Here is a 98,659-nt window from a genome sequence, read left to right as displayed (position 1 = left end):
CTCGCGCACATCAGGGGAAAACTTGTTCGTGGTCTTGCTCATGATGCTCCATCCTACTCAAGAGTTGGAGCCTCCGGCAAAACCGGCGCGGTTCAAGATGCATTGTGTCAAACTGCTGGGCCAGCGGCTCATGGCGCGGGACTTCGACCGACAGGTCGCAGAGCTTCAGGTCCGCATCGCCATCCTGAACGGCTACACCGCGCTCGGCATCCCTGTCACTGAGGCCGTGGGATAAGTCTGCCTGCGGAAAGGGAAAGCCTGCCAATCACCCGATTTTGCAACAGAGCCGGTCATGCTCATACCGGGGTTGCAGACCGAAACAGTTCATTTCGTCGGGGTAGGTGGTCTTGTGCAGCTCGAGCCAGTCGGTGCCGTGGTTGCGCAGTTCGGGCATCAGCTTTTCGGCGATCGGGCGCAGATAGCCGCGCGCGGCCAGCGGGCGCACCAGATAGCCCTTGTTCAGCCCCACCAGAACCAGCGACAGCCGATAGGGATGCGCGACCAGATAGCGAAACAGCGCATCCGTGATCTGGGGATAGCGCGGGCTGAAGAAATCGTCGATGCAGATGATCCCGCAGGGGTCGAGCAGGCTGTCGGCCAGCGTCAGGTCATGGGTGAATGCCGTGCCCGTATGCTCGCCGTCGATATGGATGAAGCGAAACAGATCGGGAACGTCGGGCAGATCGGCCGCCGAGCGGATGCTGGTCGTGGACGTCGACAGGCAGACCGTGCGCCCGGCGCATTCGGCCTGGAGAAAGCCGCGCACCTCGTCGGGCACATTGAGGTCGATGAAGACCGCGGTTTCCGTCGGTGCGGCATGCATGGCCAGAAGCGCGCTCGACTGGCCGTGGAAGACGCCAAGCTCCATCAGATTGCCGTGGAGGCCTTCGGCGGTCTGATGGCGCAGGAAGAAGTCCCACACCAGCGCATTCTCGCGGCTCAGGAAGCCCTTCACCTTGCTGTAGCGCGCCAGATATTGGGTCAAGATCCGGGTCATGCCGCCTCTCCCATGGCCTGTTGTCGTGCACTTTGGTCGCGGTCCGGCGCGACGGTCGCGCCCGGCGCCAGGGCCCCAGGTGCGGCAGTCTTGGGGGGTCCATGAATGCGGCGCGGATGCAATGGCACAAGACCGCCTCCCTTCAGGGGCATTCTGGCGCAGGTGCACCGCGCAAGGTCCGGCCGTCGGGTGGTGGATTCGGGCGCTGGATGCGGGCGGGGCAATCGGGCAGGGGGCGGGGGGCCGCTTGCGGCGCTGACGTCGGGCAATGGCCGCGCGGGCTGCCCGGTTTGGCGGCAATCGGGCCGCAGGGGAAGGGTGTGCGCGGGGATCGGGGGGGGGGCGGCCTTGGCAATCGCGGCGGCGGCCGTTAAGGGCAGGGGCAGAACGCGGACCGCGCGCCCCGGCTCGGGTCGGGGCGCGCGGTTCCGCCCCCGTTTCGGCCCCGCCCGTGCCGTGCCCGTCTGTGCCGTGCCTGTCCTTGTCTTGCCTGTCCTTGTCGTGCCTGGCCCCGGCTTGCCGCGCATGGCCTGGGGCGGGCGGCGCGGGGGCCGTTGCCAGACCCCACCCCGGATCGGGCCGCGCGCGCCCGCACTTCCCCGACGAGGTTTTCCCCATGACGACACTTTCAGCCTATCGCGGCCAATGGCTGGGCAATATCCGCGGCGATGTCCTTTCGGGGCTGGTCGTGGCGCTGGCCCTGATCCCCGAGGCCATCGCCTTTTCGATCATCGCCGGCGTCGATCCCAAGGTGGGGCTCTATGCCAGTTTCTCGATCGCCGTGATCACCGCGATCGTCGGCGGCCGGCCCGGCATGATCTCGGCGGCGACGGCGGCCACCGCGGTGCTGATGGTCACGCTGGTGCGCGACCACGGGCTGCAATATCTGCTGGCGGCCACGATCCTGGCGGGGCTCTTGCAGATCGGGGCGGGTCTGGTGAAGCTGGGGCAGGTTATGCGCTTTGTCTCGCGCTCGGTGATGACGGGGTTCGTCAATGCGCTGGCGATCCTGATCTTCATGGCGCAGCTGCCCGAGCTGGACCCGCGCAACGTCACCTGGCTGACCTATGCGCTGGTCGCGGGCGGGCTGGCGATCATCTACCTGTTTCCCAGGATCACCCGTGCCGTGCCCTCGCCGCTGGTCACGATCATCGTGCTGACCGCGCTGACGCTGGGCTTTGGCTGGGACGTGCGCACCGTGGGCGACATGGGCGCGCTGCCCGACACGCTGCCGGTGTTCCTGCTGCCCGACATCCCGCTCAACCTCGAGACGTTGCAGATCATCTTTCCCTATTCGGTCGCCGTGGCGGTGGTGGGCCTGCTCGAGAGCCTGATGACCCAGCAGATCGTCGACGACCTGACCGACACCGCCTCGGACCGCAATCAGGAATGCATCGGCCAGGGCATCGCCAATACCGCGACCGGCTTCATCGGCGGCATGGCGGGCTGCGCCATGATCGGGCAATCCATGATCAACGTGAAATCGGGCGGGCGCGGGCGGCTGTCCACCTTCACCGCGGGCGCGATGCTTTTGTTCTTCTGCGTCGTGGCGGGCGATTGGGTGGCGCAGATCCCGATGGCGGCGCTGGTGGCGATCATGATCATGGTCTCGATCGGCACCTTCTCGTGGTCCTCGGTCAAGGCGCTGCGCAGCCATCCCGCCTCCAGCTCGATCGTCATGGTCTCGGTGGTGGCGGCGGTGGTCTGGACCCATAACCTGGCCATCGGCGTGGTGCTGGGGGTGCTTTTGTCGGGGATCTTCTTCGCCGCCAAGATCGCCCAGCTCTTCCGCGTCACCTCGACGTTGTCGCCCGACGGGCGGATGCGCACCTATCGCGTCGAGGGCCAGCTGTTCTTCGCCAGCGTCGAGGATTTCATGAAGGCCTTTGACTTCCGCGAGGCGCTCGAGCGCGTGGTGATCGACGTGAGCCACGCCCACATCTGGGACATTTCGTCGGTTGCGGCGCTGGACATGGCCGTGTTGAAGTTCCGCAGGGACGGCGCCGAGGTCGAGGTCATCGGGCTCAACGCCGCTTCCGAGACCATCGTCGACAAGCTGGCCGTCCATGACAAGCCCGGCGCGCTCGATCCGCTGAACGACCATTGAGACGGGGGAAGACCCATGACCGACACGATCCCCACGACCGACACGATCCCCACGACCGACACGATCATCGCCTTCGTCGACGGCTCGATCTATTCGCACAGCGTCTGCCAGCATGCCGCATGGATCGCCGAGCGCACCCGCGCTGCGGTCGATCTGATCCATGTGCTGGGCCCGCGCGAGGGGGCGGCCAAGGCCGACCTGTCGGGCTCGATCCGGCTGGGCGCGCGCACCGCGCTGATGGAAGAACTGGCCGGGCTTGACGAACAGCGCGCCAAGCTGATGGCGCATCGCGGGCGCGCCATTCTCGACGATGCGGTCGATGCGATCCGCGCCGCGGGCGTGGCCGCCGTCACGCCGCATCTGCGCCATGGCGACATTGCCGAGACGGTGGGCGAACAGGATCTGGCCGCCGCGATGGTGCTGATCGGCAAGCGCGGCGAGACCGCCGAGAAACCGCAACGTGCGCTGGGCCAGAACCTTGAACGGATCGTGCGCGCCAGCCACAAGCCGGTCTTCGTGGCCTCGCGCGCGTTCCGGCCGATCGTGCGGGTGCTGGTGGCCTGGGACGGCGGTCCCTCGGCCATGCGGGCGGTGGATTTCATGGCCCGCAGCCCGATGTTCGCCGGGCTCGAGGTGCGGCTGGTCAGCATCGGCCCCGACACCCCCGAGGCCAAACGCAGCCTGGCCGATGCCGCAGCGCTTCTGCGCGCGGCCGGCATCGAGGCCGAAACCGCGATCCTGCCGGGCCAGCCGGCGGCGGTGCTGGGCAGGATCGAGCAGGAGGAAGGCTTCGATCTGTTGGTGATGGGCGCCTATGGCCATTCGCGGCTGCGCACGATGATCGTGGGCTCGACCACCTCCGAGATGATCCGCACCTGCCGCGCGCCGGTTCTTCTGGTGCGCTGATCGCGCCCTGGCGCGCGCGCTGCGGGGGGGCGCGCGCTACGGGGGCGCAGGGGCGGGGGGCGTCGGCGGGGGCGTCAGACGGGCGGATTTCCGCGCGCGCGCCGCTCAGCGGGCGGTGACGCGCGGGCGCGCTCTCGGGACGCTTGATTTGCGCCCGATTCCCTTTCATGCACGCAAGACGCCGCCCCCTGGCGGGGCCCTTGATGGAGCTTGTCCCCCCGTGTTCTTTTCGCGTCTGCTCTGCCTGGGGGCCGTGACGGCCCTGTCGCTTGCGCTGCCTGTCCCCGCCCAGGAGGCGGCCGTTCCCGCCGCCGGTTCCGCCGCACAGCCTGCCACCCCGGCGCTGGGCGCGCCGGCGGCCTTCAGCTTCGACATCCTGACCGCGCGCGCCGCGGATCTGGCGGCCGCGCCCTTTCAGCCGACGCCGGTGCACCAGCCCGACGTCCTTGCGCAGATCGACTATGACGCGCACTGGAAGATCCGTTTCCGCCCCGAGGCCAGCCTGACCCTGGGCGACGTGCCGGTCCAGTTCTTCCATCTGGGCACCTATTTTCGCCAGCCCGTGCGCATCTTCGCCGTCGATCAGGGCCGCGCGCGCGAGGTGCTCTACACGCGCGACTATTTCGACATGCCCGAGGACAGCCCCGGCCGCGATCTGGCCGCTGATGCAGGCTTTGCCGGCTTCCGGCTGATGCGGCCTGACATGCGCAGCGACTGGGCTTCGTTCCTGGGGGCGGCCTATTTCCGCTCGGACGGGGCGTTGCGCCAATACGGGCTCTCGGCGCGGGGGATCGCGCTCGACACCGGGCTGTCAAAGCCCGAGGAATTCCCCCGCTTCACCGAATTCTACCTGGAACCGGCCCCCGAGGGCGGCCTGATCGTCAACGCGCTGCTGGACGGGCCGTCGATGACCGGCGCCTATCGGATGGTCATGCGCGACAGCCCCGGCCGGGGCCAGGTGATGGACATCGACAGCCGGCTCTTCTTCCGCGCGCCGGTCGAGCGGCTGGGGGTGGCGCCGCTCACCTCGATGTTCTGGTATTCGGAAAGCAACCGTTTCCAGTCCTCGGACTGGCGCCCCGAGGTGCATGACACCGACGGGCTGATGATCCACACCGGGGCGGGCGAGCATATCTGGCGCCCGCTCAACAACCCCGAACGCGTCGTCACTTCGAGCTATCTCGACCATGGCCCGCGCGGCTTCGGTCTGGTCCAGCGCGACCGCGACTTCGACCATTATCAGGACGACGGCGTCTTCTACGACAAGCGTCCCGCGGTCTGGGTCGAGCCGCTGTCCGATTGGGGGGCGGGCGCGATCCAGCTGATCGAGATCCCGACCGACGACGAGATCTTCGACAATATCGTCGCGTTCTGGAACCCGGCCGCGGCGCCGCAGGCCGGGGGGCAGATGGATTTTGCCTATCGGCTGCACTGGACCGACCGGCCCCCCGTCGAGATGACGCTGGCGCGGACCGTGGCAACCTGGGTCGGCAATGGCGGCGTGCCCGGCCAGCCGCGCCCGCGCGACGTGATCAAGGTGGTCGTCGATTTCGAAGGGCCGGCGCTGGCGGGGCTGGGGCATGGCGACGGGGTCACGCCCGAGCTTTCGGCCCCCGAGGGCGTCGAGATCCTCAACCCCTTCGTGCTGCCGGTCGTGGGCACGGACCGCTGGCGGTTCTTCTTCGATCTGCGTGCCGCGCCGGGCACCGAGACGGTGGATCTGCGCGCCTATCTCGCGCGCGACGGCGCTCCGCTGACCGAGACCTGGCTGGGCCAGATCCACCCCGACCAGATCAACCGTTTGCGCTAGGCCGCCTCTGGCGTTCTAGGCACGCGCGCGCCCTGCGGCACCGTCCGCCCGTGGCGCCCCCCTTCCCGGGGGGCAATAGTCGCGCGCGTTCTCTTGCGTTTCGCTCAGGGCGGCCAACCGATGGCGGGCGTCGAAAGTCGCGCCGCGGGCTCTAGATGAAGCCTCAGGCGCCGCGCCCGTGCGGCCGATGCAAGACAAGAGGGTCATCATGACAAAGGTTCACGAGATTGCCGTTCTGGTGGGCAGCCTGCGCAAGGGCTCCTTCAACCGCAAGCTGGCCGAGGCGCTGGTCGCGCGCGCGCCTGACAGCCTGTCCTTCCGCTTCGTCGAGATCGGCGATCTTCCGCTCTTTGATCCCGACCTTGACGAGGACACGCCGCCCGCCGCCTGGACCCGGTTCCGCGCCCAGATGGCCGATGCCGAGGGCGTGCTGTTCGTGACCCCCGAATACAACCGCGGGCTTCCCGCGGCCATCAAGAACGCGCTCGACGTGGGCTCGCGGCCGATGGGACACAGCGTCTGGGCCGGCAAGCCCGCGGCCATCGTCACCGGCTCGCCGGGCGGGATCGGGGGCTTTGGCGCCAACCACCAGCTGCGCCAGAGCCTGGTCTTTCTCGACATGCCGGCGATGCAGCAGCCCGAGGCCTATATCGGCGGGCTGTGGGGGCTGTTCGATGATGCGGGCCGGGTGAAATCCGAAGACACCAGCGCCTTCCTGAGCAAGATCATCACCGCCTTTGCGGCCTGGGTGGCGCGTCACGGGCGCGACTGATCCCGCAGGCGCCCCCGAGAGAGGGCTACCCGCACAAGGCTCACCGGGGGGCATGACCCGAGGCGCAGGGGCAGGCGCCGCGCTTTCAGTCCAAGCGTGCGGGGGCGGTGGCGGGCGGGCCGACACCGCCACGGCAAGGGGCCGCCTGAGCGCGCGCAGGGGCGGGGATTGGCGTGCCCGGCCCAGCTCCGTCCGGTAGGCGCCGCGCCTCGGCCCGCGCGTGCGGCGTTGCCGCCGGGAAGCCCCGCGTCTTGCGCCTGTCTGTCCTCGCCTCGGCCCGCGCGCCTGGAGCGGTGTCGCGGGGTCCGGGCGCGCGCTCAGCCCACGCGCTGGCCCTTGACCCAGACGCCACGCACCGCGCCGGCGCCGTTGATCCGGCTGACCCGGATCACGTCGGCGCGCAGCCCCACCGCAAGCCGGCCGCGATCGGCCAGGCCCACGGCGGCGGCGGGGGCGGCGGTCACGCAGCGGATGCCGCGCGCCGTGTCCTGCCACAGATCGCCCAGAAGAAGCGCCCCCGACAGCAGCGCCGAGGGCACGTAATCCGACGACAGGATATCGAGAAGCCCGCGTTCGGCCAGCTCCTGCGCGGCCACGTTCCCCGAATGCGAGCCCCCCCGGATCAGGTTCGGCGCCCCCATCATCACCGCGATGGACTGCGCGTGACAGGCGGCGGCGGCTTCGGCCGTGGTGGGGAATTCGGCGAAATGGACACCGTGGCGGGCCGATTGCGCCACCTGTTCGGCGGTGGTGTCGTCATGGCTGGCCAGGACCGCCCCCAGCCGCGCCGCCGCGGCCACGGTCGCGGCCTCGTGCTGCGCGCCCAGCCGGTCGCGCAGGGCGACCTGATCGGCGACATGGGTCTCGAATTCGGCCTCCGACAGGCCATGCTTGCCGCAGACATAGTCGCGCAGCTTCGAGATGTCGCGGAATTGCCGCGCGCCGGGGGTGTGGTCCATGATCGACACGATCCCCACCCGGTCCGCGGGGCCGAATTTCGCCAGCTCGTCGATCAGCGTCTCGGAACAGGTCTCGGCGCGCAGATGCAGGTAATGGCTGATGCGCAGCGCCGCGCGGGCGCGCATGTCCAGGATCTCGTCGGCCATCCTGCGGGCATATTCGCCGTAATTGGCGCGCGCGTTCGACACGACCGAGCCCACCCGCAGCGCGTCGAAGACGGTGGTGATCCCGACCGAGCACAGCTCGGCGTCATGGGCGATGATCGCCGCGGCATGGGGCCAGTCGACGCGCGGACGCGGCTCGAGATGGCGTTCAAGGTTGTCGGTGTGCAACTCGATCAGCCCCGGCATCACCAGATCGCCCCCGCAATCGAGCGCGCCGGCCGGCACCCGCGCCCCGGTGCCGGTGTCGATCTCGGCGATCAGCCCGTCGCGCAGCACAAGGCTGCCGGTGGCGACCTCATCGGGCAGGACCAGGCGGGCATGGGCAAGGATTGTCTCGGTCATCTCTCTCTCCGGGCGGGTCTTTCGGGCGGGGCGGTCGGGCAGAACACGGGGTGGGGGAAACACGGGGCGGGGAAACACGGGGTGGGGCCTGCGCGCGGCCCCCAGGGGCGATTGCGTGCGCGGTCCTGACAGGCCAGTGTCACATCAGTGTGACACGCGCATGCCAAGGGGGCGTCATGATGCATTTTCGTCGATACGCGATCTATGCCGCGCCGCGTCCCGGCGCGCTGGCCGAGGTGGCCGCGGACTGGCTGGGCTGGGATCCGGCCACCGGGGCCGAACGGTGTCCCCCCGATCTGCCGGGCCTGCCGCGTCCGCTGCGCGATCTGACGCGCACGCCGCGCCGCTACGGGTTTCACGCCACGCTCAAGGCGCCCTTCCGGTTGGCGCCCGATCTCTGCGCCGACGACCTGGCCGAAGCCACGAGCGCGCTGGCCTGCCATCTGGCGCCGGTCGAAGGCCTTGAGTTGTCGCTCGATCTGATGGGCGGGCGCTTCCTGGCGCTGCGGCCCCGGGGCGCGGGCGCGGCCGATCTGATCGCGCTGGGCGCCGAGGTGGTGGCCGGTCTCGACATGTTCCGCGCGCCCGCGACCGGCGACGAGATCGCCCGGCGCAACCCGGCCGCGCTCAGCCCGCGCCAGCGCGATTATCTCGACCGCTTCGGCTATCCGTGGGTGATGGAGGAATTCCGCCCCCATCTGACGCTGACGGGCGATCTGGACCCGGCCGAGGTCGAGGCGGTGCGCCATGTGGCCGCGGCGCATTTCGCGCCCCATCTCGCCCAGCCCTTCGCGGTGGCGGATCTGTGTCTTTGTGCCGAGGATGACGCGGGCCGGTTCCATCTTCTCGACCGTTATCCGTTGCGCGGCTGAGACCCGCCCGACGTGGCGGGGGGCGCGGTCGGGGCGGGGGCCGGGGCAGGGGCGGGCCCGAAAAGCGCCGCTTCCAGCCGGGCGATGCCCTCGGCGGGGCTGGCGTCGTTGATCACCTCGTGCAGGCGCAGGTCCGGGGGCAGCCCCTGCGGCAGCGGCAGCGCCGCCTGCGCCAGCCGCCGGGCGATCACGTCCGGGGTCTCGCGTCCGCGCGCTTCCAGCCGGGCCGCCAGCACCGCCTGCGGCACGCGGATCGACACGATCTCAAGCGTGGGAAAGCGCGCCGCCGCCGCCGCCAGAGCCCGGCGCGCGCCGTTGAAAAGAACCATGCGCCCCGTGTCCAGCGGCGCGAATTCGCGCGCGCGCAGCCCGTAGCACAGCCCATGTGCTTGCCAGTCCAGCACGAAGGCGCCCTCGGCGCGGGCGCGGGCAAAGGCCTCGGGGGTGACGCTCTCGAAGCTTTCGGAGCCGGGTGCGGGCGGGCGCGAGATGGTGCGGCGCGCGCGGTGGATTTCGGGGTGGGCGGCGCAGAGCCCCGCCATCAGCAGATCCTTGCCCGCCCCCGAAGGGCCGACCACCACGACCACGCGGCCGGGGGGGGCAGGGCGCTGCGTGCTCATGCCGCCCGCGCCGGGGTGAAGCCGGTCACGTCGATCTCGCGGTCGCAGATCGCGGCGCGGGCCTCCTCGTCGTGGAAGATGCCCACGATCGCGGCGCCGCGGGCACGGGCCTCGGCGATCAGCTCCAGCACCACGGCGCGGTTGCGCGCATCGAGCGAGGCGGTCGGTTCATCGAGCAGCAGCACCGGGAAGGGATGCACGAAGCCGCGTGCGATGTTGACGCGCTGCTGCTCGCCCCCCGAGAAGGTGGTGGGCGACAGCCCCCACAGCCGGCGCGGGATGTTGAGCCGGGCCAGCATGGCCTCGGCGCGGCTCTGGGCCTCGTCGGGGGCGATGCCCAGCGCCAGCAGCGGCTCGGCCACCACCTGCACCGTGGGCACGCGGGGCACCACGCGCAGGAACTGGCTGACATAGCCCAGCGTCTCGCGGCGCAGGCGGATGATCTCGCGCGGGGGGGCGGCGGTGATGTCGACGCCCGCCACCCGGATCATGCCCGCATCGGCCAGATAATTGCCCCAGATCATCCGCATCAGCGTGGATTTGCCCGACCCCGATTGCCCGGTCAGCGCCACGCATTCGCCCGGCAGCACCCGCAGATGCGCATCGCGCAGCACCGCAATCACCGCGCCGCCCTGGTTGTGCAGGGTGAAGCTCTTGGAAAGGTTCTCGATCTCGATCATGGCTCAGACCTGCAACACGGAGGACACGAGAAGCTGCGTATAGGCGGCCTGGGGATCGTCCAGCACCTGATCCGTCAGCCCCTGTTCGATGACATGGCCGTCCTTCATCACCATCAGCCGGTCGGCCAGAAGCCGCGCCACCGCCAGATCGTGGGTGACGATCACCACCGACAGGCCCATGTCGCGCACGAGCCCGCGCAGAAGATCCAGCAGCCGCGCCTGCACGCTGACGTCAAGACCCCCGGTCGGTTCGTCCATGAACACCAGCCGCGGCCCGGTGACGAGGTTGCGCGCGATCTGGAGGCGCTGTTGCATCCCCCCCGAGAATTGCCGCGGCCGGTCGTCGATGCGCGTGGCCGCGATCTCGACGCGGCCCAGCCAGTCGGTCGCGGCGGCGCGGATCTGGCCATAGTTGCGCGCGCCCACCGCCATCAGCCGTTCGCCGACATTGCCGCCCGCCGACACCCCCATGCGCAGCCCGTCGCGCGGGTTCTGGTGCACAAAGGCCCATTCGGTGCGCGCCAGCATCCGGCGTTCGGGTTCGGACATGGCGCGGGTGTCGCGCCCGCGATAGAGGATGCGCCCGCTGTCGGCCGCAAGGTGCCCGGCCAGACAGCCCAGCAGCGTGGACTTGCCCGACCCGCTTTCCCCGACGATGCCCAGCACCTCGCCGGGCCACAGATCAAAGCTGACCTCGGCGCAGCCCAGCCGCGCGCCATAGCTTTTTCCCAAGGACTCGACACGCAGCAGCGGGCTCATGCGACCTCCTCGCGGTTGAGGCGCCCGCGGTGGCCCTCGGCCTGGCGCGTGGTGCAGTAATCGGTGTCCGAGCAGACGAACATCCGGCTGCCCGCGTCATCGGTGATGACCTCGTCAAGATAGGAGCCCGCCGCCCCGCACAGATCGCAGGCGGCATCGGCCTTGCTGGGGGTGAAGGGGTGGTCCTCGAAATCGAGGCTGACCACCTGCGTCCAGGGCGGCACGGCATAGATGCGCTGTTCGCGCCCCGCCCCGAAAAGCTGGATCGCGGCATTGCCGGACAGCTTGGGGTTGTCGAACTTGGGGATCGGGCTCGGGTCCATGACATGGCGTCCCGCAACCCGCACCGGATAGGCATAGGAGGTGGCGATCTCGCCGTGGCGGGCGATGTCCTCATAAAGCTTCACATGCATCAGCCCGTAATCTTCCAGCGCATGCATCCGCCGCGTCTCGCTTTCGCGCGGTTCGAGAAAGCGCAAGGGTTCCGGGATCGGCACCTGATAGACCAGGATCTGGCCTTCGCGCAGGGGCTCTTCGGGGATGCGGTGGCGGGTCTGGATCAGGGTCGCCTCGCGGGTGCGGGTGGTGGTCGCAACGCCCGCGGTGCGCTCGAAGAAGCGCCGGATCGAGACCGCGTTGGTGGTGTCGTCGGCGCCCTGGTCGATGACCTTGAGCCGGTCCTCGGGCACCAGACAGGCGGCTGTCACCTGCACGCCGCCCGTGCCCCAGCCATAGGGCATCGGCATCTCGCGCGAGGCGAAGGGAACCTGGTAGCCGGGAATGGCAATCCCCTTGAGGAGCGCGCGGCGGATCATCCGCTTGGTGTCCTCGTCGAGATAGGCGAAGTTGTAGTCCTCAGACATGGCGGGCCTTTCGGGGCGGGCCTTTCGGGTCGCGCGGGCGGTCATTCGGCGGCCTCCCCCTTTGCAGGTGACGACGGGGCAGGCGAGGAGGAGGGGGCAGGCGCGGAGTGGGCGGCTGGCGCAGCCGATTGCGGCGCCGCGGCGACGGCCTCGCGGCGCAGGCGCCGGATCAGCTCCAGCTCGGACTGGAAATCGACGTAATGGGGCAGCTTGATATGCTCCAGAAACCCCGTCGCCTGGATGTTGTCGCAATGTGACAGCACGAATTCGGCGTCCTGCGCCGGGGCGCCGGTGTTGTCCTCGCCCAGTTCCTCCCAGCGCAGCGCGCGGTCGACCAGGCTCATGGCGATGGCCTTGCGCTCGGACTGGCCGGGCACCAGCCCATAACCGCGGGTGAATTGCGCCGGCTCCGTCTTCGAGCCGGTGAACTGGTTGACCGTCTCGCATTCGGTCAGCTCGATCTCGCCGATGCCGACGGCAAAGCCCAGCTCGGGGATCTCCATCTCGACGATGCAGCGCCCGATGCGCAGTTCTCCCACGAAGGCATGCGTGCGGCCGTAGCCGCGCTGGGTCGAATAGGCCAGCCCCAGGATGAACCCCTCGTCGCCGCGCGCCAGCGCCTGAAGCCGCAGCGCGCGTTCGGCCGGCATCTCGAGCGGGCTGCGCGTCAGGTCGGGCGGCGTCTCGGCGCCGTCGGTCTGCGGCTCCATCAGCCCGTCGCGGTCCAGAAGCGCCAGAACGTGCGGTGCGGGGGCGGCGGTGTTGGCGGTTTCGGGGTCGCGCGTGGGCGCGGGCGGGGGCGCGCCCTCGGCCATCAGCGCGAAATCCAGCAGGCGGTGCGAATAATCGAAGGTCGGCCCCAGCACCTGCCCGCCCGGCACATCCTTGAACGTGGCCGAGATGCGCCGGTCGATCGCCATGCGCGCGGTGTCCACCGGCACCGAGGCGCCAAAGCGCGGCAGCGTCGTGCGATAGGCGCGGATCAGGAAGATCGCCTCGATCAGGTCGCCGCGGGCCTGCTTGATCGCCAGCGCGGCCAGATCGGGATCGTGGAGCGAGCCCTCTGCCATCACCCGGTTGACCGCCAGGCTCATCTGTTCGCGGATCTGCGCCACGCTCAGCTCGGGCACCGCCGGATCGCCGCGGCGTTCCTCGGCCAGCCAGGCATGCGCCGCCTCGATCGCGCGTTCGCCGCCCTTCGTCGCCACATACATCAGAGCGCCTCCGTCCGGGTGCTGCGCGGCAGGCCCATCACGCGGGCGCCGGCGGTGAAGAAGAAATCCAGCCCCAGCGGATAGAGCGCGTGGTTTTCCGCCAGCGTGGCCAGATCGGGCAGGGGGGCGGTGGCGCGCGTCTCGATCCCCGGCCCGCTCAGCGTCGCGTTGGCGGGCCCGTCCAGAGCATCGCATTCCACGATCAGCGTGGCCGAGCGGTCGGGGTAATCGGGCGTGCCGCGGGGATAGGCCGACAGCGGGCCCAGATCTTCCCAACGGCCCACCGCCAGCATGGCGGCTTCGGGCCCGACGAGGGGCGCGCCGCAATGAAAGGCCAGCCAGCCGCGCACCGCATCGCAATCGGCCGCGCCGGCCAGGTGAAGGGGGGTTGCGCTGTCAGCCAGCGTCAGAAGCAGCGTGCCGGCCGCCACCGACAGCGGCGCAGGCGGCGTGGCGCCGCGCAGATCCTGCACGCTGCCAGGGCGCGCCAGGGCCTCGAGCGCGGCACGGAACGCATGGGCGGCATCCACGCTGGGCGCGGAAAAGCCCCCCGAAAGATCAGCCATCGCCTGCATCAATCCTCCCCCCGGACCATCGTGAAGAATTCGACCTTGGTCGCCGCGGCGCGGGCCGCGCGGGCCTCGAGACGGGCGGCCTCGTCGCGGCGCAGGGGCGCCAGCACGGCGCGGTCGAGATCGGGCGCCCGGGGGCCCTGCATCAGCGCATCCAGCACCGCGGCGCGGGTCGCGTGGTCGCGGTCGCGGCCCTGCACATAGGCATGGCCCACCATCCCGTCCTCAAGGCGCAGCGCACAGCGCGTCACGCTCATCTCGCCCAGGTTGAAGGGCGCGCCCGTGGCCCCCATCCGCCCGCGCACCATCACCGCGCCGATCTCGGGCGGGCGCAGCCAGTCGAAGGGCGGCAGGTCGGGGCAGAGCGCGGCCAGCCGGGCCGGGCAGGCCCGCGCCAGCAGCCCCATCCAGGCCTGACGGTCGGAGGGGGCCGCAGCCGGTGGTGGTGCGCCTTGGGGCGCGTCGAGAGAGGGCGACATGGACATCTTGCCGACTTGTCTAGTTTACTATACAACTAGACAAGTAACCTGTATTGCAGCTTCGGGCAAACGAAACTTCCATGACAGTCTCCCCCGGTGTCCGGGCCCCCGGCCGCGTTCCCGTCTGGCAGACCATCGCCCGCGTGCTGCGCGACGAGATCGGGCAGGGCCTCTATCCGCCCGGCGCGCGGCTGCCCTCGGAGGCGGCGCTTGCGGCGCGTTTCGGGGTCAACCGGCATACGGTGCGCCATGCGCTGTCGGCGCTGGCGGCCGAGGGGCTGACCTTCTCGCGGCGCGGCGCGGGGGTCTTTGTCGCCGTCGCCCCCCCGGCCGATTACGCGCTGGGCCGGCGGGTGCGGTTCCATGCCAATATCGCCGCTTCGGGGCGCACGCCTTCGCGCAAGGTGCTGCGCATCGAGACCCGGCCCGCCGCCCCCGACGAGGCCCGCGCGCTGGGCTGCGACCGGTGCGACCGGGTGCATGTCTTCGAGGGCGTCTCGATGGCCGATGATCTGCCGATCTGCCATTTCCGGTCCATTTTTCCGGCGGCGCGCTTTCCCGACCTGCCCGCCGCGCTTGAACGCCATGCCTCGGTCAGCCTGGCGCTGGCCGAGGCGGGCTTGCGCGATTTCACCCGCGCCTCGACCCGCGTCACCGCCAAGCTGGCGCAGGGGCCGCGGGCGGGGCTTTTACGGCTGGCCGAAGGCGCGCCGATCCTGCGCACCGAGGCGATCAACATCGACGCCGCGGGCCAGCCGGTCGAATACGGGATCAGCTGGTTTGCCGGCGAACGTGTGGCGCTGACGGTGGCGCCCGAGGATCTCTGAGCGGCCTGGGGAAGGGGGGCTTGCGCCGGGGCGCCGCTCAGGCTGGGACGGCCTCGTAGCGCTCGAGAAAGGCCTCGGCCGGCAGGCGGCGGAAATCCTCGAGCCGGGCGCGCAGCGTGGCGTGGTCCCAGTCCCACCAGGCCAGCGCCAGAAGCCGTTCGGCCACCGCTTCGGGAAAGCGCATCCGCAGGGGCCGCGCAGGACAGCCCGCCACGATCATGAAGGGGGCCACATCACGCGTGACCACGGCGCCCGCCGCCACCACCGCGCCCGCACCCACGGTCACCTCGGGCTTGATGATGGCGCCATGCCCGATCCAGCAATCGGGCCCCAGCGTCGTGCGCCGCGCCGCGCGGCGGTCGAAGAATGCGGCGTCTTCTTCGGCATCGTCGAAATAATGGGCCGAGCGATACAGGAAATGATGCTGTGCGGCATTCTGCCAGGGATGGTCGGTCGGCCCGATCCGGGTCATCGCGGCGATATTGGCGAACTTGCCGACATGGGTATTGGCGATATCGGCGAAGCGGTCGCAATAGGCGTAATCGTCGATATGGCTGTTGAGCAGCCGCGAGCCACGCCCGATCTCGGTCCAGCCGCCGAAGGTGGTGTTCACGATCTCGCAGTCGGGATGCACCAGCGGCGCGTAGGAGCACAGTTTCGCCATGTCGGAAACCTCAGATGGGGCGGGTCAGAAGGGGCGGGGGGTGCCGCGGGCGGTCAGGAATTGTCCGGTGCGGGCCATGTCGAGATGGGCGGCCGTGTCGAGAATGTCGCGCGCCACCGGCTCGGGGGGCAGATCGGCGTCCGGCCCGCCCATGTCGGTGCGCAGCCAGCCCGGATCGATCACCGCGACGGGGATGCGCTCGGGCTCGAGCGCGGTCGCCAGCCCCTGCATCACCTTGTTCAGCGCAGCTTTCGAGGCGCGATAGGCCAGCCGGTCGGCCTTGCGATAGCCCATCCAGGCCATGCCCGACGAGATCGCCAGCACCCGCCCCGCGCCCCCCGCCCGCAGGTTGGGCAAAAGCGCCTGCACCAGCGCCAGCGGCGCCAGCGTGTTGACGCGCAGCGTGTCGAGAAAGCCGTCGAAATCCATCTCGAGCGGGTCTTGCCGGGCGGGGCCGATCACGCCGGCATTGGCGATCAGGCAATCAAGCGGGCCCAGCCGGTCGGCCAGCGCCGAAAGGCCCGCGAAGTCGGTCATTTCGAGCGGGTGGGCGGTCACGCCCGCAGGCGCCGTGCCCTGGCGCAGCGTGCCCGAGACACGCCAGCCGCGCGCCAGCCCCGCCTGCGCCAGCGCTGCGCCAAGCCCTCGGTTGACCCCGGTGACCAGAAGATGCATCGCCTCAGCCCTTGATGAACCGCCGGCGCAGCCAGCCCGACAGGCTGTCCATCGCCATCACCATGCCGACGATCAGCACGATGTAATAGCAGACCTCCTCCCAATCCTTCTGGGTGTTGATGGCCTGCGTCAGCAGAAGGCCGATGCCGCCGCCCACCAGCGCCCCGATCACCGTGGCCGAGCGGGTGTTGGATTCGAGATAATAGAGAAGCTGGCTCAGGATCACCGGCGCCACCTGCGGCATCACCCCGAAGCGCGCGCGTTGCAGCGCATTGGCGCCGGTCGCGCCCACACCCTCGACCTGGCGGGTGTCGATGTTCTCGAGCGCCTCCGAGAAGGTCTTGCCGAAGGTGCCGGTGTCGGTCATCAGGATCGCCAGCGCCCCGGTCATCGGGCCGGGGCCGAAGGCGCGGCTCAGGATCACGGTCCAGATCAGCCCGTCGACACCGCGGAAGAAATCGAACATGCGCCGCAGCGCCAGCCGGATCAGCCGCGCGGGCGCAAAGTTCGACGCCGCCAGGAACGCCAGCGGCAGCGCAATCAGCCCCGCGCCCATCGTGCCCAGGAACGCCATCAGCACCGTTTCGCCCAGCGCCCAGACCACATCGCCATGCCGCCACATCCGGTTGTTCCAGAAGTCATCCGCCATGCCGGCCAGGTTCGGCCGTGCCGGATCGAGCCGCGGTTCCCACAGCGCCAGCGCCACCAGATCGGGCAGGCTGCGCCCGGCGAAGGGGCTTTCGAGGGTGAAGAAGAACAGCTCCCAGCCCGGCGCGTAGCGGAAGGTCTCGGTGCGGGCATTGGTCATCGAGAAGCGCCAGCCCGGCCCGGTGACATTGACCCGGCGCGCCGAGGCCGAGATCCAGTCGGGCAGGGCGGCACCGGGGGGCAGCTCCAGCGTGATGTCGCGGCCCACGCGCGCCACGCGGATCGTGCCGAAATCGGGCCGCTCGATCAGGGCCGAGATGTCGCGGCCATAGGTGATGCGGCTGCCGTCGGGCAGGTCGATGACGGTCTCGCCGCCCGCTGTCGTGCCATCTGCGGTCGGGCCATCTGACGTCGGGCCGGTGTGCACCCAGGCCGGCGTCTGGCCGTCGGGATAGGTGCCCTTGTTCTCGCCCTCGATGGCCACCTGCAAGGTGTCGGAGCGGTTGTCGCGGGTGACATGGGTCTTGTGCGACCAGAAATCGTTGAGCAGGGTCGCGGCATTCTCGGGGCGGGCCCGCGATGCGATCCCGGCCACGTCGAAGGCCACGAAGACATAGGCCAGATAGGCCAGAAGCAGCACCGGCAGCGCCAGCGCCAGACGCCGCCGGCGGGTCATGGCGCCATGCACGCGGGCACGCAGCGCGGGGTCTGCGGGGGCGGCGGCGGCGGGGGTCAGGGTCGTGCTCATGCGGGTTGTCCTCCGCGAACCAGGCGGGCGCGGGCGCGGTCGGACAGCGCATCCACGATCGAGATGGTCAGGAACAGCAGCACGAAGATGGCCACCACCTCGTCATACTTGCCCTGGCCCCATTGCAATGCGGTCTTGAGGTCATAGCCGATCCCGCCCGAGCCGACGAAACCCAGGATGGCCGAGGCGCGGATGTTGATCTCGAAGCGCAGCAGCGCATACGAGGACCAGTTCGGCGCCACCTGCGGCACGATCCCGAACCACATCCTTTGCAGCCACGAGGCCCCGGTCGAGGCCAGCCCCTCGGCGGGTTTGAGATCGGCGTTCTCGGCGGCCTCGGAAAAGAGCTTGCCCAGGGCGCCGGTCGAATGCAGCGTGATGGCGATCATCGCGGGAACGGGCCCCGTGCCCAGAAGATAGATCAGCACCAGCGCCACGACGATCTCGGGGATTGCGCGCATCACGTCCATGGCGCGGCGCACCACCGGCACCAGCCGCGGCCAGAGCGCCAGCCCGCGCGTGGAAAAGAGCGCCATCACCCCCGCCGCCAGCGTCCCGAAAAGGGTCGAGACCGCGGCGATGTTCAGCGTCTCGATCAGCGAGGGCAGGAATTCCAGCAAAAAGCCCGGCAGGTTGCGCCAGTCGCGCAGCGCTTCGGACAGGATCTCGGCGGGAAAGTCGAAGACATGGCCGATCCCGTCGATGAAACCGCCGGCGTTGCGCGCATCGGCCAGCCGGAACCCCGAGGCCATCAGCGCCACGAAGATCACCACGATCACCCCGCTGTAGAGGCGCTTGCGCCGCATCAGCGCGGCGTAATCCGCGGGCGCGTGGAGGGAGGCGGGGGCATCAACCATCGGCGGGCCTTCTCGGAAAAGTCGGGGCAGGGGCCGCGGGGCCCCTGCCGGTGTCATGGATAGGGGCGCTCAGTTCGATTTCTGGCGGCGCACTTCGATGATGCTCTCGTAATAGTCGTGCGTGATCGGCACGAAGCCCGCGGTGTCGCCCGCCGCCACGCCATAGGCGCATTCGGCGTCACGCGCCTTCAGACCTTCGACCAGCGCGGTCATGCGGGTCTTGATGTCCTCGGGCAGGTCGTTGCGCAGCACGACCGGGCCTTCCGGGATCGGCTTCGACTTCCAGATCTCGACCATGTCGTTCATGTCCACGAGACCCGCATCGACCGCCTTGCGCAGCGCGCCCGAATTGTAGCCGTCTTCCCAGGCGCCCTGGCCATCGGCCCAGGTCACGCCGGCGTCGATGTCGCCATTGGCCACGGCGACGATGGTCTGTTCATGCCCGCCGGTGAATTTCACCTCGCCGAAGAACTCCTCCATCGGCATGCCCAGAAGCTTGGGGATCTCGACCGAGGGGATCAGATAGCCCGAGGTCGAGTTGGGATCGCCGAAGCCGAAGACCTTGCCGCGGGCGTCCTCGAGGCTCTCGATGCCGCTGTCCTTGCGCGCCATGCCGATCGAATAATAGACATACGAGCCGTCGAGGTTGGCCTTGACCAGCACCGGGGTCACGGCGTCGGGGTCGGTCAGATAGACCTTGGCATAGCCCGAGGCGCCCAGCCAGGCCATGTCCAGCGTGCCGCCCAGAAGGCCCTGGATCACGCCGTCGTAATCGGCCGGGGCGAACAGCTTGACCGGAACGCCCAGCTCTTCCTCGGCATAGGTCTGGAGGCAGGAATACGAGGTCAGACGGTCCTGGGCGTTCTCGCCGCCCAGGATGCCGATGTTGAATTCGGTGATCCCTTCGGCGGTGGCAGCGCCGGCAAGGGCGGTCGTGGCGGCCAGGATGGCAAGCAGGGTCTTCATGGTCGTCTCCGGTTGGAAGGGCCCCCGCCCGGCGGATGGGGGCGGGGAAGGGGCTCAGTCGTCCAGCATCGCCGCGGCGTAATCGCGGTCGGTGGACAGCGCGCCGATGTCGGTCGAGGTCGCGCTTTCGGAAAAGGTGGCGTCGGCGCCGTAGATGTCGCGCGCAACGCCCAGCGTCAGCTGTTCCGGCGTGCCGTCGAAGACGACGCGCCCGTCGCGCATCCCGATCACCCGGTCGCAATAGCGCCGCGCGGTGTCGAGCGTGTGGAGATTGGCGATCACCATGCGCCCGTCCTCGGTCTGGATGCGCTTGAGCGTGTCCATGACGATCTGCGCATTCATCGGGTCGAGCGAGGCGATGGGCTCATCGGCCAGGATCAGCGCGGGGTCTTGCATCAGCGCGCGGGCGATGGCCACGCGTTGCTGCTGGCCGCCCGACAGATCCTCGGCGCGCTTGGTGGCCTCGTGGGCGATGCCCAGCCGCTCGAGGATCGACAGCGCCCGGTCGATGTCCGCGCCCGACCACAGGTTCAGAAGCGTGGGCAGCGTCGCGCGCCGGCCCAGCAGGCCATGCAGCACATTGGCCGTCACGTCGAGGCGCGGCACCAGGTTGAATTGCTGGAACACCATCGCGCAGCGGCTCTGCCAGTCGCGCTTTGCCCGGCCTGAAAGCGCCAGGATGTCGGTGCCATCGACCAGGATCTGTCCCGAACTTGCGTCGGTCAGCCGGTTGAGCATGCGCAAAAGCGTCGACTTGCCGGCCCCCGAACGCCCGATCACGCCGACGAAACCGCCCTCGCGCAGGCTGAAGGACACGTTGTCGACTGCGGCTTTGGTGCCGAAGACCTTGCTGACCTTGCGGACGTGAAGTTCCATGCGCTCTCCCCTCTGGCCGCGGCGAGATTTGGGCGCCCTGCGTAAGAGTTCGGTGTCGAGGAGATGAAACTTTTGTTGCGGTGGGCCTGGGCGGGGTGCCGCAATGACGCAGCACCCGTGCCGGTTGCCGTGTCTGGCGTCGTGCCTGGCGCTGGCGGCGGTTCAGGCGCTGCGCTGCATCTCCAGCACCGCCGCCAGCGCCAGCGCGATCCCCAGCGCGTCGCGCCAGGCCAGATCCTCGTTGAAGACGGACACCCCCAGAGGCGCCAGCACCGCCAGCGCGGTCGACGAATAGAGCACCGCCACCATGGCCAGCGAATGCGCCCGCATCAGATGGAACCAGGCCACCGCGGGCAGGCCATAGCACAGCCCCCCCAGCACGAAGGTTCCCGAGCGCATGCCCGCGGCCGTCTCCGAGGCCTGCTTGATCAGGAAATCACCCAGCACCGTCAGCGCGGTCGCCAGAACCAGCCATAAGATCGTATCCATGCGCCTCCTGTGAGAGGGTCGAGCCTGTGCCGGAACAGCCTGCGCAGCGGTCGGTTGCGCAGGGGAGGGGCGCGCGGTCGTGGCGCACGCGGGATGCAGCGTCGCGGGGGGGCAGCGACGCAGGGGGGCGCGACGCAGGGGCGCGCGACGCGGGGGCGCGCGACGCGGGCGGAAGGGGCAGAAGATGCGTCATGCCTGGCCTTTCTGTCCGGGTCATGCGCGCGCGCGGGGGGCCGCGCGCGTGGCGTGTGTGCGCGCCGCGGCGTGTTGGGGCCCGTGCCAAGGGGCGTTGGAATGCGGTTGTCTGCGCGGTTCTACGCGCGGCCGCGCATGCGTTTGTGCGCGTGGTTGTGCGCGAAGCCGACCGGGTTCCCTGCGCGCGTCACCCGCGTCCTGGAAACGTTCCGGCATGATCAGGTTGGGCTGTGCCGGGCGCGCTGACAATACCCCGGTTGGGGAATGCGGCCCGCGCGCAGTTTGCGCGTCAGGCACGGCGGGGCGGGGTGCGCAAAGAGACGGGCGCGTAGACGGGCGGGCCAGGGCGCGGGCCCCAAGCCCCACGGCGGCCCGCAGCGCAAGGCCGCACGCAGCGCAAGGCGGGCCAGATTGCAAGGTGGGGCCAGATTGCAAGGCGGGACCGGCCGCCTGGGCCGGCCCCGGTCGAAGGTCGGGCTCAGCGCCCGTAGGTGGCGGTGAAGCTGGCGCTGTCGAGCCCGGTCACATGCGCAAAGAAGCCCACGACCGCGCCCGAGGCGGTCTCGTCGATGGGCAGCGCCTCCTGCGGCATCGCATAGATCGTGAAGATATAGCGGTGCGGCGCGTCGCCTTCGGGCGGGCAGGGGCCGCCCCAGCCGTTTTGCGAATAATCGTTGCGCGCGGCAATGGCGCCGGCGGGCAGATCGGCGGTCTGGCCGATGCCGCCGGGCAGGCTGGTGGTCGTGGCCGGAATGTTGAACAGCGACCAGTGCCAGAAGCCCGAGCCCGTGGGCGCGTCCGGGTCATAGACCGTCAGGATATAGCTGTTGGTGCCCTCAGGCGCGCCCGACCATTCCAGCGCCGGCGACAGGTTGGGGCCGGTGCAGCCGAAGCCGCCGAAGACATGATCGGCGCCGATCGTCGTATCCGGCGCGATATCGGGCGAGGTCAGGGTCATCTCGGCGCTGGCCGGGGCGGCCGCAAGCGCTGTGGCGCAGATCAGCGCAAGGCCGAAGGGCGCGCGCGAAAGTTCAATCGTCATGGGAAACTCCTCTTTGGGGGAACGAAAGGTCGCCGGGTCGCACGGACCGCGGGACCGGGAAGAAGGGGCCGGAAGACCGGGAGCGGAAGACCGGAAGTGGAAGGCCGGGGGAGCCGGAAGAGTGGCCGGGAGCGCCCGCGCGCAAGGGGAATGATCTGGTCTTGCGGACATGCGCCCGAACCTTCCGGAATGTGGTTCCTTGTGAAGACCCGCGGCGCGGCCCCGCCATCGCCTGCGGACCGGGAGGTCACCGCGGGGGTCTGTTCCATTCCGCGGGTCTTCGGGAAAAGCCTAGGAAGAATCGCGCTTTTGCGGCCATTCCCCAGATGGGGAATGGACGGGCCCGTCCTCGGCGGTGGGGCGCGATCCCCCCGCACGCGGCGCAGGCCGGATCTGGCGCAACGGCCTTGCAGGACAGGCTTTTGCGCCCCCGCTTCCACAGCGGGCGGGTTTTCGCGCAAGGGCAGATGCGGCGCGCGGCGCCCGGTCCAGGGGTGGGGCCCGCGGGGGCGGGGCGCGCGCCGTCGCCCCGGTTGCGGCCGCGGCCCCTGGCCGCAGGGGCGGCCCCGCGCCAGGCGGTCGTCAGGCGACATCGCGGGCACTTTCGCGGCCCATCTCCGCGAGCACGGCAAAAAGGCGCGGCCAGTGGCTGAAGAAGATGAACTGCCCCGCCGCCTCGTGCATCTCGAAGCTGATCCAGGGATAATCCTCGCGGAATTCCGCGATCGTCTCGGGCGGCGCGATCGGGTCGGTGGCGCCGTTGACGAAATGCACCGGCAGCCGTCCGCGCGCACCGGCCACGGCCCCGCCCCAGTCGCCGCGGGCAAATTCGCGCATCTCCTGGGCATAGGCGCGGTGGGCCAGATGGCGCGGCGACAGCGTCACGCGGGTGCCATTCAGGATGGCCTGGCGCGTTTCGGGGCGCTGGAGCAGCGCCACATCGGCGGGCGAATCGCCATAGACCTGACGCACGAATTCCGCCCGCCCGATCCGCGCGGCGAAATGGAACCCCCCGCGCGCCACCAGCGGGATCAGCGCGGGCGTGTAATGCGCGGTGCCGACCACGAAACGGTGCCATTTGTCCATGCGCCGGTATTGCGCGTCGCGCGTCATCGGCAGCACCCCGGCAAAGGCCACGATCCCGCGCAGGATCTCGGGGTGGCGCGCGGCCAGCGAAAAGGCCAGGAAACTGTCGTTCTCGAGCGTGACGGCGGTGCAGGCCCGCACCCCCTCGCGCGTCAGGATCTTGCGGATATCGGCGAAGATGCCGGCCAGCGTGTCGGTGCCGGGCGCCAGCCCCGAGGTGTTGCCATAGCCCGGCCGGATCGGCACGATCACCCGATAGCCGCGCCGCGCGGCCTCGCGCTCGGCGCTCTCGGGCCACAGGCAAAAGCCGAAGGTGCCGTGGAAATAGAGAAGCGGCTGGCCGTCGGGATCGCCGAAGACGCGGTAGCTGATCGTGCGCCCGTCTGCGTGCAGGTGACGTTCGTCCCGGAAATAGGGCGGGCCGGGGTGGGGCGCGCGCGGGGCGGCGGGGGCCGTGCTCTGGCCTTCCCGATACATCGAGGCGCTGATCAGGGTCAGTTCCAGCTGCGATTGCGCCCCGGTCTTGGCGAAGATGCGCTCCATCTGCTTCTTGACCGTCTCGGGCGAAACCGATCGGCGCGCGGCGATCTGCTTGCGGCTGAGACATTGCAGCGACAGCGACAGAACCTCCTCCTCGGCCTCGGTCAGATCGAAGGCGCGGGCGATCTGGCCAGCGACGCGGGCATTTGCGGCGCGGTCGAACAGGATCACGAAGCTGCATGGCGCGCCTTCGTCGAAGGGCACCGGGATGCGGCGCACCACCGATCCGGGCATCCGCCCGCCCAGAAGCCAGCGCGCCGCCGGCGACAGATCGGACGGCAACGCCAAATCTTCGGGTGTGGTCTCGACCGGCGCGTCGGCATCTTCCGTCTCGGGCGGGGCACCCGCGGCCAAGGCCGCCTCGGCCTCGGCGTTCAGGCGCAGCACCACCCCGTCGGCCGACATGAGCAGCGCCGGCAAATGGCCGTAAAGTGCGAAGAGACGCTCGATATCGGGATAGGGCGCGCCGCTCTCGAGGATCTGACCGGCCTGTTCGGCATGGCGCCGCGCGGCCTCGGGGTCGAGCGCCGGCAACCGCGGGCCGCCCGTGCGCGCGATGGCCCGTTCCCAGGCGTCGACCAGGCGCTCGTAATGGGCGGGGTTGAGCGCGGCGCCGTAGATCTCGCAGACAACGGCGCTGGCTGCCTTGGCGCCTGAAGCCCCCGAGAGCGCCGCCTCGGCGCCTGAAGCCCATCCCGGCGCCGCGTCCGGTGCCGGTCCTGCATCCCTTGCCATGCCCGATCCTGTTGCCGTTGCCGCCTGCCCCGGACGGGCCGGGAAACCGTGGATACGCGGCCCGAGACCGTCGAGCCGTCCGTGAAAAACTGTATCTCACCCACAAGATGCGGCAAGCGCATCGGTTGCATGGCTCCCATCAGAATCGCGTGGGCGCCTTGTGCATGTGCACAAGGCCGCGGTTCTGGGCACTTTGGTCGCAGCCCCTGCGGCATCCCCGAGAGGGCCGCGCCGCCGCCGCCGGCCGGCTCGTTCAAATTGAAGAAATCTTCATCATGCTCTTAATCCTCATCATGCTCTTAATCCAATGACAGGAATTCTGGCTGAGGTTGATCGTGCTCAGGCTGTGAACGAGTTGCCCATCATGCCAGGTCTTCTGAAGAACGATTTCTCCGCGCATCTGACGCGCATGGTTCTCTGCGTCTTGCTTTGCGCGGGTCTTGTCGCGGGTGGAACCGTGTTTCAGCAGCGCGTCGAACGGGATCTGTCCGATCAGCAGGCGCGGATCGAACAGCTGGGCGTGGCCCTTTCTGCGGTCGAGCGTGACCTGGCCGCCGCGCGCGAGGTCGAGCATCATTTCGCCCTGACGCGCGATGTCGCTGCGGTGGGCGAGCATGACGCGCTGTTGCGCGATCTGGGCACGCGCCTGGCTGCGCTGACGACAACGGCGGGCACGCTCGATCTGCGGGAGATCCGCGAAAAGGCCGCGGCCCTGCAAGCCGACGTGACCGGCTATGGCGATGCCTTCGCGCATCTGGCCGCGGTGCGCGGGCAGCTGGGCCTGGACGAGAAATCGGGGCTGGAAGGGGCTCTGCGCGAGGCGGTGCATGGCGCCGAAGACATCGTGAACACGATCGGGGCGCCCGAGCTTCTGGTGAAGATCCTGATGATGCGGCGCCACGAAAAGGACTTCATCATGCGCCGTGACCCCAAATACATCGACCGGCTGGATGCGCGGGTCGCGGAATTCGGCGCCTTTCCCGCGGCGATGTTCGGGTCGGAAAGCCGGCGCGCCGAGGCGCTCGAGAAGATCGCGCTTTATCAGACGGCGTTTCATCGCTTTGCGGATCTGACGCTGGGGCTGGACGATTTGCAGGCCAAGACCGCGGCGGCCTATGACACGCTGCTGCCGCAGCTTGAGACCCTGCACGCGGATATCGACACCGGCATCGCGGGGTTGCGCGCCGCGGCCGAGCAGCAAAAGGCGCAGGTGCATTGGCTCAATCTTGCCATTGCCGTGGCGGGCCTTGCGATCTTTGCGCTGGTGGCCTGGCGGCTCTTTCGCGCGACCGCCGCGCCCCTGCGCGCCGTCACCCGCGCGGTCGGGCAATTGGCGGCGGGCGATACCGAGATCAAGGTGCCTGCCTCGCGCGTCACCGAGGTCCGTGCGATCGGGGCCGCGCTCGAGACCTTCCGCCAGACGATGATCGAGCGCGCGCGCCTCGAGGCCGAAGCCCGCGCCGCGACCGAGCGCGAGGCCGCCGCCCGCGCCGCGGCTGACGCGCGCGAGCGAGCCGACGCCGCCGAGGCCGCGGCCCGGGCCGAGGCCGAGTGTCAGGAGCTTGAGGCGCGCATGGCCCGCGAGGCGCGCATCGTCGCCGAGATCGCCGAGGTCGTGGGCACCTGCGCGGCGGGCGACTTCACCCGTCGGCTGGATCTGTCGGACAAGACCGGTGTCTTTGCCGAATTGTGCGCGGGCATGAACCGGGTCGGTGAAGCCGCCAATGCGGGGCTGGGGGCGGTGCGCGTGGCGCTGGGCCATCTGGCGCAGGGCGATCTGAGCTATCGGATGCCGGTGCATTTCCAGGGCGTCTTCGCCGAGATCGCCGAGGCGATGAACAGCACCGCCGAAAGCCTTGTGAACACCGTGCAGGAGATTTCGGTCTCGGCGCAGACGGTGGACGGTTCGGCCCGCGAGATTGCCGGCGCCGCCGAGGATCTGGCCCGCCGCTCCGAGCAGAACGCCGCGATGCTCGAGCAATCCGCCGCCGCGCTTGACGAGATGACCAGCTCGGTCCGCTCGGCTGCCGCCGCGGCCGAACAAGCCCAGGCCGAGGTCGAGGGCATCTCCGAGCGCGCCACCGAAGGCGAAGCCGTCGTGCAGCGCGCCGTCGCCGCGATGGACGCAATCCAGGCCTCGTCGCAGGGGATTGGCAAGATCCTTGAGGTGATCGAGGAAATTGCGTTCCAGACCAACCTTCTGGCGCTGAATGCGGGGGTCGAGGCCGCCCGTGCCGGCGAGGCCGGGCGCGGCTTTGCGGTCGTGGCGAACGAGGTGCGCGCGCTGTCGCAGCGCTCGTCCGAGGCGTCGGGCGAGATCGCCGCGCTGATCGCCACCGCCGACAACAATGTCCGCCGCGGGGTCGAGCTGGTGCACGAATCGGGCCGTGCGCTGGGCGGGATCGCCGGGGGGGTGACGGATGTGACGGGCAAGATCCGTGATATCGTGAAATCCGTGAGCGAGACCTCGACCGGGATCGCCGAGATCTCGCGCGCCACCAACGAGCTCGACCGGACCACCCAGCAGAATGCCGCCGTCTTCGAGCAGACCAACGCCGCCGTGCGCGCGCTTCAGGGCGAAGCCGAATCGCTGGCGGGGGCGGTGGCGGGCTTCCGGCTGTCGCAGGAGGGCGCCGGGGCCCGGGGGGGCTCTCGGGCCGCCTGAGCGTCGGCCACTCCCGGCCCGGCATCTTGGGCCCTGCGCCGAACGTGGTTGCCGCGCGCGGGCGCAAACGCGGCGCCGTTCCGGGGCCGCCAGGGCGCGCGGGCCCGGCCCCGGCGGCGCCTTCGCGGGCCCGAGCCTGCGGGGCGCAAACGCGCACAGCTTGCGGCGCCCCCTTGCGCGTTGATTTCCGCAGCGATCCGGCTCCCGCGGCGCTGGCCGCCGCGTTGGCGTCTCGGGGTCCGCGCTTTGGATTTGCCGGTGTCGCAGAGGTCCGCGCCCCCCATGAGGTGCCGATGGCGCGCCGCTCCGGCGGCCATCCTCGCGCCGTGCGCGCAGTGGCAAACGGGCCTTCTTGCACGCGCTCAAGGTGAGGCGCTGCCCTCGGGCGCGGGAAAGCCCGCGCGCGTCGAGGAGGGGGCCCTTCGCGTCATTCCGCTGGAAACTTCGCCGTCGGCTGGACTAGAAGCGCAAGGACGCGGGGGCGCCTTGCGCGGCCGTGCCCGAGGTGCCGGGCGGCCCTTCTGGCGCCAGGCCTTGGGCGGCGCGCCGGGACAGGGCAGACCCCGGCAGGGGCGTGCCCGCGGTCGGCGATGAACGCAAGGCGCAGGGCACGTCGGGGCGAGACGGCGAACCCGACCCCAACTGGGCGGGGCATCGGGGCGCGCCGCGACAGGGGCGCCGGCGACGGAATGTGGGGGGCAGTGCATGCAGCACGACGGGGCGGACCGGCAGGGCGAGGTGGACGGGCTGCGGGCATTGGCCGTGCTGCTGGTGGCGCTGTTTCACGCCCAGCTCAACGACTTCCGCGGCGGGTTCGTCGGCGTGGACGTGTTCTTCGTGATCTCGGGCTATCTCATCATCCCGATGATCGTGCGCGCCCAGGCCGAGGGGCGTTTCACCTTCGGCGCCTTCATGGCGCGCCGCCTGCGCCGTCTGGTTCCGGCGCTGCTGCCGGTGCTGGTCTTCGCCGCCGGGGCGGCCGCGCTGCTGCTGGGTGCGGGGCGGTTCTCGGACTTTCTGGCCACATTGGCCGGTGCGGGCCTCTTCGTGTCGAACCAGGTCTTTCTGGCGCAGGCGGGCTATTTCGACACTGACGCGGCCGAAAAGCTTTTGCTGCACACCTGGTCGCTGGGGGTCGAATTCCAGTTCTACCTGCTGACACCCTTCCTGCTGGGCTTGGTGCGCGGCCGCCCCGCCCGTGTCGCGGCGCTGCTGGCGGTCCTGTGCGTGATGTCGCTGGGCCTGTCGCTGTGGATGGTCGAGGGCCGGGCCGAGGCCGCCTTCTTCACCACGCCGCCCCGGTTCTGGGAATTCGGCGTGGGCGGGCTGGTCGGGCTGTGGTGCGGGCCGCGCGCGGGGCCCTTGTGGGCGGCGATGGGTGCGCGCGGGCTGGGGCTGGGGCTGATCCTCTGGGCGGCGCTGTCCTATGATGCGGGCACGCGCTTTCCGGGGGTCTGGGCGCTGCCGCCGGTGCTGGGGGCGGCGCTGGTTCTGGCCGCCCCACGGGCGCCGCGCGACCCGTTCCTGAGGCTGCTGGGGGCGCGCGGGTCGCGCTGGCTGGGGCTGCGCTCCTATTCGATGTATCTGTGGCATTGGCCGTTGATCGTGACCGCGCAGCTGAGCGCCGAGCGCGCGACCGAAGGCCTGCTGGTCGGCATGGTGCTGCTGTCGATCCTGGCCGCCGCGCTCAGCTATCGCTGGGTCGAGACCCCGCCGCAGCGCCGCGCCGAATGGCTGCGCCCGACACGGATCGTCACGCTCTGGGCGCTGGCCCCGGCGCTTGCGCTGGGCCTTTGGGCGGGCGGGGGTGCCGCCTTGCGCGCCGATCTGCCGTTGGCCGGCTGGCGCGCGATGGCCGATCGGGTGGACGCCGCGCGTGCGGCCTACATGGCGCAGACGACGGGTGCCGATCGTGCCGTCGCGGGCTGGCAATGCAGCTACGACACCGCCGCCGCCGACGGCCCCGCCGCCGCCGCGCGCATGGTGCGCGCCTGCCTTGCGGCGCGGCCGCGCGCGCCCTTCGTTCTGGTGGTCGGCGACAGCCACGGGCGCGATGTGTTCCAGGCGCTCCGCCGCGCCTTCCCGCAGCGCGCCTTCGTGCTGGTGCACCAATCCTCATGCCCGGCGCTGGCCGATCATGCCTATCGCTCGTCGCGCTGTTTTCCCGAACTGGGCCGCACGCTGGAACTGGCCCGTGCGCAGGGCGCCGTCTCGGTGGTGCTGGCCTCGCATTGGCCCGAGACGCCGCCCGCGGCCCTGGCGGCAACCGCCGCGGTCCTGTCGCCCCTGGGCCTGCCCGTCGCGGTGATCGGCGCAAGCCCGATCGCGCGCGGGTCGCTGGCGCGCAAGCTTCTGGGCGACCCCGATCTGGTGACGCAAGCGGGCGCGCTTTTCCTGCCCGAGACGCAGGTCAGCCGCCGCGGCGCCCCCCGTGCCCGCGAGGCCGCGCTGGCCGGTTGGGCGGCGGAAAACGGCTGGCTCTTCGTGCCGAAATTCCCGCTGTTTTGTGCCGAGACGCTCTGCCGGGTCGGTTGGGCCGACCCGCAAGGCGGGCTGCCCCGGCTGATGTTCTGGGACAATCAACACCTGACGCTGGCCGGGATCGACTGGCTGGCGGGCGCGTTGGCCGCGCGCCCGGATCTTGCCGCCTTTGTCGCGGGAAAGGGCGCGCGGACACAGTGAGGCCGGCCCAGGCGCCTGGGCGATCAGCACGCGTCGGGGGTGCGGCCCTTGTCGGTCGCGGGAGGGGGCGCGGAACCGGTGTCCGGGCCGCCCTCGCCGCCCGCGACCGCAGAGGCGGCGTCCCTTGCGTCCCCATTCTTCGCGTTCCCATTCGTCGCGTTCCCGTTCGGTGCCATGCCCGCCGCGCGCGCCCCGCGCCGGCCGCGCGTCTTGGCGCCCCCTCCCGCGTGCTTCGTTCCCGCCGTGTCGCCGGGTTCGGCCGCCGGCAACCGCCCGCCCGAGGTCAGGAACCGCGTCAGATCGGCCGCCGACATCGGATGGGCATAGAGATAGCCTTGCAGCGCGTCGCAGCCCAGAGAGCGCAGCGTGGCCGCCTGACCGGCGGTTTCCACCCCTTCGGCGATCGTGTGGATGCCCAGGCCTCCGGCCAGGTCGATGATCGTGCGCGTCAGATTGCGGGCGCGGGCCTCGCGGGCGATGGGCCGAATGATCCGCCCGTCGATCTTGAGGGTCGAGGGCGCGATCTCCATCAGCCCGATGATCGAGGTATGCCCCGACCCGAAATCGTCGATCTCGATGCCGATCCCGGCGCTTTTCAGCATGTCGAGATGGTGCCAGAAAACGGCGTCCTCCTCTTCGACCAGGACATTCTCGACGATCTCGAAGGCGATGGAATAGCCGGCCTCGGACAATTCGCAGGCGCTGCGGATGATGCCCGGATCATGCATGCTGCCCGAGCAGACGTTGAAGCTGACCTTGGGCAGCAGCACCCCTTCGGCATCGAGCCGTTGCATCAACAGGCGCGTGCGCAGGATCATGGCATGGTCGATCTCGGGCACCAGATGCAGCTGTTCGGCGACGCGCATGAAGGCGTCGGGCCCGATCAGCCCGCGGGTGGGGTGGTTCCAGCGCGCCAGCACCTCGATGCCGACCAGCGTGCCGTCCTTGGCCGAGACCTGCGGCTGGAAGAAGGGCTCGATCTCGTTGTTTTCCAGCGCGCTGCGCACGTCCTCGGCCAGCCGCCGCTTGCCCTGCAACTCGCGTTCGAGCTTGAGCGAGTAGAATTCGATGCGGTTGCGGCCGCCCTGCTTGGCGCGATAGAGCGCGGCATCGGCCAGTTGCAGCAGGTCGGTGGCGCGACGGCTCGAGTTCTCGGTGCTGGCGATGCCGAAGCTGGCGCTGCACCGGATCACCAGATCCTCGTGGCTGAAGGGTTCGGCCAGGCGGGCGCGGATCCGCTCGATCACGCCGCGGGCCTGATCTTCGGTGGTGGCGGGCTCGAGGATGACCGAGAATTCGTCGCCCCCCACGCGCGCGGCGAAGTCGGCCTCGCGGATGTTCTCGCGCAGGATCTCGGCGACGCGGCGCAGGACGATGTCGCCGGCCTGATGGCCCAGCGTGTCGTTGACCTGCTTGAAATGGTCGAGGTCGATCTGGATCAGCGTGCATTGGCGGGCCCGTCCCGCAGCCACCTCCTGCAAGCGTTCGCGCAGCATCTGGTCGAAATAACGCCGGTTGGGCAGGCCCGTCAGCCCGTCGTGGAAGGCCAGATGTTCGTTCTGGGCGCGCATCCGGTCGGCCAGCCGGTGCGCCTGGGCCAGCTCGGCCTCGCGCAGGACATCGAGCGTGACATCGTGCAGCGCCCCGGTCCAGACGACCGAACCATCGGCCTCGCGGCGCGGGGTCGAGGCCCCCGACAGCCACAGCAGGCCGCGGGTCGCGTGGTGAAAGCGAAAGCGCATCCGCCATGGCGACAGATCGCGCGCGCTGGCGGCGGTGGCGTCGGCAAAGGTGGGCCAGTCGTCGCGGTCGACGCGTTCCAGGATGCGGTCCTGAAGTTCGACGATTTCCTCGCGGCTGAAGCCCACCAATTCGTTGAACCGCGCCGAGGTATAGGGAAAGTCGGCCGCGCCCGAGGGCTGGCGGCGGAATTCATAAAGCCCGACCGGCGCGATATCGGCGATCGAGGCCAGCTGGGCATGGGCGCGGTGCAATTCGGTCACGGCGGCATCGGCGCGTTTCTCGGTGGCGACCTGTTCAGTGATGTCGAGAACCTTGCCCAGCCAGATCGTCGTGCCGTCGTCGTCGCGCTGCGGGTTTGCCCAGACATGGATCCGGCGGCGGCCCTTTTCGGGGTGATCGAGCGCGTGATCGAAGTCGATGATGCTGAGGTCGCGCATCGATGTCTCGAAGACGGCCCGGATCGCGGCCTGTTCTTCCTCGGGGATGTTGCGCATGAAATCCTCGGGGGTCTTGCGCAGATCCTCGGCCGAGACGCCCAGAAGCGTGGGCATCTTGCTGCTGAAGAATTCGAAGCGGCGCGTGCCGTCCGGGCCGCGGCGATAATCGAAAAGCGCGCCGGGGATGTTCTCGACCACCGCGTCGAGCCGGGCGTGGCTGGTGCGCAATTCCGCCAGCGTGTTCGACAGCCGGCGGTCGGCTTCGGTCTGCTCGGTCACGTCCATGACATTGCCGCACCAGATGGTCGCGCCGTCGGGCATGCGCATCGGCAGCGATGACAGCATCATCCAGCGCAGCCCCTTGACGGGGTGGTTCAGCCGGTAGCGACAGATCAGCGGTTCGCCGGTTTCGCGGGTATGGGCGATGCGCGCGGCGATCTCGGCCTGGTCGTCGGGGTGGATGTTGCGCGCCGCGGCGGCGCCATCGGCCTGCATGTCCTCGGCCGACACGCCCAGCAGATCGGGCAGCTTGGCGCTGAAATAGGGCAGGTCGACCCGACCGTCGGGATGCTCGCGGTGTTCGAACAGCGCGCCGGGGGTATTGTCGGCCAGCGTGTTCAGCCGGTCGCGGGCGCGGCGGGCCTCCTGCGCGGTTTCGGCCAGCCGGCGTTCGCTGTCCTTCATGTGGTCGATGTTGATCAGAACGCCCGACACCCGCACCGGGCGGCCGGGGTCGTCGATCAGCCGCGCGATGCAACGATACCAGTGATAGCTGCCGTCCTTGTGGCGCATGCGCTGGTCGATCTGGACCATCTGGGTCTCGCCCGCGATCAGCCGGTCGATGGCGCCCACGCTCATGGGGCAATCCTCGGGGTGCAGCAGCGTGCGCCAGCCCTGGCGCGTGGCCGGATAGTCGCCGGGTTCATAGCCCATCAGGCGATAGGTCTCGTCGGGGGCCCAGCCCTCATCCTGTTCGGGCAGGACGGTCCAATGCGCCATTTCCCCCGACAGGGTCGAGGCGCGCAGCATCTCCTCGCGGGCTTCCAGGTCGCGCCGGGCGGCGTCGGCCTCGGCGGCCATGCGGATCAGCCGGGTCTCGGTTTCCTTGCGTTCCGAGATATCCTGAAGCGCGCCGCTCAGGCGGATGGTGCGCCCGTCCTCGCGGGTGGCCTCGCCGACGGCGCGCACCCACACGGTCGTGCCGTCAAGGCGCCGCAGCGGCAGTTCCAGATCCCAGGGCGTGCCGTCGTTCAGCCCGCGCTCGACCGCGGTGCGGATCGTCTCGCGCGCGTCCGGCGCATAGAAGTCGATCGCGTCCTCGATCCGGATCTGATGGCCGGGCGCGCAGCCGTGGATGCGGCAGGTCTCGTCCGACCAGAAGACCTCCTGGGTCTGGACGTCGTATTCCCAATAGCCCAGCCCCGCCAGCATGCCCGCGCGGCGCATCAGCTCCTCGGAGCGCGCCAGCCGTGCCTCGCCCTGCTTGCGCTGGTCGATGTCGCGGTGCAGCCCGCACATCCATTCGGGCTGGCCGTCGGCCAGGCGGCTGCGCAGCCGGCCGACGGCGCGCACCCAGACCCAGCGCCCGTCCTTGTGGCGCATCCGGGCCTCGATGTCATACCAGTCGGTTTCGCCGGCGAAATGGCGTGCCAGCTCGGCCTCGGAGCGCTTGAGGTCGTCGGGGTGGCACAGCGCGGTCCAGGTGTCGATGCTGGTGGGCTCCAGCTCCTCGAGGCGATAGCCCACGATAGCGGCCCAGCGGTCGTTGAAGATGGTCTCGCCGGTCTGCACGTTCCATTCCCAGGTGCCGGTGTCGGCGCCCTCGACGATGGCCGAGAGCCGCTCGATATCGGCGCGCAGCTGAACGCCCTCCTCGAGCAGCGGTCCGAGATCGGCCAGATGCAGCCGCAGGCGGAGGGCGTCGGGCGGTGCGTCGGCGGGCGGGGGAGCATCAGGAGGCGGGGGAACGTCTTGGGGCGGGGCAACGACCTCGCCCAGGATCAGCACGCGCTGGCCGCCGTCGGTTCCGGCGCGCAGATCGACACAGAGCGGGGGCGCGGGGCCGGGGCGGGCGTTCCGGTCGGTGAACCAGGCGCGCAAAGCGTCGTGGCTGGTGTCGTGGATCAGCTCGAAGAGGCTGCGGCCGACGGGATCGCCGTCGCGTGACAAAAGCGCCCCGATCGTGCCCGAAAGTGCCGGCGCCGACACCGCCCGGATCCTGCCGTTCAGATCGGTTTCGATCGTGCCGACGGCAAAGCCGCCCAGCGAACCTGTGCTCGAACATGCCGGGGCGGCATGCGAACGCACGGCACGAGTTCCGAGCCGGACGACAGCCACCTGATCTCCTCCCCGACACCAAATGAAATCGAAACAACCTGTGGCTGAATAACACGTTCCAATTCAGATGTCAGCCGAATGACGCACCGGAAGGTGATTTCCCGCCCGTTCCTTCCACGGCCGTGCCCGGCGCGCCGCAGTGGCGCGGTCTGGCGGGTGCCGGGGGGCGGCAGGCGGGGCATTCGGGCGGGGCGTTCGGGCGCGTCTCGGGCTTTCTCAGGCCGCGGGTGGCTCAGGCCGCGGGTGGGGCCGCGGGCGCGGGCAGAATGGCGGGCAGGGCGGCGGCCTCCTTGCCGCAGCTGCGCACCAGATCCGCGATCTCGGCCAGCTGCGGCGCCAGCGGGCAGGTTCGGCGCCAGACCATGCCGATGGTGCGGCTGGGCCGGGGCGCGTTCAGCCGCGCCACCGCGACAGGTGCGGCGGCGGTCTCGACCGCGACCGCCATCTGGGGGATCAGCGTCACGCCGATGCCCGCGCCCACCATCTGCACCAGCGTCGAGAGCGACGAGCCCTCCATCATCTCGCGCGTGCCCTGCGTCGACAGCTTGCAAAAGGACAGCGCCTGATCGCGGAAGCAATGCCCCTCCTCCAGCAGCAAAAGCCGCATCTCGCGCAGCCGGTCCGAACAGGGCACGGGCTGGCCGGCCTCGGCGCGGGGGCGCACCAGGACGAATTCCTCCTCGAAGAGCGGGGTCTCGCAGAGCGCGGGCTCGGACACCGGCAGCGCCAGAATGGCCGCATCCAGCCGCCCGGCGGTCAGATCCTCGATCAGCTTGCGCGTCACCGCCTCGCGCGGGCGCAGGTCCAGCCCCGGATAGCGCGCCCCCAGCGCCCCGATCAGCCGCGGCAGCAGATAGGGCGCGATGGTCGGGATCACCCCCAGCCGCAATTGACCGCCCAGGGGGGCCTGCGCGCCCCGCGCCAGATCGGCCAGCTCCTCGACCGCGCTGAGAATGTCGCGCGCGCGGGCCGCGACCGATTCGCCTAAGCGTGTCAGCCGGATCTGGCGCGCGGCGCGCTCGATCAGGGGGGCGCCCAGGATCTCCTCAAGCTCCTTCATCTGGAGCGACAGCGCCGGCTGGGAAATGGCGCAAGCCTCGGCCGCGCGCCCGAAATGGCGGTGCCGGGCCAGGGCCTCGAAGTAACGTAGATGTCGCATGGAGATGTTATTCATAGGCACTGCATATCGCAGCCATTGGAAAATGAAAATTCCCCTAATGGCTCGGTGTTGCTATGGTCGCAGCACAAGGGGAGGACAGCGCATCCGCCCCCCGGGAAAGGCCGCTCCGCGGCCCGATCGGGGCGGGCCCGCGCGCCTGCTCCCGATAGTGACGCGACACGGAAAACAAGGGAGAGACAGATGGACGGCAATGACATCCAGTCGGGCGGCAAATGCCCGGTCATGCATGGCGGCAACACCGCGATGGGTGCCTCGGTCATGGAGTGGTGGCCCAATGCGCTGAACCTCGACATCCTGCACCAGCATGACACCAAGACCGACCCGCTGGGCCGCGCCTTCGACTATCGCAAGGCCGTCGAGGGGCTGAATTTCGAGGCGGTGAAGGCCGATCTCAAGGCGCTGATGACCGACAGCCAGGACTGGTGGCCGGCCGATTGGGGCCATTACGGCGGGCTGATGATCCGCATGGCCTGGCACGCGGCGGGCTCGTATCGCACGGCGGACGGTCGCGGCGGCGGCGGCACCGGCAACCAGCGTTTCGCGCCGCTGAATTCGTGGCCCGACAACGTCAACCTGGACAAGGCGCGCCGGCTGCTGTGGCCGGTCAAGAAGAAATACGGCAACCGCCTCAGCTGGGCCGATCTCATCATCCTGGCCGGGACCGTCGCCTATGAGAGCATGGGCCTCAAGACCTATGGGTTCGCCTTTGGCCGGAGCGATATCTGGCACCCCGAGAAGGACGTCTACTGGGGCGCCGAAAAGGAATGGCTGGCGCCTTCGGATGCGCGCTACGAGAACGTGGACGACCCCTCGACCATGGAAAACCCGCTGGCGGCGGTGCAGATGGGGCTGATCTACGTCAACCCCGAGGGCGTGAACGGCACGCCCGACCCGCTCAAGACCGCGCTTCAGGTCCGCGAGACCTTCGCCCGCATGGCCATGAACGACGAGGAAACCGTGGCGCTGACCGCGGGTGGGCATACGGTGGGCAAATGCCACGGCAACGGCAATGCCGCCGAGCTGGGCCCCGACCCCGAAGCTGCCGATGTGACCGATCAGGGCCTGGGCTGGCTCAACACCACCTCGCGCGGGGTGGGGCGCAACACCGTGACCAGCGGCATCGAGGGCGCCTGGACCACCCATCCCACGCAATGGGACAACGGCTATTTCCACCTGCTGCTGAATTATGAGTGGGAGCTGAAGAAATCCCCCGCCGGCGCCTGGCAATGGGAGCCCGTCAACATCAAGGAGGAAGACAAGCCCGTCGATGTCGAGGATCCCTCGATCCGGCTCAACCCGATCATGACCGACGCCGACATGGCGATGAAGATGGACCCGATCTACCGCGAGATTTCCGAGCGGTTCCACAAGGATCCGGCCTATTTCTCGGAGGTCTTCGCGCGCGCCTGGTTCAAGCTGACCCACCGCGACATGGGACCGAAGGCGCGCTATCTTGGTCCTTGGGTGCCGGCCGAGGATCTGATCTGGCAAGACCCGGTGCCTGCGGGCGCGACCGGCTATGACGTCGCCGCCGCCAAGGCGCGGATCGCGGCCTCGGGGCTGTCGGTGGCCGATATGGTCGCCACCGCCTGGGACAGCGCGCGCACCTTCCGCGGCTCGGACATGCGCGGGGGCGCCAATGGCGCACGCATCCGTCTGGCACCGCAGAAGGATTGGGAGGGCAACGAACCCGAACGCCTGGCGCGGGTGCTGTCGGTGCTGGAGCCCATCGCCGCCGAGACCGGGGCGAGCCTGGCCGACATCATCGTGCTGGCGGGGAATGTCGGGGTCGAGCAGGCCGCGCGCGCGGCGGGCTTCGAGGTCGAGGTGCCCTTCGCGCCGGGCCGCGGGGACGCCACCGACGAGATGACCGACGCGGCTTCCTTCGACGTGCTGGAGCCGGTGGCCGATGGCTTCCGCAACTGGCAGAAGAAGGATTACGTTGTCGCCCCCGAGGAGCTGCTTCTCGATCGTGCGCAGCTGATGGGGCTGAGCGCGCCCGAGATGACCGTTCTGGTCGGCGGGATGCGGGCGTTGGGCACCAACCACGGCGGCACCGCGCATGGCGTGTTCACCGACCGGGTGGGGGCGCTGACGCCGGACTTCTTCACCGTGCTGACCGACATGGCCTGGAAATGGGTGCCCACGGGGCGGAACCTCTACGAGATCCGCGACCGCAAGACGGGCGAGGCCAAATGGACCGCGACGCGCGTCGATCTGGTCTTCGGGTCGAATTCGATCCTGCGCGCCTATGCCGAGCTTTACGCCCAGGACGACAACGCCGGCAAGTTCGTGGCGGATTTCGTGGCCGCCTGGACCAAGGTGATGAACGCCGACCGCTTCGATCTGGTCTGAGCGCGGCGTTCGGCAACATCCCCGGTCCCGGTCGATCCGGGGCCGGGCGGGATCTGCGGCCCCGTGTCCCCTTTCGGGGGCGCGGGGCCTTTTCGTGACGGGGTGCGCCCCTGTCCGGGACGGGCAGGCTCAGCCCTGGCGGAAAAGATCACGCTGGGTTGCGGGCTGGCTGCGCCAATATTGCGGCGCGGCCTCGATCTGCGCGCCCAGCGCCGCCGCCGCATGCCAGGGCCAGCGCGGATCATAGAGGATCGCCCGCGCGATCCCCACGAAATCGGCGTCCCCCGTGGCCACGATGGCCTCGGCCTGCTGGGGTTCGGTGATCAGCCCCACCGCCACCACCGGCATCTTGACCGCCGCCTTGACCGCGCGCGCCAGCGGCACCTGGTAATTCGGCCCGATGGCGATGGCCTGGCGCGGGTCGAGCCCGCCGCTCGAGACATGGATGCCGCCGCAGCCGCGGGCCTCCAGCGCCTGGGCCAAGGCGAGCGTGCTCTCGAGATCCCAGCCCGCCTCCATCCAGTCGGTGGCCGAGACCCGCACCGAGACGGGGCGGTCGGCGGGAAAGGCCGCGCGCACGGCGTCGAACACCTCGAGCGGGAAGCGCATCCGGTTCTCGAGGCTGCCGCCATAGGCATCGCTGCGCTGGTTCGACAGGGGCGACAGGAACTGATGCAGCAGATAGCCATGCGCGGCATGGATCTGCACCGCATCGAGACCCAGCGCCCCGGCGCGGGCGGCCGCTTCGGCAAAGGCGGTGCGCAGGCGGGCCAGGTCCGACAGGTCCAGTGCCCGCGGCGGCAGGTCGGTTTGCAGGAAGCCGCAGGCCGAAGGCGCCACCGTCTGCCAGCCGTCGGCATGGCCGGGCGGCAGCTGCGCGCCCCCCTTCCACGGCCGCGCACACGAGCCCTTGCGACCGGCATGGCTGAGTTGCAGCGCCAGCGGCATCGACGACCAGCGCCGCACGCTGTCCAGAACCCGCCCCATCGCCGCGGCGCAGGCCTCGTCCCACAGGCCCAGATCGGCATGGGTGATGCGTCCCTCGGGCGTGACCGCCGTGGCCTCGATGGTCAGAAGCCCGGCCCCCGATTGCGCCAGCTGGCCCAGATGCATCTGGTGCCAGTCATTCATCTGCCCGTTCTCGGCCGAATACTGGCACATGGGCGCGATCACGATGCGATTGGACAGGACAAGCCCGCTGCCTTCGACGGGGAAGGGCCGGAACAGGACGGGCTGGGGCATGGGCGGCTCCGTGACAGGAAAATGCGGACAGGACATGAAATGGGCACCTTTTTCATCCAGACGGGCAAACGGGCATCCGTCAAGCCGTCCTTTCGAGCAGGTCCGCCGCCGTCACCGGGTCCGTTTTCAGGGCGGGGCGCGACGTGGAAGGGCGCCGGAGCGGAGGGCGCCAGGGGGGCCGCAGGCGGGGGCTGCGGCCTGCCGACATCTTGCATCCCCCCCGCACGCGCCTATCAGGGGGCATGGCGCTTGAACTCACCTCTCTCCGCGATCTGGCCGCACAGGGCTTTGACGACATCATCGACGTGCGCTCGCCCGCCGAACATGCCGAAGACCACCTGCCCGGCGCGATCAACCTGCCGGTCATGGACAATGCCGAACGCGCCCGCGTCGGCACGATCTACAAGCAGGTCTCGCCCTTCATGGCGCGCAAGATCGGCGCGGCCATCGTGGCGCGCAACGCCGCGCGCCATCTCGAGGGGCCCCTGGCCGACAAGCCGGGTGGCTGGCGGCCGCTGGTCTATTGCTGGCGGGGGGGGCAGCGCTCGGGCTCGTTTGCCACGATCCTGTCGCAGATCGGCTGGCGGGTCGAGCTGGTCCGGGGCGGCTACAAGGCCTGGCGCGGGCTGGTGGTGCAGGCGCTCTATGACCGGCCCTTTCCCGCGCCGGTGATCGTGCTCGATGGCAACACCGGCAGCGCCAAGACCGAACTGCTGAACCTTCTGCCCGAACATGGCGTGCAGGTGATCGACCTCGAGGGGCTGGCCGGGCATCGCGGGTCTCTCTTCGGGGCGATGGGGGTGCAACCCTCGCAGAAGCTGTTCGAGATGCGGCTGGCCATGGCGATGAGCGCGCTTGATCCCGCGCGCCCCGTCGTGGTCGAGGCCGAAAGCGCCAAGGTCGGGGAATGTCGCCTGCCGCCGGGGCTGTGGCGGGCGATGTGCGCCGCCCCGCGGATCGAGATCGCGGCCCCCCTGGCCGCGCGCGCCGCTTATCTGACGCGCGCCTATGCCGATCTGACCGCGGACCCCGACCAGCTTCTGGCCCGCATCGAGAGCTTGCGCCATTTCCATTCCGCCGAGACGATCGAGACCTGGATGCAGGCTGCGCGGGCGGGCGATTTCGCCACCCTGGCCCAGGGACTGATGGCGGCCCATTACGACCCGCGCTACAACCGCCACCGCGCCCGCATCGGCGCCCCGGCGACGGTGCTGCCCGCGCCCGGCCTGGCGCCCGGCGATCTGGCGGGGCTTGCGCGCGATCTGGCGCGGGAGATCGCGTCGCGCTAGGCTGGGGGCGACTGCCAGAAGGAAGCCCCCGATGACCGCGCCCACCCAAGCCCCCGCCGCGTCCGAACCGCGCCTGACCACGCTGGCCCATGGCGGCGGCTGCGGCTGCAAGATCGCGCCCGACGTGCTGTCGCGGATCCTGCGCGAGACCGCCGTCCTGCCGGCGCCGCCCGAATTGCTGGTGGGGATCGAGACCTCGGACGACGCCGCGGTCTATCGGCTCAACGACAGCCAGGCGCTGATCGCCACGACCGATTTCTTCATGCCCATCGTGGATGACCCGCGCGATTTCGGGCGCATCGCCGCGACCAATGCCCTGAGCGATGTCTACGCGATGGGCGGGCGCCCGATCCTGGCGCTGGCGCTGGTGGGGATGCCGGTCGGCACGCTCTCGACGGCGACCATCGGCGCCATTCTCGACGGCGGCGCCTCGGTCTGTGCGGCGGCTGGCATCCCGGTCGCGGGGGGCCATTCCATCGACTCGGTCGAGCCGATCTATGGCCTGGTGGCGCTGGGCCTTGTCCATCCCGATCAGGTGCGCAGCAATGCCGGCGCGCGGCCGGGCGACGTGCTGATCCTGGGCAAGCCGCTGGGGGTGGGGGTGATGTCGGGCGCGCTCAAGAAAGGCGTGCTGTCGGCGACCGCTTACGCGCAGATGATCGCCACGACGACGCGGCTCAACACGCCGGGGCCGGCGCTGGCGGCGCTCGGGGGCGTGCATGCCATGACCGATGTGACGGGCTTCGGGCTCTGCGGGCATGCGCTCGAGATGACGCGCGGGTCGGGCTGCGATCTCCAGATCGACTGGGCCGCGGTGCCGCTTCTGCCGGGCGTGCGCGATCTGGCGGCGGCGGGCCATGTCACCGGCGCCTCGGGGCGCAACTGGGCCAGTTGCCGCGACGGCGTGGTGCTGGGCGACGGGATCTCGGATCTGGACCGGGCGCTTCTGACCGACCCGCAGACCAGCGGCGGTCTGCTGGTGGCCTGCGCGCCCGAGGCGGCCGCGCGGGTGCTGGCGATCTTTGCCGAGGCCGGTTTTGCCGAGGCTGCGCAGATCGGGCGCGTCGGTGCGCCCAGTGCCGATCCGCGGCTGACCATTCTTTGAATTTGCTTTTGCATCATCGTCTTGCGCGCGAAAGTTCGCGCAAGACGTGAGGTTTTGCGCGCCTCAGGCGCCGCCCTCCGACAGATCGGCAAACAGCGCCGAGGACAGATAGCGTTCGCCCGAATCCGGCAAGATGACCACGATCGTCTTGCCCGCATTCTCGGGCCGATGCGCCAGCCGCAGCGCCACCGCCGCCGCCGCCCCGCAGGAGATGCCCGACAGGATGCCTTCCTCGCGCGCCAGCCGCCGGGCGGTTTCCATCGCCTCGGCATCGGTGACGGTCTCGACCGCGTCGATCAGCGTCAGGTCCAGCACCTCGGGCACGAAGCCCGCGCCGATGCCCTGGATCTTGTGCGGCGCAGGGCGCGGATATTCGCCCGCCCGCATTTGGGTCAGCACCGGGCTGGCGGCGGGTTCGACCGCGACCGAGACCAGCGGATGGCCCAGCGTGCGCTTGATGTGGCGCGAGATGCCGGTGATCGTGCCGCCGGTCCCCACCCCCGAGACCAGGATATCCACATGGCCCCCGGTGTCGGCCCAGATCTCGGGGCCGGTGGTTTCCTCGTGGATGCGCGGGTTGGCGGGGTTGCGGAATTGCTGGAGCAGCAGGAACTTGGGATCGCGCGCGATCTCCTCGGCGCGGGCGATGGCCCCGGCCATGCCGCGCGCGCCCTCGGTCAGGACCAGCCGCGCGCCATAGGCGGCCAGCAGCTTGCGCCGTTCGAGGCTCATCGTCTCGGGCATGGTCAGCGTGATCGGGATGCCGCGGGCGGCGCAGACGAAGGCCAGCGCAATGCCGGTATTGCCCGAGGTGGGCTCGACGATCTCGCGGCCGGGGGTCAGCAGGCCCTCGGCCTCGGCGGCGCGGATCATCGACACGCCGACCCGGCACTTGACCGAATAGGCGGGGTTGCGCCCCTCGATCTTGGCCAGGACGCGCGCGCCCGCGCCTTGCGCCATGCGTCCCAGCGCGACCAGCGGCGTGTTGCCGATGGCCATCGAATTGTCGGCGAAGATGCGGGTCATGGCGGGCTCCCTGGCAATTGGGGCGGGTGATCGGGGGCAGTATGCCGCGATCAGGGGGCGCCCGACAATCCCCGCCCCACAATCAATCCCCGCCCGACAATTCCCGCCCCACAATCCCCGCCCGTCGCGCGCCTAGATGAACAGCCCCCACAGGATCGGCAGCACCAGCGCCGTGGCCAGCGCGTTCAGCCCCATGGCAAGGCCCGCGAAGGCGCCTGCGGTCTCGTTGACCTGAAGCGCGCGGGCGGTGCCGATGCCGTGGCTGGCAGTGCCGATGGCCAGGCCGCGCGCGCGCCAGTCACGCACCCGCAGCAGATCCAGCACCATCGGCCCGATCATCGCGCCCAGGATACCCGTCACGATCACCACCACCGCGGTGAGCGAGGGCAGCCCGCCCAGCTCCTCGGCGATGGCCATCGCCACCGGCGCGGTCACCGATTTGGGCGCGACCGAGGCCAGGAGCGCCGGCGGCGCCCCCAGCGCCCAGGCCACCGCCACCGCCGAGACGATGGCCGTCAGCGACCCCGCCAGCAGACTGATCGTGATCGCCAGCGCCGAGCGGCGCACCCGCTGCCATTGCCGGTAAAGCGGCACCGCCAGCGCCACCGTCGCCGGGCCCAGCAGGAAATGGACGAATTGCGCGCCCTCGAAATAGGTCGCGTAATCGGTGCCGGTCAGGCGCAGCACCGCCACGTTCACGATCACCGCGCCCAGCACCGGGTTGAGCCAGGGCTTGCGCCCGCTGCGTTCGAACAGCCAGCTTGCCGCCTGGAAGCTGGCCAGCGTCAGCGTCAGGTGAAAGAGCGGCGAGGTGCTCAGATAGACCCAGGTCGCGTGCAGGTCAGTCATCGCGCGTGCCCTCCGCATCCGCGCGGGTTGCGCGGCCCAGCCAGGACATCGCCAGCCCCGTCACCGCGATGGCCAGCACCGTCGAGACCAGGATCGACAGGCCCAGCGGCGCGATCTCCTGGCCCAGTTCGCGGAAATGCAGCATCACCCCGGTGCCCGCCGGCACGAACAGAAGCGACATCGCCCGGCCCAGCCCCCCGGCCACCTCTGAAAGCGGCTCGGACACGCCGCCGCGGATCATCAGCAGCGTGAACAGAAACACCATGCCCAGCACCGGCCCCGGCAAGGGCAGCGCCAGCACGCTCACGACGAATTCGCCGGCCAGCTGGCAGGCAAAGATCAGGGTCAGGACGCCGGTCATGGCTGTCTCCGTGAAAGAGGGTGGGGCTTTGGGTGAACCGGGCTCTGGTCATCCCCGTCCCGGACAGGCCAATCGGGAGGGCCGTGGACAGGATATGTCCGGTGTGAAACCGGGGCAATGACGCGGCGTCCGGGCCGCGAATGACCGAGGTTGGAAGGCAGCGTCACGAGGGGGGGCTTTCAAGGGGAATGCGCGGCATGTTTTCGCAAACCTGCCCTATTCCTGACGTTTTCGCCGCATTTCTGGTCTGGATATTGCAGAAGAATTCGGAGCTCTCCATGAAGCTTGTTCACATTGCTCTTTTCCTGTGTCTGCCCGCCTGCGTTCCGACCGCCGTGGTCACCGATTACAATGGTGACAGCGTCACGGTTCAATCTCCGGGACGAAAGCCGTCTGCCGATGTCGTCTCGGAGGCGTCGCGGATCTGTTCCGCCCGCGGAGCCTATGCGGAATACGCATCCTCTCGCAAGGTTTACGCGCCCGAGAACCTCGAGACGACCTATGGCCATCTGTTCCTTTGCCTGCCCGATCCGGGCCGCACCGTCCCGCGCTCCTATGTCGTGCCGATGATGCCCGTGGCCGCCGTGCCGGCCTATGCAAGCCCCTATGCCGGGGTGCAGGGCGGCTATTTCCAAGGCGCGCGCGGCATGTGAGCGTCACATGTGAGCGCCACGTTCCGGCCCTGCCGGTGCTCTCATGGCGGTCGGCTCCGGGCCCCGCGCGGGCCTCACGCGAAACGCAGTGGTGACAGGGGTTCGGCGCGGTGGATGGTGCCCCCAGACGGGATCGAACCGCCGACCTTCGGTTTACAAAACCGCTGCTCTACCAGCTGAGCTATAGGGGCCTTCCGGCTCGCCTCTAGCACGGCGGCCGGCGGGCGCGCAACTGGTGTTGGCGGCGCTGCGCGGCGGGGGAGAGGGGGGCCAAGGAAACGGCCGGGGGCGCAAGGCTCCCCGGCCGGTTCAGGTTCATGGCGCTTGGTGTCCGGCCACGCGAGGGTGGGCGGAGACCCGCGGCCCGGCTCAGCTTTGGGCGAGGTTGCGCAGCACGTAATGCAGCACGCCGCCGTTCTCGAGATATTCGACCTCGACCGCGGTATCGACCCGGCATTTCAACTCGATCGTCCGGGTGGTGCCATCGGGCGCGGTGATCGTGCAAGGCACGATCGACAGCGGCTTGAGCCCGCCCTCGAGCCCCTCGATCGAGATCACCTCGTCGCCGGTCAGGCCCAGCGAGCTGCGGGTCTGCCCGCCGGTGAATTCGAACGGGATGACCCCCATGCCGACCAGGTTCGAGCGGTGGATGCGCTCGAAGCTTTCCGCGATCACGGCCTTGACGCCCAGCAGGTTGGTGCCCTTGGCCGCCCAGTCGCGCGACGAGCCCGCGCCGTATTCCTTGCCGCCGATCACCACCAGCGGCACGCCCTTGGCCTGATAGGCCATCGAGGCGTCGTAGATCGAGGTCTCGGCGCCATCCGGGCCCTTGGTATAGCCGCCCTCGACGCCCTCGAGCATCTCGTTGCGGATGCGGATGTTGGCGAAGGTGCCGCGCATCATGACTTCGTGGTTGCCGCGGCGCGAGCCGTAGCTGTTGAAGTCCTTGGGCGCGACCTGGCGTTCGGTCAGGTATTTGCCCGCCGGGGTGGTGGGCTTGAACGAGCCCGCCGGCGAGATGTGGTCGGTGGTGATCATGTCGCCCAGCACCGCCAGAACGCGCGCGCCGGCGATGTTCGAGATCGTGCCGGGCTCCTGCGACATGCCGCGGAAATAGGGCGGGTTCTGGATGTAGGTCGAGCTGGGCGGCCAGTCATAGGTCTCGCCGGTGGTGGTCTCGACCGCCTGCCATTTCTCGTCGCCCTTGAACACGTCGGCGTATTTCGCGCGGAAGGCCTCGCGGGTCACGGTGGCCTCGACCAGCTCGGCGATCTCCTGGTTGGTCGGCCAGATGTCCTTGAGATAGACCGGCTGGCCATCCTTGCCGGTGCCCAGCGGCTCGGTCGTCAGGTCGATGTTCATGTCGCCGGCCAGCGCATAGGCCACGACCAGCGGCGGGCTGGCCAGGTAGTTGGCGCGCACGTCGGGGCTGATGCGGCCCTCGAAGTTGCGGTTGCCCGACAGCACCGAGGTGGCGACCAGATCGCCCTCGGCGATGGCCTTCGAGATTTCGGGCTGGAGCGGGCCCGAGTTGCCGATGCAGGTGGTGCAGCCATAGCCCACGAGGTTGAAGCCGATGGCGTCGAGATCCTCCTGAAGGCCCGAGGCCTCGAGATATTCCGACACGACCTGCGAGCCGGGCGCGAGCGAGGTCTTGACCCAGGGCTTGCGATCCAGCCCCAGCGCGCGCGCCTTGCGCGCCACCAGACCGGCGCCGATCAGCACATAGGGGTTCGAGGTGTTGGTGCACGACGTGATCGAGGCGATCACCACCTTGCCCGAGGACATGGCGTAATCCTCGCCCTCGACGGGAACCTGCTTGTCGCGCGGGCGCTTGAAGGTGGTCTCCATCTCGCGCGCGAAGGCGGTCTTGGCATCCGAGAGCGGCAGGTAATCCTGCGGCCGTTTCGGCCCCGAGATCGCCGGCACGATGCTCGACATGTCCAGTTCCAGCGTGTCGGTGTAGATCGGCGCGTAATCGGGCCCGCGCCACATGCCGTTTTCCTTGGCATAGGCTTCGACCAGCGCCACGCGGTCCTCGTCGCGGCCGGTCTGGCGCAGATAGCGCAGGGTCTCGTCGTCGATCGGGAAGAAGCCGCAGGTGGCGCCGTATTCGGGGGCCATGTTGGCGATGGTCGCCCGGTCGGCCAGCGGCAGGTTGTCGAGCCCGTCGCCCCAGAATTCGACGAACTTGCCGACCACGCCCTTCTGGCGCAGCATCTGCACGACCTTGAGCACGAGGTCGGTGGCGGTGGTGCCCTCGACCATGGCGCCGGTCAGCTTGAAGCCCACGACCTCGGGGATCAGCATCGACACCGGCTGGCCCAGCATCGCGGCCTCGGCCTCGATGCCGCCCACACCCCAGCCCAGGACCGCCAGGCCGTTGACCATGGTGGTGTGGCTGTCGGTGCCCACCAGCGTGTCGGGATAGGCGACCTCGGCCCCGGTCTGGTCGGTGTCGGTCCACACGGTCTGGGCCAGATATTCCAGGTTCACCTGGTGGCAGATGCCGGTTCCGGGCGGCACCACGCGGAAGTTGTCAAAGGCGCCCTGACCCCATTTCAGGAACTGATAGCGCTCCATGTTGCGCTGATATTCCAGATCCACGTTCTTCTGGAAGGCGCGCGGGGTGCCGAATTCGTCGATCATCACCGAATGGTCGATGACCAGATCGACCGGCACCAGCGGGTTGATCTTTCTGGCGTCGCCGCCCAGCGCCTTGATGCCGTCGCGCATCGCCGCCAGGTCCACCACCGCCGGAACGCCGGTGAAATCCTGCATCAGCACGCGCGCCGGGCGATAGGCGATCTCGCGCGGGTTCTTGCCGCCGTTGGCGCCCCATTCGCCAAAGGCCCGGATGTCGTCGGTCGAGACGGTGAAGCCGTCGTCCTCGAAGCGCAGCATGTTCTCGAGCACGACCTTGAGGCTGGCCGGCAGCCGGTCAAAGGTGCCAAGGCCTGCGGCCTGGGCCGCCGGGATCGAGTAATAGGCAATCTCGCGCCCACCCGCTTTGAGCGTGCGGCGGGTGCCGGCGCTGTCTTTTCCGGTCACGATCGGCATGGTCTGGCCTCCCTGGGGGTGAAAAGGGCTCTTGCTGGGAAAGGCTATGCCGCATCCCGGTCCACCGTTCAAGAGGGCGGGGCGCTTTTTGTATACCGTTGTGCACAAAAAGCCGGATTCGCGGGCGCAAGGCCGGGGGGGCGCCTGGCGCGGGCCCGCCAAACGGGCAGCGCTGCGCCCGCGGGTGCCCATTCGAGCGGCATTCCGGGCGGCGGCGCGGCGCGGATACCGGCAGCGCCGGGCGGGGTTGCGTCAGCGCGCCACACTCGCAAAACCTTGATTGGCAAAGCCTCGGGGGGGCACCTAACACTATCCGGGCGAACAGGGGAGCATGGCCCAATGAAACGCGCGTTCTTCGCGGCACTCGTGGCGTGTTCGGTCGCCGTCGCGGGCGATGCCGGCGCCGAGACGACCGCCGAAGACGGGCAGGGGGCCCATGGGGCCGCATCGCCGGTCGTGGTCGAGCTGTTCACCTCGCAGGGATGTTCGGCCTGTCCGCCGGCCGATGCGCTTCTGGCCGAGATCGCCCCGCGCCGGGACATCATCGCGCTGTCTTTGCATGTCGATTACTGGGATTATCTCGGCTGGTCGGACATCTTCGCCCAATCCGCCTTCACCGACCGCCAGCGCGGCTATGCCCGCATCGCCGGCGAGCGCGCGGTGTTCACCCCGCAGATGATCGTGGCCGGGGCGACGATCCTGCCCGATGTGACGCCCGCCGTGCTGGAAGGTGCGATTGCCGCCGCCGCGGCGCATCCGGCCGCGCCGGTGCGCTTGCAGGTGCGCCGGCAAGGCGAGGCGCTGCATGTCGCGCTTTCGGCCGAGGCCGGGCCCTTGCCGGACGGCACCGTGGTGCAGCTTGTGCGCTATCTGCCCAATGTCCGCGTCGATATCCCCCAGGGCGAGAACGCCGGACGCTCGTTCGATTATTCCAACGTCGTGATCGCCTGGAATGCGCTGGGCGCCTGGGACGGGCAGGGCCCGCGCGCCTTTGATGTCGCGCTCAAGGGGCCCGAACCGGCAGTGGTGATCGTGCAGGCCGCCCGCGAGACCCCCGACGGCCCGTTGCCGGGGCCGATCCTGGCCGCCGCGCGGGTCGACTGATCCGAGCCCTGTGCCGGGCCTGCGCGCGCTGTCGCGCACCGGCCTTTGGCGCCCCGCGGGGCGTTAACCCTCAAGCCCTTGAGGCTGAAAGCGTATTGCCCGAACATGCTTTGCGTTACACTGGAGGCGAAGAACCGGCCGCACCGATTCGTCGTCGCCATCGTGCCCGTGGGGCCGGCCGCGGCGGTCCGCACGGCGAGAGCCTCGCACGAGGGGCCGAGGGAGAGAGGCAGCAGAACGCATGAGCGACATCGCCGAGCTTGAACGACGCATCAACACCGCGCTGAGCCGCATCGCCGACGGGGTGGACCGCCTCAGGGACGGCACCGGGGCTGTCGCAGGAAGCGCGGTCGAGGAGGGCGCCGATCCGGCGACGCTGGCCGATCTTGCGGCGCGTCTCGGGGCGGCCGAGACGGCCTCGGCCGATCTGGAAGCGCGCCTTGCCGCCGCCGAAGCCGCTCTTGCCGAACAGGATGCCGCCCGTACCGCGGCTGAAACCCGCGCCGCGGAACTGGCGGCCGAACTTGAGGCCGCGCGGATAGCGGCTGAAACGGCGCAGAACGCCGCCGATGCCGATCTTGCGGCGCGTCTGGGGGCGGCCGAGGCGGCCTCGGCCGATCTGGAAGCCCGCCTTGCCGCCGCCGAAGCCGCTCTTGCCGAACAGGATGCCGTCCGCACCGCGGCTGAAACCCGCGCTGCGGAACTGGCGGCCGAACTTGAGGCCGCGCAGAGCGCCCCCGAACCGCCGCCGCCCGCCGCCGCCTCGGCCGATTTCCTGACGCGTCTGTCGCAGGCCGAGGCACGGGCGGCCGGGCTTGAGGCCGAGCTGGCCGCGGAACGCGCCGGCAAGGCCGATGCGGGCGCGCCCGTTACGGATCTTGCTGCGGATAGTGATGCGGCGCAGCAGGGCCGGGCGCTCGAATCGCGCACGCGCCAGCTCAGCGCCGTGACGCGCGATCTGGAACGCTATGGCCGCGAACTGGCCCGCGCCGTGCGCGCCAATGCCGATCTGATGCAGGCCAATCGCGTCCTGACCAATGCGCTGTCGAAGGGGCTGGCCGATCCGGCGGCGGTGGACGGGGCGCTGCGCGCCGAGCTTGAAGCGCTGCGGGCGGCGCGTGCGGCCGAGCGGACCGAGATCGAGGCGGTGCTGGCCGGTCTCGATGCGCTGTTGAGCGCGCCGGCCTCCGACAGCGCGGAGGCCCTGCCCGAGGGCGCTGTGACAACGCCCGAAGCGGCGCTGGCCGTCGAGGCCGCCGCGGATGAGATGGTGTCTGACGAGATCGCGCCCGATGGCTTGGACGCCGATGCGGCGGTGCCGGATGAGGGGGGGCCGGACGCGGGGCCGGGCCCGGATCTGACCGCCGCCGAGACGGACTTGCCCGCGCCCGAAGGCGCGGCGCCCGAGTGCATTGCGCCCGAGATGTCCGACGAACCCGAGATGCCCGAGCCCGAGATGCCCGACCCCGAGTTTGCGGCGCCGGATGCGGATGTGCCGGCGGACCTCGACACGCCCGAGACCCCGGCCGCTGATCCCGATCCGTTTGCGGCGCCTGCCGACCCGGCCCCGGATCTGCCGCCCCCCGTTGAAACGCCCGATCCGGTCGATCCCGCGCCCGTGGTGCCGCCGTTCGAAGACCCTGCGCCGGCAGACCCCGCGCCCGAGACGGTGCCCCCCGAAGAGCCGCACCCCGAGGAAACGCCGCCCGCGGAGCCGCCGCCCGAGGCACCCGACATCCCCGAGATGCCGGAGCCCGCGCCGGAGTTCCCCGAGGCCCCCATGCCGCATGACCCCGTGCCTGCCGAGCCTGAGCCTGCCGAGCCGGGGCCGATGGAGCTGCCGCCCGCCTTTGATGAAAACGCGCTGGCGGAGGGCGACGCGCTGGCGCCACTTTCCGAGCCCGAGCCCGAGCCCGAGCCCGAGCCCGAGCCCGCCGATGCGCTGGCGCCGCTGGACCTGCCGCCGGCCGATTGGGCGCCGCTCGAGGATGCGGATCTGCCCGATACGCTGCGGCCGCTGGATGCCGAAGACGACCCGCTGACATCCGAGAACTGGTTTGCCGACGATCCGCCGGCGCGCCCGGCCGGCCGTCCGCCCCGCACAGACGAAGAGGAGCCCGGCCATGCCTGAGGTGCGCATCATCATCGGCGGGCGCGAATTCGACGTGATCTGCCAGGACGGCGAGGAAGCCTACCTTCAAGGGGCGGCGGCCATGCTCGACGCCGAGGCACAGGTGCTGCTGGGCCAGATCGGGCGCATGCCCGAGGCCCGGCTCCTGCTGATGGCGGGGTTGATGCTGGCCGACAAGACGCAGGCGCTCGAGGAGCGGCTGCGCGCCGCCGAGGAACGGGCCGAACGGGCCGAGGCCGCGGTGGCGGCGGCGCGGGCCAATCCCGCGCGGGTCGAGGTGCCGGTGATCCCCGCGATCGTGGCCGACACGCTGGCCGAGATTGCCGCACGGGCCGAGGCGCTGGCCGAGGAGATCGACAGCGCGCCGCGCCCCGAAACGGCCCCCCAACCGGCCCTCCAGCCGACGGACCCGGCCTTGAGCTGAACCCGCCGAGCTGAACCCAGCGTGATCTGAGCGGGCGGCACAGGCGATCTCAGGGGCCCGGACGCGCAGGGGCTCCTTTGTGGCGCGCCCCTGTGGGGGCGTGGCGGGAGGCGAAAAAAGGCGGGCGCCTTTCGGGGCCCGGCCGAGATCTGGAAAGAGGCGGGCCCCTTTTGGGCCCGCCGCAAGCTGGACGGAGACGGGCCCCTTTCGGGCCCGCCGGGATCTGGAAAGAGACCGGCCCCCTTTCGGGCCGGGTGAGATCTTGAAAGAGACGGGCCCCTTTCGGGCCCGTGGGGGCGCGCTGTTATTCGGCGGCCTTCATCTGGAAGCCGCGGTCAAGCTGATCGGACGGGGCGACCGGGTATTCCCCCGAGAAGCAGGCATCGCAGAATTGCGGGCAGACGGCATCGCGGCCGCGGGCCTCGCCGGCGGCACGATAGAGCCCGTCGAGGCTGACAAACCGCAGGCTGTCCACGCCGATCCAGTCGCGCATCTCGTCTTCGGTCATGCGCGCGGCCAGGAGCTTGTCGCGGTCGGGGGTGTCGACGCCATAGAAGCACGGCCAGGCCGTGGGCGGCGAGGCGATGCGGAAATGCACCTCGGCGGCGCCGGCATCAAGGATCATGTCCTTGATCTTCTTCGAGGTGGTGCCGCGCACCACGCTGTCGTCGACCAGGATCACCCGCTTGCCGCGGATCAGCGCGCGGTTGACGTTGAGCTTGAGGCGCACGCCCATGTTGCGGATCTGGTCGGTGGGCTCGATGAAGGTCCGCCCGACATATTGGTTGCGCACGATGCCGAAGGCGAAGGGAATGCCCGAGGCATGCGAATAGCCCACCGCCGCGGGCGTGCCGCTGTCGGGCACCGGGCAGACCAGATCGGCCTCGACCGGGCTTTCCGCGGCCAGTTCGCGCCCGATCTGATAGCGCGTCTCATAGACCGAGCGGCCGCCGATGATGCTGTCGGGGCGCGAGAAATAGACATGTTCGAAGACGCAGAAGCGGCCCTTGGAATTGCCGAAGGGACGGGTGCTCTCGACCTTGCCGTCCGAAATCACGACCATCTCGCCCGGCTCGATCTCGCGGACGAATTCCGCGCCGATGATGTCGAGCCCGCAGGTCTCGGAGGACAGCACATAGCCCTTGTCGCCGATCCGCCCCAGCACCAGCGGCCGCACCCCCAGCGCATCGCGCACGCCGATCAGCTTGGTGCGCGTCATCGCCACCACGGAAAAGGCGCCCTCGACCCGGCGCAGCGCGTCCTTGATGCGTTCGGACAGGTTCTTCTGGATCGAGCGCGCCATCAGATGGATGATGCATTCGCTGTCCGAGCTGGATTGGAAGATCGAGCCGTGCTCGATCAGCTCGCGGCGCAGGGCGGCGGCATTGGTCAGGTTGCCGTTATGCGCGATGGCACAGCCGCCCATCGAGAATTCGCCGAAGAAGGGCTGCACGTCGCGCAGCGCGGTATGGCCCTTGGAGCCGGCGGTCGAATAGCGCACATGCCCGATGGCCAGCGACCCGGGCAGGGTCTCCATCAGGCTGGCCTTGGTGAAATTGTCGCGCACATAGCCGAAGCGGCGGACCGAGTTGAATCCGTCGGCGGCGTCATAGGCGACGATGCCGCCGGCCTCCTGGCCGCGGTGCTGAAGCGCATGCAGGCCCAGTGCCACGAAATTCGCGGCCTCGGCCACGCCGGTCACGCCGAAGACGCCGCATTCCTCGTGGAGCGTGTCGCCATCGGTGAGCGGATCGAAGGGGAGGCCGGGCAGGGGCATGACGAAACTCCGCGAAGCTCGGATGGGAAAGGGGGGATATGGCGCCCCCATTAAACCCAAAAAGGGGGGCTGTCACGCCCCCCTGCCGGTCTTTGTCACGCCAATGTCACGCCGTTCCTGTCGCAGGGGCGGCATGGGCCCCCGCGGCGGCGGTCCTCAGTTGCCCGGCGCGGGGCAATTGCCGACCAGCTGTTCATAGCGTTCCACGATCCAGCCGGGCGCATCGTCGGGGATGCTGTCATCCATGTTGCCCGACAGATGCGAGAAGACCTTGGCCGCGCGCGACTGATCGACCACCGGAAAGGCATCGGCGGTGACAAGCCGGTCATAGACCACGAAGGCCACTGCCACGATCACGATCCCGCGCAACACGCCGAAGAAGAAGCCCATCCCCTGGTCGATGCCGCCCAGCGCCGAGCCCTGCACCACCGACGAAAACAGCGGCGTCAGGATCGAGAACACCGCCAGCGCCAGCGCGAAGACCCCGGTGAAGCCCGCAATCGTGGCCAGCTCGCAGCTGTCGCCCAGGAAGCGGTCCAGGATCGGGATCTGCGCGATCATGGGCCGCGCGGCATCGGCAAAGACATAGGCCAGGACCGCCGCCGCGATCCAGCCTGCGATCGACAGCGCCTCGCGCACGAAACCCCGGCTGTAGGCCAGGATGGCCGACAGCAGGATGATGGCCGCCACGATGGCGTCGATGATGGTGAAGCCGTCCATGATCCTCTTCCCGTAACCGACCCTTGCTAGCGGGGCCCGAACACCTGCGCGACGAAGCTGGGCAGATCCGGCGGGCTTTCCAGTGCGATCGCGCCCCCCGCTGCGGTCCGTGCCTCCGCCGCCTTGCCGTCCGGACCGCCGCGCCGCGGCGGCGCCGGGCCGAACGCCCGTGAAAAACCAAGTTTTCCGGCTTCTTTCAACCGGTTTTCGGCCTGTCCCACCGCCCGAAGCGCGCCAGATAGGGAAATCTCTCCGAAAATGACCGCATCGGGGGGCAGGGCGCTGTCCTCGCGGGCGGAAACCAGCGCCGCGGCGATGGCCAGATCGGCGGCCGGTTCCATCACCTTGAGCCCGCCCGCGACATTGAGAAAGACATCAAGCCCGGCAAAGGCGATGCCCGCGCGCGCCTCGAGAACGGCCAGGATCGTCGAGACGCGTCCGGCATCGAGCCCGACCACCGTGCGCCGCGGGCTGCCCAGCGACGAGGGCGCAACCAGCGCCTGGATTTCCGTCAGGACGGGGCGGGTGCCCTCGATCCCGGCAAAGACCGCCGATCCCGGCACGCGCTGGCCGCGCTGCGACAGAAACAGCGCCGAGGGGTTCGAGACCTCGGCCAGCCCCGCGCCGGTCATCTCGAAGACGCCGATCTCGTCGGCGGGGCCGAAGCGGTTCTTGACCGCGCGCAGGATGCGGAACTGATGGCCGCGCTCGCCCTCGAAATAGAGCACGGTGTCGACCATGTGCTCGACCACGCGCGGGCCGGCGATCTGGCCTTCCTTGGTGACATGGCCGACCAGGACCACCGCCGCGCCGCGTTCCTTGGCAAAGCGCACCAGCTCGTGGGCGACGGCGCGCACCTGGCTGACCGAGCCGGGCGCGGCCTCGATCATGTCCGACCACAGCGTCTGGATCGAATCGATCACCACCAGCTGCGGGCGCTCGGCCTCGAGCGTGCCCAGAACGTTGCGCAGCGCCGTTTCCGCGCCCAGCCGCACCGGCGCTTGCGACAGGCCCAGCCGGCGCGCGCGCATGCGGACCTGGCGGCTGGCCTCTTCGCCCGAGATATAGATCGCGTCGAGCCCGCGGCTGGCAAAGGCCGCGGCCGCCTGCAACAGCAGCGTGGACTTGCCGATGCCGGGATCACCGCCGACCAGGATCGCCGATCCCGCGACCAGCCCGCCGCCCAGCACTCGGTCCAGCTCGGCCAGGCCCGACAGCGTGCGCGGCTCCTCGGCATCGGTGCCGGCCAGGCCCGACAGCGCCACCTGCGCGCCCCGTGCCGCCCCCAGCGCGCGCCCGGCCGGGCCGGTCGCCAGCGGCTTTTCCTCCTGAAGGGTGTTCCACGCGCCGCAGGCCTCGCAGCGCCCCGCCCATTTGCGGTGAAGCGCGCCGCATTCGGCGCAGACGAATTGGGTCACGGGTTTTGCCATGCCCCTTCCTGCCCCAAGCCCCCGTTGCCCGCAAGCCGTCCTTCGGGCGTGATGGGCGGCAGCGTCAGCGCCGCCGCGCCTCCTCGAGCGCCGAGATCACCAGAGACAGCAGGATGCAGCCGGTGAAGAGATAGAGCCCCCAGCCGGTCTCGATCCGGCCCAGCCCCACGCCCTTGGCCAGCACGATGTAAAGCGCGATCAGGAACACATCGGCCATCGCCAGCCGGCCCAGCAGATGCAGCGCCCCCAGAAGCCGCGGCGAGGCCAGATGGAATTGCACCAGCGCCAGCCCCAGCGTCTTCATGTAGGGCGCAAACAGCGCCAGGAAGGTGACCAGCAGCGCCAGCCCCACATCCTTTTCCCACAGGCTCTGAAGCCCCGAGACGACCGAGATCTCGTCCAGATCGAAGAAGGGCAGCAGCCCCGCGCGCAGGAGCGGCGCAAACCAGGCGACGGGAAAGGCGACCAGCAGGGCCAGGTTGAGCCAGCGCATGGCCCCTAGCGGATCGCCGCGATCGGGCCTTCGGCGCGGCCGTGGATGAATTGCGCGACATAGGGGTCGTCGGTGCTGTCCATCTGCGCCACGCTGCCTTCCCAGCGCAGCTTGCCGTCATGCAGCATGGCCACCCGGTCGGCGATGGCGCGCACCGAGGACATGTCATGCGTGATGGTGATGGCGGTCGCGCCCATCTCGGTGACCAGATCGCGGATCAGGTCGTTGATGACCCCGGCCATGATCGGGTCGAGCCCGGTCGTGGGCTCGTCGAAGAAGATCACCCGCGGCTCGGCGGCGATGGCGCGGGCCAGGCCCACGCGCTTTTGCATGCCGCCCGACAGCTCGGCCGGGAAAAGGTCGGCGACCTCGGGGCCCAGGCCCACGCGGCGCAGCTTCTCGACGGCGATCTCGCGCGCCTCTGCATGCGGGCGCCGCCCCGGCCCGCGCAACAGCCGGAAGGCCACGTTCTGCCAGACCGGCATCGAATCGAAGAGCGCCGCCCCCTGAAACAGCATCCCGAACTGCGCCAGGAACGCGTCCGAGCGCCGCCCCGTCACATCGGCGCCGTCGAAGGTGATGCGCCCGGCATCGGGACGCACGAGCCCCAGGATGCATTTCAGCAGCACCGACTTGCCCGTCCCCGAGCCGCCGATGATCACCAGGCTCTCGCCGCGCGCGACCGACAGGTCGACGCCGCGCAGCACCTTCTTGGGCCCGAAGGCCTTTTCGATCCCCGAAAGCCCGATCATGCCGAGAAGAACACCTCCGTCAGGATGTAGTTGCACGCCAGGATCGCCACCGAGGCCGCCACCACCGCCGATTTGGTGGCCCGGCCCACGCCCTGGGCACCGCGCGCCGAGGTCATGCCGTGATAGGCCCCCATCAGCGCCACGATGAAGCCGAAGGCCGCGCCCTTCACCAGGCCCGAGCCCACGTCCCAGGGTTCGAGATAGTCGAATGTGTTCTTGAGATAGGTGGCCGAGTTGAAATCGAGCCGGTTCACCCCGACAAGCCAGCCGCCCATGATGCCGATCACATCGCCGATGCCGACCAGCAGCGGCACCGTCAGCGTGGCCGCCAGAACCCGCGGCACGGTCAGGTATTTCATCGGGTTGGTGGACAGGGTGACCAGCGCGTCGATCTGTTCGGTGACCTTCATCGTGCCGATCTCGGCGGCGATGGAACTGGCCACGCGCGCGGCCACCATCAGCCCGCCCAGGACCGGCCCCAGCTCGCGCGCCATGCCGATGGCCACGATCGAGGGCACGACGGATTCCGCCGAGAACCGCGCCCCCCCGGCATAGATCTGAAGCGCCAGCGCCGCCCCCGTGAACAGCGCCGTCAGCCCCACCACCGGCAACGACAGCCACCCGATCTGCATGCAGGCATGCAGGAATTCGCGCGGGTAGAAGGGCGGCGTGACGGTATGGACCAGCGTCGCGCCGGCAAAGCGCGTCAGCCGCCCCGTCGCGGCCAGAAGACCCAAGGTCGCGGCCCCCAGTCGGGCAAGGGCGGTGGTGACGATCATGCCGGTCCGCCCCCTCTCAATCCGCGCCGCCGATATACTGGCGCCGATAGCGCGGCCCCAGCGCGGTCAGCACCTCATAGCCGATGGTGCCGATCTGGTCGGCCACCGCATCGGCCCCTTGCGCCGGACCCAAGAGGTCCAGCGTGGCGGGTTCGTGTTCAAGATGGCTGATATCGACGGTGATCAGATCCATCGACACCCGGCCCAGGATCGGACAGGGCGTGTCGCCCGCCCAGAGCCGCCCCTTGCCCGCCAACCGCCGGTGCACCCCGTCGGCATAGCCCGCCGCCACCGTGGCCACCACGCTGTCATGGGGCGCAGTCCAAGTATAGCCATAGCCCACCGACTCGCCGGCGGCGACGCCGCGCGACTGGATCACCGGCAGGCTGAGGCGCACGACCGGGCGGGCATCGGTGAAGGGCGCACAGCCATAAAGGCCGATGCCGGGGCGGGTGATGTCGAAATGATAGTCGCGCCCCAGCAGGATGCCCCCCGTCGCCGAGAGCGACCGCGCGACGCCGGTGCCGTCGGTCATGCGGTGGAACTCGGCCAGCTGGGCGGCATTGGCGGGGTGGCCGGGCTCATCGGCGCAGGCCAGATGGCTCATCAGAAGGCGCGGGCCCGCGTTCAGCACCACGCCCGCGACGGCCTCCCATTCGGGCATCTCCATGCCCAGCCGGTTCATGCCGGTGTCGAGCTGGATGCCGAAGGGCGCGCCGGGCAGGGTCTCGAAATGCCGCGTCACCTGATCGAGCGAATTCAGCATCGGCGTCAGCGCATGGGCCTCGATCAGGGGGGCGTCGCCCTCCATGTGGCCCGACAGGACGCAGATCTCGACCTCGGGGCCAAGAAGCGGGCGCAGCCGGGCGCCTTCCTCGGTCAGCGCCACGAAGAAGGTGCGCGCGCCCGCCCGGTGCAATGCCGGTGCCACCCGGTCGGCGCCCAGACCATAGGCGTCGGCCTTGACCACAGCGGCGCTCTGGGTGCCGGCGCCGGAACGCGCATCCAGCACGCGCCAGTTCTCGACGATGGCGTCAAGGTCGATGCTCAGAAGGGGGCTGCTCATGGGCGAGACTTTCCGCTGGGGGGGGGGATTCCGGGGGGATCTGCGGTCTGGTTGTGCCACCCCCCGGCCCGAGGTCAAGCCCAAAGCGCGCCCTTTCGGTGGCGATCCGCCGTTCCGGCCCGCGCGCGGCGCTCACGCAGCGCCGGACAGGGGGGGCGGACAGGGGGGGGGGCGGACTGGGGGCGGGGCGCTCAGACGGCGGGCTGCGCGTGCGCGTCGGGGCGGGCGGCGGGCGCCGCCTGCGGATCGGTCTTGCGCGGCGCAAACAGGCTCAGCCGTTCGGGGCCCTTCAGCTGCGGCCGGTCACGGCAGAATTCGAACAGGGCGCGGGCGTCGGGCGTGGTCATCAGCGCGGCGAAGCGGGCGCGGTGATGGGCGCGGGCCTCGGCGGTCAGGGCCGACAGCCGGCCGCCGGTCTCGGCGTCCATCCGCGCCATGGCCGCGCGCAGCTTGCCCGCCCGCCGCGCCAGACTGCGGTCAAGGCATTGGTTCTTGTTGCGCTTGCACCAATAATCGCGGTCGATGGCGCGGTTGGCCTGATGCGCGCTGCCCTTGGCGTTCTTCAGAACGAAGCTTTCGGCGTCCTTGACGATGTAATGGTTGACCTGCGCCAGACGGCGGCCCTGGGGATCGTCGACCTGGAAGTTGCGCACCTCGCATTCGCCTTCGCGCAGGCCCGAGCCGTTCACCCGGCGCGGCGCGGGCTGACCGGGTGCGGACAGCGGGATGTGGACGCCGGGCCGTTCGAACCGATCCCGCCGGAACAGCGACTTGAACGGCATGCAATGGTGTTTGATCGTGTCGTTATACTCGCTCATGATGAAATTCTCGGTCACCAGCCCCTCGGGGGTGCGGGCATGGCCGCTGCTGCCGAACTGGCGCCAGTTCAGCATGGCGTAATCGAAGTCGGGTGCGGCGGCGACGAAATCGCGGACATTGCCGGCGCCTACATGCACCACCAGGAATTCGTCGAGATCGAGCGCCATGACGTAATCGGCGGCCTGGTATTCGGGCTGCCTGGTGGCGCGGGTATAGGCGCGGATCTGGTGCTTGCCGCGCGGGGCGCGATTGTAGCGATAGCGGACCAGACCCGCCGCCTGCATCTCGGTCAGGATCTCATGCGTGCCGTCGCTCGAATCGTTCTGGAAAAGGATGATGTCGTCAAAGCCGATCATCCGATGCCAGGCGACCCATTCGAACAGATAGGGGCCTTCGTCCTTTGCCGTCGCAACCAGAGTAAACTTCACCTGTCCGTCTCGCCTGCGCTGTTGGTGGGCGCCTGTGGGCACATCTTGGCCGGAAATGCCGCGGATGGCCTGCGCGCCGGCGCCGCCCCCGGCGCATAAAAGCGTCTGGCCCCGGTCTGCGCCAGCGTTTTGTTCACTTTTGGTTGATGCAGGGGCGGCGCGGCGCCTAGAATTCGTCGCCGCGCGGCTGGTGGTGTTTTTCCAGGTTCGAGAAGCGCGTGAATTGCCCCTCGAAGGCCAGTTCGACCGAGCCGATGGGGCCGTGACGCTGCTTGCCGATGATGACCTCGGCCTTGCCGTGCACGCGCTCCATCACCTCCTGCCATTTGGCGATGGCCTCGAGATCATGTTCGCCCGGCTTCTCGCGTTCCTTGTAATATTCCTCGCGGAACACGAACATCACCACGTCGGCGTCCTGCTCGATCGAGCCCGATTCGCGCAGGTCCGACAGTTGCGGGCGCTTGTCCTCGCGGTTCTCGACCTGCCGTGACAGCTGGCTGAGCGCGATCACGGGGATGTCCAGCTCCTTGGCAATGGCCTTGAGGCCCTGGGTGATCTCCGAGACCTCGTTGACGCGGCTGTCCTTGGCCGAGGCCGGGCGCACCAGCTGGAGATAGTCGATCATCAGGACGTCGAGACCATGCGTGCGCTTGAGCCGGCGCGCCCGCGCGGCCAGCTGGCTGATCGGCAGCGCCGGCGTGTCGTCGATATAGAGCGGGCAGGTCTCGAGGGTCTGCGCGGCCTCCAGAAAGCGGCGGAAGTCGTTTTCGGACATGTCGCCGCGGCGGATCTGCTCCGAGGGCACCTCGGCGGCCTCCGACAGCACCCGGGCCGCCAGCTGTTCGGCCGACATCTCGAGCGAGAAGAACCCCACGACCCCGCCCGAGACCGGGCCTTCGCTGCCGTCGGGCAGGCGGCCGCGGCGATAGGCCTTGGCGATGTTGAAGGCGATGTTGGTGGCCAGCGAGGTCTTGCCCATCGACGGCCGCCCGGCCAGGATCAGAAGGTCGGACCGGTGCAGCCCGCCCAGCTTGCGGTCGAGATCCGCGAGCCCCGTCGAGATCCCGGCCAGCCCGCCGTCGCGCTGATAGGCGGCGTTGGCGACGTTGACCGCATCGGTCACTGCCTTGAGAAAGGACACGAAACCGCGTTCGGCATGGCCCTGCTCGCCCAGCTTGTAGAGCGCCTGTTCGGCGGCCACGATCTGCTCGCGCGGGTCGTCGTGGACCTCGACGCGCTGGGCGCGGGCCGACAGATCCTGGCCCAGCCGGATCAGCTCGCGCCGGACGGCCAGGTCATAGATCATCTGCGCATAATCGCGCGCGGCCACGGCCGGGGCGGCCACGCCCGCCAGCCGCGCCAGATAGGCCGGCCCACCCAGCGCCTTGAGGCCCGGATCGTCCTCGAGAAAGGCCTTGAGCGTGACCGGCGAGGCCAGCGCGTTCTTCTGGATGCGCGCGACCGCGGTCTCGAAGATGCGCTGGTGGACGGGTTCGAAGAAATGCTCGGATTTCACCACGGCCGCGATGCGGTCGTAGATGTCGTTGTTGGTCAGGATCGCGCCCAGAAGCTGCTGCTCGGCCTCGATGTTGTGCGGCAGGATCTCCGGCGTGGCGGGGGCGCCGTCCGGCCCCGGTTCGGCGCCGCCGTCCGGGACGTTCGTCAACTCGTTCATCGCTGTCCTCCGAGGCTCCCGATATGCCCTTCGCAGCGCCCCGCGGTCAAGTTCGGGACAAGTCTGGGGGCAGATGGCGGGACAAGCATGTGGATAACCCCCGCGCGCGGGGCACAGGGCAGGTATGGGGGGGCATGGGGCGCCCGACGCCCCATCTTGTGTTGTCTTGAGCGCGAATCGTCGGACGCCGGGGCCGGGGCCGGGTGCGCGTGCGGCCGGTCGGGCGCCGTCCCCGCCGCGCGGCAAGGCATGGCCAGACCCGCCAGCGCAGGGGCGATAGCCGCCGTCCGACCGGCCGCACCTCCGTTCCACACGCCCGCAGCAGGGCCGCGGCCGCGCGGGCGGCACGGGTGCGAACGTCGGGCGGGGCGGCGGCGGAGCGGGGCGCGCGCGCCTCAGTCCTTGCGCCGGGCCTCCTGCCAGGGGCGGGGGGCGTTGAGGAAGCTTTCGACCTCGTCAAGGGTCGCGGCGTCGAAGGCGCCCGAGGCGCGGGCCTCGGCCAGCACGTCCCACCAGGTGCACAGGTGATGCAGCGCGATCCCCTCGGCGGCCAGGTTCGGCACGGTCTCGGGGAAGATGCCGTAATAGAAGATGACGGCGGTATGCGCGCAGCTCGCCCCGGTCTCGCGGATGGCGTTGACAAAGCTCAGCTTCGAGCCCCCGTCGGTGGTCAGATCCTCGACCAGAAGGACGCGCTCGCCCTCGGTCATCCGGCCCTCGATGCGGGCGTTGCGGCCATAGCCCTTGGGTTTCTTGCGCACATAGGTCATGGGCAGGCCCAGCCGCTCGGCCACCAGCGCGGCGAAGGGGATGCCCGCGGTCTCGCCGCCGGCGACGTTGTCAAAGGCCTCGAAGCCGGCCTCGCGCATCACCGTCACCGCCAGGAAATCCATCAGCGCCGAGCGGATCCGCGGATACGAGATCAGCTTGCGGCAGTCGATATAGGTCGGCGAGGGCAGGCCCGAGGCCAGGGTGAAGGGCTCGGCCGCGTTGAAATGCACGGCCTCGATCTCGAGCAGCGCGCGGGCGGTCAGCCGGGCGATTTCGTCCTTGGGCGGAAAGGCGGCAGGGATCATGGCAGGAAGGCTCCGGCTCAGCGCGCGACGCGCCAGTGGATGGGAAAGCCCGGATCGAAGACGACGACGGGGCCCGCGCCGGTCACGATCTCGGCGGGGAAGGTCTGCGCCTCGGGGCTGCGTTCAAGGGTCAGCGTGCCGGAATTGACCGGCACCCGGTAGAAAGCTGCGCCGTGCTGCGAGGTGAAGGCCTCAAGGCGGTCGAGCGTGCCCGCGGCCTCGAACACCTGCGCCAGGATCGGCAGCGTGTTGGTGGCGGTGAAGCAGCCCGCGCAGCCGCAGGAGCATTCCTTGGTGCCCTTGGCGTGGGGCGCGCTGTCGGTGCCCAGGAAGAAGCAGCTCTCGCCCCCGGTCGCGGCGGCCAGCAGCGCCTGGCGGTGGGTCTCGCGCTTGGCCACGGGCAGGCAGTAGTAATGCGGCTTGATCCCGCCGACCAGGATGTGGTTGCGGTTCAGGATCAGGTGATGGGTGGTGATCGTGCCGGCCAGATCCGGCCCGCCCGCGCGCACGTAGTCGACCCCCTCGCGGGTGGTGATGTGCTCCATGACCACGCGCAGGCCGGGGGTGGCGCGGCGGATCGGGTCGAGGACGGTCTCGATGAAGACGGCCTCGCGGTCGAAGATGTCCACCTCGGGGGTGGTCACCTCGCCGTGCACGCACAGCGGCAGGCCGATCTCGGCCATCGTCTCGAGGACGGCGCGCACGCGGTCGAAATCGCGCACGCCCGAGGCCGAATTGGTGGTGGCCCCCGCCGGGTAAAGCTTGACCGCCGCCACGAGGCCGTCGGCCGCGGCGCGCGCCACATCCGCGGGATCGGTGTCCTCGGTCAGATAGAGCGTCATCAGCGGGGTGAAATCGGCGCCCCGCACCGCGTCCAGAACGCGGTCGCGGTAGGCGGCGGCCTCGGCCCCGGTCACGACGGGGGGCACGAGATTGGGCATGATCAGGGCGCGGGCGAAGTCGCGCGCGCTTTCCGGGGCGATGCCGGCCAGCATCGCGCCATCGCGCAGATGCAGGTGCCAGTCGTCGGGGCGGGCAAGGGTGATGCGGTTCATGCCCCGCCCCCTAGACCATTCGCGCGCGCGTTTCCAGCCCGCCGATGCGCGCAAGGGCTGCGGCCACGGATCGGGGTTGCCGGCGGGGGGAGGGGACTAGCATGAAAAGGGGCGCGCACGAAAAGGCCCCGCGCCTCCGATCCGGCCGGAGGCGCGGGGCCCTCTGGATGCCGAAGGCCGCCCGATGGGCCCCGCCAGGGGGCACCCCGATCCGCGGCCGCGGTCCCCGAAGACCCGCGGCCCCGTTGCAGGCGGCGCGGCGGCGATCAGAACTGGCGGTTCAGGCCCAGGCGCAGGGTGTGGAAGTCCGGCGTCGCCTTGGTCGACTGGGCGCCGTCGCTCAGCGTGGTCGAGCCGAAGTTCTCGTACATGTATTCGCCCTTGAGCGACCAGCCGTTGGACATGGCGTGCTCGTAGCCCGCGCCCAGCGCATAGCCCCATTCGGTCGAGTCGCTGTTGATGGCGACCGCCGGCGCGGCGCCGGTGACGGTGTAGTCAAGCTTGGCCACGGCCACGCCCGCGGTGGCATAGACCAGACCGCTGGACAGCACCGGCAGGCCCGCGCGCAGGCGGATGCTGGCGGCCTTGTCGATCTTGGAGGTGGCGCTGACGCCGCCGCCGGTCACGCTGTCCTCGACGCTGCCCAGCTGGATGTCGCCCTCGACGCCCCAGACGATGCCTTCCTCGCCCCAGTTGTAGCCCAGCGAGACCACCGCCTGGCTGCCGTTCATCTCGAGCGTGCCGGGGGTGACCGCGGCCGGGTCCACCCGCACGTCGTCATCGCCGTTGAAGGCCGCGCCCAGCGCGATCCCGGCATAGATACCGCTCCATTCGACTTCGGATTCCTGGGCGGCCAGCGGTTGGGCAGCCACCAGCGACAGGCCGGCCGCAGCCATGACAAGGACGAGACCCGAAGCGGGTTTGGTGAAATTTTTCATTATTCTACCTGTATTTGCGCGTTTCCGTTACCCGCTGCTCGACGGGCTCTTCCGTTCTGTCACAGAGGTGAACGGCTACGTCTGCGACATGGGGTCGCGTTCGGGGGCGTCGGGGCGCGCGATCTGACGATCTGGCCCGAGGTGTGACCCGAAGGTCGCCCCTTGGGTTTTCAAAATGCCCTATATTTGTGCGACATGCGTATTGCGCAGGCGCGCCCTGTCGGGCGGGTCCGGTCCCGCCGCGCCCCCTGGTGCTGGCGCATGGTGTCTGCCGGGCGCCAGTGCCAAGCTCGACCCCATGACGGATCTGACCGCGCCGCTGCCGCTGGACCCGCCCGTCGGCGGGGCCGCGCCCCTTGAACGGGTGCGCGGGGCGGCGCGTGTGACGCTCGGGGCAGGCGGGCGGCTGGGCGGTCTGCACCAATCGGGCTCGGCCAAGGTGTTCCTGCCCGATCTGCGCCAACCCGGCCCCCGCGGCCCCGAGGTCGTCTATCTCAATACCGCGGGCGGGCTGACGGCCGGCGACCGGCTGTCCTATGGGCTGACGCTGGCGCCCGGCGTTGCGGCGGTGGGCACCACCCAGACGGCCGAGCGCGCCTATCGTGCCCGCGAGGGCGCGGCCACGATGGCGGTGACGCTGGAGCTGGGCGCGGGCGCACGCCTCGACTGGCTGCCGCAGGAGACGATCCTCTTCGAGCAGAGCGCGCTGGATCGCACCACCTGCATCGAGATGGCGCCCGACGCCGAGGCGCTGATGGCCGAGACCGTCGTTCTGGGCCGCGCCGCGATGGGTGAGGTGCTGACCCGCGTGGCCTTTTCCGACCGGCGCGTGGTGCGCGTGGCGGGCCGGCCCTTCTGGACCGAGCCCTTCGGCTTCGAGGGCGCCGATCTGGGCGCGGCGCCGGCGCTTCTGGGCGGCGCGCGGGCGGTCTCGACGCTGGCGCTGCTGGCGCCGGGCGGGGGGGCGCGCGCCGAGGATCTGGCCCGGGCCCTTCAGGCGCGCCTGCCCGCGATCCTCGATCGGGTGCGGGCCTCGGGCCGGGCGGCGCCGGTGATGGCGGTCACGGGGTTCCGTGGCCGGCTGATCGCGCGGATGGCCGCGACCGATGTGCTGGGGCTGCGCCGCGCGCTGGCCCATGCCCTGGAATTTCTGCGGCCGGGTGCGCCCCTGCCGCGTGTCTGGCAGATATAGAGGAACGACATGAACCTGACCCCGCGGGAAAAGGACAAGCTTCTGGTCGCGCTGGCCGCGATGGTGGCGCGGGCGCGGCTGGCGCGCGGCGTCAAGCTGAACCATCCCGAAGCCATTGCGCTGATCACCGATTTCGTCGTCGAGGGCGCGCGCGACGGCCGCCCCGTGGCCGAGCTGATGGAGGCCGGCGCCGAGGTCGTGCGCGCCGATCAATGCATGCCCGGCATCGCCGAGATGATCCCCGAGGTGCAGGTCGAGGCCACCTTCCCCGACGGCACCAAGCTGGTCACCGTCCACCACCCGATCCGCTAGGCGGGGGGCCGTCTTCGCGGCCCGTCGCCTGTCCCCCTTTCGCCGTGCAGGAGCCCCCCATGATCCCCGGAGAACTCTTCCCCGCCGCGGGCGAGATCGAGCTGAACGCCGGCCGCCCCGTCACCGTCCTTCTGGTCGCCAATACCGGCGACCGGCCGGTGCAGGTGGGCAGCCATTACCATTTCGCCGAGACCAATGCCGCGCTCGACTTTGACCGGGCCGCGGCGCGGGGTCTGCGTCTTGACATCGCCGCCGGGACCGCGGTGCGCTTCGAACCCGGCCAGTCGCGCGAGGTGGCGCTGGTGCCGTTGGCCGGGGACCGCGTGGTCTTCGGCTTCAATCAGGCGGTGATGGGGCCGCTCGACTGACCTGCAATCCGGGGCGCGCACGCGCGGCAGATCCGCCGTGCGCCCCGGCCGTCCCTTTTTCCCAAAGCCCGCGCGCGCTGTCGCGCACCCGACCCCCGGAGGTTCCGCAATGCCCGCCCGCATTTCCCGCGCCGCCTATGCCGACATGTATGGCCCCACGCGGGGCGATCGTGTCCGTCTGGCCGACACCGACCTGATCATCGAGATCGAACGCGACCTGATCGCCGAACGCACCGGGGAAGCGCAATCGGGCGGGCAGGGCGGCAATGCCGAAGTCTATGGCGACGAGGTCAAGTTCGGCGGCGGCAAGGTCATCCGCGACGGCATGGGCCAGAGCCAGCGCACCCGCGCCGAGGGCGCCATGGATACCGTCATCACCAATGCGGTGATCCTGGACCATTGGGGGATCGTGAAGGCCGATGTGGGCCTGCGCGACGGGCGCATCGCCGCCATCGGCAAGGCCGGCAACCCCGACACCCAGGCCGGCGTCGACATCATCATCGGGCCGGGCACCGAGGTGATCGCGGGCGAGGGGCGCATCCTGACCGCGGGCGGCATGGATGCCCATATCCATTTCATCTGTCCCCAGCAGATCGACGACGCGCTGCATTCGGGGCTGACCACGATGCTGGGCGGCGGCACCGGGCCGGCGCATGGCACGCTGGCCACCACCTGCACGCCGGGGCCCTGGCATCTGGCGCGCATGCTTCAGGCGGGGGACGCCTTTCCGATGAACCTGGCCTTCGCCGGCAAGGGCAATGCCGCGCGCCCCGCCGCGCTCGAGGAACAGGTGCGCGCCGGGGCGGCCGCGCTCAAGCTGCACGAGGATTGGGGCACCACCCCGGCCGCCATCGACTGCTGCCTGTCGGTGGCGGATGCGATGGACGTGCAGGTGATGATCCACACCGACACGCTGAACGAAAGCGGCTTTGTCGAGAACACGCTGTCCGCCATGAAGGGCCGCACGATCCACGCCTTTCACACCGAAGGCGCGGGCGGCGGCCATGCCCCCGACATCATCAAGGTGGTCTCGAGCGAGAACGTCATCCCGTCCTCGACCAACCCGACCATGCCCTACACCGTCAACACGATCGAGGAACATCTCGACATGCTGATGGTCTGCCACCATCTCGACAAGAAAGTCCCCGAGGACGTGGCCTTCGCCGAAAGCCGCATCCGCCGCGAGACCATCGCCGCCGAGGATATCCTCCACGACATGGGCGCGTTCTCGATCCTGTCCTCGGACAGCCAGGCGATGGGCCGCGTGGGCGAGGTCATCACCCGCACCTGGCAGACCGCGCACAAGATGAAGCTTCAGCGCGGGCGGCTGTCCGAGGAAACCGGCGACAACGACAACATCCGCGTGCGCCGCTACGTCGCCAAATACACGATCAACCCGGCCATCGCGCATGGGCTGTCGCGCCATATCGGCAGCGTCGAGGTGGGCAAGCGCGCCGATCTGGTGCTGTGGAACCCGGCCTTCTTCGGCGCCAAGCCCGAGATGGTGCTTCTGGGCGGGTCGATCGTGGTGGCGCAGATGGGCGACCCCAATGCCTCGATCCCGACGCCGCAGCCGGTCCACACCCGCCCGATGTTCGCCGCCTATGGGCGCAGCCTCGAGGCCTCGGCCGTGCTCTTCGTCTCGGCCGCCGCCGAGGCCGACGGCCTCCGCGGGCGCCTGGGGCTGGCCAAGGAGGTGCTGGCCGTCGAGAACACCCGCGGGATCGGCAAGTCGCAGATGGTGCACAACAGCGCCCGGCCGCAGATCGAGGTGGACCCCGAAACCTACGAGGTCCGCGCCGACGGCGAATTGCTGACCTGTCAGCCCGCGACCGAACTGCCGCTGGCGCAGCGGTATTTCCTGTTCTGAGGGCGGCGCCCGCCTGGGGCACGCAGTCCGGGCGCGTCCGGATCGGCGCCCTTTCGCCCGGGCGGATCGGCGTCCCTTGCCTGCGCGGGCGGGGGGCGCGAAGAAGGGCAGGCGGGCTTGGCCCGCGCAGACCCTGGCCCGCGCATGTCCCGGCCCGCCCAGATATCGACACGCGAGGGCGCCGGCCCGCGCAGGCTCCGGCCAACAGATCGAGGACCTCACCGATGCCACGTCCGCCCTTTCTTCCGTCCCTTCTTCCGCCCCGACGCCCGGCTCGTCTCCCGGTTCCTCTCCCGGTCCCGCCCGCGGTTCTGCGTGGCGTCCTCGGCCCGGTGCTTCTGGCGGGGCTTGCCGCGGGATGCTCGGACCCCGGCCTGACCGGTGTTCCCGGCGTGCAGGCGGTCTCGCTGGCCGAGGTCGCCCAATGCCGGCAGATCACCACAATCGGCATGGCGCCGCCGGTCTATGGCCCGCTCTCGGCGCAGGGGATCACCTATGCCCGCAATCGCATCATGGCCGATGCCGCCGAGGCCGGGGCCACGCATGTGGTCTTCACTCCCGTCGAGCCGGGCGCGCTGGTGACCGAGATCACCGCCACCGCCTGGGCCTGCCCGAACTGAGGCCCCGGGCGCCGCACGCGGCGCTTGCGCGTGCGCGGCTGCGCCGGACGGAGATACCTTGCGGGCCCGCGCCAGGACCCGCGCGGGCGGATGTCCCGTCTTCCCTTGCCCCGTTCCGGGCCGGCCTGACATCTGCCTGGGGCATGGCGGCGTTTACCCCTCGTTATGCCGCGGTGCAGCAAACGCATGGCGGGAATACCGCATCGGCAGTGGTTGCGACAGCATTGCTGACTTATCTTGGGTCTCGGGAGGAAGCCCGAACCACAACCGATAGGAGGGTCACATGGCTTTCGCAATCACGCACAACACCCCTGCCAACGCCGCACACCGCGAAGCGCGTCTGAAAAAGGGGATGGATGAATTCTTCGCCGCGCTCGGTCAGGGCATCAATGCCTACATGGAGCGCAACGCCCGCGTCCGCGAGATCGAGCGCCTGTCGGCGATGTCCGACGAAGAGCTGCTCAAGCTGGGCGTCCGCCGCGAGCGCATCGCCTATCACGTCTTCCAGGACCGCTTCTGGTTCTGAGCGCGCGCCTTCCTTTCGGCGGCCATGGGCCGGGCCTTCGGGCCCGGCCCGGCGTTTTTCAGGGGGGCAAGTTTCAGGCGGAAAGTTTCGGGGGGGGGCAAGGCGGCCCGTTTCGGCCCGTGCCCATCCACATGCGCCCCACCCGCGGCACCGCGCCGCGGCAGGTTTCCCCCCATCTCTGGTCCATCTCTCTCGACATCCTGATCGGGCGCATTCCGGCCTGTCGCAATGGCGGCTTGCGGCGCCCGAGGCTTGGTCCGATACTCGCCCCGGCACACGCCCCCGGCCCGTCCGGCCTGCCAGAACGCGCCGCCCCGAGAGAGATGCCCCGCGAAAGGTGCCCCGAGAGAGATGCCATGACCGATCCGACCCGCGCCCCCCAAACATCCGCGCCCCAAACACCCGCGCCCGAAACACCCGGCCCCGACACCCCGCCCACCGCCCATGTGATCCGCCGCGCCGGCAGTTGGGCCCCGCCCGCCGCAGGCCGGGTGGTGCTGGATTACGAAGGGCGTTTCCTGCGGCGCAAGCGGCTGGTCGATGCCGCGGGGCAGCCCTTCTTCGTGGACCTGCCCGAGACCGTCAGCCTCGAGGCGGGCGACGCCTTTCTTCTGGACGCGGGCGGCCTGATCGAGGTGGTCGCCGCCGACGAGGATCTGGTCGCCGTCACCGCCCCGGATGGCGGGCTGGCGCGGCTTGCCTGGCATGTCGGCAACCGCCACACGCCGTGCCAGATCGAGGCCGACCGGCTGTTGATCGCGCGCGATCCGGTGCTTGAGGGGATGCTGACGGGCCTGGGCGCGCGGCTCGAGGTCGTGACCCTGCCGTTCCGCCCCGAGGGCGGCGCCTATGGTCACGGCCGCACGATGGGGCACGATCATGGGGGCCACGATCACGGCGGCCACGACCACGGGCATTCCCACGACCACGGGCATTCCCATGCGCACGACCATCATCATGATCACCCGCACGGGCATCACCACGCGCATGGCCATGACCTTGCGTCCGACGGGGCGGCGGGGCGGCGGCTGCATGTCCATGTCTCGCGCCAGCCCGACGAGGGCGAAGACCCGCTCGATCACGGCCCCGAGGAGCGCGGCGCGGGCGCATGAACGACCGCCCCACGACAGACTGGCCGGACCCGGTGGCCCTTGCGGACCGGCCGGGCGTTGACGCCGCCTCCGCCGAAGGCGCGCCGCTGGACCGGGGCGTTCTGGATCGGGGCGTTCTGGATCCGGCGTCGCTGACCGGGCTGCTGCGGCTGGCGCAATGGCTCTCGCCGGCGTTTCCCACGGGCGCATTTGCCTATTCCCACGGGCTCGAGGCGGCGATCACCGCCGATGAGGCCTTGCGCGCCGCGCCTGCCGTCGAGGGCTGGATCCGCGCGGTCGTGCTGCGCGGTTCGGGCCGGATCGAGGCGCATCTTCTGGCCCGTGCGCTGGCCCCCGGCGCCGATCCGGCCGATCTGGCTGAGGAGGCGCGCGCGCTGGCCGCCACGCGCGAACGGCTGGCCGAAACCGAGGAGCAGGGCGCGGCCTTCACCCGGCTGGTCAACGCGCTGGAAGGGACCGATCATCCGCCCGCGCCGCTGCCGGTGGCGGTGGGCCGTGCGGCGGCCCCCCTGGGGCTGGCGCCCGCGACGGTGATCGCGCTTTATCTTCAGAACTTTGCCGCGATGCTGGTCGGGGCGGCGGTGCGGTTCGCGCCGCTGGGCCAGACCGAGGGCCAGGCGATCCTGACCCGGCTCGCGCCCGATCTGGCCGCGCTGGCCGAACATGCTGAACGGGCCGCGCGCGCGGATCCGACGGGCCTGCCGGTCTCGGCGGCCTTTGGCGCGGATCTGGCCGCCATGGCCCACGAGGTGCAGGAGGTGCGCCTCTTCAAGAGCTAGACGAACACGACAGGAGAGAGACGGGATGAAAAGCCCTCATGGTCCGCTGCGGGTGGGGATCGGTGGTCCGGTCGGCGCGGGCAAGACCACGCTGACCACGGAACTGGCGCGCGCGCTGGCGCCGCATCTGTCGATCGCGGTGGTGACGAATGACATCTACACCCGCGAGGATGCCGAAGCGCTGGTGCGCGCGCAGGTGCTGCCGGCGGCGCGCATCCGCGGGGTCGAGACCGGCGGCTGTCCGCATACCGCGATCCGCGAGGATGCCTCGATCAACCTGGCCGCGATTGCCGATCTGGTGGCGGAATTCCCCGATCTGGACCTGGTGCTGATCGAATCCGGGGGCGACAACCTGGCCGCGACCTTCAGCCCGGAGCTGGCCGATCTGACGCTCTATGTCATCGACACGGCCGCGGGGCAGGACATCCCGCGCAAGAAGGGGCCGGGGGTGGTGCGCTCGGATCTGCTGATCGTCAACAAGATCGACCTGGCCCCGCATGTGGGCGTGGACCCCGAGCTTCTGCGCGCCGATACCGCGCGGGCGCGCGGGGCGCGGCCCTTCGTGATGGCCAGCCTGCGTCAGGGGCAGGGCATCGACGAGGTGGTGGCCTTTCTGCGCGCGGCCGGTAACCTGTAAGCGCCCCGCGCGCGGGCAGGTCTGCGGGCGGGGCCGTGGGTGCGCGGGGCCATGGGCGGGCAGGACGGCGGTGGTGCGTCAGCCGGCGGCGGCCTCGGGCTGGGCGGCCGGGCTGCGTGCGGGCGGCAGGGTGCGGCCCTTGGCGCGCAATTCGTCCTCGAGCCGGGTCAGCCGGGCACGGAAGCGCGGCCCATGCAGGCGCCGCGCCACGTTGCGGCACAAAAGCGCCGCCAGGAACAGCCGGTCCTGTTCCTCGAGCCGGGCCAGCACCATGCGCAGGTAGCGCGGCGAATTGCGCCGCGCCCGCATCAGCTTGCGGAAGAAGGCCGTGTCAAGGCGGCCCTCGCCGGCGGCGGTCAGCAGCGGGTCCAGAAGATCCAGCTCGCCCAGCACCAGCGCGATATTGGCCCCCAGATCGGGACAGGGCAGCAATTCGACATGCGGGCGCGCGAACAGCGCGGCATGGAGCGCATCCTCGGTCTGGTGCGGGTCGTAGATGATGAAGCCGGCCTCGGCGCCCTCCAGCATGTCGGGGGCAAAGCCGTAGCGGTCGGTGAAGCTCAGCCGGCGATGCGCGCGGAAGCGGTCGTCCCAGCCGGCCAGCCGCGGATCGAGCGTGGCCTGGGGCTGCACCGCGATCACCGTGGCCCCCGGCGCCGTCACCGAGAAGGCCGCCGCCGCATAGCCGCCCGCGCCTGCGCCGAAGAAGACCACGCGGTCGAAATCCTCGAAGAAGGCGTCATCGACCAGCCGGTCGAAATAGGCATAGACATGGCGCGCGCGGAACCAGTCCAGCTGGTCGGCCACGATCGTCAGCGCCGACCAGCCGTGGCGCTCGGCGATCTTGTGGGCGGGCGAGAGGTCGCTTTCGGGGTCGAGATCGGACGCTTGCACGAAGCTGACCAGAAGCGTTGGCCCCTGATCTAGCAGCACGACGCCGTGATGGGGCCCCAGCGGTTCGAAATAGCCGCATTCATCGCCCAGATCGTCGAGCCGGTCCCAGAGATCGGGAAGCGCGTCGTCGTCTTCGTTCATGTCGCCGGCGCTCGCCGCGGGTTGGGCGGTTTCGGTCGTGCGCGGATCGGCGGCGACAGGGTCGGGGCCTTGCGCGGCGGACGGGCCCGTGCCGGAGACAGGGGCAGGCCCGCTACCCTCCTGGGGGCCGGGCTCGGGGCATGCGTCGGCGTCGCTCATCGGTCCTCCGGGAAATTCGAACACTTTGACGTAAAGTCACCGGGAACCTTAACCATACCATTACCGGAATGCGGCCAAAACCGGGTGATTGCGCGGAAAAGGCGGGCCTTGTTCGTGGCTGCGGGTCAATCCCGGCCGGTTTGCCCCTTTGTTGCGGATTGCGCGGCAATCGCGCGCTGCCCCCAGGCCAGGATCTGCGCGGCGGCCTGTGGCGGCAGCGGCCGCGAGGGCGGCGCCAGCACCAGCCGGCCCCACAGCGCGCGCCATTTCTCCTCAAGCATCAGCGCGGCAAAGCGCTCCTGCCGCCAGACCGCCGCGGCGCGGGCCAGATCGGCAAATTCGGGGTCGGACATCAGCAAGCCCAGCTCGCGCTGCCGTGCGGCCGCGGTGGCGGCAATGCTGCGGTCCTCCTCGACGCAGAAATTGCGCTCGACCCAATAGGACATGTCAAAGCTGTCGGCCTCGCGGTTGGCGCGGCCGCGGTCGCATTTGAGGATATAATCCTCCATCGCGCCCAGCGCGTAATGGTTGAGCTGCACCATGTCCCAGACGGGGCGGTCGGGCGGGGTGAAGATGCCCTCGCGGACGAAACGGGCCGGCAGATCGCGGCCCGATCCGTCGACCCAGCGCGGGGTCGGGGCGCCGGGGACCAGCCCGCGGGGGCGGTGCACGCCGGGCTTGCGATAGGCGCCGCCGCGCCGCCACAGCGTCTTGAAAAGCGACGCCCGCCAGGGCCAGAGCATCCCCGCCGGTGCGGCGCGCGTGAAGCTGTCGGTGACCGCGCGCCCCTGCCGGCTGACCACGCCGCAATTGCCGAAAAGCCGCCAGGTCAGCGCGATGGCATCGGCGCCGGGCATCGCCTCGATCAGCGCGCCCAGCGTGTGATCGCCCACATGGACATTCACGAATTCATCGACATCGAGCACGATCACCCAATCGGCATCGGCCATGGCGGGGTGGCGCGCGGCGGCCTTGAGCGCGGCCCATTGCGGGCCTTCCTCGAAGGGGCCCTGCTGGGGCACATGGGTCAGCCAGCCGCGTTCGGCGGCGCGCGCCAGCATCCCGTCCGAGCCGTCGTCGCAATCATTCGAGAAGATCAGGAAATCGGTGATGCCGACGGCGCGGTGATGGGCCAGCCATTCGGGCAGGACCGCGCCTTCGTTGCGCTGGGTGGTGATGGCCAGGATGCGGGGGGCGGCGGTCATTGGGGAAAACCTCGGACGAAGGGGGATCAGCCGGTCGGGGCGGCGGGCGGGATCGCGGGGGTGGGGCCGGGGGGCGGCGCCATCTCGGCGTCGATCGCGGCGGCCAGGGCGGCGAAATCGGGGGCGTCCAGAAGCGCCGCGATCCGCCCGCGGTGCCAGTCGACGGCGCGTTCGTGCAGATCGGCCAGCACCGGATCGGCCATGAGCGCGGACAGCCAGCGCGCGGTGGCGGCGTCATGGGCGCGGATGTCGTGGTTCTCGAACCGGTTGAGATCGAAGCGCCGCCAATAGTCGATCCCCATGTCCTGACCGGCATGGTTGACCCGTCCGCGCTCGCGCTTGACCAGGAAGCTGTCGCGCCCGCGCAGCGCATAATGGTTCATCTGCGCCGCCGACCAGTCGATGCCCAGGATCATCTCGCCGACGATGTTGCGCCAGGGCCCGCCCCCGGCGATGCAGCGGTGGAAGGGCCGGCCCAGTTCGGGGCGGGGATGGGGCAGGTGGATGCCGATGCGCGCGACGTTTTCCAGCCCGCGGAACAGCGACTTGATGTAATTGCCCCGGCCCGTGCGCCCCTGACAGCGGGTGAAGCGCTGGGTCACGGGCCGGTCTTCGTAGCCGCGCAGACCGGCCGCGCCGAAATTGCGCCAGTTGATGCCGATCACCTCATGCGCGGCGGGGTCCGAGGCCTCGATCAGCGCGCGGATCGAGTGATCGCCGACCTTGACGCACAGAAATTCGTCGGCGTCGCAGACCAGCAGCCATTCGGCTTCGGTGACCTCGGGATACCAGCGCGCCTGACGCAGGGCGCTGCGCTGGATGCCGCCGCGGCGGATGCGGGTGGCGTGGTGGCGCGCCAGCCCCAGCGCCTCGAGACGCTGGACCATCTCGACGGTCGGATCGGCGCAATCATTGGTGGCGATGAACAGGTGATCGGCGCCCAGCCCCTTGTAATGGGCCACCCATTCCAGAAGGAAGGCGCCCTCGTTCTTCATCGTGGTGACGATGGTCACGGGGCCCGGTGCGGGGCCCAGTGCGGGGGCGGGGGCGCCGAGGCCCGGCGCGGCCGGGGCATCGGCCGGCGGGCTCAATGCTCGGCCTCGCCGCTATGCTCGACCGTGAAGAAGAAATCAGTCGGCAGGTCGCGCTTGTGCAGATCCGCGGGGATCACGGCGGGGCCTGCGTTGAACACCGCCGAGCCGAAGACATGCAGCATGCGCGAGAGCGTCTCGAAGCGGTCCGAGCACAATTCGCCGTAGAAGTTCTCGTAATTCTCGGTGGCGCGCAATTCAGCGATCTTGGTGCGGTGGCAGGCCACGGAATGCGCGTGGGCGGCGCGGATCTCGGGGTCGGCCATCAGCCGGTCCCATTCCGCCTGAAGGCGCGGGATCATGCGCTGGATCGAGCGATCCTCGACCGCGTTGTGGTTCATGCGGAACCAGTAGTTCAGGCCCTGGTCGCGGTCGACATGGTTGACCCGGCCGCGGTCGCGCTTGACCAGAAAGCTCTCGGCCGAGCGCACCGCGTAATGGTTCAGCTGCACCCAGTCGTAACCATAGGTCTCGAGCGTCGAGCGCCAGCCGTTGCGGAACATGGATTGCGGCATCGGCCGGCCCGAGCCGTTGAGCCAGCGCACCTGGTCCCACAGATCCGGGATCAGCCCCTTGGGCCGGTGCACGCCCAGCTTCTTGTAGATGTCGATGTTGCGAAAGAGGGTCTTGAACCCCCAGGCCTGGTGCGGCTTGCGCACGATCTCGGGGGCGCAGCGGGTGAATTGCTCCAGCAGGAAGCGGTCGGCGTAGTCGTGCACATCCGAATTGCCGAACAGCCGCCAGGTCAGCGAGATCATGTTGGCCTCGCCCATCGCGGCATAGAGCGCCGCAAGCGTGCCGTCGCCGATCTTGACGTTGATGAATTCATCCACATCCATGCAGATCGACCAGCCCGCATTCTGGATCACGGGTTCGGATTCGGCGGCCTGAAGCGCGGCGTGCTGAGGTTTCAGATCGCCCCCCGGCACCCAGGGGTTGGCGCGGTGCTGGACCAGTCCCTTGCGCTGGAGCATGTCCAGCATCGTGTCGGTGCCGTCGGTGCAATCATTTGTATAAACAAGGAAATCATCCACCCCGATGGCGCGGTGATAGGCGATCCATTCCATGATGAAGGGGCCTTCGTTCTTCATCGTGGTCACGATCGCGGTGCGCCCGGCATGGAGCGCGCGCACCGGCGCCGCTTTCGGCTTCGAGACCGGGGGGCGCACGGGCTTGTGCCCGAAGAAGGCCAGCGCCGCGCCCAGCCTGGGGTCTTCGATCAACGAGGTCTTGGGCGCCAGCTCGGCCGCCGAACGACCGGGCACGCGGATCGCCATCGCGCGCCAGAAGGGCAGGGGCTGGCGCGTGTCGGGCTTGGCATAGGCGATGCGGATCGTGCGCCAGGTGTTGAACAGCCCCGCCTTGTCGGGCGCCACGCCCCAGCGCGCAATGCCGCGCCGGGCGTCGAACTGGTGGCAGATATGGTCGCCGAAGCGCTCGGGTTGGCGCTTGCGCACCCGCCAGGGATAGATCCGCCGCCCCGCCAGCAGCACGACGCCCGCGCGCGCCGCCGCGCACAGATCGAACCCCGTGGGCGCGCCGCTTTCCGGGGGCGCCAGCAGGTCGGTCACATCCAGGTTGAGCACCGCCCGCGCGCCGCGCAGGAAGCGCCACTTGACCAGCTCGGGCAGGATGCCCTGGCCCAGTGGCGCGCGCCAGGGGTCGGGGTCGGGCACCTCCATGCGGTCCTTGCCCGGCGCGTCGGGGGCCAGATAGGGGTGGTTCTCGGGGCCGAGCGCGGCCTTGCCCAGGGGCACCGCGCTGTCGATCACCGCCACCGCCATGCCGTCAAGCCCGCGCGCGCCCATCCCCGCATGAAGCGCGCGCGCGTAATCTTCGGCGGTGCCCGCGGGGCTGTCGGGCGGCGCGCGGTTCACGATGACGGCCCCGGTCGCGCCGTGGTGATGGGCGTGCCAGGCCAGCCAGTCGAGCGTGGTCTCGGCGCTTTCTTCAAGACGCTGGCCGTAAAGGCAGTTGCGCCCGGCAAAAAGCGCGTGATCGGGGGCGGGGGCGTGGATCTCGCGCGGGCGGCCGGCAAGCCGCAGCACCAGCCGGTGCGGATCGGCGCAGCGCCCCGCCACCATCAGCCCGCCCGAGATCTGGCGCATCTCGGTGACGCGGGTGCCGCTTTCGGGCGGGGGCGGCGCGATCTTCTCGAACGGGGCGGGATCGGCGAAGAACACGCGGAAGATGTGGGGCAGGGCCTTGGCTGCGGGATCGGGCGCGGGCGCGTCGGCGGCGGCCCCGTCGGCGGCGGCCCCGTCGGGCGCGGCGTCATCGGGCTGGGGCCGCAGGCCGGGGTCGTCTGCCTCGGCCCAGATCAGCGCATCCAGAACCTGGGGCGCCGCGCCCTGCACCGCCAGCGGCCGCAAGAGCACGACCCCGCCGGTCTTGCCCCCCTGTCCCGTCTTGTCCGTCGCGCCCATGCTGCCCGTCACCCTCTCCCTTGGCTCTTGCCTAGCATGATGGGCGACAGAGGCAACCGGCTGTCTCTTGGCCGTTGGAAAAGCCTTGGGCGTGGTGCATTATCGCCCAAATGGCGCCATGTTGCGCGCCGACAAGACCGGAAAGGCGGAAACCGGAAAGGGGCGCAAGGTGGCAGGCCTGCACGAGATCGGAACCATGTGGATCGGGCCGGAGCTGAGCTGGCTCGAGCAACTGTGCCTGCAAAGCTTCCTTGATGCCGGCCACGAGGTCGTGCTGTTTTCCTATGACAAGGTTGCGGGCGTGCCCGCGGGCGTGCGCTGCGAAAGCGCCGAGTCGATCTATCCGTCCTCGGCGGTGATCCGGCATGCGCGCACCGGCTCTCCGGCCTATCACGCCGATGTCTTCCGGCTGCACATGCTGGCGCAGACCGATCTGATCTGGGCCGATACCGATGCCTATTGCTGCCAGCCCTGGGAGTTGCCGTCTTCGGGCCATTTCCACGGCTGGATCTCGGATGCCAAGCCGCTGGTCAACAACGGCGTGCTGCGCCTGCCCAAGGACAGCGCGACGCTGGCCGCGATGCTCGAGTTCACCTCGGACGAATATCCCGTCCCGCCCTGGCTGCCGCGCTGGAAACGCAACGAATTGACCGCGCTGCGCGAGAAGGGCGAGGGGGTCCATGTCTCGCTTCTGCCCTGGGGTGTCTGGGGGCCGAATGCGGTGACCTGGTTTCTGCAACAGACCGGCGAGATCGCACATTCCTTCCCCGGCCATGTTCTCTATCCGCTGCCCTTCGCCAAGAAGGCCGCGATGTTCAAGCCGCGCCGCAAGCCGGCGGTCGAAGGCTGGGTCAAGGACGACACGCTGTCGATCCACCTGTGGGGGCGGCGGTTCCGGTCGATCGCGGCCTCCTATGGCGGGGTGCCGCCCGGCGGCTCCTATGCGGCGATGCTGTGCGCGCGTCACGGGATCGACCCGGCCGCGACCGCCCATCTGATGGAGCCCGCGCCCACCGACGACGAGGACGAGACCGCAACCGGCGCCGGCCAAGGCTGAGCCGCCGTGCCGGGCCCCCGCGCGCGCGGGCCGGCGCACAACATGGAGGGCCAGCGCATGGCAAAGACCGGCAAGAAGGACAAGAAGTCCGACGACAAGACGTCCGGCAGGGACAAGTCCGCCGACAAGGTTCCCGCCGCGCCCGCCCCGGCGCCGGCGGCCGCCGAGGGTCAGCCCGACGTTCACATCTACGAGGTCGAGGGCGTGCGCATCCCCCACGACCCGGCGATCATTTCGGAAAAGGTGGTCCGCTCGATCGAGGCCGGCCGTTACGAGCGCGAGGAAGTGCAGGGCACGCCCAAGTTCCTCGAACCCGGCGATCGGGTGATCGAGCTGGGCGCGGGGCTCGGCTTCATCTCCAGCTACATCTGGAAGGCGGTGGGCATCCGCGACATCCTGTGTCTCGAGGCCAACCCGGTGCTGTGCGATTTCATCGCCCGCGTGCATCAGATGAACGGCGTGCGCGCCGAGATCCGCAATTGCGTGGCCCTGAACGACACCCAGGCGCCGGGCTGGATGGACTTCTATCTGCGCGAACCCTTCTGGTCCTCCTCGCTCGACCCCGAGGAGGCCTATGAACGCCAGGTCCAGGTCGAGGGCGTGTCGCTTTCGGCGCTGATCCGCAAGTTCGGCGCCACCACGCTGATCGTCGATATCGAGGGCGGCGAGAAGATGCTGTTCGATGCGCTCGACATGGGGCCGGTCAACAAGGTCTTCCTCGAGATCCACACCCGCAAGATCCGCCAGATCGGGGTGAAACGCTGCTTTGACGCGCTGTCGAACCTGGGCTTCTGCTATGACCAGCAGGTCAGCCGCGGCGGCGCGGTGCTGTTCCGGCGCATCCCCGAACGTCAGCTGCGCAAGGGCTGAACCATGTCCGCCCGCGACGAGGCATGGGCGCTTGTGCGCGCGCTGGGCCCGCAGCGCGTCGAGCGGTTTCTCGACGTGGGGGCGGGGGCGGCGGATCTGGCCTGCCTGCTCCATGACCGCGACGGCTGCGAGATCGCCTGTCTGGATATCGGCCCCGGCGGGCGGATCGGCGGGCTCGATCCCGCCCGGCTCGAGGTCTGGCGGCGCGTCCTGGCCCGCCACGGCATCCCCGACAGCCGCATCCGCATCCTGCGCCGCGCCGAGGATCTGCGCCCGGCCGATCTGATCGCCAATCTCGACGGGTTCGGCGTGCGCTGGAAGGTGCCGCGGCTGGGGCCGGTTCTGGACGCCTGCCTGCATGCCGACGCGCGTCTGGTCAGCGATATCCGCCGCGGCTCGGGCGCCTTTCCGTTCCTGCGCGCGCGGGGCGCCTGCACGGCCCCCGACCTGCCCGCGCCCGAGGGCATCACGCGGGTGATCTTTACCCCCGCGCCGCCCGTCCCCGACACCAACCCCGAATGGAGCCGCATCGCGCGCGACCTGGCCGGGCGCGACGGCTTCTTCACCGACAACGGGCGCCATTCCTTCCTGTTCGTGCCGCGCGGCGACACGCTGGTCGTCACCTTCGACAATCTCGACATCACCATGGGCAAGCGCGCCGACCGCCGCCCCTGGGGCCATGACTTCATCGAGAAGCAGGGCTGGTCGATGCTGGGGGCGATGGCGGGCGGCTGGACCTGGTATCGTGACCCTTGGGTGGCCGACGAATTCGACCGGCTGGCGGCCTCGGGCTTCTTTGCGCGGTTTGCGCGCGTGGTCTTCTATGGCGCCTCGATGGGCGGCTATGCGGCGGCGGCCTTCTCGGCGGCCTGTCCCGGCGCCGATGTGCTGGTGATCTCGCCGCAATCGACGGTGGACAAGCGCGTCGTGCCCTGGGAAAGCCGCTACAAGGTGGTCTGGGACAAGGATTTCACCGGCAAGTACGGGGACGCCGCCCAGGTCAGCCGCAGCGCGCGGCGGGTGACGATCCTCTTTGACCCCTACGAGGCGCTCGACGCCGCCCATGTCGCGCGTTTCACCGCGCCCAATGTGGTCAAGCTGCGCTGCCCGCTGATGGGGCACCGGCTGGGCTCGTCGCTGTCGCAGATGGGGCTTTTGAACCCGGTGATCCTGGGCGCGCTGAACGGCACGCTGGAGCCTGCGGACTTCTACCGCATGCTGCGCGCGCGCCGCGACTTCCCGCGCTATCAGAAGGAATTGTTCGCCCGCGCCCGCGCCCGCGGCCACCCCGATCTGGCCCGGCGGCTGGGGGCCTATGTGCTGGCGCGGGGGGAACACCCCGCGATCCGCGCGGGCCTGGCCGAGATGGACGCGGCCGCCGCGGGCCGCTAGGCGCCCCGCTGCGCGGCGTCCTGCGCGCGTCCTCCCGGGGGCGCCCGTCCTCCTGCCTGCGCGCGCCCTCCTGCCGCCCGGCCCCTGCAACCACTTCCCCCTGCCCCCCCTGCAACCTCCCCCGGTGTCCCCGCCTTGCGTCCGCCCCCTCGGCGCCGCACACTCGGGCCAAAAGGACATCGAGTCGCACATGACCCATCCCCCCCGTTACCCCCGTGATTTCCGTGGCCATGGGCCCCAGCCCCCCGATGCGCGCTGGCCGGGCGGCGCGAAGATCGCCATTTCCGTCGTGCTGAACTACGAGGAGGGCGGCGAGAATTGCCTTCTGCACGGCGATGCGGCCTCGGAGGCTTTCCTGTCCGAGGTCGTCGGCGCTGCCCCTTGGCCGGGCCAGCGCCACTGGAACATGGAAAGCGTCTACGATTACGGCGCGCGCGCGGGTTTCTGGCGGCTGCACCGGCTGTTCACCGAACTGGATGTGCCGGTCACCGTCTATGGCGTGGCCACGGCGCTGGCGCGGGCCCCCGAACAGCTTGAGGCGATGCAGCAGGCCGGCTGGGAGGTGGCCAGCCATGGCCTGAAGTGGATCGAGCACAAGGACATGCCCGAGGAGGAGGAACGCGCCCAGATCCGCGCGGCGATCCGCCTGCACACCGAGGTGACGGGCGCGCGGCCCACCGGCTGGTATACGGGGCGGTGCTCGGTCAACACGGTGCGTCTGGCCGCGGCCGAGGGCTTCGAGTGGATCTCGGACACCTATGACGACGATCTGCCCTATTGGGCGCGGATCGACGGGCGCGACCAGCTGATCCTGCCCTATACGCTGGACAGCAACGACATGCGCTTTGCCACCGCGCAGGGGTTCAATTCGGGCGAGCAGTTCTTCACCTATCTGCGCGACGCCTTCGATGCGCTTTATGCCGAAGGGGGGGCAGGGGCGGCCAGGATGTTCTCGATCGGGCTGCATTGCCGGCTGATCGGGCGGCCGGGCCGGGTGATGGGGCTGCGCCGGTTTCTGGACTATGCGCTGTCGCACGAGGGCGTGTGGTTTGCCACCCGCGGCCAGATCGCGCAGCATTGGCGCGCCACGCATCCGCCGCGGCCGCAGATCCGGGTCTTCGAGATGACGCAGGCCGACTTCGTGGCGCGTTTCGGCGGCATCTACGAACATTCGCCCTGGGTGGCCGAACGCGCCTGGGCCTATGAGATCGGGCCGGCGCATGACTGCGCGGCCGGCGTGGCCAGCCTGCTGGCGCGGGCGTTCCGGTCGGCCTCGGAGGCGAAGCGTCTGGGCGTTTTGCGCGCGCATCCCGATCTGGCCGGGCGCATCGAGGCCGCCGCGCTGACGCCGGCGTCGCAGGCCGAACAGGCCGGGGCCGGGCTCGACCGGCTGAGCGCGGCGCAGAAGGCCGAATTCCTGCGCCTGAACGCGGCCTATGTCGACCGCCACGGCTTTCCCTTCATCATCGCGGTGCGCGACCATGACACGGCCGGGATCCTGGCGGCCTTCCGTCGTCGGCTCGAGGCCCCGACCGAGGCCGAATTTGCCGAGGCCTGTGCCCAGGTCGAGCGCATCGCCCGCCTGCGTCTGGAGGAGATCTTCGCATGACCACCGAACCGAGCCCCTTTGGCCCGCCCTATGCGCCCGCCGCGGGCGGTCTGCCCGGACAGGGCGCGCTGCACACCGGGCGCGCCGTCTTCACCGAAGCCTATGCGGTGCTGCCGCGGGCCACGATGTCGGATATCACCGCCTCGTTCCTGCCGGGCTGGGCCGGCACGCGCGCCTGGATCATCGCCCGGCCGCTGTCGGGCTTTGCCGAGACCTTCAGCCATTACCTGATGGAGGTGGCGCCGGGGGGCGGGTCCGAGACCCCCGAACCCGAAGCCGGCGCCGAGGGCGTGATCTTCGTCACCGAAGGGGTGATCTGGCTCAAGATCGGGCCCGAGGAGCATGAAGTGTCGGCGGGGGGCTATGCCTATCTGCCCGCGGGGCAGGCCTGGCGGCTGCGCAATGCCGGCGAGGCGGCGGTGCGGTTTCACTGGCTGCGCAAGCTCTATGAACCCGTTGCGGGGATCGCGCCGCCTGCGGCCTTCGTGACCTCGGACCGCGAGGTGGCGCCGGTGGCCATGCCGGGCACGAACGGCGCCTGGGCCACGACGCGCTTCGTCGACCCCGAGGATCTGGCCCATGACATGCATGTCAACATCGTCACCCTGCATCCCGGCGCGACCATCCCCTTCGAGGAAACCCATGTCATGGAGCACGGGCTCTTCGTGTTGAGCGGCAAGGGGGTCTATCGGCTCAACCGTGACTGGGTCGAGGTCGAGGCGGGCGATTACATGTGGTTGCGCGCCTTCTGCCCGCAGGCCTGCTATGCCGCGGGGCCGGGGCCGTTCCGGTATCTGCTCTACAAGGACGTGAACCGCCATGCGCGGTTGCGCGGACCGGGGGCATTCGGGCGCTAGGGCCGAGGCGAAAGGGGGGCGCGCCCGCGGTCCCCCATCGAGGGGGACGCGCGGGCGGGGGGGCGTGCCGCCCCCGTGGGCGGGCGTCGGCCGGGCGCCGATGAGCCCCCCGCGCGGTTCTGGACAGAGGAACGACACGAGATGAAAGGTGACCCCATCCTGCGCGCCGAGCCCTTGACCGCGGCGGCCTTCGCGCCCTTCGGTGACGTGCTGGCCGCCGACGGGCCGCCCGACCGGATCATCAACCAGGGCAATTGCGGCCGCTTCCATGACCGCGCGCGGCTGGATTTCGGCCCCGGCGGTCGCGCGGGGCTGTCGATCTTCGAGGCCCGGCCGCGGGCGCTGCCCTACACCTGCGACCTGCTCGAGCGCCACCCGCTGGGCTCGCAGGCGTTCCTGCCGATGAACGGGAAGCCCTTCCTGGTGATCGTCGCGCCGGATTGCGGCGGCCGGCCGGGGGTGCCGCGCGCCTTCGTGACGGCGCCGGGGCAGGGGATCAACCTTTTGCGCGGCACCTGGCATGGGGTGCTGACGCCCCTCGCGGCGCCGGGGATCTTTGCGGTGCTGGACCGCATCGGCGAGGGCGCTAACCTCGAGGAGGTCCGTCTAGACCCGCCGGTGCATGTGCTCGCGCCCTGAGCGGGCGGGGCTGACCGGGGGGCCTGACCAGGGGGTGCGGCGGTGCGGTTCCCCTCGGTCGTGGCGCCGGTTCCGGGCCGGGCCTCATCGTGCGGTATCGGCCGCTGCCGAAGGGGGGCATGGAATGTCCGTCAGCGCCCGCTCTGGAATGCCTGAGCTAAGGCAGACCCCGCAAGGAGCGGGAAGCAGCGCCGAGGCCGACCGGGGGCTTTCGTCAGGGGGCTGCTGGCCTGCCAGCCGAGGCGCAACACGGCGTCCGCGCCCCGCCCCCCCTGCGCGGGCCGCATCCGGCCGGGCGGCGAGGCGCAGCCCTCGCGCGGGCGGGCGCCCCTCGATGGGGCGGCCGGACGCTCCGCCCCCGCCTGCAAACCTGAAATCGGACGAACCGGAACGGGCTCAGCCCTTCTTGCCGCCGATCCGCGGCTCGGTGCCCGCGCGCAGCCGCGCGATATTGGCCGCGTGGCGCACGAAAACCAGGATCGCCAGCACCAGACAGAACGCCACCGCATCGGCGCGCCCCAGCACCAGCGCCCAGATCCAGGCCGTCGCCGCCGACACCAGCGCCGCCAGCGACGAGATCCGCCCCACGAAGGCCGCCACCAGCCAGGTGGCACAGGCCGCAAGCCCCACCGGGAAGGCCAGCGCCAGCAGCGTGCCGAGGAAGGTCGCCACCCCCTTGCCGCCGCGGAACTTCAGCCAGACCGGATAGAGATGGCCCAGAAAGGCCGCCGCCCCGGCGATCTGCGCGGCATCCTCGCCCGCGATCAGCCGCGCGATCACCACCGCCACCGCACCCTTGGCGCCATCCAGAACCAGCGTCGCCGCCGCCGCCGCCTTGTTGCCGGTGCGCAGCACATTGGTCGCGCCGATGTTGCCCGACCCGATCGCGCGCAGATCGCCCAGCCCCAGCAGCCGCGTGATGACCATGCCGAAGGGGATCGACCCCAGCAGATAGCCGCCCGCCAGGGCCGCGATCAGCGTCACCAGCGCGCTTTCCATTCCCGGCATCTCAGACCTCCCCGAAAACGCAAAGCCCGCCCACGAAGGTGGCGATCACCTTGCCCTGCATCATCTGCCCGTCAAAGGGCGTGTTCTTCGACTTCGAGCGCAGCGCGAAACGGTCCATCGCAAAGGGCACGTCGGGGTCGAACAGCACCAGATCGGCCGGGGCCCCCGCCGCAAGCCGCCCCTGTTCCAGCCCCAGAAGCTGCGCCGGCGCATAGGACATGGCGCGGAACAGACGCGCAAGCCCGACCTGCCCGGCATGATGGAGCCGCAGCGCCGCAGGCAGCATCGTCTCGAGCCCCACCGCCCCCGCGGCGGCCTCCTCGAAGGGCAGCCGCTTGGATTCCTCGTCGGCCGGCGTGTGCATCGAACAGATCACGTCGATCAGCCCCGAGGCCACGGCCTCGACCATGGCCAGCCGGTCCTCCTCGGCGCGCAGGGGCGGGGTCAGCTTGAAGAAGGTGCGGTAATCGCCCACGTCGAATTCGTTGAGCGTCAGGTGATGGATCGACACGCCCGCGGTGACCCGCAAGCCGTTTCGCTTGGCGCGCTCCAGCGCGGGCAGGGTGCGCGCGCAGGTCACCTGATCGGCGTGATAGCGCGCACCCGTCATCTCGATCAGGCCGATGTCGCGGTCAAGGCCCATCCGCTCGGCCATGGGCGACACCGCCGGCAGCCCGCGCAGCGAGGCGAACTTGCCCGAGGTGGCCGCCGCTCCCTTCGAAAGGCCCGGCTCCTGCGGATGGCCGATCACCAGCGCATCAAGACTGCGCGCATAGGCCAGCGCCCGCGACAGCACCTTGGTGTCGGTGACGACCCGGTCGCAATCGGTGAAGGCCACGGCACCGGCATCGAGAAGAAAGCCGATCTCGGTCATCTCGCGCCCGGCCCGGCCCTTGGTCAGCGCCGCCATGTGGCGGATGCGCACCGGCGCCGAGGCCGCCGCGCGGCGGGTGACGAATTCCAGAACCTCGGGCGTGTCGATGGCCGGTTCGGTGTCGGGCCGGGCGATGATCGTGGTCACCCCGCCCGCCGCGGCCGCGCGCCCGGCGGTGCCGAAGCTCTCGCGGTGGCGCTCGCCCGGCTCGCCGATCTTGACGCCCAGATCCACGATCCCCGGCGCCAGCGGCCGCCCCGCGCAATCGATGACGCGCGCGCCCTCGGGCGGGGTCAGATCGGGCCCGATCGCGGCGATCCGGCCGCCTTCGACCAGAAGATGGCCGCGGCTTTCGCGCAGGGCCTCGGGGTCGACCAGCAGCGCGTCGCGGAAAAACAGGCCTTGGGTGGGATCGGCGCTCATCGCCCTTCCTCCGTGTTGCGCAAGTGACGCGCGCGGGCGTCGCGCGCATCAAGGATCGTGTCCAGAACGGCCTGCGGGTCGGCCAGGTGCTTGATCAGATGCTTCTGCCCGTCGCGGCTGACGATCTGCACGTCGCCCATCAGCCGGCGCACGGTCTCGATCTCGAGCAGCATCACCTGCCGCCCCTGCGGCCCGATCAGGCGCCGGTCGGTCAGCTGCCAGCGCCGGGCAAAGGCCTCGGAGGCCAGATAGAGCCCGCGCAGACCCACCGCCGCCACCACGCCCAGAACGCCCGCGGGAATGGTATGGGCCCGCCCGAAGAGCGCAAGCCCGAGGCTGGCCACCACGATCCCCAGGCCCGCCATCGCCAGATGGTCGCGCCAGTAGCGGCGGCGGTCGGCGGTGAACACGGCCTGCACCGTCTCGTCGGGGTCAAGCGGCAATTCCGCCCCTGGGCCGGGCCGGTAGCGGTGCACGTCGTCGGGTCGGATCTCAGACATCGATCCCCCCCGCCGCGGCGCGCCCGCGTTCGGCGCGCAGGTTCTGCGCCAGAAGGTCCATCACCGCCATGCGCACGGCCACGCCCATCTCGACCTGATCCTGGATCACCGAGCGGTTGATGTCATCGGCGATCACCCCGTCGATCTCGACCCCGCGGTTCATCGGGCCGGGGTGCATGACGATCGCATCCGGCGCGGCATGGGCCAGCTTCTCGGCGTCGAGCCCGTAACGGTGGAAATATTCGCGCTCCGAGGGGATGAAGCCGCCGTCCATCCGTTCCTTCTGGAGGCGCAGCATCATCACCACATCGACGTCCTTCAGCCCCGCGTTCATGTCGTCGAAGATCTCGCAGCCCAGATCGGCCACGCCCGCGGGCAGAAGCGTCGGCGGCCCGATCAGGCGCAGCCGGTTTTCCATCTTGCCCAGCAGGATCAGGTTCGAGCGCGCCACCCGGCTGTGGGCGATGTCGCCGCAGATGGCGATGCGCAACCGCTGGATGCGGCCCTTGGCGCGGCGGATGGTCAGCGCGTCCAGAAGCGCCTGGGTGGGGTGTTCGTGGCGCCCGTCGCCGGCGTTGATGACAGCGCAATTGACCTTGGAAGCCAGGAGGTTGACCGCGCCTGACGCATTGTGGCGCACGACCAGCAGATCGGGGCGCATCGCGTTCAGCGTCAAGGCCGTGTCGATCAGCGTCTCGCCCTTCTTCACGCTGGACTGGGCGACGGCCATGTTCATCACGTCGGCCCCCAGCCGCTTGCCGGCCAGCTCGAAACTGGCCTGGGTGCGGGTGGAATTCTCGAAGAACATGTTGATCTGGGTCAGGCCGGCCAGCGCGTCGGTACGCTTGACCGTGCGGCGGTTCAGCTCGACGTAGCGGTCGGCCAGATCCAGAATGGTGCGGATTTCCCCCGGCGAGAGATGCTCGATCCCCAGAAGATGGCGCGCGCGGAACGTCATGGCTTTTCCCGATCCTGATGGCGACGGCAGGGCCGCTTATGGCAAAAGCCCCGCCCCGCGGCAATGGAGGATTATGCACGCGGCCAAGCCCGCGTTGCGGGGGAGGATTGCGCACGTGGTCCGGCCGTGCTGCGGGGACAGGATCAGACCTTTGGCGCGGATCGGCGCCACAGATGCGCCCAGGGCGCCAAAAGGCCCTGAAGGCGGGCCAGCGCGCGGTTGGCCGGGCCGGGGGGCGGCACCTGGCCGCGCGCCAGCCGTTCGATGACCACCTCGGGCGGGCAGGGGCGCCCGCTCACCGGGTCGATATAGCGCGGATAGGCGATCAGCGCGGCATGGACCAGCCGCGCCAGATCGGGGCGGCGGTCCAGCGTCAGCCGCCGGCGCGCAGGCTGCGGCCCCAGATCGCGCGTCAGCCCCCAGCCGGCATAGAAGGGCGTGCCGAGACAGGTCACGGGCCTGCCGCGCAAGAGCGCCTCGAACCCCAGCCCCGAGGTCAGCGTCCAGACCTCGTCGCAGGCGGCAATCAGCGCCGCGGGGTCGGCTTCGGGCGCGCTCACATCGGCCAGCGCGTCGGCGACGCCGGGATCCAGCGCGCCGGGGCGCAGCCCGGCCACGACATCGGGATGGGGCTTCCACACGATCACCGCGTCGGGGTTCTCGGCCCGCACCCGTTCGAGCAGCGCGCGGTTGGTCCAGCCCGGCGCGCCCAGCCGGATCGAGGCGTCGTCCTCGACCTGGCCGGGGACCAGGATGCGGTGGCCGGGCGGCAGCGCGGGGCAGGCCCCGCCCAGGTTGTATTTCGTCAAGCCCCCGTCGGTGATCCGCGCGATCAGATCCTCGGCCCGGCGCGCGCCGCCCGCGGGCAGGGGGGCGGCGATCAGCGCCTCGAGATCCGAGGGCCGGGTCGGGTCATAGTAGATCCCGCGCGCATCGCAGACCAGCGACAGCGGCGCCACCAGATCAGCCCCCAACCCGCGCGAGCGCAGGAAGCCGTCCTCGACGCGCAGGCCGGAAAAGCCCGCGGGCATCCGCGAGGCCCAGCCCAGAAGCGGCCGGCCCGTGCGCGCGGCGGTCTCGGCGGCGGCGGCGGGGGGCTCGATGAAGCGCAAGGGGCCGTGGCGGCCGAAATGGCGCGCGATGGCGGCGCGTTTCCAGGCGCGCATGCCGGTGGCGACATGGCCGTGCCGGTCCTGACGGAAGGCGCGCACCTCGGCCTCGAGCTGATCGACCGCCTCCTCGAAGCGGCAGAGCCGGCCGCGGCAGGGATCCCACCAGATCGGCGCCAGGATATGGCTTGCGGCGAAAAGCTGGGCGCGGGTCAGCCGGCGGTTGCGGCGGGGCACCGGGTTTTCGTCGGTGCTCAGGCCCCAGCCGGCATAGAAGGGCTGGCCGAAGACGCGCGGGCGGTGGCCGGCGAAGATCGCCTCGAGCCCCATCTGCGAGCTGACCGTATAGACCGCGATCGCCCTTCCAGAAGCGCGCGCGGCGAATGGGGCGCCGCGAGCAGGCTGACGCGGCCCTGCGCATCCTCGGGGCCGTAATGGCCGGGGCGCTGGCCCGAGATGGTCTCGGGGTGGGTCTTGATGAGAACGCGCGCGCCGGGGTGTTCCTCCTGGGCGAAGACCAGCATCTCGCGGAAGATATGGGCACGCACGCCCGCCAGCCGCACCGAGGCATCGCCGCGCAGCTGGTCGATCACCAGCACATAGCCGGGCGGCGGGGGTGGCAGATCGGGGTCATGGGCGTTGTATTTCGACAGATCGAGCGCGGCCAGACGCGCCATCCCGTCATGCGCGCGGCGCAGCAGGTCGCCGTCATCGAGCGGGGCTTCGGCCAGGATCCGCTCCAGCCGCGAGGGGCGGGCGGGGTCGAAATGCACGCCCAGATGATCGGGGATGAGGCCCAGAGGCGCGCCCCCGCCCCCCCGTCCGGGATGGAGCGAGCGCAGGAAGGCATCCTCGAAGCGGATCAGCCGGGCGGCGCGGCGCGCGGCAATCGTTTCGGCACGCCAGGCGGTGGGGCTGGCGCCCCAGAGCCCGACCAGATCGCCCTGCCGGGGCAGGCCCAGCCGCAGCGGCCAGCCGGCCTGCGCCAGCATCTGCCGCAGCGGCCGGCGCATCAGCCCGCCGTTGTAGACGAAAAGCGGCCCCTTGGGCAGATCCCAGGGGGCCGGCCCTTCGGGTGCCATCAATCGCCGGTGAGGTTGTTGAACGCGCTGACCGTCGAGACCGGACCGGTCAGGGCCGACAGCGATTTCTGCCAGGTGACATAGGGCGCTTCGGTGACATAGACGGTGTCGCCGTCGCGGATCACGAAGTCACGCGCCAGGAACAGGCCGTTGGGCTTGGTCAGGTCCAGCACATAGACCATGCGTTGCGCGCCCTGAAGGTCGCTGCGGCCCAGCACGGTATTGGCGATCTCGGCCGGTTCGTTGCGCAGCACGAAGACGCCCTTGGGATCGGCCAGGTTCGAATTGAGCCCGCCCACCGTCGCAATCGCCTCGAGCGCCGAGAGGGTCTGGCTGTCGAAGGGCACGCGCGCCTGGGCGCCGGTCGCGCCCATCGCGGTGAAGGCGCGGGTGTCTTCCTCGACCAGGATCACGTCGCCGGGGCGCAGCGCGATATCCATCGCCGGGTTCTCGTAGAGATCCTTGAGCCAGATCGTGCCGGTCTTGGCGCCGCGGGTGACGGTCACGCGGGCGATCTCGGGCTTGACCGAGACGCCGCCGGCGCGCGCCAGCATCGACGACAGCGTCCGCGTGGGCCGCTCGATGGCATAGACGCCCTGGCCCGACACCGCGCCCATCACCGACACGGTGGCGCCGTCGCCGGCCACGCGCATGACGGTGACCTGCGGATCGGGGGTCTGGGCGTCCAGTTTCTCGGTGATGATGCGGCGCAGCGCCTCGGGGGAATTGCCCGCCGCCTTGATGCGCCCGGCATAGGGCACGAAGATGAAGCCGGCGCCGTCGATCTGCACCTCGGTCAGCTGGGTGGCATTGGCCCCCTTGGGTGCCAGCAGCCCGTCATCGACGTTTTCCCAGATCGTCAGACCCAGCGTGTCGCCCGGCCGCAGCGTGTCCGAGCCCACCTGGCCGGCGTTGCGGAAGTCCGACGAGAAGCCCAGCGCCGGGGTGACGGCGGTGGCGCGGGTGACGTAATCGTTGACCTCGAGAACGAAGGCATCGCCCTGTTTCTGCACCGAGCCCGCGTAGATTTCGGATTTCGAAGGCCCCGAGCGCGGAAGCGCACAGGATGCGGTGGTGCCCACAAGCACACCCATAGCGACGAGGCGCAGGCCCCGGCTGGTCAGAATGTTCACTGCTCGTGCTCCTCTTGGCGGGATGCCCGTATCACCCGGATCTTGCGCCCAGGTTGTTTTGACGCCCACGTTATCGAAATCGCCCCGAAATATCCACAATCTTTCATGCCGGCGGTGCCACAATCTTTCGCGGCAGCGGGGAATGTGTTGCGATCGTGCCGATATCGGGCCCCAATTCAAGGGGCTCAGGCGCTTTCGCGGCGGGGATGCGGCGTCAGGACTCCGTCATAGGGATCCTCTGCGGCCAGCATCATCGGCACCAGCCGGGCGATGGCCGCGCGCCGGCCCGCGCGCGAATAGAACCCGCCCCGCACCTGCGAGCTGGCCAGCAGGAAGCGCCGATAGGCCCGGCAGGCCGCGATCTGGGGGCGGGCGGGGGCGGCGAAGAAGGCGGGCAGGGGCTGCTGCGACACCAGCCCCGGCTTGTCATAGACCGCGCGCCCGAAGATGCGCAGCGCCAGCCCGCGCCACAGCGCCTGCTGCCCGGCGGTGGAATTGACCGTCACCACGCTTTCGGTGCGGTCAAGCATCTCGGCCAGCTTGCCGCCGCGCACGAAGTGCACGCGCGCCGACAGGCCGTGGCGGGCGGCCTCGGCGCGGATGGCGCGCGGCAGGGCGGCGCGGTCATCCTCGAGCGGGTGGGCCTTGAAGACCAGATGGTGATCGCGTGGCGCGCCTTCGGCAAAGCCTGCGATGCACAGCGCGATGAAGTCGCGCATCGAGGCAAAGGGGGAATGGCTGCGAAAGCTCGCGTCATGTTCGAGCTGGAGCAGCACCAGATGAAAGCGCAGCCCCTCGGCCCGGATGCGCCGCTCGGCCAGCCGGCGTTCCAGCGCATGCGCCGGCATCAGCGCCAGCCGCCGCAGATACAGGCGGAATTCGGCCGAAACGGGGATGTCGCGGTGGGGGCGGAAGTTGCGATAGGGCCGGTTGGCCACCATCACCAGGAAATGATAGAGCGCGCCCCAGAACACATGCTGGCGCATGTCGCCCCAGACCGCCGGCGCGGGCGGATCGGCGCCGGGGCCCGTGGCGGCGGCCGAGGCCGGAGTGGGGTCGGTCTCGGGCAGGGCGCGGGCGGCGGCCAGGATCGTGGGCAGATCCATCTGCATCAGCGCCGAATGGCCGTTGGCGCCGCCGCGTTCATAGCTGATCCAGTAGGGCCGCAGATAGCCTTCCTCGAAGACATGCACCTGCACCCCGCGCGCGCGCGCCGCGGCCACGGCCTGGGCATGGACGGGGCGCGTGTCGCCATAGAGCACCAGATCGGTGATGCCGCGCGTCTCGATCAGACGGGCAACGGTCGAAGGCCAGTCCTCGGGGCGGCCGCGAAAGGGGATATAGCGCGCGCGGTCGGGCCAGAACATCTCGTCGCCGCGGTTGAAGCCGACGCGGGTGACCGCCATCCCCGCCGCCGTCAGCGCGCGGGCCAGCTGTGCGAAGAAGGGCCCGTGGGGGCCTTGCAGCATCAATGCGTGGCGGGGCGGTGTCGGTGTCATGCGTCCGGTGGGGTCGGGCGGGGTTCTGAAGGGCGGGGCGTGGTGTTGCGGTGTCTGGCGGATGGGGATCTGCGCGCCGGTGTGGCGCCAAATGCCGCGCGTGTCACGCAGTTTCGGCCCCCTTGCCCTGACGGGAATGGTCGCATTCCCGCCGCGAAAGCCCCCGCGGGGGGGAAGGGGCGCCCGGCGCAAGACCCCCTTGCGGGGGGCGGGAGTGCGGCGCAACAGCCCCCCGCGGGGCCGGGGCGCGTCGCAAAGCGGCCCTGCGCGGGCGGCGCCGGACTTGCGGCGCGGGGCGCGGCGGGCTAGGTGAGGCGCAGAAAAAGCCCCCGAACTCCTTTCCCATCTGACGAGGTCAGCCATGTTCACCGGCATCATCACCGACCGCGGCGAGATCGTGGCCCTTGAGCGCGCCCCCGAAGGCGGCGACATGCGCGTGCGCATCGCCTGCAATTACGATCCCGCGAGCATCGACATCGGCGCCTCGATCGCCTGCGACGGCGTGTGCCTGACGGTGGTCGCGCGCGGCGACAGCCCGCGGGCCTGGTTCGAGGTGCAGGCCTCGGGCGAGACCCAGGACAAGACCAACCTGTCGGACTGGGCCGAAGGCCATGTCATCAACCTCGAGCGCGCGCTCAAGGTGGGTGATGAACTGGGCGGGCATATCGTGTCGGGCCATGTCGACGGGATGGCCGAGATCGTGGGCATGCGCGACGAGGCCGAGAGCACCCGCTTCACCTTCCGCGCGCCGGCCAGCCTGGGCCGGTTCATCGCGCCCAAGGGCTCGGTCGCGCTGGATGGCACGTCGCTGACCGTCAACGAGGTGGTGGACGTGCCCGGCGGCGGCTGCGATTTCGGCGTCAACATCATCCCCCACACCAAGGTCGTCACCGGCTGGGGCGTGGCGCAGATCGGCCAGAAGGTGAATCTGGAAATCGACACGCTGGCGCGCTATGTCGCGCGGCTTGCAGAGGCGGAACAATGACCTACGAAACCCCCGGCCCGGTCGAGGAAGATTTCCGCGACGCGATCTCGCCCATCGAGGAGATCATCGAGGATGCGCGCAACGGGCGCATGTTCATCCTGGTCGACCACGAGGACCGCGAGAACGAGGGCGATCTGGTGATCCCGGCGCAGATGGCCACCCCCGAGGCGGTCAACTTCATGGCCATGCACGGGCGCGGGCTGATCTGCCTGGCGCTGCCGGGCGCGCGCATCGACGCGCTGGGCCTGCCGCTGATGGCGCCCAAGAACTCGAGCCGCCACGAGACCGCCTTCACCCTGTCGATCGAGGCCCGCGAGGGCGTGACCACCGGCATCTCGGCGCATGACCGCGCGCGCACCATCGCCGTGGCCATCGACCCGACCAAGGGCGCCGCCGATATCGCCACGCCCGGCCATGTCTTCCCGCTGCGCGCCCGCGAGGGCGGCGTTCTGGTCCGTGCCGGCCATACCGAGGCCGCGGTTGATGTGTCGCGCCTGGCCGGGCTGAACCCCGCCGGCGTGATCTGCGAGATCATGAACGAGGACGGGACCATGGCCCGTCTGCCCGATCTGGTGACCTTTGCGCAGAAGCACGCGCTCAAGATCGGCACGATCTCGGATCTGATCGCCTATCGCCGCCGCTACGACAACCTGATCAACGAGACCGGCCAGGCCTCGGTGGTGTCGGTGCATGGCGGGCAATGGGCGATGCGCATCTTCACCGATGAAACCCAGGGCGCCGAACATGTCGTGCTGACCCGCGGCGATATCACCGGGGAGGCGCCGGTGATGGTGCGGATGCATGCGCTGGACCCGCTGGCCGATGTGCTGGGCCTCAATCCCGGCCATGTCGATGACCTGCCTGCCGCCATGCGCCTGATCGCCGAGGAAGGGCGCGGTGTCGTCGTTCTCCTGCGCGATCTCTCCAAGAAGATCGTCAAGCCCGGCGAGGCCTCGCCGCAGACGCTGAAACATTACGGGCTGGGCGCGCAGATCCTGTCGGCGCTGGGCCTGTCGCGTCTGATCCTGGTGACCAATTCCGCAATGCCCAAGGTGGTCGGCCTCGAGGCCTATGGCCTGACCATCGAGGGCACCCGCTCCATTCCGAAAGACTGACCCATGGCCGGAGCCGAAACTCATCACATCCTGCCGCTGCCCGCGTTTGACCGGCCCGTGCGGCTGCTGATCGTCGTGGCGCCCTATTATCTCGACATTGCCGAGAACCTGGTGCGCGGCGCGCGCGCCGTGGCCGAGGCCGCGGGCGCGCAGGTCGAGCGCGTCGATGTGCCCGGCGCGCTCGAGGTGCCGAGCGCCATCGCCATGGCCGCGCGCATGGCCGATTACGACGGCTTCGTCGCGCTGGGCTGCGTGATCCGCGGCGAGACGACCCATTACGACACGGTGTGCAACGACAGTTCGCGCGCGCTCAGCCTGATGGGCCTTGAGGGGGTGTGCATCGGCAACGGCATCCTGACGGTGGAAAACCGCGCCCAGGCCGAGGTCCGCGCCGATCCCGACGGCCAGAACAAGGGCGGCGGCGCGGCGGCGGCGGCGCTGCATCTGGTGGCGCTGTCGCGGCGCTGGTCGCGCAAGACCAAGGGCATCGGCTTCCGCCCCACGGGCGAGCCGTTCCGCATCGCGGGCGAACAGGGCGGAAAGGACACCGCATGACCGACACCGAAGACCGTCCGCGCAAACCCTCGCGCGAGGAAAAGCGGCAGATGAAATCGGCCGCCCGCCTTTACGCGGTGCAGGCGCTTTTCCAGATGGAGGCCGCCGGCCAGGCGGTCGAGCGCGTGCGCGCCGAATTCGAGACGCATCGCTTCGGCGCGGTCTATGATGGCGCGGAAATGGCCGAAGGCGACGCCGATCTGTTCCGCACCGTGCTGGACGATGCGGTGATGTGGCAGGCCCGCATCGACCAGGCGACCGACCGGGCGCTGGTCGCGCGCTGGCCGATCGACCGGATCGACCCGGTGTTGCGCGCGCTCTTCCGTGCTGCGGGGGCCGAGCTTCAGAACCCCAAGACCCCGCCGCGGGTCGTCATCACCGAATATGTGGACGTGGCGCGCGCCTTCTTCCCCGAAGGCAAGGAACCCGCGCTGGTCAATGCCGTGCTGGACCACATGGCGCATGAGATGCGCCCCGAAGCGTTCTGAACCGGGGCCGATCCGGGCGCGGGGGGCGCGCCGACGGTGGCGCCGGAACGAGAGTTCCACGAAACGAAAGGGCCGCACCCGGAGGTGCGGCCCTTTTCGCGTCCTGTCAGATGGCTGTCCCGCGCCGCGGGGGCTTGGGCTCAGCGGCCCCAGGTGCGGACCGGGCCGCAATCCATATGCACGAAGTTCGACCGCGAATATTTGCCGACGCCGCCGGCGCTACAGGCAGAGGCGGCCTTGTAGATCTGCGACACGCTGCGCGAGCGCAGCCGCAGGTCGGCGGCCTGGCCGCGCATGTGCAGGGAATTCTTGGCCACCCCGCGCGAGCGCGACCGCAGCATCGCATTGGTTTGGGGCGAGCGATAGCCCGACAACATCATGTAGGGCTCCGAGACATCCAGCAGCCGATGCGAGGCGGCGGCGATGTCGATGGTGCGCGGGTCGATCGTCTTGAGCGTGTCGGTCCGCCAGTCGCGCATGAAATAGGTGATTTCCTTGAGCGCCTCGGGGATATATTCGCCCTCGATCCAGTAGACGGTGTCGAGGCTCTCGCCGGTGCGGCCCGAATACATGCGGATGCGTCGGATATCGCCGGCCCCGCGCAGGATGCCGAAAGCGTTGCTCATGGTCGGTGCGGCACACACGGCCGTAGCCGCGAAGGCGCCCAGAAGGCCACGCCGCGAGATCGTCGTCAAACTCATGTTGGTTCGCCTGTCTTTCGTCGCTCAGCTGCTTCGGTGCCGAATTAACATCGGCTTAACCACGATGATCGTCCCCGTTCGTGGCGAAGTTATGGCCGAGACCGAGTCGTCTGCCAACTGCGCATTCGCGCGCGTCAAGGCAATCGGCAAAAAGCTGCTTAAATCCGCGGTTCTTCGGGCGCGATCCCGCTTTCGCTGTGCCAGTGTGGCCTGCCTGCCATGTGACATTTCCGCATCAAGCGAAGGCATCCTGCACGCGGGCGGGGCACAATCCCGATGTTTGGCGGGAAAGTGTTTACCTTGCTCTTGGCTAAGTTGCGCGGTGCGTGCACGTTACGCGCAGTCTTGCCCCCTGTCGCCCCGCCCGTCGGCCGCTGCCGGCCCCTGGGGCAGTCTCTTGTATTGCGGAGTCCCTGCGTCGATGCCTGTTGCCCGAAAATCCCGTCCCGCGCCGACCCTTCTTGCCGGCCTGTCGCTGGCTGCCCTGCTCTGGTCGGGGGGGGCTGTCGCGCAGGCCGTGTCCGGGGGGCAGATCGGGGGCCAGATCGGGGCGGCAGGCGGGGACGACCGCCTGGCCATGGTGAGCACCGCGCAGATGACCACGCCGGGCGCGCGCGTGGCCGCGCCTGCGCTCAGCGCCTTTACCCAGGCGGTGGCCGAGGATGCCGCCGCCGATCCGGCGCTGGCGGCCTTTTATGCCGCGCGCGACTATCGCCCCTTGTGGACCGCGCCCGAGGATGCACCGCGTCGCGCCGCGCTGATGGCCGCGCTGGACGGGGCGGTGAACCATGGCCTGCCGCCGGGCCGCTATGATGCCGCGGGGCTGCGCGGCCGCTTCGCCGCCATTGCCTCGGAACGTCAGCGCGGCCGGCTCGAGGTGGCGATGTCGCGCGCCTTCCTGACCTATGCCCAGGACGTCAGCTCGGGCGTTCTGGACGCCGAGAAGGTGGATGACGGGATCAAGCGCGACCAGCATCGCCCTGACCGTCAGGCGCTGATCACGGGCTTTGCCGGCGCCGAGCGTCCCGATCACTATCTGCGCGCGCTGGCGCCCGACATGGGGCAATATGCGCGGCTGATGAAGGCGCGGCTGGACCTTCTGCACACCATCGCGGCGGGCGGCTGGGGCCCCGAGGTCTCGGCCCGCAGCCTCAGCCCCGGCGATACCGGCGCGGCGGTGGTCGCCTTGCGCGACCGGCTTCAGGCGCTGGGCTATCTGGGGCGTTCGGCCACCGCGGTCTATGACGCCGACATCCAGCGCGCGGTTCAGGAATTCCAGCGCGATCAGGGGCTTGAACCCGATGGTGTGGCCGGCGAAGGCACGCTGGCCGAGATCAACCGCAGCCCCGAGGACCGGCTCGAGGCAGTTCTGGTCGCGCTGGAACGCATGCGCTGGATGAACGGCACCGATCTGGGCGCGCGCCATGTCTGGGTGAACCTGCCCGATTTCACCGCCCGCATCGTCGATCACGGGCGCACCACCTTCGAGACCGTCGTGGTCATCGGGATGAACCGGGCCGATCGCCGCAGCCCCGAATTCTCGGACGAGATGGAGCACATGATCGTCAACCCGAGCTGGAGCGTGCCGCGCTCGATCACGGTCAAGGAATACCTGCCGATGATGCAGCGCAACCCCAACGCGGCGTCGCATATCAACGTCATCGATCGCCGCGGCCGGGTCGTGCCGCGCTCGGCCATCGACTTTGCCGCCTATAACGCGCGCTCCTTCCCCTTTGCCATGCGTCAGCCGCCGTCGCGCGGCAATGCGCTGGGGCTGGTGAAATTCATGTTCCCCAACCCCTATCACATCTATCTGCACGACACGCCTTCGAAGTCGCTGTTCCAGCGCGAAGTGCGCGCCTTCTCGCATGGCTGCATCCGCGTGGGCCGGCCGTTCGACCTGGCCTATGCGCTGCTGGCGGCGCAATCGGATGACCCCGAGGGCGAGTTCAAGCGCGCGCTGAATTCGGGCGGCGAGCGCAAGATCGAGCTGGAAAAGCCGCTGCCGGTGCATCTGGTCTATTTCACCGCCTGGCCGGATGCGCGGGGCCATGTCGGCTATCGGCGCGACATCTACGGCCGCGACGGGCGCATTTTCGAGGCGCTGCGAAAGGCCGGGGTGGAATTGCGGCCCGTGCAGGGTTAAATCTGGGTCCGTGGGGCGCCGTCATGGCGCTCGGGGTGGACCGGACAGACAGATGCAATACACGCTAGGCGATATCGCAAGGGCCCTGGGCGCGCATGCCGAGGGAGATCTCTCGCTGCCGATCACCGGGGCTTCCGAGCCGGCCGCGGCCGGGGCCGACCAGCTGGCCCTGGCGATGGACCCGAAATATGCCGACGGGCTGTCGCGGGGT

The 98,659-nt window shown here is 69.9% G+C and carries 85 protein-coding genes, 1 tRNA gene and 2 pseudogenes (1 of these 88 cut by a window edge); 37 read left to right on the top strand and 51 right to left on the bottom strand.

All coding sequences use genetic code 11. The features are described 5' to 3' along the window. Window positions 1–235 (top strand): annotated as a pseudogene (locus BW949_RS17380) (hypothetical protein); the annotation flags it as partial. 30 nt (window positions 236–265) lie between these two features. On the opposite strand, the gene BW949_RS17055 reads toward BW949_RS17380, so the two are convergent. Beyond that, window positions 266–997 carry a class I SAM-dependent methyltransferase gene (locus tag BW949_RS17055; RefSeq protein WP_076365921.1) on the bottom strand — a complete coding sequence of 244 codons (732 nt, stop codon included), beginning with the start codon at window positions 995–997 and terminating at the stop codon, window positions 266–268. Window positions 998–1,613: 616 nt separating this feature from the next. On the opposite strand from BW949_RS17055, the gene BW949_RS10715 reads away from it, so the two are divergent. The 4 genes from BW949_RS10715 (at window position 1,614) to BW949_RS10700 (ending at window position 6,592) form a co-directional block, all read left to right on the top strand. Continuing rightward, entirely contained in the window at window positions 1,614–3,104 is a 1,491-nt protein-coding gene (locus tag BW949_RS10715; RefSeq protein ID WP_076365919.1) for a SulP family inorganic anion transporter, read from the top strand. 15 nt (window positions 3,105–3,119) lie between these two features. Next, entirely contained in the window at window positions 3,120–4,010 is an 891-nt protein-coding gene (locus tag BW949_RS10710; RefSeq protein WP_076365917.1) for a universal stress protein, read from the top strand. A gap of 220 nt (window positions 4,011–4,230) precedes the next feature. Beyond that, window positions 4,231–5,820 carry an OpgD/OpgG family glucan biosynthesis protein gene (locus BW949_RS10705; RefSeq protein ID WP_097177027.1) on the top strand — a complete coding sequence of 530 codons (1,590 nt, stop codon included), beginning with the start codon at window positions 4,231–4,233 and terminating at the stop codon, window positions 5,818–5,820. Between the two features lie 208 nt (window positions 5,821–6,028). Next, window positions 6,029–6,592, top strand: a complete 564-nt coding sequence (locus tag BW949_RS10700; RefSeq protein ID WP_076365915.1) for an NADPH-dependent FMN reductase — start codon at window positions 6,029–6,031, stop codon at window positions 6,590–6,592. A 317-nt stretch (window positions 6,593–6,909) separates the two neighbouring features. On the opposite strand, the gene BW949_RS10695 is transcribed toward BW949_RS10700, so the two are convergent. After that, window positions 6,910–8,058, bottom strand: coding sequence for an alpha-D-ribose 1-methylphosphonate 5-triphosphate diphosphatase (locus BW949_RS10695; protein WP_076365913.1), 1,149 nt, complete (start codon window positions 8,056–8,058; stop codon window positions 6,910–6,912). 176 nt (window positions 8,059–8,234) lie between these two features. On the opposite strand from BW949_RS10695, the gene BW949_RS10690 reads away from it, so the two are divergent. Then, a complete protein-coding gene (locus tag BW949_RS10690) occupies window positions 8,235–8,930 on the top strand; it encodes a DUF1045 domain-containing protein (RefSeq protein WP_076365911.1) in 696 nt (231 codons plus the stop codon). Here BW949_RS10690 and BW949_RS17050 read toward each other — a convergent pair. Genes BW949_RS17050 through phnG form a run of 7 tightly spaced genes read right to left on the bottom strand, consistent with a single transcriptional unit; the run spans window position 8,912 to window position 14,117 of the window. After that, a complete protein-coding gene (locus tag BW949_RS17050; protein ID WP_159440064.1) occupies window positions 8,912–9,550 on the bottom strand; it encodes a phosphonate metabolism protein/1,5-bisphosphokinase (PRPP-forming) PhnN in 639 nt (212 codons plus the stop codon). The two genes, BW949_RS10690 and BW949_RS17050, sit on opposite strands and share 19 nt — an antisense overlap. Then, the gene (gene phnL / locus BW949_RS10680; protein WP_076365907.1) at window positions 9,547–10,230 is read right to left on the bottom strand and encodes a phosphonate C-P lyase system protein PhnL; all 684 of its coding nucleotides are present in this window, start codon (window positions 10,228–10,230) and stop codon (window positions 9,547–9,549) included. The genes BW949_RS17050 and phnL overlap by 4 nt, the downstream gene beginning before the upstream one ends. A 3-nt stretch (window positions 10,231–10,233) precedes the next feature. Then, a complete protein-coding gene (phnK, locus tag BW949_RS10675) occupies window positions 10,234–10,989 on the bottom strand; it encodes a phosphonate C-P lyase system protein PhnK (RefSeq protein WP_076365905.1) in 756 nt (251 codons plus the stop codon). Next, complete coding sequence (locus tag BW949_RS10670; RefSeq protein WP_076365903.1) at window positions 10,986–11,852, bottom strand: alpha-D-ribose 1-methylphosphonate 5-phosphate C-P-lyase PhnJ; 867 nt, start codon at window positions 11,850–11,852, stop codon at window positions 10,986–10,988. Before BW949_RS10670 ends, phnK begins: the two co-directional genes overlap by 4 nt. Before the next feature lie 41 nt (window positions 11,853–11,893). Continuing rightward, the gene (locus BW949_RS10665; RefSeq protein WP_076365901.1) at window positions 11,894–13,066 is read right to left on the bottom strand and encodes a carbon-phosphorus lyase complex subunit; all 1,173 of its coding nucleotides are present in this window, start codon (window positions 13,064–13,066) and stop codon (window positions 11,894–11,896) included. After that, window positions 13,066–13,632, bottom strand: coding sequence for a phosphonate C-P lyase system protein PhnH (gene phnH / locus BW949_RS10660; protein WP_328585819.1), 567 nt, complete (start codon window positions 13,630–13,632; stop codon window positions 13,066–13,068). The genes BW949_RS10665 and phnH overlap by 1 nt, the downstream gene beginning before the upstream one ends. 8 nt (window positions 13,633–13,640) lie before the next feature. Then, on the bottom strand, window positions 13,641–14,117 hold the full coding sequence (gene phnG, locus BW949_RS10655) for a phosphonate C-P lyase system protein PhnG (RefSeq protein ID WP_076365897.1): 477 nt from the start codon (window positions 14,115–14,117) through the stop codon (window positions 13,641–13,643). A gap of 80 nt (window positions 14,118–14,197) precedes the next feature. On the opposite strand from phnG, the gene phnF reads away from it, so the two are divergent. After that, window positions 14,198–14,944, top strand: coding sequence for a phosphonate metabolism transcriptional regulator PhnF (gene phnF / locus BW949_RS10650; RefSeq protein WP_076365895.1), 747 nt, complete (start codon window positions 14,198–14,200; stop codon window positions 14,942–14,944). A 37-nt stretch (window positions 14,945–14,981) separates the two neighbouring features. On the opposite strand, the gene BW949_RS10645 is transcribed toward phnF, so the two are convergent. The 10 genes from BW949_RS10645 to BW949_RS17045 all read right to left on the bottom strand — a co-directional run bounded on the left by BW949_RS10645 (window position 14,982) and on the right by BW949_RS17045 (window position 25,042). Continuing rightward, complete coding sequence (locus tag BW949_RS10645) at window positions 14,982–15,608, bottom strand: LbetaH domain-containing protein (protein WP_076365893.1); 627 nt, start codon at window positions 15,606–15,608, stop codon at window positions 14,982–14,984. 24 nt (window positions 15,609–15,632) lie between these two features. Next, the gene (locus BW949_RS10640; protein WP_076365891.1) at window positions 15,633–16,283 is read right to left on the bottom strand and encodes an SDR family NAD(P)-dependent oxidoreductase; all 651 of its coding nucleotides are present in this window, start codon (window positions 16,281–16,283) and stop codon (window positions 15,633–15,635) included. 4 nt (window positions 16,284–16,287) lie between these two features. Further along, window positions 16,288–17,679 (bottom strand): phosphonate ABC transporter, permease protein PhnE, encoded by a 1,392-nt coding sequence (gene phnE, locus BW949_RS10635; RefSeq protein ID WP_083947719.1) that lies wholly within the window; start codon window positions 17,677–17,679, stop codon window positions 16,288–16,290. Then, on the bottom strand, window positions 17,676–18,536 hold the full coding sequence (gene phnE / locus BW949_RS10630; RefSeq protein WP_076365889.1) for a phosphonate ABC transporter, permease protein PhnE: 861 nt from the start codon (window positions 18,534–18,536) through the stop codon (window positions 17,676–17,678). Before phnE (BW949_RS10630) ends, phnE (BW949_RS10635) begins: the two co-directional genes overlap by 4 nt. Window positions 18,537–18,605: 69 nt before the next feature. Continuing rightward, window positions 18,606–19,502 (bottom strand): phosphonate ABC transporter substrate-binding protein, encoded by an 897-nt coding sequence (gene phnD, locus BW949_RS10625; protein WP_076365887.1) that lies wholly within the window; start codon window positions 19,500–19,502, stop codon window positions 18,606–18,608. A 54-nt stretch (window positions 19,503–19,556) separates the two neighbouring features. Further along, on the bottom strand, window positions 19,557–20,378 hold the full coding sequence (gene phnC / locus BW949_RS10620; RefSeq protein ID WP_076365885.1) for a phosphonate ABC transporter ATP-binding protein: 822 nt from the start codon (window positions 20,376–20,378) through the stop codon (window positions 19,557–19,559). 162 nt (window positions 20,379–20,540) lie between these two features. Further along, window positions 20,541–20,867 carry a hypothetical protein gene (locus tag BW949_RS10615; RefSeq protein ID WP_076365883.1) on the bottom strand — a complete coding sequence of 109 codons (327 nt, stop codon included), beginning with the start codon at window positions 20,865–20,867 and terminating at the stop codon, window positions 20,541–20,543. Window positions 20,868–21,540: 673 nt separating this feature from the next. Further along, on the bottom strand, window positions 21,541–22,104 hold the full coding sequence (locus tag BW949_RS10610; RefSeq protein WP_076365881.1) for a YbhB/YbcL family Raf kinase inhibitor-like protein: 564 nt from the start codon (window positions 22,102–22,104) through the stop codon (window positions 21,541–21,543). 582 nt (window positions 22,105–22,686) lie between these two features. After that, complete coding sequence (locus tag BW949_RS10605; protein WP_076365879.1) at window positions 22,687–24,465, bottom strand: alpha/beta fold hydrolase; 1,779 nt, start codon at window positions 24,463–24,465, stop codon at window positions 22,687–22,689. Between the two features lie 253 nt (window positions 24,466–24,718). Further along, on the bottom strand, window positions 24,719–25,042 hold the full coding sequence (locus BW949_RS17045) for a hypothetical protein (protein ID WP_159440063.1): 324 nt from the start codon (window positions 25,040–25,042) through the stop codon (window positions 24,719–24,721). On the opposite strand from BW949_RS17045, the gene BW949_RS10600 reads away from it, so the two are divergent. Continuing rightward, complete coding sequence (locus BW949_RS10600) at window positions 24,986–27,130, top strand: methyl-accepting chemotaxis protein (protein WP_159440062.1); 2,145 nt, start codon at window positions 24,986–24,988, stop codon at window positions 27,128–27,130. The genes BW949_RS17045 and BW949_RS10600 overlap by 57 nt on opposite strands. A gap of 705 nt (window positions 27,131–27,835) precedes the next feature. Continuing rightward, entirely contained in the window at window positions 27,836–29,812 is a 1,977-nt protein-coding gene (locus BW949_RS10595; RefSeq protein WP_076365875.1) for an acyltransferase family protein, read from the top strand. Between the two features lie 23 nt (window positions 29,813–29,835). Here BW949_RS10595 and BW949_RS10590 read toward each other — a convergent pair whose 3' ends face one another. Further along, a complete protein-coding gene (locus BW949_RS10590) occupies window positions 29,836–34,329 on the bottom strand; it encodes a sensor domain-containing protein (protein WP_083947717.1) in 4,494 nt (1,497 codons plus the stop codon). A 232-nt stretch (window positions 34,330–34,561) separates the two neighbouring features. Further along, window positions 34,562–35,503 (bottom strand): hydrogen peroxide-inducible genes activator, encoded by a 942-nt coding sequence (locus tag BW949_RS10585; RefSeq protein ID WP_076365871.1) that lies wholly within the window; start codon window positions 35,501–35,503, stop codon window positions 34,562–34,564. A gap of 186 nt (window positions 35,504–35,689) precedes the next feature. On the opposite strand from BW949_RS10585, the gene katG reads away from it, so the two are divergent. Further along, entirely contained in the window at window positions 35,690–37,864 is a 2,175-nt protein-coding gene (katG, locus tag BW949_RS10580) for a catalase/peroxidase HPI (protein ID WP_076365869.1), read from the top strand. A gap of 129 nt (window positions 37,865–37,993) precedes the next feature. Here katG and BW949_RS10575 read toward each other — a convergent pair whose 3' ends face one another. Further along, window positions 37,994–39,106, bottom strand: a complete 1,113-nt coding sequence (locus tag BW949_RS10575; protein ID WP_076365867.1) for an NADH:flavin oxidoreductase/NADH oxidase — start codon at window positions 39,104–39,106, stop codon at window positions 37,994–37,996. Window positions 39,107–39,348: 242 nt separating this feature from the next. Here BW949_RS10575 and mnmH point away from each other — a divergent pair, with 242 nt between their 5' ends. Together mnmH and selD are read left to right on the top strand one after the other, a co-directional pair. Continuing rightward, complete coding sequence (gene mnmH / locus BW949_RS10570) at window positions 39,349–40,395, top strand: tRNA 2-selenouridine(34) synthase MnmH (RefSeq protein WP_076365865.1); 1,047 nt, start codon at window positions 39,349–39,351, stop codon at window positions 40,393–40,395. A gap of 31 nt (window positions 40,396–40,426) precedes the next feature. Beyond that, complete coding sequence (selD, locus tag BW949_RS10565) at window positions 40,427–41,500, top strand: selenide, water dikinase SelD (RefSeq protein ID WP_076365863.1); 1,074 nt, start codon at window positions 40,427–40,429, stop codon at window positions 41,498–41,500. 63 nt (window positions 41,501–41,563) lie between these two features. Here the strand turns inward: selD and cysK are convergent, their stop codons facing one another. From cysK to BW949_RS10550, 3 genes are all read right to left on the bottom strand, one after another. Further along, window positions 41,564–42,526 (bottom strand): cysteine synthase A, encoded by a 963-nt coding sequence (gene cysK, locus BW949_RS10560; RefSeq protein ID WP_076365861.1) that lies wholly within the window; start codon window positions 42,524–42,526, stop codon window positions 41,564–41,566. A gap of 132 nt (window positions 42,527–42,658) precedes the next feature. Then, window positions 42,659–43,375: an LrgB family protein gene (locus BW949_RS10555; RefSeq protein WP_076365859.1), complete on the bottom strand. Its 717-nt coding sequence runs from the start codon at window positions 43,373–43,375 to the stop codon at window positions 42,659–42,661. Continuing rightward, a complete protein-coding gene (locus BW949_RS10550; RefSeq protein WP_076365857.1) occupies window positions 43,368–43,736 on the bottom strand; it encodes a CidA/LrgA family protein in 369 nt (122 codons plus the stop codon). Before BW949_RS10550 ends, BW949_RS10555 begins: the two co-directional genes overlap by 8 nt. Window positions 43,737–43,933: 197 nt before the next feature. On the opposite strand from BW949_RS10550, the gene BW949_RS10545 reads away from it, so the two are divergent. Then, the gene (locus tag BW949_RS10545; RefSeq protein ID WP_210187217.1) at window positions 43,934–44,389 is read left to right on the top strand and encodes a hypothetical protein; all 456 of its coding nucleotides are present in this window, start codon (window positions 43,934–43,936) and stop codon (window positions 44,387–44,389) included. A gap of 115 nt (window positions 44,390–44,504) precedes the next feature. Here BW949_RS10545 and BW949_RS10540 read toward each other — a convergent pair. Beyond that, window positions 44,505–44,580 (bottom strand) — tRNA-Thr (locus BW949_RS10540). Between the two features lie 178 nt (window positions 44,581–44,758). After that, window positions 44,759–47,449 (bottom strand): aconitate hydratase AcnA, encoded by a 2,691-nt coding sequence (gene acnA / locus BW949_RS10535; RefSeq protein WP_076365853.1) that lies wholly within the window; start codon window positions 47,447–47,449, stop codon window positions 44,759–44,761. Between the two features lie 339 nt (window positions 47,450–47,788). Between acnA and BW949_RS10530 the strand changes: the two genes are divergently transcribed. From BW949_RS10530 to BW949_RS10520, 3 genes are all read left to right on the top strand, one after another. After that, a complete protein-coding gene (locus tag BW949_RS10530; RefSeq protein ID WP_083947716.1) occupies window positions 47,789–48,553 on the top strand; it encodes a DUF1223 domain-containing protein in 765 nt (254 codons plus the stop codon). 241 nt (window positions 48,554–48,794) lie between these two features. Further along, window positions 48,795–50,684, top strand: a complete 1,890-nt coding sequence (locus tag BW949_RS10525; protein WP_076365851.1) for a hypothetical protein — start codon at window positions 48,795–48,797, stop codon at window positions 50,682–50,684. After that, the gene (locus tag BW949_RS10520) at window positions 50,677–51,108 is read left to right on the top strand and encodes a cell division protein ZapA (RefSeq protein ID WP_076365849.1); all 432 of its coding nucleotides are present in this window, start codon (window positions 50,677–50,679) and stop codon (window positions 51,106–51,108) included. The genes BW949_RS10525 and BW949_RS10520 overlap by 8 nt, the downstream gene beginning before the upstream one ends. A gap of 304 nt (window positions 51,109–51,412) precedes the next feature. Here BW949_RS10520 and purF read toward each other — a convergent pair whose 3' ends face one another. From purF to BW949_RS10460, 12 genes are all read right to left on the bottom strand, one after another. Further along, entirely contained in the window at window positions 51,413–52,885 is a 1,473-nt protein-coding gene (gene purF / locus BW949_RS10515; RefSeq protein WP_076365847.1) for an amidophosphoribosyltransferase, read from the bottom strand. Between the two features lie 156 nt (window positions 52,886–53,041). After that, entirely contained in the window at window positions 53,042–53,605 is a 564-nt protein-coding gene (locus BW949_RS10510; protein ID WP_076365845.1) for a CvpA family protein, read from the bottom strand. Between the two features lie 26 nt (window positions 53,606–53,631). Continuing rightward, window positions 53,632–55,035 (bottom strand): DNA repair protein RadA, encoded by a 1,404-nt coding sequence (gene radA, locus BW949_RS10505; RefSeq protein ID WP_076365843.1) that lies wholly within the window; start codon window positions 55,033–55,035, stop codon window positions 53,632–53,634. 64 nt (window positions 55,036–55,099) lie between these two features. Beyond that, window positions 55,100–55,528: a paraquat-inducible protein A gene (locus BW949_RS10500; RefSeq protein WP_076365841.1), complete on the bottom strand. Its 429-nt coding sequence runs from the start codon at window positions 55,526–55,528 to the stop codon at window positions 55,100–55,102. Window positions 55,529–55,533: 5 nt separating this feature from the next. Next, window positions 55,534–56,280 (bottom strand): ABC transporter ATP-binding protein, encoded by a 747-nt coding sequence (locus tag BW949_RS10495; RefSeq protein ID WP_076365839.1) that lies wholly within the window; start codon window positions 56,278–56,280, stop codon window positions 55,534–55,536. Next, window positions 56,277–57,059, bottom strand: coding sequence for an MlaE family ABC transporter permease (locus tag BW949_RS10490; protein WP_076365837.1), 783 nt, complete (start codon window positions 57,057–57,059; stop codon window positions 56,277–56,279). Before BW949_RS10490 ends, BW949_RS10495 begins: the two co-directional genes overlap by 4 nt. 16 nt (window positions 57,060–57,075) lie before the next feature. After that, window positions 57,076–58,125, bottom strand: a complete 1,050-nt coding sequence (gene alr / locus BW949_RS10485; protein ID WP_076365835.1) for an alanine racemase — start codon at window positions 58,123–58,125, stop codon at window positions 57,076–57,078. Between the two features lie 191 nt (window positions 58,126–58,316). Beyond that, entirely contained in the window at window positions 58,317–59,372 is a 1,056-nt protein-coding gene (locus tag BW949_RS10480; protein WP_076365833.1) for a glycosyltransferase family 2 protein, read from the bottom strand. Between the two features lie 166 nt (window positions 59,373–59,538). Further along, a complete protein-coding gene (locus BW949_RS10475) occupies window positions 59,539–61,047 on the bottom strand; it encodes a replicative DNA helicase (protein ID WP_076365831.1) in 1,509 nt (502 codons plus the stop codon). A gap of 395 nt (window positions 61,048–61,442) precedes the next feature. Beyond that, window positions 61,443–62,123: an orotate phosphoribosyltransferase gene (locus BW949_RS10470; protein ID WP_076365829.1), complete on the bottom strand. Its 681-nt coding sequence runs from the start codon at window positions 62,121–62,123 to the stop codon at window positions 61,443–61,445. A gap of 17 nt (window positions 62,124–62,140) precedes the next feature. Further along, window positions 62,141–63,178: a dihydroorotase gene (pyrC, locus tag BW949_RS10465; protein ID WP_076365827.1), complete on the bottom strand. Its 1,038-nt coding sequence runs from the start codon at window positions 63,176–63,178 to the stop codon at window positions 62,141–62,143. A 266-nt stretch (window positions 63,179–63,444) separates the two neighbouring features. Beyond that, the gene (locus tag BW949_RS10460; protein WP_076365825.1) at window positions 63,445–64,116 is read right to left on the bottom strand and encodes an outer membrane protein; all 672 of its coding nucleotides are present in this window, start codon (window positions 64,114–64,116) and stop codon (window positions 63,445–63,447) included. 298 nt (window positions 64,117–64,414) lie between these two features. On the opposite strand from BW949_RS10460, the gene BW949_RS10455 reads away from it, so the two are divergent. The 9 genes from BW949_RS10455 to ureG all read left to right on the top strand — a co-directional run bounded on the left by BW949_RS10455 (window position 64,415) and on the right by ureG (window position 71,532). Continuing rightward, window positions 64,415–65,308: an urease accessory protein UreD gene (locus BW949_RS10455; protein WP_076365823.1), complete on the top strand. Its 894-nt coding sequence runs from the start codon at window positions 64,415–64,417 to the stop codon at window positions 65,306–65,308. Window positions 65,309–65,317: 9 nt separating this feature from the next. Then, the gene (locus BW949_RS10450) at window positions 65,318–65,620 is read left to right on the top strand and encodes an urease subunit gamma (RefSeq protein WP_076365821.1); all 303 of its coding nucleotides are present in this window, start codon (window positions 65,318–65,320) and stop codon (window positions 65,618–65,620) included. Between the two features lie 59 nt (window positions 65,621–65,679). Next, the gene (locus tag BW949_RS10445; RefSeq protein WP_076365819.1) at window positions 65,680–65,988 is read left to right on the top strand and encodes an urease subunit beta; all 309 of its coding nucleotides are present in this window, start codon (window positions 65,680–65,682) and stop codon (window positions 65,986–65,988) included. 109 nt (window positions 65,989–66,097) lie between these two features. Further along, a complete protein-coding gene (gene ureC, locus BW949_RS10440; RefSeq protein WP_076365817.1) occupies window positions 66,098–67,858 on the top strand; it encodes an urease subunit alpha in 1,761 nt (586 codons plus the stop codon). 332 nt (window positions 67,859–68,190) lie between these two features. Next, on the top strand, window positions 68,191–68,478 hold the full coding sequence (locus BW949_RS10435) for a hypothetical protein (protein ID WP_076365815.1): 288 nt from the start codon (window positions 68,191–68,193) through the stop codon (window positions 68,476–68,478). Window positions 68,479–68,761: 283 nt separating this feature from the next. Beyond that, on the top strand, window positions 68,762–69,004 hold the full coding sequence (locus BW949_RS10430; protein WP_076365813.1) for a hypothetical protein: 243 nt from the start codon (window positions 68,762–68,764) through the stop codon (window positions 69,002–69,004). A gap of 356 nt (window positions 69,005–69,360) precedes the next feature. Continuing rightward, window positions 69,361–70,116, top strand: coding sequence for an urease accessory protein UreE (locus tag BW949_RS10425; protein WP_076365811.1), 756 nt, complete (start codon window positions 69,361–69,363; stop codon window positions 70,114–70,116). Then, window positions 70,113–70,895 carry an urease accessory protein UreF gene (locus BW949_RS10420; RefSeq protein WP_083947715.1) on the top strand — a complete coding sequence of 261 codons (783 nt, stop codon included), beginning with the start codon at window positions 70,113–70,115 and terminating at the stop codon, window positions 70,893–70,895. The genes BW949_RS10425 and BW949_RS10420 overlap by 4 nt, the downstream gene beginning before the upstream one ends. Before the next feature lie 25 nt (window positions 70,896–70,920). Next, window positions 70,921–71,532, top strand: coding sequence for an urease accessory protein UreG (ureG, locus tag BW949_RS10415; RefSeq protein WP_076365809.1), 612 nt, complete (start codon window positions 70,921–70,923; stop codon window positions 71,530–71,532). 78 nt (window positions 71,533–71,610) lie between these two features. On the opposite strand, the gene BW949_RS10410 is transcribed toward ureG, so the two are convergent. From BW949_RS10410 to BW949_RS10395, 4 genes are all read right to left on the bottom strand, one after another. Then, on the bottom strand, window positions 71,611–72,726 hold the full coding sequence (locus BW949_RS10410) for a phosphoadenosine phosphosulfate reductase (RefSeq protein WP_179747542.1): 1,116 nt from the start codon (window positions 72,724–72,726) through the stop codon (window positions 71,611–71,613). Window positions 72,727–72,851: 125 nt separating this feature from the next. After that, the gene (locus tag BW949_RS10405) at window positions 72,852–73,931 is read right to left on the bottom strand and encodes a glycosyltransferase family 2 protein (protein WP_076365807.1); all 1,080 of its coding nucleotides are present in this window, start codon (window positions 73,929–73,931) and stop codon (window positions 72,852–72,854) included. A gap of 26 nt (window positions 73,932–73,957) precedes the next feature. Continuing rightward, window positions 73,958–75,022, bottom strand: coding sequence for a glycosyltransferase family 2 protein (locus tag BW949_RS10400; RefSeq protein WP_083947714.1), 1,065 nt, complete (start codon window positions 75,020–75,022; stop codon window positions 73,958–73,960). Then, window positions 75,019–77,448, bottom strand: a complete 2,430-nt coding sequence (locus tag BW949_RS10395; protein WP_235816271.1) for a glycosyltransferase family 2 protein — start codon at window positions 77,446–77,448, stop codon at window positions 75,019–75,021. Before BW949_RS10395 ends, BW949_RS10400 begins: the two co-directional genes overlap by 4 nt. 91 nt (window positions 77,449–77,539) lie before the next feature. On the opposite strand from BW949_RS10395, the gene BW949_RS10390 reads away from it, so the two are divergent. From BW949_RS10390 to BW949_RS10365, 6 genes are all read left to right on the top strand, one after another. Continuing rightward, on the top strand, window positions 77,540–78,505 hold the full coding sequence (locus BW949_RS10390) for a hypothetical protein (protein ID WP_210187216.1): 966 nt from the start codon (window positions 77,540–77,542) through the stop codon (window positions 78,503–78,505). Window positions 78,506–78,562: 57 nt separating this feature from the next. Further along, complete coding sequence (locus tag BW949_RS10385) at window positions 78,563–79,375, top strand: class I SAM-dependent methyltransferase (protein WP_143524441.1); 813 nt, start codon at window positions 78,563–78,565, stop codon at window positions 79,373–79,375. Between the two features lie 3 nt (window positions 79,376–79,378). After that, complete coding sequence (locus tag BW949_RS10380; RefSeq protein ID WP_076365803.1) at window positions 79,379–80,767, top strand: hypothetical protein; 1,389 nt, start codon at window positions 79,379–79,381, stop codon at window positions 80,765–80,767. A gap of 190 nt (window positions 80,768–80,957) precedes the next feature. Further along, on the top strand, window positions 80,958–82,376 hold the full coding sequence (gene puuE / locus BW949_RS10375) for an allantoinase PuuE (RefSeq protein ID WP_076365801.1): 1,419 nt from the start codon (window positions 80,958–80,960) through the stop codon (window positions 82,374–82,376). Then, a complete protein-coding gene (locus BW949_RS10370; protein ID WP_076365799.1) occupies window positions 82,373–83,233 on the top strand; it encodes a bifunctional allantoicase/(S)-ureidoglycine aminohydrolase in 861 nt (286 codons plus the stop codon). Before puuE ends, BW949_RS10370 begins: the two co-directional genes overlap by 4 nt. A 141-nt stretch (window positions 83,234–83,374) precedes the next feature. Further along, the gene (locus BW949_RS10365) at window positions 83,375–83,872 is read left to right on the top strand and encodes an ureidoglycolate lyase (protein ID WP_076365797.1); all 498 of its coding nucleotides are present in this window, start codon (window positions 83,375–83,377) and stop codon (window positions 83,870–83,872) included. A 396-nt stretch (window positions 83,873–84,268) separates the two neighbouring features. Here the strand turns inward: BW949_RS10365 and plsY are convergent, their stop codons facing one another. The 7 genes and pseudogenes from plsY to BW949_RS10330 form a co-directional block, all read right to left on the bottom strand. Then, window positions 84,269–84,880 (bottom strand): glycerol-3-phosphate 1-O-acyltransferase PlsY, encoded by a 612-nt coding sequence (gene plsY / locus BW949_RS10360; RefSeq protein ID WP_076365795.1) that lies wholly within the window; start codon window positions 84,878–84,880, stop codon window positions 84,269–84,271. Window position 84,881: 1 nt separating this feature from the next. Next, entirely contained in the window at window positions 84,882–86,177 is a 1,296-nt protein-coding gene (pyrC, locus tag BW949_RS10355) for a dihydroorotase (protein ID WP_076365793.1), read from the bottom strand. Next, window positions 86,174–86,677, bottom strand: coding sequence for a hypothetical protein (locus tag BW949_RS10350; protein WP_143524440.1), 504 nt, complete (start codon window positions 86,675–86,677; stop codon window positions 86,174–86,176). Before BW949_RS10350 ends, pyrC (BW949_RS10355) begins: the two co-directional genes overlap by 4 nt. Continuing rightward, complete coding sequence (locus tag BW949_RS10345; protein WP_076365791.1) at window positions 86,670–87,635, bottom strand: aspartate carbamoyltransferase catalytic subunit; 966 nt, start codon at window positions 87,633–87,635, stop codon at window positions 86,670–86,672. The genes BW949_RS10350 and BW949_RS10345 overlap by 8 nt, the downstream gene beginning before the upstream one ends. Window positions 87,636–87,778: 143 nt before the next feature. Beyond that, window positions 87,779–89,826, bottom strand: a pseudogene (locus BW949_RS10340) (capsular polysaccharide biosynthesis protein). Further along, a complete protein-coding gene (locus BW949_RS10335; protein WP_076365947.1) occupies window positions 89,826–90,920 on the bottom strand; it encodes a polysaccharide biosynthesis/export family protein in 1,095 nt (364 codons plus the stop codon). The pseudogene BW949_RS10340 and the gene BW949_RS10335 overlap by 1 nt, the downstream one beginning before the upstream one ends. A gap of 224 nt (window positions 90,921–91,144) precedes the next feature. Then, window positions 91,145–92,428, bottom strand: coding sequence for a capsule biosynthesis protein (locus BW949_RS10330; protein ID WP_235816270.1), 1,284 nt, complete (start codon window positions 92,426–92,428; stop codon window positions 91,145–91,147). A gap of 391 nt (window positions 92,429–92,819) precedes the next feature. Between BW949_RS10330 and BW949_RS10325 the strand changes: the two genes are divergently transcribed. From BW949_RS10325 to nusB, 4 genes are read left to right on the top strand one after another with little or no spacing between them, the layout of a single operon-like run. Beyond that, window positions 92,820–93,443, top strand: coding sequence for a riboflavin synthase (locus BW949_RS10325; protein WP_076365787.1), 624 nt, complete (start codon window positions 92,820–92,822; stop codon window positions 93,441–93,443). Beyond that, complete coding sequence (gene ribB / locus BW949_RS10320; protein WP_076365785.1) at window positions 93,440–94,558, top strand: 3,4-dihydroxy-2-butanone-4-phosphate synthase; 1,119 nt, start codon at window positions 93,440–93,442, stop codon at window positions 94,556–94,558. The genes BW949_RS10325 and ribB overlap by 4 nt, the downstream gene beginning before the upstream one ends. Before the next feature lie 3 nt (window positions 94,559–94,561). Next, complete coding sequence (locus BW949_RS10315) at window positions 94,562–95,113, top strand: 6,7-dimethyl-8-ribityllumazine synthase (protein ID WP_076365783.1); 552 nt, start codon at window positions 94,562–94,564, stop codon at window positions 95,111–95,113. Beyond that, window positions 95,110–95,601 carry a transcription antitermination factor NusB gene (gene nusB, locus BW949_RS10310; protein ID WP_076365782.1) on the top strand — a complete coding sequence of 164 codons (492 nt, stop codon included), beginning with the start codon at window positions 95,110–95,112 and terminating at the stop codon, window positions 95,599–95,601. Before BW949_RS10315 ends, nusB begins: the two co-directional genes overlap by 4 nt. Before the next feature lie 140 nt (window positions 95,602–95,741). Here the strand turns inward: nusB and BW949_RS10305 are convergent, their stop codons facing one another. After that, window positions 95,742–96,302, bottom strand: a complete 561-nt coding sequence (locus BW949_RS10305; protein WP_076365780.1) for a peptidoglycan L,D-endopeptidase MepK — start codon at window positions 96,300–96,302, stop codon at window positions 95,742–95,744. A 577-nt stretch (window positions 96,303–96,879) separates the two neighbouring features. Here BW949_RS10305 and BW949_RS10300 point away from each other — a divergent pair. Both BW949_RS10300 and BW949_RS10295 read left to right on the top strand, forming a co-directional pair. Beyond that, a complete protein-coding gene (locus tag BW949_RS10300; RefSeq protein ID WP_076365945.1) occupies window positions 96,880–98,448 on the top strand; it encodes a L,D-transpeptidase family protein in 1,569 nt (522 codons plus the stop codon). A 52-nt stretch (window positions 98,449–98,500) separates the two neighbouring features. Continuing rightward, on the top strand, window positions 98,501–98,659 hold the beginning of the coding sequence (locus tag BW949_RS10295) for a UDP-3-O-(3-hydroxymyristoyl)glucosamine N-acyltransferase (RefSeq protein WP_076365778.1). Its footprint extends 933 nt past the window's final position; 159 of the gene's 1,092 nt are visible here — the first part of the coding sequence; its start codon is at window positions 98,501–98,503; the stop codon falls past the right edge of the window.

The sequence above is a fragment of the Phaeovulum vinaykumarii genome, from assembly GCF_900156695.1.
Taxonomy (GTDB): domain Bacteria; phylum Pseudomonadota; class Alphaproteobacteria; order Rhodobacterales; family Rhodobacteraceae; genus Bieblia_A; species Bieblia_A vinaykumarii.
Note: the sequence above shows the minus strand (reverse complement) of the source record. Positions and strands in the feature narration are given on the sequence as shown.

What these genes read in the sequence shown, in the direction of transcription:
- BW949_RS10495 (WP_076365839.1), bottom strand. Translation starts at nt 56,280, where the DNA reads ATGATCGGGCTTTCGGGGATCGAAAAGGCCTTCGGGCCCAAGAAGGTG.
- BW949_RS17055 (WP_076365921.1), bottom strand. Translation starts at nt 997, where the DNA reads ATGACCCGGATCTTGACCCAATATCTGGCGCGCTACAGCAAGGTGAAG.
- BW949_RS10425 (WP_076365811.1), top strand. Translation starts at nt 69,361, where the DNA reads ATGACCGATCCGACCCGCGCCCCCCAAACATCCGCGCCCCAAACACCC.
- phnL (WP_076365907.1), bottom strand. Translation starts at nt 10,230, where the DNA reads ATGATCGAGATCGAGAACCTTTCCAAGAGCTTCACCCTGCACAACCAG.
- selD (WP_076365863.1), top strand. Translation starts at nt 40,427, where the DNA reads ATGACCGCGCCCACCCAAGCCCCCGCCGCGTCCGAACCGCGCCTGACC.
- phnK (WP_076365905.1), bottom strand. Translation starts at nt 10,989, where the DNA reads ATGAGCCCGCTGCTGCGTGTCGAGTCCTTGGGAAAAAGCTATGGCGCG.
- BW949_RS10715 (WP_076365919.1), top strand. Translation starts at nt 1,614, where the DNA reads ATGACGACACTTTCAGCCTATCGCGGCCAATGGCTGGGCAATATCCGC.
- phnF (WP_076365895.1), top strand. Translation starts at nt 14,198, where the DNA reads ATGACAGTCTCCCCCGGTGTCCGGGCCCCCGGCCGCGTTCCCGTCTGG.
- BW949_RS10420 (WP_083947715.1), top strand. Translation starts at nt 70,113, where the DNA reads ATGAACGACCGCCCCACGACAGACTGGCCGGACCCGGTGGCCCTTGCG.
- BW949_RS10430 (WP_076365813.1), top strand. Translation starts at nt 68,762, where the DNA reads ATGGCTTTCGCAATCACGCACAACACCCCTGCCAACGCCGCACACCGC.
- BW949_RS10325 (WP_076365787.1), top strand. Translation starts at nt 92,820, where the DNA reads ATGTTCACCGGCATCATCACCGACCGCGGCGAGATCGTGGCCCTTGAG.
- BW949_RS10450 (WP_076365821.1), top strand. Translation starts at nt 65,318, where the DNA reads ATGAACCTGACCCCGCGGGAAAAGGACAAGCTTCTGGTCGCGCTGGCC.
- ureC (WP_076365817.1), top strand. Translation starts at nt 66,098, where the DNA reads ATGCCCGCCCGCATTTCCCGCGCCGCCTATGCCGACATGTATGGCCCC.
- BW949_RS10455 (WP_076365823.1), top strand. Translation starts at nt 64,415, where the DNA reads ATGACGGATCTGACCGCGCCGCTGCCGCTGGACCCGCCCGTCGGCGGG.
- BW949_RS10470 (WP_076365829.1), bottom strand. Translation starts at nt 62,123, where the DNA reads ATGATCCCTGCCGCCTTTCCGCCCAAGGACGAAATCGCCCGGCTGACC.
- pyrC (WP_076365793.1), bottom strand. Translation starts at nt 86,177, where the DNA reads ATGAGCGCCGATCCCACCCAAGGCCTGTTTTTCCGCGACGCGCTGCTG.
- ribB (WP_076365785.1), top strand. Translation starts at nt 93,440, where the DNA reads ATGACCTACGAAACCCCCGGCCCGGTCGAGGAAGATTTCCGCGACGCG.
- BW949_RS10645 (WP_076365893.1), bottom strand. Translation starts at nt 15,608, where the DNA reads ATGGCGAAACTGTGCTCCTACGCGCCGCTGGTGCATCCCGACTGCGAG.
- BW949_RS10460 (WP_076365825.1), bottom strand. Translation starts at nt 64,116, where the DNA reads ATGAAAAATTTCACCAAACCCGCTTCGGGTCTCGTCCTTGTCATGGCT.
- BW949_RS10365 (WP_076365797.1), top strand. Translation starts at nt 83,375, where the DNA reads ATGAAAGGTGACCCCATCCTGCGCGCCGAGCCCTTGACCGCGGCGGCC.
- BW949_RS10330 (WP_235816270.1), bottom strand. Translation starts at nt 92,428, where the DNA reads ATGCTGCAAGGCCCCCACGGGCCCTTCTTCGCACAGCTGGCCCGCGCG.
- katG (WP_076365869.1), top strand. Translation starts at nt 35,690, where the DNA reads ATGGACGGCAATGACATCCAGTCGGGCGGCAAATGCCCGGTCATGCAT.
- BW949_RS10350 (WP_143524440.1), bottom strand. Translation starts at nt 86,677, where the DNA reads ATGTCTGAGATCCGACCCGACGACGTGCACCGCTACCGGCCCGGCCCA.
- BW949_RS10300 (WP_076365945.1), top strand. Translation starts at nt 96,880, where the DNA reads ATGGTGAGCACCGCGCAGATGACCACGCCGGGCGCGCGCGTGGCCGCG.
- BW949_RS10315 (WP_076365783.1), top strand. Translation starts at nt 94,562, where the DNA reads ATGGCCGGAGCCGAAACTCATCACATCCTGCCGCTGCCCGCGTTTGAC.
- BW949_RS10550 (WP_076365857.1), bottom strand. Translation starts at nt 43,736, where the DNA reads ATGACCGGCGTCCTGACCCTGATCTTTGCCTGCCAGCTGGCCGGCGAA.
- phnC (WP_076365885.1), bottom strand. Translation starts at nt 20,378, where the DNA reads ATGGAACTTCACGTCCGCAAGGTCAGCAAGGTCTTCGGCACCAAAGCC.
- ureG (WP_076365809.1), top strand. Translation starts at nt 70,921, where the DNA reads ATGAAAAGCCCTCATGGTCCGCTGCGGGTGGGGATCGGTGGTCCGGTC.
- plsY (WP_076365795.1), bottom strand. Translation starts at nt 84,880, where the DNA reads ATGCCGGGAATGGAAAGCGCGCTGGTGACGCTGATCGCGGCCCTGGCG.
- BW949_RS17045 (WP_159440063.1), bottom strand. Translation starts at nt 25,042, where the DNA reads ATGATGCTCGACCTCGCGCGCGGCGGCCAGGTCACGCTCGACCGCAGA.
- phnE (WP_083947719.1), bottom strand. Translation starts at nt 17,679, where the DNA reads ATGAGCACGACCCTGACCCCCGCCGCCGCCGCCCCCGCAGACCCCGCG.
- BW949_RS10395 (WP_235816271.1), bottom strand. Translation starts at nt 77,448, where the DNA reads ATGGGCGCGACGGACAAGACGGGACAGGGGGGCAAGACCGGCGGGGTC.
- BW949_RS10410 (WP_179747542.1), bottom strand. Translation starts at nt 72,726, where the DNA reads ATGAGCGACGCCGACGCATGCCCCGAGCCCGGCCCCCAGGAGGGTAGC.
- BW949_RS10700 (WP_076365915.1), top strand. Translation starts at nt 6,029, where the DNA reads ATGACAAAGGTTCACGAGATTGCCGTTCTGGTGGGCAGCCTGCGCAAG.
- BW949_RS10525 (WP_076365851.1), top strand. Translation starts at nt 48,795, where the DNA reads ATGAGCGACATCGCCGAGCTTGAACGACGCATCAACACCGCGCTGAGC.
- BW949_RS10545 (WP_210187217.1), top strand. Translation starts at nt 43,934, where the DNA reads ATGTTTTCGCAAACCTGCCCTATTCCTGACGTTTTCGCCGCATTTCTG.
- BW949_RS10710 (WP_076365917.1), top strand. Translation starts at nt 3,120, where the DNA reads ATGACCGACACGATCCCCACGACCGACACGATCCCCACGACCGACACG.
- BW949_RS10595 (WP_076365875.1), top strand. Translation starts at nt 27,836, where the DNA reads ATGCAGCACGACGGGGCGGACCGGCAGGGCGAGGTGGACGGGCTGCGG.
- BW949_RS10585 (WP_076365871.1), bottom strand. Translation starts at nt 35,503, where the DNA reads ATGAATAACATCTCCATGCGACATCTACGTTACTTCGAGGCCCTGGCC.
- BW949_RS17050 (WP_159440064.1), bottom strand. Translation starts at nt 9,550, where the DNA reads ATGAGCACGCAGCGCCCTGCCCCCCCCGGCCGCGTGGTCGTGGTGGTC.
- nusB (WP_076365782.1), top strand. Translation starts at nt 95,110, where the DNA reads ATGACCGACACCGAAGACCGTCCGCGCAAACCCTCGCGCGAGGAAAAG.
- BW949_RS10490 (WP_076365837.1), bottom strand. Translation starts at nt 57,059, where the DNA reads ATGATCGTCACCACCGCCCTTGCCCGACTGGGGGCCGCGACCTTGGGT.
- BW949_RS10670 (WP_076365903.1), bottom strand. Translation starts at nt 11,852, where the DNA reads ATGTCTGAGGACTACAACTTCGCCTATCTCGACGAGGACACCAAGCGG.
- BW949_RS10405 (WP_076365807.1), bottom strand. Translation starts at nt 73,931, where the DNA reads ATGACCGCCGCCCCCCGCATCCTGGCCATCACCACCCAGCGCAACGAA.
- BW949_RS10510 (WP_076365845.1), bottom strand. Translation starts at nt 53,605, where the DNA reads ATGGACGGCTTCACCATCATCGACGCCATCGTGGCGGCCATCATCCTG.
- BW949_RS10615 (WP_076365883.1), bottom strand. Translation starts at nt 20,867, where the DNA reads ATGGATACGATCTTATGGCTGGTTCTGGCGACCGCGCTGACGGTGCTG.
- BW949_RS10690 (WP_076365911.1), top strand. Translation starts at nt 8,235, where the DNA reads ATGATGCATTTTCGTCGATACGCGATCTATGCCGCGCCGCGTCCCGGC.
- radA (WP_076365843.1), bottom strand. Translation starts at nt 55,035, where the DNA reads ATGGCAAAACCCGTGACCCAATTCGTCTGCGCCGAATGCGGCGCGCTT.
- BW949_RS10520 (WP_076365849.1), top strand. Translation starts at nt 50,677, where the DNA reads ATGCCTGAGGTGCGCATCATCATCGGCGGGCGCGAATTCGACGTGATC.
- BW949_RS10345 (WP_076365791.1), bottom strand. Translation starts at nt 87,635, where the DNA reads ATGACGTTCCGCGCGCGCCATCTTCTGGGGATCGAGCATCTCTCGCCG.
- phnD (WP_076365887.1), bottom strand. Translation starts at nt 19,502, where the DNA reads ATGAAGACCCTGCTTGCCATCCTGGCCGCCACGACCGCCCTTGCCGGC.
- BW949_RS10640 (WP_076365891.1), bottom strand. Translation starts at nt 16,283, where the DNA reads ATGCATCTTCTGGTCACCGGGGTCAACCGAGGGCTTGGCGCAGCGCTG.
- acnA (WP_076365853.1), bottom strand. Translation starts at nt 47,449, where the DNA reads ATGCCGATCGTGACCGGAAAAGACAGCGCCGGCACCCGCCGCACGCTC.
- BW949_RS10445 (WP_076365819.1), top strand. Translation starts at nt 65,680, where the DNA reads ATGATCCCCGGAGAACTCTTCCCCGCCGCGGGCGAGATCGAGCTGAAC.
- phnG (WP_076365897.1), bottom strand. Translation starts at nt 14,117, where the DNA reads ATGTCGCCCTCTCTCGACGCGCCCCAAGGCGCACCACCACCGGCTGCG.
- BW949_RS10575 (WP_076365867.1), bottom strand. Translation starts at nt 39,106, where the DNA reads ATGCCCCAGCCCGTCCTGTTCCGGCCCTTCCCCGTCGAAGGCAGCGGG.
- pyrC (WP_076365827.1), bottom strand. Translation starts at nt 63,178, where the DNA reads ATGAACCGCATCACCCTTGCCCGCCCCGACGACTGGCACCTGCATCTG.
- purF (WP_076365847.1), bottom strand. Translation starts at nt 52,885, where the DNA reads ATGCCCCTGCCCGGCCTCCCCTTCGATCCGCTCACCGATGGCGACACG.
- BW949_RS10555 (WP_076365859.1), bottom strand. Translation starts at nt 43,375, where the DNA reads ATGACTGACCTGCACGCGACCTGGGTCTATCTGAGCACCTCGCCGCTC.
- BW949_RS10385 (WP_143524441.1), top strand. Translation starts at nt 78,563, where the DNA reads ATGGCAAAGACCGGCAAGAAGGACAAGAAGTCCGACGACAAGACGTCC.
- cysK (WP_076365861.1), bottom strand. Translation starts at nt 42,526, where the DNA reads ATGACCCGCATCTTCGCCGACAATTCGATGGCCATCGGCAACACGCCG.
- BW949_RS10370 (WP_076365799.1), top strand. Translation starts at nt 82,373, where the DNA reads ATGACCACCGAACCGAGCCCCTTTGGCCCGCCCTATGCGCCCGCCGCG.
- mnmH (WP_076365865.1), top strand. Translation starts at nt 39,349, where the DNA reads ATGGCGCTTGAACTCACCTCTCTCCGCGATCTGGCCGCACAGGGCTTT.
- BW949_RS10500 (WP_076365841.1), bottom strand. Translation starts at nt 55,528, where the DNA reads ATGCGCTGGCTCAACCTGGCCCTGCTGGTCGCCTTTCCCGTCGCCTGG.
- phnH (WP_328585819.1), bottom strand. Translation starts at nt 13,632, where the DNA reads ATGGCTGATCTTTCGGGGGGCTTTTCCGCGCCCAGCGTGGATGCCGCC.
- puuE (WP_076365801.1), top strand. Translation starts at nt 80,958, where the DNA reads ATGACCCATCCCCCCCGTTACCCCCGTGATTTCCGTGGCCATGGGCCC.
- alr (WP_076365835.1), bottom strand. Translation starts at nt 58,125, where the DNA reads ATGAGCAGCCCCCTTCTGAGCATCGACCTTGACGCCATCGTCGAGAAC.
- BW949_RS10695 (WP_076365913.1), bottom strand. Translation starts at nt 8,058, where the DNA reads ATGACCGAGACAATCCTTGCCCATGCCCGCCTGGTCCTGCCCGATGAG.
- BW949_RS10475 (WP_076365831.1), bottom strand. Translation starts at nt 61,047, where the DNA reads ATGAACGAGTTGACGAACGTCCCGGACGGCGGCGCCGAACCGGGGCCG.
- BW949_RS10530 (WP_083947716.1), top strand. Translation starts at nt 47,789, where the DNA reads ATGAAACGCGCGTTCTTCGCGGCACTCGTGGCGTGTTCGGTCGCCGTC.
- BW949_RS10335 (WP_076365947.1), bottom strand. Translation starts at nt 90,920, where the DNA reads ATGGGTGTGCTTGTGGGCACCACCGCATCCTGTGCGCTTCCGCGCTCG.
- BW949_RS10305 (WP_076365780.1), bottom strand. Translation starts at nt 96,302, where the DNA reads ATGAGTTTGACGACGATCTCGCGGCGTGGCCTTCTGGGCGCCTTCGCG.
- phnE (WP_076365889.1), bottom strand. Translation starts at nt 18,536, where the DNA reads ATGGTTGATGCCCCCGCCTCCCTCCACGCGCCCGCGGATTACGCCGCG.
- BW949_RS10610 (WP_076365881.1), bottom strand. Translation starts at nt 22,104, where the DNA reads ATGACGATTGAACTTTCGCGCGCGCCCTTCGGCCTTGCGCTGATCTGC.
- BW949_RS10665 (WP_076365901.1), bottom strand. Translation starts at nt 13,066, where the DNA reads ATGTATGTGGCGACGAAGGGCGGCGAACGCGCGATCGAGGCGGCGCAT.
- BW949_RS10380 (WP_076365803.1), top strand. Translation starts at nt 79,379, where the DNA reads ATGTCCGCCCGCGACGAGGCATGGGCGCTTGTGCGCGCGCTGGGCCCG.
- BW949_RS10605 (WP_076365879.1), bottom strand. Translation starts at nt 24,465, where the DNA reads ATGGCAAGGGATGCAGGACCGGCACCGGACGCGGCGCCGGGATGGGCT.